The organism is Leifsonia sp. 2TAF2 (assembly GCF_052115085.1).
In the GTDB taxonomy this organism is placed as follows: Bacteria; Actinomycetota; Actinomycetes; order Actinomycetales; family Microbacteriaceae; genus Leifsonia.
The window spans coordinates 1855606-1968697 of the sequence record NZ_JBFRFY010000001.1 but is presented as its reverse complement, the minus strand read 5'-3'; the positions used below and the strand labels follow the sequence as shown (position 1 = coordinate 1968697).

General features: G+C 69.4%; 102 protein-coding genes and 3 tRNA genes (1 of these 105 cut by a window edge). 67 read left to right on the top strand and 38 right to left on the bottom strand.

Annotated features, from left to right (window positions below):
- Nucleotides 1-34: 34 nt before the first annotated feature.
- From AB4Z18_RS09475 to pepN, 8 genes are all read right to left on the bottom strand, one after another.
- Nucleotides 35-1681, bottom strand: coding sequence for an FAD-binding dehydrogenase (locus tag AB4Z18_RS09475; RefSeq protein WP_441782431.1), 1647 nt, complete (start codon nt 1679-1681; stop codon nt 35-37).
- Nucleotides 1682-1715: 34 nt separating this feature from the next.
- Nucleotides 1716-2114, bottom strand: a complete 399-nt coding sequence (locus AB4Z18_RS09470; RefSeq protein ID WP_441782430.1) for a globin — start codon at nt 2112-2114, stop codon at nt 1716-1718.
- Nucleotides 2111-3241 carry a mechanosensitive ion channel family protein gene (locus tag AB4Z18_RS09465; RefSeq protein ID WP_441782429.1) on the bottom strand — a complete coding sequence of 377 codons (1131 nt, stop codon included), beginning with the start codon at nt 3239-3241 and terminating at the stop codon, nt 2111-2113. The genes AB4Z18_RS09470 and AB4Z18_RS09465 overlap by 4 nt, the downstream gene beginning before the upstream one ends.
- Nucleotides 3242-3296: 55 nt before the next feature.
- The gene (locus tag AB4Z18_RS09460) at nt 3297-3971 is read right to left on the bottom strand and encodes a response regulator (protein WP_441782428.1); all 675 of its coding nucleotides are present in this window, start codon (nt 3969-3971) and stop codon (nt 3297-3299) included.
- On the bottom strand, nt 3968-5332 hold the full coding sequence (locus AB4Z18_RS09455; RefSeq protein ID WP_441782427.1) for a sensor histidine kinase: 1365 nt from the start codon (nt 5330-5332) through the stop codon (nt 3968-3970). The genes AB4Z18_RS09460 and AB4Z18_RS09455 overlap by 4 nt, the downstream gene beginning before the upstream one ends.
- 8 nt (nt 5333-5340) lie before the next feature.
- The gene (locus tag AB4Z18_RS09450; protein WP_441782426.1) at nt 5341-6207 is read right to left on the bottom strand and encodes an ABC transporter permease subunit; all 867 of its coding nucleotides are present in this window, start codon (nt 6205-6207) and stop codon (nt 5341-5343) included.
- Nucleotides 6204-7115 (bottom strand): ATP-binding cassette domain-containing protein, encoded by a 912-nt coding sequence (locus tag AB4Z18_RS09445; protein WP_441782425.1) that lies wholly within the window; start codon nt 7113-7115, stop codon nt 6204-6206. The genes AB4Z18_RS09450 and AB4Z18_RS09445 overlap by 4 nt, the downstream gene beginning before the upstream one ends.
- Nucleotides 7116-7272: 157 nt before the next feature.
- Nucleotides 7273-9819 (bottom strand): aminopeptidase N, encoded by a 2547-nt coding sequence (gene pepN, locus AB4Z18_RS09440; protein ID WP_441782424.1) that lies wholly within the window; start codon nt 9817-9819, stop codon nt 7273-7275.
- Between the two features lie 99 nt (nt 9820-9918).
- Between pepN and AB4Z18_RS09435 the strand changes: the two genes are divergently transcribed.
- The 4 genes from AB4Z18_RS09435 to AB4Z18_RS09420 are packed head-to-tail and all read left to right on the top strand — an operon-like array spanning nt 9919 to nt 13545.
- Nucleotides 9919-10407 carry a ribose-5-phosphate isomerase gene (locus AB4Z18_RS09435; RefSeq protein WP_441782423.1) on the top strand — a complete coding sequence of 163 codons (489 nt, stop codon included), beginning with the start codon at nt 9919-9921 and terminating at the stop codon, nt 10405-10407.
- Complete coding sequence (locus AB4Z18_RS09430) at nt 10407-11393, top strand: Fpg/Nei family DNA glycosylase (protein ID WP_441782422.1); 987 nt, start codon at nt 10407-10409, stop codon at nt 11391-11393. Before AB4Z18_RS09435 ends, AB4Z18_RS09430 begins: the two co-directional genes overlap by 1 nt.
- An 8-nt stretch (nt 11394-11401) precedes the next feature.
- Nucleotides 11402-12040, top strand: coding sequence for an FMN-binding negative transcriptional regulator (locus AB4Z18_RS09425; RefSeq protein ID WP_441782421.1), 639 nt, complete (start codon nt 11402-11404; stop codon nt 12038-12040).
- A complete protein-coding gene (locus AB4Z18_RS09420; RefSeq protein ID WP_441782420.1) occupies nt 12037-13545 on the top strand; it encodes an amidohydrolase in 1509 nt (502 codons plus the stop codon). Before AB4Z18_RS09425 ends, AB4Z18_RS09420 begins: the two co-directional genes overlap by 4 nt.
- A 24-nt stretch (nt 13546-13569) precedes the next feature.
- Here the strand turns inward: AB4Z18_RS09420 and AB4Z18_RS09415 are convergent, their stop codons facing one another.
- The gene (locus tag AB4Z18_RS09415) at nt 13570-14280 is read right to left on the bottom strand and encodes an alpha/beta hydrolase (protein WP_441782419.1); all 711 of its coding nucleotides are present in this window, start codon (nt 14278-14280) and stop codon (nt 13570-13572) included.
- A gap of 695 nt (nt 14281-14975) precedes the next feature.
- Nucleotides 14976-15458 carry a Dps family protein gene (locus AB4Z18_RS09410; RefSeq protein WP_441782418.1) on the bottom strand — a complete coding sequence of 161 codons (483 nt, stop codon included), beginning with the start codon at nt 15456-15458 and terminating at the stop codon, nt 14976-14978.
- A gap of 240 nt (nt 15459-15698) precedes the next feature.
- Between AB4Z18_RS09410 and AB4Z18_RS09405 the strand changes: the two genes are divergently transcribed.
- From AB4Z18_RS09405 to AB4Z18_RS09395, 3 genes are all read left to right on the top strand, one after another.
- On the top strand, nt 15699-17036 hold the full coding sequence (locus tag AB4Z18_RS09405; protein WP_441782417.1) for a sensor histidine kinase: 1338 nt from the start codon (nt 15699-15701) through the stop codon (nt 17034-17036).
- 78 nt (nt 17037-17114) lie between these two features.
- On the top strand, nt 17115-17780 hold the full coding sequence (locus AB4Z18_RS09400; protein WP_441782416.1) for a response regulator transcription factor: 666 nt from the start codon (nt 17115-17117) through the stop codon (nt 17778-17780).
- A gap of 17 nt (nt 17781-17797) precedes the next feature.
- Entirely contained in the window at nt 17798-18010 is a 213-nt protein-coding gene (locus AB4Z18_RS09395; protein ID WP_441782415.1) for an antitoxin, read from the top strand.
- Nucleotides 18011-18013: 3 nt separating this feature from the next.
- On the opposite strand, the gene AB4Z18_RS09390 is transcribed toward AB4Z18_RS09395, so the two are convergent.
- The 3 genes from AB4Z18_RS09390 to AB4Z18_RS09380 all read right to left on the bottom strand — a co-directional run bounded on the left by AB4Z18_RS09390 (nt 18014) and on the right by AB4Z18_RS09380 (nt 19672).
- Nucleotides 18014-18685, bottom strand: coding sequence for a hypothetical protein (locus AB4Z18_RS09390; protein WP_441782414.1), 672 nt, complete (start codon nt 18683-18685; stop codon nt 18014-18016).
- A 380-nt stretch (nt 18686-19065) separates the two neighbouring features.
- Nucleotides 19066-19470 (bottom strand): hypothetical protein, encoded by a 405-nt coding sequence (locus tag AB4Z18_RS09385; protein WP_441782413.1) that lies wholly within the window; start codon nt 19468-19470, stop codon nt 19066-19068.
- A gap of 131 nt (nt 19471-19601) precedes the next feature.
- Nucleotides 19602-19672 (bottom strand) — tRNA-Gly (locus AB4Z18_RS09380).
- A 119-nt stretch (nt 19673-19791) separates the two neighbouring features.
- On the opposite strand from AB4Z18_RS09380, the gene AB4Z18_RS09375 reads away from it, so the two are divergent.
- The 6 genes from AB4Z18_RS09375 to clpX all read left to right on the top strand — a co-directional run bounded on the left by AB4Z18_RS09375 (nt 19792) and on the right by clpX (nt 24749).
- A tRNA-Pro gene (locus AB4Z18_RS09375) sits at nt 19792-19866 on the top strand.
- 60 nt (nt 19867-19926) lie between these two features.
- Entirely contained in the window at nt 19927-21330 is a 1404-nt protein-coding gene (gene tig / locus AB4Z18_RS09370; RefSeq protein WP_441782412.1) for a trigger factor, read from the top strand.
- An 81-nt stretch (nt 21331-21411) separates the two neighbouring features.
- Nucleotides 21412-21900: a tetratricopeptide repeat protein gene (locus tag AB4Z18_RS09365; protein WP_441782411.1), complete on the top strand. Its 489-nt coding sequence runs from the start codon at nt 21412-21414 to the stop codon at nt 21898-21900.
- A gap of 103 nt (nt 21901-22003) precedes the next feature.
- Entirely contained in the window at nt 22004-22597 is a 594-nt protein-coding gene (locus tag AB4Z18_RS09360; protein ID WP_441782410.1) for an ATP-dependent Clp protease proteolytic subunit, read from the top strand.
- A 28-nt stretch (nt 22598-22625) separates the two neighbouring features.
- Nucleotides 22626-23294, top strand: a complete 669-nt coding sequence (locus AB4Z18_RS09355; protein WP_441782409.1) for an ATP-dependent Clp protease proteolytic subunit — start codon at nt 22626-22628, stop codon at nt 23292-23294.
- A gap of 180 nt (nt 23295-23474) precedes the next feature.
- Nucleotides 23475-24749: an ATP-dependent Clp protease ATP-binding subunit ClpX gene (clpX, locus tag AB4Z18_RS09350; RefSeq protein ID WP_441782408.1), complete on the top strand. Its 1275-nt coding sequence runs from the start codon at nt 23475-23477 to the stop codon at nt 24747-24749.
- Here clpX and AB4Z18_RS09345 read toward each other — a convergent pair.
- Both AB4Z18_RS09345 and AB4Z18_RS09340 read right to left on the bottom strand, forming a co-directional pair.
- Nucleotides 24706-26007, bottom strand: coding sequence for an ion channel protein (locus AB4Z18_RS09345; protein ID WP_441782407.1), 1302 nt, complete (start codon nt 26005-26007; stop codon nt 24706-24708). The genes clpX and AB4Z18_RS09345 overlap by 44 nt on opposite strands.
- Nucleotides 26008-26071: 64 nt before the next feature.
- Nucleotides 26072-28111 carry a M3 family metallopeptidase gene (locus AB4Z18_RS09340; protein ID WP_441782406.1) on the bottom strand — a complete coding sequence of 680 codons (2040 nt, stop codon included), beginning with the start codon at nt 28109-28111 and terminating at the stop codon, nt 26072-26074.
- Between the two features lie 72 nt (nt 28112-28183).
- On the opposite strand from AB4Z18_RS09340, the gene AB4Z18_RS09335 reads away from it, so the two are divergent.
- From AB4Z18_RS09335 to AB4Z18_RS09320, 4 genes are all read left to right on the top strand, one after another.
- The gene (locus AB4Z18_RS09335) at nt 28184-28990 is read left to right on the top strand and encodes a class I SAM-dependent methyltransferase (RefSeq protein WP_441782405.1); all 807 of its coding nucleotides are present in this window, start codon (nt 28184-28186) and stop codon (nt 28988-28990) included.
- Between the two features lie 125 nt (nt 28991-29115).
- Nucleotides 29116-29766: an ArsR/SmtB family transcription factor gene (locus tag AB4Z18_RS09330; RefSeq protein ID WP_441782404.1), complete on the top strand. Its 651-nt coding sequence runs from the start codon at nt 29116-29118 to the stop codon at nt 29764-29766.
- A complete protein-coding gene (locus AB4Z18_RS09325) occupies nt 29766-31022 on the top strand; it encodes an MFS transporter (RefSeq protein WP_441782403.1) in 1257 nt (418 codons plus the stop codon). The genes AB4Z18_RS09330 and AB4Z18_RS09325 overlap by 1 nt, the downstream gene beginning before the upstream one ends.
- Entirely contained in the window at nt 31019-31219 is a 201-nt protein-coding gene (locus AB4Z18_RS09320; RefSeq protein ID WP_441782402.1) for a hypothetical protein, read from the top strand. The genes AB4Z18_RS09325 and AB4Z18_RS09320 overlap by 4 nt, the downstream gene beginning before the upstream one ends.
- 24 nt (nt 31220-31243) lie before the next feature.
- Here the strand turns inward: AB4Z18_RS09320 and AB4Z18_RS09315 are convergent, their stop codons facing one another.
- The 5 genes from AB4Z18_RS09315 to AB4Z18_RS09295 all read right to left on the bottom strand — a co-directional run bounded on the left by AB4Z18_RS09315 (nt 31244) and on the right by AB4Z18_RS09295 (nt 36557).
- Nucleotides 31244-31516: a hypothetical protein gene (locus tag AB4Z18_RS09315; RefSeq protein ID WP_441782401.1), complete on the bottom strand. Its 273-nt coding sequence runs from the start codon at nt 31514-31516 to the stop codon at nt 31244-31246.
- Nucleotides 31516-31989, bottom strand: a complete 474-nt coding sequence (locus tag AB4Z18_RS09310; RefSeq protein ID WP_441782400.1) for a GNAT family N-acetyltransferase — start codon at nt 31987-31989, stop codon at nt 31516-31518. The genes AB4Z18_RS09315 and AB4Z18_RS09310 overlap by 1 nt, the downstream gene beginning before the upstream one ends.
- A gap of 70 nt (nt 31990-32059) precedes the next feature.
- Complete coding sequence (locus AB4Z18_RS09305; RefSeq protein WP_441782399.1) at nt 32060-32506, bottom strand: GNAT family N-acetyltransferase; 447 nt, start codon at nt 32504-32506, stop codon at nt 32060-32062.
- Nucleotides 32503-35109 carry a valine--tRNA ligase gene (gene valS, locus AB4Z18_RS09300; RefSeq protein ID WP_441782398.1) on the bottom strand — a complete coding sequence of 869 codons (2607 nt, stop codon included), beginning with the start codon at nt 35107-35109 and terminating at the stop codon, nt 32503-32505. The genes AB4Z18_RS09305 and valS overlap by 4 nt, the downstream gene beginning before the upstream one ends.
- A gap of 125 nt (nt 35110-35234) precedes the next feature.
- On the bottom strand, nt 35235-36557 hold the full coding sequence (locus AB4Z18_RS09295) for an MFS transporter (RefSeq protein ID WP_441782397.1): 1323 nt from the start codon (nt 36555-36557) through the stop codon (nt 35235-35237).
- Nucleotides 36558-36621: 64 nt separating this feature from the next.
- On the opposite strand from AB4Z18_RS09295, the gene AB4Z18_RS09290 reads away from it, so the two are divergent.
- The 5 genes from AB4Z18_RS09290 to ndk all read left to right on the top strand — a co-directional run bounded on the left by AB4Z18_RS09290 (nt 36622) and on the right by ndk (nt 43081).
- Entirely contained in the window at nt 36622-37239 is a 618-nt protein-coding gene (locus AB4Z18_RS09290) for a TetR/AcrR family transcriptional regulator (RefSeq protein ID WP_441782396.1), read from the top strand.
- Nucleotides 37240-37504: 265 nt separating this feature from the next.
- Complete coding sequence (gene ileS / locus AB4Z18_RS09285; protein WP_441782395.1) at nt 37505-40891, top strand: isoleucine--tRNA ligase; 3387 nt, start codon at nt 37505-37507, stop codon at nt 40889-40891.
- Nucleotides 40888-42255, top strand: a complete 1368-nt coding sequence (locus AB4Z18_RS09280; RefSeq protein ID WP_441782394.1) for a bifunctional folylpolyglutamate synthase/dihydrofolate synthase — start codon at nt 40888-40890, stop codon at nt 42253-42255. The genes ileS and AB4Z18_RS09280 overlap by 4 nt, the downstream gene beginning before the upstream one ends.
- The gene (locus tag AB4Z18_RS09275; protein ID WP_441782393.1) at nt 42252-42662 is read left to right on the top strand and encodes a DUF4233 domain-containing protein; all 411 of its coding nucleotides are present in this window, start codon (nt 42252-42254) and stop codon (nt 42660-42662) included. Before AB4Z18_RS09280 ends, AB4Z18_RS09275 begins: the two co-directional genes overlap by 4 nt.
- On the top strand, nt 42659-43081 hold the full coding sequence (ndk, locus tag AB4Z18_RS09270) for a nucleoside-diphosphate kinase (protein WP_285117015.1): 423 nt from the start codon (nt 42659-42661) through the stop codon (nt 43079-43081). Before AB4Z18_RS09275 ends, ndk begins: the two co-directional genes overlap by 4 nt.
- Before the next feature lie 130 nt (nt 43082-43211).
- On the opposite strand, the gene AB4Z18_RS09265 is transcribed toward ndk, so the two are convergent.
- Entirely contained in the window at nt 43212-43829 is a 618-nt protein-coding gene (locus AB4Z18_RS09265; RefSeq protein ID WP_441782392.1) for a vitamin K epoxide reductase family protein, read from the bottom strand.
- Nucleotides 43830-44135: 306 nt separating this feature from the next.
- Between AB4Z18_RS09265 and AB4Z18_RS09260 the strand changes: the two genes are divergently transcribed.
- The gene (locus AB4Z18_RS09260; protein WP_441782391.1) at nt 44136-46679 is read left to right on the top strand and encodes an Rne/Rng family ribonuclease; all 2544 of its coding nucleotides are present in this window, start codon (nt 44136-44138) and stop codon (nt 46677-46679) included.
- Between the two features lie 79 nt (nt 46680-46758).
- On the opposite strand, the gene AB4Z18_RS09255 is transcribed toward AB4Z18_RS09260, so the two are convergent.
- Entirely contained in the window at nt 46759-47034 is a 276-nt protein-coding gene (locus tag AB4Z18_RS09255) for a DUF4031 domain-containing protein (protein ID WP_441782390.1), read from the bottom strand.
- 300 nt (nt 47035-47334) lie between these two features.
- Between AB4Z18_RS09255 and rplU the strand changes: the two genes are divergently transcribed.
- The 17 genes from rplU to AB4Z18_RS09170 all read left to right on the top strand — a co-directional run bounded on the left by rplU (nt 47335) and on the right by AB4Z18_RS09170 (nt 61193).
- The gene (rplU, locus tag AB4Z18_RS09250) at nt 47335-47643 is read left to right on the top strand and encodes a 50S ribosomal protein L21 (RefSeq protein WP_441782389.1); all 309 of its coding nucleotides are present in this window, start codon (nt 47335-47337) and stop codon (nt 47641-47643) included.
- A gap of 25 nt (nt 47644-47668) precedes the next feature.
- The gene (gene rpmA, locus AB4Z18_RS09245; RefSeq protein ID WP_441782388.1) at nt 47669-47926 is read left to right on the top strand and encodes a 50S ribosomal protein L27; all 258 of its coding nucleotides are present in this window, start codon (nt 47669-47671) and stop codon (nt 47924-47926) included.
- A 102-nt stretch (nt 47927-48028) separates the two neighbouring features.
- The gene (obgE, locus tag AB4Z18_RS09240; protein ID WP_441782387.1) at nt 48029-49597 is read left to right on the top strand and encodes a GTPase ObgE; all 1569 of its coding nucleotides are present in this window, start codon (nt 48029-48031) and stop codon (nt 49595-49597) included.
- Nucleotides 49594-50457: a glutamate 5-kinase gene (gene proB / locus AB4Z18_RS09235; protein ID WP_441782386.1), complete on the top strand. Its 864-nt coding sequence runs from the start codon at nt 49594-49596 to the stop codon at nt 50455-50457. The genes obgE and proB overlap by 4 nt, the downstream gene beginning before the upstream one ends.
- 9 nt (nt 50458-50466) lie before the next feature.
- Nucleotides 50467-51747, top strand: coding sequence for a glutamate-5-semialdehyde dehydrogenase (locus AB4Z18_RS09230; protein WP_441782385.1), 1281 nt, complete (start codon nt 50467-50469; stop codon nt 51745-51747).
- 53 nt (nt 51748-51800) lie between these two features.
- On the top strand, nt 51801-52037 hold the full coding sequence (locus AB4Z18_RS09225; protein ID WP_441782384.1) for a hypothetical protein: 237 nt from the start codon (nt 51801-51803) through the stop codon (nt 52035-52037).
- A 12-nt stretch (nt 52038-52049) separates the two neighbouring features.
- Nucleotides 52050-52652, top strand: coding sequence for a nicotinate-nucleotide adenylyltransferase (gene nadD / locus AB4Z18_RS09220; protein WP_441782383.1), 603 nt, complete (start codon nt 52050-52052; stop codon nt 52650-52652).
- Complete coding sequence (locus AB4Z18_RS09215; RefSeq protein ID WP_441782382.1) at nt 52649-54046, top strand: hypothetical protein; 1398 nt, start codon at nt 52649-52651, stop codon at nt 54044-54046. The genes nadD and AB4Z18_RS09215 overlap by 4 nt, the downstream gene beginning before the upstream one ends.
- A gap of 64 nt (nt 54047-54110) precedes the next feature.
- A complete protein-coding gene (rsfS, locus tag AB4Z18_RS09210) occupies nt 54111-54488 on the top strand; it encodes a ribosome silencing factor (protein ID WP_441782381.1) in 378 nt (125 codons plus the stop codon).
- 64 nt (nt 54489-54552) lie between these two features.
- Complete coding sequence (locus tag AB4Z18_RS09205; RefSeq protein WP_441782380.1) at nt 54553-54867, top strand: zf-TFIIB domain-containing protein; 315 nt, start codon at nt 54553-54555, stop codon at nt 54865-54867.
- Between the two features lie 95 nt (nt 54868-54962).
- Nucleotides 54963-55035: transfer RNA gene (locus tag AB4Z18_RS09200), tRNA-Ala, on the top strand.
- A gap of 85 nt (nt 55036-55120) precedes the next feature.
- The gene (locus AB4Z18_RS09195) at nt 55121-55732 is read left to right on the top strand and encodes a GNAT family N-acetyltransferase (protein ID WP_441782379.1); all 612 of its coding nucleotides are present in this window, start codon (nt 55121-55123) and stop codon (nt 55730-55732) included.
- 154 nt (nt 55733-55886) lie between these two features.
- Nucleotides 55887-58541: a putative Ig domain-containing protein gene (locus AB4Z18_RS09190; RefSeq protein WP_441782378.1), complete on the top strand. Its 2655-nt coding sequence runs from the start codon at nt 55887-55889 to the stop codon at nt 58539-58541.
- 175 nt (nt 58542-58716) lie between these two features.
- Nucleotides 58717-59160 carry a hypothetical protein gene (locus tag AB4Z18_RS09185; protein WP_441782377.1) on the top strand — a complete coding sequence of 148 codons (444 nt, stop codon included), beginning with the start codon at nt 58717-58719 and terminating at the stop codon, nt 59158-59160.
- Nucleotides 59151-59327 (top strand): hypothetical protein, encoded by a 177-nt coding sequence (locus tag AB4Z18_RS09180; protein WP_441782376.1) that lies wholly within the window; start codon nt 59151-59153, stop codon nt 59325-59327. Before AB4Z18_RS09185 ends, AB4Z18_RS09180 begins: the two co-directional genes overlap by 10 nt.
- 246 nt (nt 59328-59573) lie before the next feature.
- Nucleotides 59574-60206 (top strand): MEDS domain-containing protein, encoded by a 633-nt coding sequence (locus AB4Z18_RS09175; protein WP_441782375.1) that lies wholly within the window; start codon nt 59574-59576, stop codon nt 60204-60206.
- 15 nt (nt 60207-60221) lie between these two features.
- On the top strand, nt 60222-61193 hold the full coding sequence (locus tag AB4Z18_RS09170) for a helix-turn-helix domain-containing protein (protein ID WP_441782374.1): 972 nt from the start codon (nt 60222-60224) through the stop codon (nt 61191-61193).
- A gap of 12 nt (nt 61194-61205) precedes the next feature.
- Here AB4Z18_RS09170 and AB4Z18_RS09165 read toward each other — a convergent pair whose 3' ends face one another.
- From AB4Z18_RS09165 to AB4Z18_RS09155, 3 genes are read right to left on the bottom strand one after another with little or no spacing between them, the layout of a single operon-like run.
- Entirely contained in the window at nt 61206-62243 is a 1038-nt protein-coding gene (locus AB4Z18_RS09165) for a redoxin domain-containing protein (RefSeq protein ID WP_441782373.1), read from the bottom strand.
- A complete protein-coding gene (locus tag AB4Z18_RS09160) occupies nt 62233-63174 on the bottom strand; it encodes an alpha/beta fold hydrolase (protein WP_441782372.1) in 942 nt (313 codons plus the stop codon). The genes AB4Z18_RS09165 and AB4Z18_RS09160 overlap by 11 nt, the downstream gene beginning before the upstream one ends.
- 12 nt (nt 63175-63186) lie before the next feature.
- Nucleotides 63187-64407, bottom strand: coding sequence for an epoxide hydrolase family protein (locus tag AB4Z18_RS09155; protein ID WP_441782371.1), 1221 nt, complete (start codon nt 64405-64407; stop codon nt 63187-63189).
- Between the two features lie 253 nt (nt 64408-64660).
- On the opposite strand from AB4Z18_RS09155, the gene AB4Z18_RS09150 reads away from it, so the two are divergent.
- Both AB4Z18_RS09150 and AB4Z18_RS09145 read left to right on the top strand, forming a co-directional pair.
- Entirely contained in the window at nt 64661-65986 is a 1326-nt protein-coding gene (locus tag AB4Z18_RS09150; protein ID WP_441782370.1) for an LCP family protein, read from the top strand.
- 52 nt (nt 65987-66038) lie between these two features.
- Nucleotides 66039-67436 (top strand): MFS transporter, encoded by a 1398-nt coding sequence (locus AB4Z18_RS09145; protein WP_441782369.1) that lies wholly within the window; start codon nt 66039-66041, stop codon nt 67434-67436.
- Here the strand turns inward: AB4Z18_RS09145 and AB4Z18_RS09140 are convergent.
- Nucleotides 67418-68251: a UbiA family prenyltransferase gene (locus AB4Z18_RS09140; RefSeq protein WP_441782368.1), complete on the bottom strand. Its 834-nt coding sequence runs from the start codon at nt 68249-68251 to the stop codon at nt 67418-67420. The two genes, AB4Z18_RS09145 and AB4Z18_RS09140, sit on opposite strands and share 19 nt — an antisense overlap.
- A 72-nt stretch (nt 68252-68323) precedes the next feature.
- Between AB4Z18_RS09140 and AB4Z18_RS09135 the strand changes: the two genes are divergently transcribed.
- The 7 genes from AB4Z18_RS09135 to AB4Z18_RS09105 all read left to right on the top strand — a co-directional run bounded on the left by AB4Z18_RS09135 (nt 68324) and on the right by AB4Z18_RS09105 (nt 76555).
- Complete coding sequence (locus AB4Z18_RS09135; RefSeq protein WP_441782367.1) at nt 68324-69337, top strand: LacI family DNA-binding transcriptional regulator; 1014 nt, start codon at nt 68324-68326, stop codon at nt 69335-69337.
- 156 nt (nt 69338-69493) lie between these two features.
- On the top strand, nt 69494-71230 hold the full coding sequence (locus tag AB4Z18_RS09130) for a glycoside hydrolase family 13 protein (protein ID WP_441783000.1): 1737 nt from the start codon (nt 69494-69496) through the stop codon (nt 71228-71230).
- Between the two features lie 39 nt (nt 71231-71269).
- Nucleotides 71270-72643, top strand: coding sequence for an ABC transporter substrate-binding protein (locus AB4Z18_RS09125; RefSeq protein WP_441782366.1), 1374 nt, complete (start codon nt 71270-71272; stop codon nt 72641-72643).
- Between the two features lie 87 nt (nt 72644-72730).
- The gene (locus AB4Z18_RS09120) at nt 72731-73660 is read left to right on the top strand and encodes a carbohydrate ABC transporter permease (RefSeq protein ID WP_441782365.1); all 930 of its coding nucleotides are present in this window, start codon (nt 72731-72733) and stop codon (nt 73658-73660) included.
- A complete protein-coding gene (locus AB4Z18_RS09115) occupies nt 73657-74661 on the top strand; it encodes a carbohydrate ABC transporter permease (protein WP_441782364.1) in 1005 nt (334 codons plus the stop codon). Before AB4Z18_RS09120 ends, AB4Z18_RS09115 begins: the two co-directional genes overlap by 4 nt.
- 58 nt (nt 74662-74719) lie before the next feature.
- Complete coding sequence (locus tag AB4Z18_RS09110) at nt 74720-75892, top strand: glycoside hydrolase family 3 N-terminal domain-containing protein (RefSeq protein ID WP_441782363.1); 1173 nt, start codon at nt 74720-74722, stop codon at nt 75890-75892.
- A 111-nt stretch (nt 75893-76003) separates the two neighbouring features.
- Nucleotides 76004-76555: a YceI family protein gene (locus AB4Z18_RS09105; RefSeq protein ID WP_441782362.1), complete on the top strand. Its 552-nt coding sequence runs from the start codon at nt 76004-76006 to the stop codon at nt 76553-76555.
- 117 nt (nt 76556-76672) lie between these two features.
- Here the strand turns inward: AB4Z18_RS09105 and AB4Z18_RS09100 are convergent, their stop codons facing one another.
- The 5 genes from AB4Z18_RS09100 to AB4Z18_RS09080 all read right to left on the bottom strand — a co-directional run bounded on the left by AB4Z18_RS09100 (nt 76673) and on the right by AB4Z18_RS09080 (nt 82547).
- Nucleotides 76673-78061 carry an NAD(P)/FAD-dependent oxidoreductase gene (locus AB4Z18_RS09100; protein ID WP_441782361.1) on the bottom strand — a complete coding sequence of 463 codons (1389 nt, stop codon included), beginning with the start codon at nt 78059-78061 and terminating at the stop codon, nt 76673-76675.
- Between the two features lie 83 nt (nt 78062-78144).
- Nucleotides 78145-79560: an aspartate aminotransferase family protein gene (locus AB4Z18_RS09095; RefSeq protein ID WP_441782360.1), complete on the bottom strand. Its 1416-nt coding sequence runs from the start codon at nt 79558-79560 to the stop codon at nt 78145-78147.
- Nucleotides 79561-79562: 2 nt separating this feature from the next.
- Entirely contained in the window at nt 79563-80045 is a 483-nt protein-coding gene (locus AB4Z18_RS09090) for an Lrp/AsnC family transcriptional regulator (RefSeq protein WP_441782359.1), read from the bottom strand.
- Between the two features lie 100 nt (nt 80046-80145).
- Nucleotides 80146-81309 (bottom strand): acyl-CoA dehydrogenase family protein, encoded by a 1164-nt coding sequence (locus AB4Z18_RS09085; RefSeq protein ID WP_441782358.1) that lies wholly within the window; start codon nt 81307-81309, stop codon nt 80146-80148.
- Nucleotides 81306-82547, bottom strand: coding sequence for a CaiB/BaiF CoA transferase family protein (locus AB4Z18_RS09080; RefSeq protein WP_441782357.1), 1242 nt, complete (start codon nt 82545-82547; stop codon nt 81306-81308). Before AB4Z18_RS09080 ends, AB4Z18_RS09085 begins: the two co-directional genes overlap by 4 nt.
- Before the next feature lie 145 nt (nt 82548-82692).
- On the opposite strand from AB4Z18_RS09080, the gene AB4Z18_RS09075 reads away from it, so the two are divergent.
- The 8 genes from AB4Z18_RS09075 (at nt 82693) to AB4Z18_RS09040 (ending at nt 97492) form a co-directional block, all read left to right on the top strand.
- On the top strand, nt 82693-83850 hold the full coding sequence (locus AB4Z18_RS09075; protein ID WP_441782356.1) for an FHA domain-containing protein: 1158 nt from the start codon (nt 82693-82695) through the stop codon (nt 83848-83850).
- Nucleotides 83847-84683, top strand: coding sequence for a PP2C family protein-serine/threonine phosphatase (locus AB4Z18_RS09070; RefSeq protein WP_441782355.1), 837 nt, complete (start codon nt 83847-83849; stop codon nt 84681-84683). Before AB4Z18_RS09075 ends, AB4Z18_RS09070 begins: the two co-directional genes overlap by 4 nt.
- Nucleotides 84684-84823: 140 nt before the next feature.
- Nucleotides 84824-86251, top strand: a complete 1428-nt coding sequence (locus AB4Z18_RS09065) for a serine/threonine-protein kinase (RefSeq protein ID WP_441782354.1) — start codon at nt 84824-84826, stop codon at nt 86249-86251.
- Complete coding sequence (locus AB4Z18_RS09060; RefSeq protein ID WP_441782353.1) at nt 86248-92175, top strand: Ig-like domain-containing protein; 5928 nt, start codon at nt 86248-86250, stop codon at nt 92173-92175. The genes AB4Z18_RS09065 and AB4Z18_RS09060 overlap by 4 nt, the downstream gene beginning before the upstream one ends.
- A gap of 97 nt (nt 92176-92272) precedes the next feature.
- Nucleotides 92273-93244 carry an AAA family ATPase gene (locus AB4Z18_RS09055; RefSeq protein ID WP_441782352.1) on the top strand — a complete coding sequence of 324 codons (972 nt, stop codon included), beginning with the start codon at nt 92273-92275 and terminating at the stop codon, nt 93242-93244.
- Nucleotides 93241-94581, top strand: a complete 1341-nt coding sequence (locus AB4Z18_RS09050; protein ID WP_441782351.1) for a DUF58 domain-containing protein — start codon at nt 93241-93243, stop codon at nt 94579-94581. Before AB4Z18_RS09055 ends, AB4Z18_RS09050 begins: the two co-directional genes overlap by 4 nt.
- Nucleotides 94581-96890, top strand: a complete 2310-nt coding sequence (locus tag AB4Z18_RS09045) for a transglutaminaseTgpA domain-containing protein (RefSeq protein WP_441782350.1) — start codon at nt 94581-94583, stop codon at nt 96888-96890. Before AB4Z18_RS09050 ends, AB4Z18_RS09045 begins: the two co-directional genes overlap by 1 nt.
- Nucleotides 96887-97492 carry a zinc-ribbon domain-containing protein gene (locus AB4Z18_RS09040; protein WP_441782349.1) on the top strand — a complete coding sequence of 202 codons (606 nt, stop codon included), beginning with the start codon at nt 96887-96889 and terminating at the stop codon, nt 97490-97492. Before AB4Z18_RS09045 ends, AB4Z18_RS09040 begins: the two co-directional genes overlap by 4 nt.
- Nucleotides 97493-97593: 101 nt before the next feature.
- On the opposite strand, the gene ald is transcribed toward AB4Z18_RS09040, so the two are convergent.
- Nucleotides 97594-98709 carry an alanine dehydrogenase gene (ald, locus tag AB4Z18_RS09035; RefSeq protein WP_441782348.1) on the bottom strand — a complete coding sequence of 372 codons (1116 nt, stop codon included), beginning with the start codon at nt 98707-98709 and terminating at the stop codon, nt 97594-97596.
- Between the two features lie 385 nt (nt 98710-99094).
- On the opposite strand from ald, the gene AB4Z18_RS09030 reads away from it, so the two are divergent.
- The 4 genes from AB4Z18_RS09030 to AB4Z18_RS09015 are packed head-to-tail and all read left to right on the top strand — an operon-like array spanning nt 99095 to nt 103276.
- Nucleotides 99095-100309 (top strand): ABC transporter substrate-binding protein, encoded by a 1215-nt coding sequence (locus tag AB4Z18_RS09030; protein WP_441782347.1) that lies wholly within the window; start codon nt 99095-99097, stop codon nt 100307-100309.
- Nucleotides 100309-101508: an ABC transporter ATP-binding protein gene (locus AB4Z18_RS09025; protein WP_441782346.1), complete on the top strand. Its 1200-nt coding sequence runs from the start codon at nt 100309-100311 to the stop codon at nt 101506-101508. The genes AB4Z18_RS09030 and AB4Z18_RS09025 overlap by 1 nt, the downstream gene beginning before the upstream one ends.
- The gene (locus AB4Z18_RS09020; protein WP_441782345.1) at nt 101508-102428 is read left to right on the top strand and encodes an ABC transporter permease; all 921 of its coding nucleotides are present in this window, start codon (nt 101508-101510) and stop codon (nt 102426-102428) included. The genes AB4Z18_RS09025 and AB4Z18_RS09020 overlap by 1 nt, the downstream gene beginning before the upstream one ends.
- Entirely contained in the window at nt 102425-103276 is an 852-nt protein-coding gene (locus AB4Z18_RS09015) for an ABC transporter permease (RefSeq protein WP_441782344.1), read from the top strand. The genes AB4Z18_RS09020 and AB4Z18_RS09015 overlap by 4 nt, the downstream gene beginning before the upstream one ends.
- Before the next feature lie 97 nt (nt 103277-103373).
- Here AB4Z18_RS09015 and AB4Z18_RS09010 read toward each other — a convergent pair whose 3' ends face one another.
- Nucleotides 103374-104369 carry an asparaginase gene (locus AB4Z18_RS09010; protein WP_441782999.1) on the bottom strand — a complete coding sequence of 332 codons (996 nt, stop codon included), beginning with the start codon at nt 104367-104369 and terminating at the stop codon, nt 103374-103376.
- 14 nt (nt 104370-104383) lie between these two features.
- On the bottom strand, nt 104384-105745 hold the full coding sequence (gene gabT / locus AB4Z18_RS09005; RefSeq protein WP_441782343.1) for a 4-aminobutyrate--2-oxoglutarate transaminase: 1362 nt from the start codon (nt 105743-105745) through the stop codon (nt 104384-104386).
- 37 nt (nt 105746-105782) lie between these two features.
- On the opposite strand from gabT, the gene AB4Z18_RS09000 reads away from it, so the two are divergent.
- Entirely contained in the window at nt 105783-106256 is a 474-nt protein-coding gene (locus AB4Z18_RS09000; protein ID WP_441782342.1) for an OsmC family protein, read from the top strand.
- 28 nt (nt 106257-106284) lie between these two features.
- Here AB4Z18_RS09000 and AB4Z18_RS08995 read toward each other — a convergent pair whose 3' ends face one another.
- A complete protein-coding gene (locus AB4Z18_RS08995; RefSeq protein ID WP_441782341.1) occupies nt 106285-106506 on the bottom strand; it encodes a hypothetical protein in 222 nt (73 codons plus the stop codon).
- A 68-nt stretch (nt 106507-106574) separates the two neighbouring features.
- Here AB4Z18_RS08995 and AB4Z18_RS08990 point away from each other — a divergent pair, with 68 nt between their 5' ends.
- Nucleotides 106575-107048 carry a CGNR zinc finger domain-containing protein gene (locus AB4Z18_RS08990; RefSeq protein WP_441782340.1) on the top strand — a complete coding sequence of 158 codons (474 nt, stop codon included), beginning with the start codon at nt 106575-106577 and terminating at the stop codon, nt 107046-107048.
- 21 nt (nt 107049-107069) lie between these two features.
- Here AB4Z18_RS08990 and AB4Z18_RS08985 read toward each other — a convergent pair whose 3' ends face one another.
- From AB4Z18_RS08985 to AB4Z18_RS08975, 3 genes are all read right to left on the bottom strand, one after another.
- Entirely contained in the window at nt 107070-107828 is a 759-nt protein-coding gene (locus AB4Z18_RS08985; RefSeq protein WP_441782339.1) for a lysophospholipid acyltransferase family protein, read from the bottom strand.
- A gap of 70 nt (nt 107829-107898) precedes the next feature.
- Nucleotides 107899-108753, bottom strand: coding sequence for a hypothetical protein (locus AB4Z18_RS08980; protein ID WP_441782338.1), 855 nt, complete (start codon nt 108751-108753; stop codon nt 107899-107901).
- A gap of 99 nt (nt 108754-108852) precedes the next feature.
- Nucleotides 108853-110190: an aminotransferase class III-fold pyridoxal phosphate-dependent enzyme gene (locus AB4Z18_RS08975; RefSeq protein WP_441782337.1), complete on the bottom strand. Its 1338-nt coding sequence runs from the start codon at nt 110188-110190 to the stop codon at nt 108853-108855.
- 83 nt (nt 110191-110273) lie between these two features.
- On the opposite strand from AB4Z18_RS08975, the gene AB4Z18_RS08970 reads away from it, so the two are divergent.
- The 4 genes from AB4Z18_RS08970 to AB4Z18_RS08955 all read left to right on the top strand — a co-directional run.
- On the top strand, nt 110274-111254 hold the full coding sequence (locus tag AB4Z18_RS08970) for an FKBP-type peptidyl-prolyl cis-trans isomerase (RefSeq protein ID WP_441782336.1): 981 nt from the start codon (nt 110274-110276) through the stop codon (nt 111252-111254).
- A 91-nt stretch (nt 111255-111345) separates the two neighbouring features.
- The gene (locus tag AB4Z18_RS08965) at nt 111346-111666 is read left to right on the top strand and encodes a hypothetical protein (RefSeq protein WP_441782335.1); all 321 of its coding nucleotides are present in this window, start codon (nt 111346-111348) and stop codon (nt 111664-111666) included.
- A gap of 79 nt (nt 111667-111745) precedes the next feature.
- Nucleotides 111746-112825, top strand: coding sequence for a 1-deoxy-D-xylulose-5-phosphate reductoisomerase (locus tag AB4Z18_RS08960; protein WP_441782334.1), 1080 nt, complete (start codon nt 111746-111748; stop codon nt 112823-112825).
- Nucleotides 112826-112900: 75 nt separating this feature from the next.
- Nucleotides 112901-113092, top strand: the start of a protein-coding gene (locus AB4Z18_RS08955; RefSeq protein WP_441782333.1) for a M50 family metallopeptidase. Its footprint extends 1140 nt past the window's final position; 192 of the gene's 1332 nt are visible here — the first part of the coding sequence; its start codon is at nt 112901-112903; its stop codon lies beyond the right edge, outside the window.

Below are 113092 nucleotides of genomic sequence, written 5' to 3'. Positions count from 1 at the left end.
GGTGACGGGCGCGGAAGACTGGAGCGAGCGCGGGTCAGGCGCGCGCGGCCGCACGGCCGGCCTGGCGTCCTGAGAACAGGCACCCGCCGAGGAACGTCCCTTCGAGCGCACGGTAGCCGTGCATCCCGCCTCCGCCGAATCCGCTCGCCTCTCCCACGGCGTAGAGGCCGGGCACCACCGCGCCGTCCGCACCGAGCACCCGCCCGTCGAGGTCGGTCTCGATCCCGCCGAGACTCTTCCGGGTGAGGATGTGCAGCTTCACCGCGATGAGCGGACCGGCGGACGGGTCCAGGAGCTTGTGCGGCGATGCGACGCGGATGAGCCGGTCGCCGCGGTACTTCCGCGCCGACCGCACCGCGGCGAGCTGAAGGTCCTTGCCGAACTCGTTGTCGAGCTGCCGGTCGCGCTCGTGCACGTGGCGGGCGACGAGCTCGGTGTCGAGCGGGACGTCGGCGATCCGCTGCATCCCGGCGAGGAGCTCGTCGAGCGTGTCGGCCACAACGAAGTCGGCGCCCTTCTCTTTGAACGCCTCGACGGGCCCCGGCGCACCGGGCGCCACGCGCTTCGCGAGAAGGCGCACATCCTTGCCGGTCAGGTCCGGGTTCTGCTCGCTGCCTGAGAGTGCGAACTCCTTCTCGATGATCTTCTGCGTCAGCACGAACCAGCTGTAGTCCGAGCCGGTGCGCCGCAGGTGCTCGAGCGTCCCGAGCGTGTCGAAGCCGGGGAAGAGCGGCGAGGGCAGGCGATCGCCGCGCGCGTCGAGCCACAGCGACGACGGACCGGGCAGGATGCGGATGCCGTGTCGCTCCCACACCGGATCCCAGTTCTGGATGCCCTCGGTGTAGTGCCACATCCGATCGCCGTTGATCAGGTGCGCTCCCGCCGTCTCGGCGATCCCGAGCATCCGGCCGTCGACGTGCGCGGGCACCCCGGAGAGCATCGACGCGGGCGGCGTCCCCAGACGCTGCGGCCAGGCCGCCCGGACGAGGTCGTGGTTGCCGCCGATACCGCCGGACGCGACGATGACGACGGGCGCCCGCAGTTCGAAGTCGCCGACGATGTCGCGGTTGCTGGGCGCACCGCGCTCGGCCGGATCGGGCGCGAGTACGGCACCCCGCACCCCGACCACGCGGCCACCCTCGACGATGAGCTCGTCGACGCGGTGGCGGTTCCGGATGACGGCGCGCCCGGTCGCCGCCGCCGACTGCACCCGGCGCGCGAAAGGCTCGAGCACTGCCGGTCCCGTTCCCCACGTGATGTGGAATCGCGGCACCGAGTTGCCGTGACCGCCGGCCATCCCGCTGCCGCGCTCCGCCCATCCGACGACGGGGAAGAACCGGACGCCCCTCTCGTGCAGCCAGGCGCGCTTCTCGCCTGCCGCGAACTGGAGGTACGCCTCGGCCCACTGCCGCGGCCAATGGTCCTCGTCGCGGTCGAATCCCGCTGTGCCGAACCAGTCGTCGCGCGCGAGGGCGAGGGAGTCGTGCACGCTCATCCGCCGCTGCTCGGGGGAGTCGATGAGGAACAGGCCACCGAAGGACCACCAGGCCTGCCCGCCGAACGACGCGGACGGCTCCTGCTCCACGATCGTCACGCGCCGGCCGGCGTCCAGGAGTTCGGACGCGGCGACGAGGCCCGCAAGCCCCGCGCCGACGACGATCGCGTCGGGTTCGTAGGTCATCCGTGTCTCCTTCGGCACCGGGATGGCGGGAGCGTCACTCCTCGAATGTGTTGACCATAGCGAACGCCGCCCGCTCCAGGTAATTCCAGAGCGTCTCCTCCTGCAGCGGAGGCAGCCCCAGCTCGCCGACGGCCTCACGCATGTGCGCCAGCCAGCGGTCGCGTGCATCCGGGTTGACCTTGAACGGGTTGTGCCGCATCCGGAGCCGGGGGTGGCCGCGCTGCTCGCTGTAGGTGGTCGGGCCGCCCCAGTACTGCTCCAGGAACAGCGTGAGGCGCTCCTTGGCCGGGCCCAGATCCTCCTCCGGGTACATCGGGCGCAGCACCGGGTCGTCGGCGACGCCCCGGTAGAAGGCGTCGACGAGCCGAACGAAGGTCTCGTGGCCGCCGACCTGGTCGAAGAAGGCGGGCTGGGGGCCGACGGGGATGCTCACTTCTGTTCTCCGTCCGGGCGCGGCTTGGGCGCCTTCTCGACCGCAGGGGTGATCCGGATCGCGCCGGGGTCGGCGGCCCGCGGCGCCGGGGCGGCTGCGCCGGACTCCTGGCGCTTGGCCGCCGCACGGGCCTTGCGCCCCTTCAGCGGCGGCTCGGTCGTCACGACCTGGCTCGGCCGGGTGCGCGGCGGCTTCGCGCCCATGACGCTCGCCGCGCTGTCGAACCCGGTGAGCACGACGGCCGAGAGCGACGGGAGCTTGACGCCCATCTCATCCAGAGCCGCCTTCAGCCGGACGCGCAGCTCGCGCGACACGTCGTCCTTGGCGGTGGTGCGCGTCTTCAGCACGATGCGGATGACCAGCGCGTCGGCCGAGATCGACTCCAGCCCCCACAGCTCCGGCTTGTCCAGGATGCGCGAGCGCCACTTGGTGCTCGTCGCGAGTGCGTTCGCGGTCTCGAGCATCTTCGCCTGCACCGCTTCGACATCGGTGTCGTAGGGCACGGCGAGGTCGATGATGACGCGCGCCCAGCCCTGCGACATGTTGCCGACGCGGAGGATCTCGCCGTTGCGCACGAACCACAGGGTCCCATTCACGTCGCGGACCTGGGTGACGCGGATGCCGACCGCCTCCACGACACCGGTCGCCGACCCCAGGTCGACGACGTCGCCCACGCCGAGCTGATCCTCCATCACCATGAACAGCCCGTTCAGCACGTCTTTCACGATGTTCTGGGCGCCGAAACCGAGGCCGGCGCCGATCGCGGCGGTCAGCAGCGCGAACGACCCGAGGACGCTCGCCGCGAAGACGTTCAGGATGAGGATGATTGCGACGATCCCGATCGTCACGTTGACGATGTTCATCAGCACGGAGCCGAGCGTGCGGGTGCGCTGGACGACGCGCACGGCGGCCAGCGGCGAGGCCACCAGCGCCTGCGTGTCGCTGACGTTCTGCCCCTTCTTCACGCCGTTGACGATCCGCGAGACGACCTTGCGGATCACCACGCGGAGGATCCAGCTGAGCAGGAAGGCGCCGCCGATGATGCAGGCCGCGCTGACCAGGTTCCAGCCGGCCTGGACGGCCCACGATCCGATCGCGGCCCAGAAGTCTTGTCTCAGGATTTCCATACCCGGTCGAGCCTAGCGACCCCTCCCTTGGCGGTCGCTGGAATGACGACGCGGGTCATCGCTCCAGCAGCCCGTGCTCGTACGCGAAGATCACCGCGTGCACCCGGTCGCGCAGCTGGAGCTTCGACAGCACCCGGCCCACGTGCGTCTTCACGGTCGACTCCGTCAGATAGAACCGCGCTCCGATCTCGCCGTTGCTCAGGCCTTCGCCCATGGCGAGCAGGATCTCCCGCTCGCGCGGGGTGAGCACCTCCGCGGGGTCCTTCCCGCCGGGGGAGGGCGCGTCCCCCGCCGGGAGGCGGTCTGCGAACATCTCCAGCATCGCCCGGGTCACCCTGCCCGAGACGGCGGCGTCGCCCGCGGCGACGGCGCGTACGGCGCCGGTGAGCTCGTCGGGGCGCGCATCCTTCAAGAGGAATCCGCTCGCTCCGGCGCGCAGTCCGCCGAACGCGTACTCGTCGAGGTCGAAGGTCGTCAGGATGATGATGCGCGCACTCGGGTCCGCCTCCACGATGCGCCGGGTCGCCTCGATGCCGTCGAGTGCCGGCATCCGCACATCCATGAGGACGACATCCGGTCGTAGCTCGGCGCTGAGCCGTACGGCTTCTGCGCCGTCGGCCGCCTCGCCAACGACGACGAGGTCCGGTTCGGCCTCCAGCACCATGCGGAATCCGAGGCGGACGAGCTGCTGATCGTCGACGAGCAGGATGCGGATGGCGGAGTCGGTCACGTCGTCTCCTTCGTCTCGTGGGGGTGGGGTGCTGGCGGGTGCTCTGCGGCGGGGGCAGGCGACACGTCCGGCTCTTCAGGTGACACGTCCGGCGGCGGAGTAGCCCGCACCGCGTCGAACACCGCGCGCACGCGCCACCCGCCGCCCGGCCGGGGCCCGGCCTCCAGCGTCCCGCCGTACAGTCCGACCCGCTCGCGCAGCCCGATCAGGCCGCGTCCCGAGCCCCGATCCGCCGCCGGGTGCAGGGCGGCGTCGTCGTCGATCGTGACGATCACCGTCCCGGGCCGGAAGACGATGACCACCCGGACCGCGGTGGCCGACGCGGCGTAGCGGAGGGCGTTGGTCAGTCCCTCCTGCACCACGCGGAACACGGTCAGCTGCTGGCCCACGTCCTCCGGCGGGACGCCCGTGACCGTGATGCGCACGGGGAGGCCGGCCGCACGGAACGTCTCGATGAGGTCGGCGAGGTCGGTCACGCCCGGCTGCGGTTCGCGCGCGGCCGCTCCGCCCTCGCCGTCGCGGAGCACCCCCAGCAGGCGTCGCATGTCGGCCAGCGCTCCACGCCCGGTCTCGGCGACCAGCCGCATGGCATCCACCGAGCGATCCGGAAGGCTGGGCGACGGCGGCGACGCTTCCGCCGAGCGCACGGACCCGTCGGCCAGCGTGATCATCACCGTGAGGCTGTGTGAGACGATGTCGTGCATCTCGCGAGCGATGCGGCTGCGCTCCGCCGCCGCGGCGATCTCGGCCTGCTGGTCGCGCTCGCGCGCGAGCTGGCGCGCCCGGTCGATCAGCGCATCCAGGTACCGCCGGCGGTTTCCGACGTTGCTGCCGATGAGCACGGCGACGACCGAGAACGACAGGACGAGGATGCCGGAGGGTACCGCGGCGGTCTCCAGCGGTGTGAACACCTTCGCCTGGGTCAGCACGACCTCCACCGTGACCGTCACGACCGTGACCGCGGAGGTCACCGCGAAGGCGATCCAGGCCGACCGGATCGAGCGGTAGACCGCGAGGGCGTAGAGCGCGAAGAGGGTGGGAACCACATCCATGTCGCGGCCGAGGAAGACGCTCGCCCCGAGCAGCACCGTCGCGAAAGCGAAGACGATGGCCGGCCGTTGACGACGTGCGACGAGCGCTGCGCCGGCGACCACGGAAAGCAGGAGGTGCACCGTCTCCTGGACGGTCGGCTCCCTCGCCGACACGATGAGCGCGCCGACCACCGACGGCACCAGATAGAATCCCGCCACGAACAGGTCGACGGCGAGCGGATGCGCCGCCAGATAACGACGGATCACCCCGGGCGGCCTCGGAAGTTCGAGGCCGCCCGGGGTGTCGTTGATCGGGACGGGCGCGGTCACGCGGCCGGTCAGGCGTCCCTGCGCTGCAGCAGCACGGCCCCGACCACGAAGGAGACGACCGTCCAGGCGAGCACCGTGAGGACGTTCACCCAGGGCTCGACTCCGCCGTTGGCGACGCCCGACATCCCCTGTCCGGCGTTGCTCAGCAGGTAGCGTTGCGCGTCGGCGAGCCACTGCGTCTGGGTCAGGCCGCTCACGAGACCGGCGATGATCGGCAGCACGAGCAGCACACCGAGCGCTCCGGCGATCCCGCCGGCGGTGGACTTCAGGATGGCGCCGACGCCGAGGGCGAACACGGCCACCAGCCCCAGGTACACGCCGGCTCCGAGGATCGCCCACAGCGTGTCGGCCGCGAACAGGTCTCCCGTGTACCCCTTGCCGGTCAGGACCGGCACGGCGACCGCCCACGACAGTGCCGAGGAGATCAGGCCGACTACGAACGCGACGACGAACAGCACGAGGGTCTTCGCCGCGAAGACCGGGAACCGGCGGGGGACCGCCGTGAAGGAGGCGCGGATCATCCCGGTGCTGAACTCGCCGGAGATCACCAGAACGCCGAGCACAGCGATGACCAGCGACGCGAAGGTCAGCCCCGCGGTCGCGGCGGTCAAGGTGAACCCGGCCGCCTGTGCCTCCACCGCGGCGTGCTGCGTCGCGGGCACCCGTGCCAGCAGCGTCGTCTTGTCAGGGATGGCGAACGCCACGAGCGCAGCGATGCCGACGACGAGCACGACGGCGCTGATCAGCGTCCAGAAGGTGGAACGCAGCGTGCGCAGCTTGATCCACTCGGAGCGCACGACCCGGAAGAAGTTCAGGTGCCCCAGCGAAGTGTGCGGATGCGTGACTCCGGCGTGAGTGGTGGTTGCGGTGCTCATCGGCTGACCTCCGTGCGGTACTCGACGTCGTCCTGGGTGAGTTCGAGGTAGGCCTCCTCGAGCGAAGCGCTGATCGGCGTCAACTCGTGGAGCACGATGCCGTCGCGCGCGGCCGTCTCGCCGATCTGCGCGGCCGTCAGGCCGGTGATCTCGAGCAGCTGGGCCTCGACACCGGTGACGGCGACAGCCGCACCGGAGACGGCGCGGGCGAGCAGGTCGGGCTGCGGGGTGCGCACGCGCACGGCGTGACGGGTCGCCCCGGCCAGGATGCTGTCGACGGGAGCGTCCGCGAGGACGCGGCCCCGGCCCAGCACGATGATGTGGTCGGCCGTCTGCGCCATCTCGCTCATCAGGTGCGACGAGAGGAAGATGGTGCGGCCCTGGCTGGCGAGGTGCCGGGCGAACTGGCGCACCCAGAGGACGCCCTCCGGGTCCAGACCGTTCACCGGCTCGTCGAGGATGAGCGTCGCCGGGTCGCCGAGCATGGCGGCCGCGATGCCCAGCCGTTGGCCCATCCCGAGGGAGAAGCCGCCGACACGCTTGGAGGCCACCGACTCGAGGCCGGTCATCCCGATGACCTCGTGCACACGGGAGGTGGGGATGCCGTGCGTCGCGGCCAGGGCCAGCAGGTGCCCGTACGCGGTGCGGCCGGTGTGAATGGCCTTGGCGTCGAGCAGGGCGCCGACCTCGGTCAGGGGCGAGCGGAATTCCGCGTAGCGCCTGCCGTTGATCAGTGCGGTGCCCTGGGTCGGCCGGTCGAGTCCCACGATCATGCGCATGGTGGTGGACTTGCCGGCGCCGTTCGGGCCGAGGAAGCCGGTGACCTTGCCCGGCTGGATGGTCACGGAGATGTCGTCGACGGCGGTCTTCGCGCCGAACCGTTTGGTCAGGTGATCGAGTTGGATCATGCCTCCGAGACTAGGGGCCCGCGCTTGTCTGGGGTATCCACCCTCGGTACCACTCATTTCGGCATCCGTACGACTTCCCGTCGATACGACGAAAGGGCCCCGCGACGGCGGGACCCTTTCGTGTCGGGGATGCGGTCAGCCCGGGATGCGTTCAGCCTCAGGCCGACGCGTCGCGCTTCTGCGCGGCGAGCGCCCGCTCCACGCCGGCGAGGTTCTCGACCACCATGCGGCGGAGGGCGGCCGGCTCGGCGTTGGCGTCGAGCCACGCACGCGTCGCGTCGCGCAGCTCTTCGCTCGCGAGCGGCGCCGGGTACATGCCCTCGACGAGGTACTCCGCGATCTTGTAGGAGCGCGAGGTCCAGATCTCCCGCAGGGCGGCGAAGTACGGCTCGATGAAGGAGGCGAGCACGCTCTTGTCCTTCGCCCGCTGGAACCCGATACCGGTGTAGCGGACGATCGTGTTCGGCAGGGAGTCGGAGCCGAACACCGAGTCCCAAGCGGCCTGCTTGCCCTCAGGCGTCGGGATGCTCGCGCGAGCCTGCGCCGCGAACTGGCCGCCGTTGGCGGTGTTGTCCGCCGCAAGGGCCGCGTCGATCTCGGCGGTGCCCGCTGCGCCGCCGGCGACCAGGGCGATGAGGAGTTCCCAGGAGAGGTCGGTGTCGATCGTCAGCCCGTCGAGCTTCACCGAGCCGTCGCGCAGGGCCGCGATCGTGTCCAGCTGCTCGTCGGTGGAGGCGAGGGCCGCGAAGAACTTGACGAACTGGAACTGCGCGTCGCTGCCGGCCTCCGCATTCTTCGCCAGCTCCCACAGCGCCGATGCCGCGCTCTGCGCCGTCTCCTTCTGCCGCTCGGGCGCCACGTATGCGGTCGCCGCCAGCACGAGCTGGTTGAGCGTCGTGCGGATCGTGGTCGACTCCGTCTCGGAGGCGATGTTGCCGAGCACGAGGCGGACATAGTCGCTCGCGCCGGTCTCGGCGTCGCGGGTCGCATCCCACACCGCGCCCCAGACGAGGGACCGGGCGAGCGGGCTCTCGATGTCGGAGAGGTGCTCGATCGCGACCTTCAGCGACTCCTCGTCGAGACGGATCTTCGCGTAGGCGAGGTCGTCGTCGTTGATGAGCACGAGGTCCGGGCGGCGGGTGCCGACCAGCTCCGGGACGTCGGTGCGCTCGCCGTCCACATCCAGTTCGATCCGGTTCTCGCGCACCAACTTGCCTTCGCGCAGGTTGTAGAGGCCGATCGCCAGGCGGTGCGGGCGGATCGTGGCGTAGTCGGCGGGCGTCGTCTGCAGCACGCCGAACGAGGTGATGACGCCGTCCGCATCAACCTCGAGCTCCGGGCGCAGGGTGTTGACGCCCGCGGTCTCCAGCCACTTCTTCGACCAGTCGGTGAGGTCGCGGCCGCTGGTGGCCTCGAGCTCGACCAGCAGGTCTTTCAGCTCGGTGTTGCCGTGCGCGTGCTTCTTGAAGTACTGGGCGACACCGGCGAGGAAGTCGTCCTGACCCACCCACGCGACGAGCTGCTTGAGCACCGAGGCGCCCTTGGCGTAGGTGATGCCGTCGAAGTTGACCTGAACGTCCTCCAGATCGTTGATGGTCGCGACGATGGGATGCGTCGACGGCAGCTGATCCTGCCGGTACGCCCAGCTCTTCTCCATGGCGGCGAAGGTGGTCCACGCCTCGGTCCACTCGGTCGCTTCCGCAGTGGCCAGCGTGGAGGCGTACTCGGCGAACGACTCGTTCAGCCAGAGGTCGTTCCACCACTTCATGGTCACCAGGTCGCCGAACCACATGTGGGCGAGCTCGTGAAGGATGGTGACGACGCGGCGCTCCTTGATCGCGTCGGTGACCTTGGAGCGGAAGACGTAGGTCTCGGTGAACGTGACCGCTCCGGCGTTCTCCATCGCGCCCGCATTGAACTCGGGCACGAACAGCTGGTCGTACTTCTCGAACGGGTACGCGTAGTCGAAGCGCTCCTCGTAGAACGCGAAGCCCTCGCGGGTCTTGTCGAAGATGTAGTCGGCGTCGAGGTACTCGGCCAGGCTCTTGCGGGTGTACACGCCGAGCGGGATGGTGCGGCCGTCGCGGCTGGTGAGCTCGCTGTGGACCGACTCGTACGGGCCGGCCACGAGCGCTGTGATGTACGAGGAGATGACCGGCGTGGGCGGGAACGCCCAGACCTTCTTGCCCTCGCCGGCATCCTGCGGCTCCGGCGTGGGGGAGTTGCTGACCACGGCCCAGTGCGCGGGTGCCGTGACCGTGAAGGTGAACTCGGCCTTGAGGTCGGGCTGCTCGAACACGGCGAACATGCGCCGCGAGTCCGGCACCTCGAACTGGCTGTAGAGGTACACCTCGCCGTCGACCGGGTCGACGAACCGGTGCAGGCCCTCACCGGTGTTGGTGTAGATCGCGTCGGCGACGACCGTCAACTCGTTCTCGTCCTTGAGGCCGTCGAGCTGGATGCGCACGCCGTCGCTCACGGCGGCCGGGTCGAGCTCGGCACCGTTCAGCGTGACAGAGTGCACCGTCCGCGTGATCGCGTCGATGAAGGTCGACGCGCCCGCCTGTGCCTCGAACCGCACGGTCGTCGTGCTGAGGAAGGTCTCGGGCCCGGTCGTCAGATCGAGGGTGACGTCGTAGCTGTGGGTGCGGATGAGCGCGGCGCGCTCCTGTGCTTCGAGGCGGGTGAGGTTTTCTCCGGGCAACGCTTGCTCCTTGGGACTCGGACGGCGTGGATCGTGTCCACCGCCACCACCTTATCCATCGGCGCCGACGCCGTCGGTGGCCTTCCCTAGACTGTGGATATGCGCATCCACATCGCCACCGATCACGCAGGTCTCGACTTCAGCAAGCACTTGCAGGAGCACCTGGGAGCGGCCGGTCACGAGGTGATCGACCACGGACCGGTCGAGTACGACCCCATCGACGACTACCCGGCGTTCTGCATCAATGCGGCCGCGGCGGTCGTGCGCGATCAGCAGGCGGGGGTGGATGCGCTCGGCATCGTCTTCGGCGGTTCGGGCAACGGTGAGCAGATCGCTGCGAACAAGGTGCGCGGCGCGCGTGCGGCGCTGGTCTGGAGTCAGTCCACCGCTCTGCTCGCTCGGCAGCACAATGACGCGAACGTCATCGCGATCGGCGCGCGGCAGCACACGGTGGAGGAGGCCACCTCCTTCATCGACGCCTTCATCGCCGAGCCGTTCTCGTTCGAGGAGCGCCACGTGCGCCGGATCGCCCAGCTGGCGGAGTACGAAGCCACCGGCGACATCGCGGGCAAGCACGTGGACCACTGATGCCCGAGGGTCACTCCGTCCACCGCATCGCGAAGCAGTTCGCGGTCAACTTCGTCGGGCACCGCGTGGCGGTGTCCTCACCTCAGGGCCGGTTCGCCGCCGACGCCACCCGCATCGACGGGCACGTGATGACCGACGCCAAGGCCGTCGGCAAGCAGATGTTCCTGGAGTTCGACAACGACCTCTGGCTGCGGGTCCACCTCGGACTGTACGGGGCGTGGGACTTCGCAGGCGATATCAGCATCGATCCGACCATCGCCAGTGCGAACGGCCGGATGGGACAGACGAACCAGCGGGGCACCGACCTCGACCCGATCCTCGACAGTGCGGGCGAGAACTCCCTCCACTCGATCGGTGCGCCGCGCCGTACGCGGCTGCGCATGGCGGAGTCCGAGAAGGTGGAGCCCGAGATCACGAGCTTCCCGCCGGAGCCCATCGGCCAGGTGCGGGTGCGGCTGCTCACCGACAGCGCGGTCGCCGACCTGCGCGGCCCGACGGCCTGCGAAGTGCTCGACCCGGCACAGGTGGATGCGGTCATCGCCAAGCTCGGGCCCGATCCTCAGGTCGACTCCGGCCAGGAGGCGGAGGACCGCTTCGTCTCGATCGTCCGCCGCAAGCCGACCTCGATCGCGCTGCTGCTCATGGACCAGAGCGTGGTCAGCGGCATCGGCAACGTCTACCGCGCCGAGCTGCTCTTCCGCGCCCGCCAGAACCCGCACACGCCGGGCAAGCAGGTGCGCGAGGAGACGGTGCGGGCGCTGTGGCGAGACTGGGTGCACCTGCTCCGCATCGGCGTCGAGACCGGCCAGATGATGACCATGGACGACCTGGACGACGACTCCTACCGCCGGGCGATGGCGAGCCGCGAAGACCGGCACTGGGTCTACAAGCGCGAGGGACTCCCGTGCCGGGTGTGCGGCACGCACATCGTGATGGAGGAGCTGGGCGGCCGCAAGCTGTACTGGTGCCCGGTGGACCAGGCGTAGGAGGCCTCATGCGACAGAACCCCAGCTTCACCCTGACCGACCCGGTCGAGCTCAAGCGGCTCGTGCGCGAGAACCCGTGGGCGACCTTCGTCAGCAACACCGCGAACGGGCTGGTGGCCTCCCACTACCCGGTCATCATCGACGAGACGCGCGAGGAGCTCAGCCTGCTCTCGCACGTCGGGCGCCCGGACGAGCAGTTGCACGAGTTGGGGCAGCATGAGCTGCTCGTCATCATCCAGGGTCCGCACGGCTACATCTCCTCCAGCTGGTACGACGAGAACCCCGCGGTGCCGACCTGGAACTTCATCGCCGCCCACTTCTCGGGCGTTCCCGAGATCCTCGGTGACGAGGAGAACCTCGATGTGCTGGCCCGTCTGGTCGACCACTTCGAGGACGAGCTCCCGGAGCCCCGCCGCATGCGCGGGACGCTGCAGGACGCCGCCTACGCCGAACGCATCGTCTCGGGGACGGTCGGGCTGCGTCTCACCCCGACCCGCGTGGTGGCGAAGCAGAAGATGAGCCAGAACCGCCCGGACCACATCGTCGACTCGATCATGTCGGAGCTCGGCGGCGATGGGGCCTACGCGAGCGCGGGCCTCCTCCGCGAGATGCAGCTCGTGCACGACCGGAGACGCGCCGCGCGATGAGCCTGGTGCTGGCCGGGGCGCGGCTGCCCGGGCGGCCGGACCCTGTGGATGTCGTGCTCGAGGGCGGGCGGATCGCGGCGATCGGGGCGGCAGGTGCTGCATCCTCGTCTCCCGCCGATTTCGGTGCCTCCAGCGCGACCGCCGTGGAGCGGGTCGCGCTCGATGGCCGCTGGCTGATCCCCGGGCTGTGGGACCAGCACGTGCACTTCACGCAGTGGGCCCAGACCGCGCGTCGCCTCGACGTATCGCGGGCGACCTCGGCCGTCGAGGCCGCCACCCTGGTGCGCGAGCGCGCGGCCGCTGAGCCGGGCGACGACGTGATCGTCGGCTTCGGCTTCCACGACGCGCTCTGGCCCGACCTGCCGACTCGCGAGCTTCTGGATGCGGCCGCGGGCGACCGCCCGGTGGTGTTGATCGCCGGCGACCTGCACTGCTCGTGGCTGAACACGGCCGCCGCCCGACGGTTCGCGCCGGGATCGACCGAGCCGGTGCTGCGGGAGGATGCGAGCTTCGCCGTGACGAGCCTCCTCGCCGCCGCCGACGAGGGGACGCTCGACCGGTGGGCGGCCGACGCCGCTCGGCGCGCATCCACTCGGGGTGTCGTCGGTGTCGTCGACCTCGAGTACGGCTGGAACCTCGACGTATGGCGGCGCCGGATCGCCGCGGGTGCTGACGGCCTACGGGTCGAGTTCGGGACCTACAGCGACGACCTCGAGCGGGCGGTCGGGATGGGCCTGCGCACCGGGGACGTGATCCCCGAAACCGGTGGGCCCGAGACCGGTGGGCCGGAGACCGGGGGACTGCTGTCGGTCGGGCCGTTCAAGGTGATCTCCGACGGCTCCCTCAACACGCGCACCGCCCTGTGCACGCACGCGTACCCGGACGGCGGCCACGGAGTCGCGAACCTGTCTCCGGCTGAACTCGTCGAGCGGATGCGCTTCGCCGTCGAGCACGGGCTGGAGCCTGCCGTCCATGCAATCGGCGACGAGGCCAACCGCCGCGCTCTGGATGCGTTCGAGGCGCTGGGCGCTGGCGGCCGCATCGAGCATGCGCAGCTCATCGACAAAGCCGACATCCCCCGCTTCGCCCGGCTGGGCGTGACGGCCAGCGTGCAGCCCGAGCATGCGATGGACGACCGGGATGTGGCCGAGCACCTGTGGGAAGGGCGCACCGACCGAGCGTTCCCGCTCGCGGAGCTGCACCGCGCCGGGGCACGCCTCGCCTTCGGGTCCGACGCGCCGGTCGCGCCCCTCGATCCGTGGGCGGCGATCGCGTCGGCCGTGGGCCGTGCGCGCGACGGGCGGGAGCCGTGGCATCCCGAGCAGAGCATCCCCGTGGAGGTGGCCCTCGGCGCCTCCGTCCGTTCCGCCGTGGCCGTGGGCGAACCGGCCGACCTCGCGGTGCTCGACCGCGACCCGTTCGCCTCGGAGCCGGACGACCTCCGCGCGATGCCGGTCGCGGCGACCCTCCTCGCGGGCCGCTTCACCCACGACGCCCTCCGCTGACACCCGCCGCCGCCGCGGGGCCCATCAGTGTCCGCGCAACAGCAGCCGATCACGCCCGGGCACCGTCGCGACCGCCGTGTTCCGGAGCGACTCGGTGTACGCATCCAGGTACCCGTAGTGCGCCAGGTGTTCGGCGAACTTCTGCTCGAACAGCGCCGTGTCGGTGATGCCCGACCACGCCGAGGAGAGCGGGTCGTCGTTCCACGCGGAGTGCAGCACCGGCGCGTGGCCGGTGACCGGCAACAGGTCGGCCGCCTCGTCGCCGTCGACGCTGATGACCGTCGCGCCGAAGGCGGGCCCGCGCGGATCGCGACGGGTGAACCGGCCGAACTGGGCCTCGCTGTCCGCTTCCGCCTCGCCGGCGTAGACATGCCGGGCGTTCAGCGACGCAGCGTTCGGGATGCGGTTCTCGATTCCCGCGGAGCCGAGCATGACGAAGGCGTAGATGCCCAGGTCGCGCGCCTCGGCGAGGGAGTTCGCCGCGGTTGTGGTCCCATACGAGTGCGCGACGACGTTCAAGGCGCGCGGTGGGCTTTCGACCCGCACGGCATTCACCCCGCGCAGGTCGGCGGTGAGGAGCGGCGCCCCGCGCTCAGCGAAGTCGCCGAGGGCAGCATCCACGCCCGGCGGCGGAGTGGCGTAGCCGATCCAGGAGACGACCGCGCGACGCGTCGGGGCTCCGACCTCGCCCTGCTCGTCGTACAGGTTCTGAGCGGACTGCGTCCACAGCTGCATGTCGTCGGTGTAGGTGCCCATTCCCGGCACGAGGAACGTGACGTCGGAGGCCTGTCCAGGTCGCCGAGCGCGATGGCGGCGAGCGGAGGCCGGTCTAGGCTCAGCGAGACCAGGTGCCGGGCGGGCGTCCGCTTGCCTTTCAGGGTCTTCTGGATGGCTGTGAGCGAGCCCATCACCCGCTTCGCGAGGGTGTCGTCCGGGTGCTTTTTCAGCTGTTCCGTGCTCGTGGCGAGCGCGCGGGCCAGCGCCTTCCGGTTGGCCACATCCCGATCGTCGTAGTCGATCCCATCGAGGTTGCCGACGATCTCCGGCAGCGTCTCGATCGCATCCTTCTTGGTTGCGGCGTCGAGGTCGTCCCACTGGTCGTGCACCGCATCCGGGTCGGTGTTGGCGAGCCGGATGTTGAGTTCGGGATGCGCCTCCAGGTACGCATCCTGCTGCGCGTCGTTCATGCCCTTCAGGACGTCGAAGGTCGTGATCGGAGCAGCTCCCGCCGCGGGCGCCACCAGCAGCCCGATCGCCGCGACGACGCTCAGCGCGCAGACGGCGATCACCCGGCGGGCCATGGCCGAAGCGTAGTGCCGAGGTCAGCGGCGTGTCCACGAGTCGGCGGAAGGCCACAGCCGAGCGCCAGCCGGCGGTCAACGAGAACGGGCCGCCCGCTTCCGCGGACGGCCCGTGCTGCGTACCTGGTGCTACTCGCTGATGTGGGCGAACAGGAACCAGCGGTCCTTGTCGAGCCCGCGTGCGATCTCGATGGCGACGTCCTGGCTGGTCTGGTCGAGCTCGGCCAGCTCGCGGACCGCGGCGTTCACACCGACGAGGGCCGCATCCAGCTGTGCGATGACCTCGGCGATGGTCTCCCGGGATGGGCGGAAGCCGGCGGTGAGCTCGCCGGTCGTGGTCTTCGCAGCGACCGTGCCGAGGCGCGCGTCGACCGGAAGGCCGAGGGCGACGATGCGCTCTGCGGCAAGGTCCGCCCACTCCTGCGCGTGGTCGACGATCGTGTCGAGCAGCTCGTGGACGCCGATGAAGTTCGCGCCGCGCACATGCCAGTGCGCCTGCTTGCCGTTGACGACGATGGCCGTCAGGTCGATCACCACGGGGGTGAGGAACTGGGCGACCCCGGCGGCGACGTCGGGGTTGGAGACACTCTGGGTTGCAGTGATGTCCGTCATGGATGGCGTCCTTTCTTCTGCCTGCCTCAACGCTACTCAGGCCCCGGAATTCCGCAACGAAGCGAAGGCTGCGCTTAGTTAGGTCGGGTTAACCCCCGCACGGTTCCGGAGGGACGTGGGATGGGGTGTCGGGCCGGCCGCGGCCAGGCTCGAAGCATGACAACAGAACCAGTAGTGAGTTCTCCACAGCCTTCCGATCCGTCGCCGTCCCGCGCTGCTTCTTCTGCCACGCTGGATGCTGTGACCCCTTCCGCACCTCCCGCAGCCCGAGCCGACTACGGCTCGCTGTGGCGCGGCGTGCCCAGGGAGCTCGGCTTCCTGCTCCTCACCATGCCGATCGCCATCATCGGGCTGTCGGTGCTGCTGTCGCTGTTCTGGACGGGCGTCGGCACCATCGTCATCTACGTCGGCGTCTTCGTCCTGGTCGCCACGCTCTATACGGCCCGTGGCTTCGGGATGGTGGAGCTGACACGCCTCGACTGGGCGGGGAGGCCATCCATCCCTCGTCCCGTATGGGAGCGGCCCGGCACGCCGCGCACGTTCTGGCGGTCGGTCTTCGGTCCGTTCGCGAACGGACACTACTGGCTGTACCTGCTGCACGGCGCGATCATCAACCCGATCATCAGCATCGTGTCGTGGACGGTCACCGTCGTCTGGGCCTCTATCGCACTCGGCGGTCTGACCGGCTGGATCTGGGAGCCGTTCATCCCGCAGGGCGATCGCGACTTCTTCCTGTCGCAGACGATCGTGGATGCCGTGTTCCGCACGAACTCGAACTTCGATCCGGCCGTCGGCGACCGCATCCTGTACCTGATCGCGGGCGCACTGTTCGCTGCCACCCTGCCGTTCGTCACCCGCGGGCTGACCTTGCTCCACGAGGCCGTCGCCCGAGGGCTCCTCGGCGGGTGGCCGTCGGAGGCGCTCCAGCGCGAGGTCGCCGACCTGTCGGCCTCGCGTGGCGCGGCCGTCGCAGCCGAGGACCAGGCGCTGCGCCGTTTGGAGCGCGACCTGCACGACGGTCCCCAGCAGCGACTGATTCGTCTGCAGATGGACATCGCCGCGGCCGAACGCAAGCTCGGAGACGACCCGGACGCTGCCGCTGTCCTGCTGGCGGAGGCACGCCAGCAGGCGGGTGACACGCTGGAGGAGCTGCGAGCCCTGTCGCGCGGCTTCGCCCCGCCGATCCTGCAAGACCGGGGGCTCGCCGCCGCCGCCGAGTCGCTCGCCGCGCGCAGCCCGATCCCGATGACGGTGGAGTCGTCGCTGCAGCCGGGGGAGCGGTTCAGTCCCGAGCTCGAACGCAACGCCTACTACGTGCTGGCAGAGCTCGCCGCGAACGTGGCCAAGCATTCCGAGGCGCACGCCGCTCGCTTGTTCCTGGAGCAGGGCGTGGATGCCGCCGGCACCCCGTCGCTGAACGTCTGGCTGACGGACAACGGTCGCGGCGGAGCCTCGCTGGTCGACGGCCACGGGCTGCGGGGGCTGCAGGAGCGGGTGCGCGGTCTGCGCGGCGAACTGGTGGTGGAGAGCCCGGTCGGCGGGCCGACGCGCATCGTGGCGCGCATCCCGCTGGCCTGAATCCGCCCGGCCGAAATCCGCGGGCCGCATTCGCCGGGCTGAATCAGCGCCCGGCGGATGCAGCCCTAGGCTGGGGTCGTGCCGAACGACCCCAGCCCCGCTCCGCTGCGCCTCGTCGTGGCGGACGACTCCGTCCTCCTGCGCGAGGGCCTCATCCGGCTGTTCGATGAGGCAGGCTTCGATACAGTCGGCGCCTTCGGCGACGCGGACACTTTGCTCGAGGCCGTGCCCGATCTCATGCCCGAGGTCGCAGTGCTGGACGTGCGGATGCCGCCGACGTTCCGCGACGAGGGCGTGCGGGCGGCGCTGCGCATCCGCCGCGAATATCCGTCGATCGCGGTGCTGCTCCTGTCGCAGTACGTCGAGGGGACATACGCGCAGGAGCTGCTCGCTGGCGGCGAGGGCGGCACCGGCTACCTGCTCAAGGACCGCATCGCGTCGCTGGACGAGCTGCGCGACGCCGTAACCCGAGTCGCTGCAGGCGGCACCGTGCTCGACCCGCAGGTGGTCCGCGAGCTGCTGATGCGGCGTACCGACCCGCTCGCGACGCTCACGCCGCGGGAGCGGGAAGTGCTGGAGCTGATGGCCGAGGGCCGGACGAACGCCGCCATCGCCGCCCGCATGGTCGTCGGCGTCGGCGCGGTGGAGAAGAACGTGACCTCCATCTTCCAGAAGCTGGGCCTCGAGGACTCCGGCGACGACCACCGTCGCGTGCTCGCGGTACTGGCCTTCCTGCAGCACTGAGGTGTTGGATGGGCCCCATGGCCGGATTCGATGACATCACCAAGAAGGCGCAAGAGTTCCTGAACGACCCGAAGGTCAAGGACGCCCTGAGTTCCGAGCAGGCGGAGGACATCAGCGACAAGCTGCTCGACGGCGTCGCCGGTGCCGCCAAGAAGGTGACAGGCGGCAAGCACGACGACACGATCGAGGGCGCCCGCGACCAGGCCGACAAGCACATCGGCAACGAGTAGGGCTCAGTCGCTCGGCCGGATCGGCTGGTGGAAGCGAAACGTCTTCCGGTACATGCGCATGCCCAAGAACAGGGATACCGCGACGACCACCACCGTGACCACCGCACCGAGCACAGCGGCGACAACAGGATGCGCGCCGAGCGCCCACGACGTCCCTCCGGCCAGCAGCCCGACGACGATCCCCTCCACGATGGTGATGATCATCATGGAACTCCCGAGCACCGGGCTCGTCCCGCGCCGGTAGAAGAAGTGGTACGTGGCCACCGCGCCGGCTTCATCGTCGTGGGCCGACGCCATCAGGTAGCGCTCCAAGCCCGGGTCGAGTTCCACGTAAGCCGCGCGCAGGCGGTTCATCGCGACGACATACATGAGGTCCTCGCTGGCGGTGTTGAACGCCCGGATCTCGGTGACCAGTCCGAGCAGCGCGAGCGCCAGCAGCACCCCGAGCGAGGCCACCCCGAACCAGCCACGGAATCCACTCGCCTGCCCGAGGAACCCCAGCGTCACAAGCCCCGCCGACACCAGCGTGAGGAAGATCGCGATGCGCGTCAGCACCTCACTCTGCGTCGTCGACCGCGATGCGAGCAGGCTCCAGTGCTCGGTCGCGAGCAACTGCGCCCGCAGGCTGCGCTGCGCGTCGCTGAGGTGCTCGCCCGGCGGGGGAGGTGCCGTCATGCGCGCATTCTCCCGCGTCGGGATGCGGTTGGCACCAGCGAGTGCGCCCCCTTTGTCACGACCGCGCCGCGGCGCGCAGGCGCGCACGTTCCGCGGGGCGTCATTCGCCGCGTGGCGGGATGAGACGGAGGGGATGACGGGAATCGAACCCGCGTAATCAGCTTGGAAGACGCTCCAGAGACCTCAACCAGCGTCGACCGAGTCGCACCGTCGCGCACCCTCGCCCAGTGTTTGTATGGTGAGGACGCGGGTTCAAGCCCCGTTACTGAGTGCGCTTCGGCGCACGTCGGTCTGGCGCCGCGGGGCGCGGTGACGGGGTCTTGCGCTTTTTGACGGAGATCGCGCGATCAGTTTCCGACCGGCTTGCCCGGGGTGGACCGTCAAAGCCAAAGGGACCAGACACTTGCCGCGGTCGAAACCAGGAGCCCGATGCCTGCCCATAGGAGGTTGTCGCGGCTAGCGTCCAGGGTCAGCCCAACAATTCGCTGAGCCTCGTACGCGGGCAGATACACCAGGTTGCCGTGGTTGGGACGGATAAGACCTCGCTGTTCGTAGAGGAGTCGATACTTCTCATGTACCGCCGCGCTGCCCTCAGCTGTAATCTCTGCGGGCGTGCGAGCGGCCATCTCCGTGCTTTCTTGCTCGGCAAGAGCCTCGGAGTCACGGATACGCGTTTCCTCGACCGATACCTGCCGACGAACACCGAGGAATGCCGCGACCAAGTTGCCCGCTGTAAGCAGGAACCCTACGACTGTCATCGCTGCAGCAATCCAACGCCAGTCCATGCGCCGACCGTAGCGGACAAGTAGGGGGATTTCCGACGCCGCGCTCAGAAGGATGAGCGCTTGCATGCGAAGCTGCGGGAGTCCTAGGCCGGGACGAGTCCGACGGCGCGCCCGCCCAGTAGTTCTAACGGAGGGGATGACGGGAATCGAACCCGCGTAATCAGTTTGGAAGACTGAGGCTCTACCATTGAGCTACATCCCCGAGCGCCGCGTGCGGCACCGGGCCGCCTCTGTGCGCGGCGGCCGACGACCATCGTAGTACACACGCGCGGGGAGCGGGCGTGCAGTAGACTTGCCCCGGTCTTTCGCACCGCTTGAAGCCGGGGCGTAGCTCAGCTTGGCTAGAGCGCCCGCTTTGGGAGCGGGAGGTCGCAGGTTCGAATCCTGTCGCCCCGACGAGGACCTCGTTCCTTGCGAGAAGACCATCGTTCGATCATTCAGGAGAACCCAGACATCGTGAAGACCACGGTCGAGAAGCTCAGCCCCACCCGCACCAAGCTCACCATCTCGGTGACGCCGGAGGAGCTGAAGCCTTCCATCAACCACGCGTACGAGCACATCGCCGAGCAGGTGACCATCCCCGGTTTCCGCAAGGGCAAGGTGCCGCCGCCCATCATCGACCAGCGGGTCGGCAAGGCCGCCGTCCTGGAGCACGCGGTCAACGAGGGTCTCGACGGCTTCTACCGTCAGGCGATCGAGGACAACGACGTGCGTCCGCTCGGCCGCCCGGAGGCGGACATCACCGAGTGGCCGAACGAGAAGGACTTCTCGGGCGACCTGCTGCTCACCATCGAGGTGGACACGCGCCCCGAGGTGAAGCTGCCCGAGTTCGACGACATCACCATCACGGTGGATGCGGCCGAGGTCGACGTCGACGACGTCGAGGAGGAGCTGGACCGGCTCCGCAGCCGCTTCGGCACGCTCGTGACCGTCGACCGTCCGGCGAAGACCGGCGACTTCGCGCAGATCGACCTGGTCGCCGTCATCGGTGGCGAAGAGGTCGACACGGCGGCCAACATCTCGTACGAGATCGGCTCCGGCGAGCTCATCGAGGGCATCGACGAGGCGCTCGACACCCTCACCGCCGGCGAGACCACCACGTTCGAGGCCCCGCTCATGGGCGGCGACCACGAGGGTGAGAACGCGCAGATCACCGTGACGCTGAACGCCGTGAAGGAGCGCGAGCTCCCCGAGGCCGACGACGACTTCGCGCAGATCGCCAGCGAGTTCGACACCATCGGCGAGCTGCGTCAGAGCCTGCGTTCGCAGGTCGAGCGGGCCAAGGTCTTCGGCCAGGGCACCGCCGCGCGCGACCAGCTCGTCGACAAGCTGCTCGAGCTCGTCGAGATCCCGGTCCCGGAGCAGCTCGTCGAGGACGAGGTCCACCGTCACCTGGAGCAGGAGAACCGGCTCGAGGACGACGTGCACCGCGCCGAGGTCACCGAGTCCAGCGAGAAGACGTTCCGCACGCAGATCCTCCTCGACGAGGTCGCGCAGGAGAACGACGTCAAGGTCAGCCAGGACGAGCTCACCCAGTACCTCATCCAGGGCGCCGGCCAGTACGGCATGGACCCGAACGAGTTCGTCAAGATCCTCAGCGAGAACGGCCAGATCCCGTCGATGGTCGGTGAGGTCGCCCGAAACAAGGCCCTCGCGATCATCCTCGGCAAGGTGAAGGTCGTCGACTCGAACGGCAAGCCCGTCGACCTCGCCGAGTTCACCGCGATCGCCGACGGCGACGAGGCGAGCGAGCCCACCTCCGACGAGGCGACCGATAGCGACGAAGCCGCCGAGGAAGCCCCCGCCGCCGAGGCTAAGCCGAAGAAGCGCTCCACCAAGAAGAAGGCCGACGACAAGTAAGCCTTCCGTCTGGTTGACACGACACGCCGTCTCGTACTGTTGCGAGACGGCGTGTTGTGTCATGTGGACGAAGGAGCGGGGATGGACGACTGGCGGCAGCGAGTGGATGCGGTATGGGCGGCCGCCGACGACGCGGGGGAGGAGGCGACCCTCGCCGCGATCGACGCCCTCGTCGCCGAACGTCCGGCGAACGACGCGGAGGCGCTGTTCGAGGCGGCAGGCGCGCGCGACTTCGCCGGCCGTGAGGCCGACGCCGAGCCGTTCTACCGGGCGGCGCTCGCCCACGGTCTCCCCGAGCCGTATCGCGGCCAGGCGATCGTGCAGCTGGCGAGCACCCTGCGCAACCTCGACCGGCCGGCCGAGTCCTTGAGCCTGCTGCGCGACTTCCTCGGCGCCGAGCCGGAGCATCCCCTCGCCGACGCCGCCCGCGCATTCGCCGCGCTCTCGCTGTTCGACGACGGGATGCGCGCCGACGCCCTCCGCGAGGCCCTCTACGCCCTCGCACCGCACCTGGCGCGTTACGGCCGCGCCGTCACCGCCTACGCTGCCGCCCTCGACGACGACCTCTGACCGGCGCCGCGACCGCCCGCTCTCTGCCCACGGCGAACAGGGCCGCGCGGGGCCCGGGGCTCCGATAGATTCGATGCCAAGCGACAAAGGAAACGGAGCGAACATGGCCGACATGGGTATCCAGCCCAATGTTTTCGACAGACTGCTGAAGGACCGAATCATCTGGCTCGGTTCCGAGGTTCGAGACGAGAACGCGAACGAGATCGCCGCGAAGCTTCTGCTCCTCGCTGCGGAGGACCCCAAGCGGGACATCTACCTCTACATCAACTCCCCGGGCGGTTCCATCACCGCCGGTATGGCCATCTACGACACGATGCAGTTCGTCCCGAACGACATCGTCACGGTCGGCATCGGCATGGCCGCCTCCATGGGGCAGCTGCTGCTGACGGCGGGCACCAAGGGCAAGCGGTACATCACCCCGAACGCCCGGGTGCTGCTGCACCAGCCGCACGGTGGATTCGGTGGCACGTCCAGCGACATCCAGACGCAGGCGCAGCTCATCATCGACATGAAGAACCGCCTGGCCGAGATCACCGCAGCGGCGACCGGCAAGTCGGTCGAGCAGATCAACGCCGACGGTGACCGCGACCGCTGGTTCACCGCGCAGCAGGCGCTCGACTACGGTTTCGTCGACCACATCCGCGAGTCGGCGCTCGATGTCTCCGGCGGCGGCGGCACCGAGCCGGACGCCAAGTAGCCCACCGCCGGAAGGATAAGGACACACTATGAACACCCCCATGCTCGGCGGTCAGGCCTTCGGAGGAATCCAGGCGCCCGGCGCCCGGTACATCCTGCCCAGCTTCGAAGAGCGAACGGCCTACGGCTACAAGCGCCAGGACCCGTACGCGAAGTTGTTCGAGGACCGCATCATCTTCCTCGGCGTGCAGGTGGATGACGCTTCGGCCGATGACATCATGGCCCAGCTCCTCGTGCTCGAGAGCCAGGACCCTGACCGCGACATCGTCATGTACATCAACTCGCCCGGTGGCTCGTTCACTGCGATGACGGCGATCTACGACACGATGCAGTACATCCGTCCGCAGATCCAGACGGTCGTGCTCGGCCAGGCCGCTTCGGCCGCAGCCGTGCTGACCGCCGCGGGCAGCCCCGGAAAGCGCCTGGCGCTGCCGAACGCCCGTATCCTGATCCACCAGCCTGCCGTCGGCGAGGCCGGCCAGGGCCAGGCGTCGGACATCGAGATCCAGGCCGCCGAGATCCTGCGCATGCGCACCTGGCTGGAGGAGACGCTCTCGAAGCACTCCAACCGCTCGGTGCAGCAGGTGAACAAGGACATCGACCGCGACAAGATCCTGTCGGCGGAGGAGGCCCTCGAGTACGGCCTCATCGACCAGGTGCTCACCAGCCGCAAGCAGTTGCCGGCGCTGGTCAAGTAACGTAAAACGCACCCTGACGGGGTGGTCGTCTTCACGGACGGCCACCCCGTTCTGCGTGCCAGGCGCGGCGATCTGCTGTCAGCAGACGCGCCGCATGACGCAAAACGAGGTCAGGTGCGCGTCATTGTCGCCGGCACGGGTTAGGCTCGACGGAAGAGACCGAAGAAGGTGGGGAGAGGGATGGCACGCATCGGGGAAAGCGCCGATCTGCTCAAGTGTTCCTTCTGTGGCAAGAGCCAGAAGCAGGTACAGCAGCTCATCGCCGGTCCCGGCGTGTACATCTGCGACGAGTGCGTCGAGCTCTGCAACGAGATCATCGAGGAGCGGCTCGCCGAGGCGGGCGAGGAGGCGTCGAGCGAATTCGACCTGCCCAAGCCCAAGGAGATCTTCGGATTCCTGGAGGAGTACGTCATCGGCCAGGAGGCGGCGAAGCGCGCGCTGGCAGTGGCGGTGTACAACCACTACAAGCGGGTCCGCGCCAAGCAGACCATCACGGCTGCCGACTCGATGGACGACGTCGAGATCGCCAAGTCGAACATCCTGCTCATCGGCCCGACCGGCTGCGGCAAGACCTACCTCGCGCAGACGCTGGCGCGTCGGCTTAACGTCCCGTTCGCGGTGGCGGACGCCACGGCGCTGACGGAGGCCGGCTACGTCGGTGAAGACGTCGAAAACATCCTGCTGAAGCTCATCCAGGCCGCCGACTACGACGTGAAGCGGGCCGAGACGGGCATCATCTACATCGACGAGGTCGACAAGATCGCCCGCAAGGCCGAGAACCCGTCGATCACGCGTGACGTTTCCGGCGAGGGTGTGCAGCAGGCGCTCCTGAAGATCCTGGAGGGCACGGTCGCCTCCGTCCCGCCGCAGGGCGGACGCAAGCACCCGCACCAGGAGTTCATCCAGATCGACACCACGAACGTGCTCTTCATCGTGGCGGGCGCGTTCGCCGGCCTCGAGGAGATCATCTCCTCGCGTGCAGGCAAGAAGGGCATCGGCTTCGGCGCCCCGCTGCACTCGAAGGGCGACGACATCAACCTCTTCAGCGAGGTGCTGCCGGAGGACCTGCACAAGTTCGGCCTGATCCCCGAGTTCATCGGCCGCCTCCCGGTCGTGACCACGGTGACGCCGCTCGACCAGGATGCGCTGATGCAGATCCTGACCGAGCCGAAGAACGCGCTCGTGCGTCAGTATCAGCGGATGTTCGAGCTCGACGGCGTCCAGCTCGAGTTCGACGCCCCGGCGCTTGAGGCCATCGCCGATCTCGCGGTCCTCCGCAAGACCGGCGCCCGCGGACTCCGCGCCATCATGGAGGAGGTGCTCGGGCCGATCATGTTCGAGGTGCCGTCCAGCTCCGAGGTGGCCCGCGTCGTCGTGACGAAGGAGGCCGTGCTCGAGAACGCCGCGCCGACTATCGTCCCGCACCGTCCGCGGCGCGAGGAGAAGTCGGCGTAAGCGCCGGCGGCTTGATCAGCATCTCGGGTGCCTTGGTCACCATCAGCCAGGTCGGAAGCACGGCCAGGCACAGGATGGGCAGGATCAGCAGGTTGCCGGTGACGGCCACGCCGATGAAGATGGCGATCCAGCCGTCCCGCGCGACCGCCAGGGTGAGCCCCATGACCCCGGACGCGACGGCGACCTGCAGCGGGATGCCCGGCACGAGCGCCCAGGCGAACACTCCTACCGCGGCTCCGATGAACACGGCCGGGAAGATCCGGCCGCCGCGGAACCCGGAACCTGCGGCGACGAGCAGTGCCGCGAGCTTGACCAGCAGGATGATCCCGATCTGCGCGACGGTGTAGTCGTCGCGGTTCTCGATCAGCTGGCCCATCTGGGTGAGTCCCTTGAACAGGGTGATCGGGCCGCCGATCGCGCCCAGGACACCGAGCACGATGCCGCCGGCCAGCGTGAACAGCAGCGGATGACGCAACGCGTGGAACGCCCGGTGGACGAGCGGGAACAGGTACACCCCGACCAGCCCGAACGCCGTGGCGGCCACGGCGATGATGATGGCGGCCAACACGTTCCACCCGGTGATCGTCGTGTACGCGGGCATCGGGATCAGGAACTGCGGATGTGCGAGGAAGGTCATCGTCAACGACCCGGCCGCGGCTGCCACCAGCGGGAGGAACAGCTTGTCCCAGAGCGACCCGCCGCCGCGGATCGCTGCCACGATGCCGGTGAACACCAGCGCAGCGGCCACGGGAGTCCCGAACAGCGCGCCGATGGTGCCGGAGGCGGCCATCAGGACCACGAGCTGCGCGGGCACGGCCTTCCACAGCCTCCCGACGAGGGCGACGAGGATGCTCGCGTTGATCGCGATGATCGGGTTCTCCGGGCCCAGGCTCACCCCGCCCGCCAATCCGAGGATGGCGGCGAGGGCAAGGGAAGGCACGATGGCCGGCCGCATCGGAGTGCTGACGAGCTCCGTCGTCGCAGAGTCCGGCCCGGCGTGCCCCGGGACCAGCCACACCGTCAGCCCGACCGCGATGCCCGTCACCGTCAGGACGGCGAAGATCCACCAGCCGGAGGACGGGTCGATGCCGAGCGCTTTCGGCAGCGCCGTCCACACGCCGTCCTCCACCCAGCCGGCGATCGTCTCGATCAGCCAGAGGGCGAGCCCGCTGACCACACCGATGACGACCGCGGGGATGCTGAGCAGCACCATGGTGCGCACGGTCGGCGCCGGGAGCCCCTGATCGGTCGACGTCATGCTCGGCTCCCTCCGCGTTGCGCCTCAGGCTAGAGGGCGGGCGGCGGTGGCCGCTAGAGCGCGTTCAGCGGTCGAGTCCCCGCCGTTTGAGCAGCGGCTCGATCTCGGCGGCGCGGCCGCGGAAGTCGCGGTAGGCCTCCAGCGGGTCCTTCGACCCGCCGACCCCGAGCAGGCGGGACCGGAACCGGTCGCCGTTGTCACGGGTGAGACCGCCGTTCTCGCGGAACCACTCCACCGTGTCGGCGTCGAGCACCTCGCTCCAGATGTAGGAGTAGTACCCGGCGTCGTAGCCACCCGAGAAGGTGTGGGCGAAGTAGGTGCTGGCGTAGCGCGGCGGAACAGCGGGGTTGTGCAGCCCCACCGCGGTGAGCGCCTGCGCCTCGAACGCCGCGACGTCGGTGACCTCGTCATCGGCGGTGATCCGGTGCCAGGCCTGGTCGAGGAGCGCTGCCGCGAGGTACTCGCTGGTGGCGAAGCCCTCGTTGAACGACTCGGAGGCGTGCAGCCGGTCGACGAGGTCCTGCGGCATCCGCTCGCCGGTGCGGTAGTGCACGGCGTAGTTCTCGAGCACCTCCGGCCACAGCATCCACATCTCGTTGACCTGGCTCGGGAACTCGACGAAGTCACGGAACACGTTGGTGCCGGCGAACCGGGGGTAGGTGACCCGCGCGAACAGGCCGTGCAGCGCGTGGCCGAACTCGTGGAAGAGCGTGTTGGTCTCGTCGTAGGTGAGAAGCGTCGGCTCCCCGGCCGCGGGCTTCGGGACGTTGAGGTTGTTGACGACGACGGTCGGCGTGTCCAGCAGACCGGACTGCGAGACGAGGGGATTCATCCACGCGCCGCCGCGCTTGGAGTCGCGCGTGTAGAGGTCGAGGATGTACAGGCCGAGCTCGGAGCCGTCTTCGTTGCGTGCCTCGAAGACCCGGGCGTCGGGGTGGTAGGCCACCAGGTCCGGGCGCTCGGTGAAACTGATCCCGTACAGCCTGTTGGCGGCGTGGAAGACGCCGTCCTGCAGCACGCGCTCGGCCTCGAAGTAGGGCCGCATGGCGGCGAAGTCGACGTCGAACTTCTCGGCGCGGACGGCACTGGTGAGGTGGGCCCAGTCCCAGGCCTCGACGGTCTCGCCCTCGGCGAGCTGCGCCTGCAGATCAGCCTGTTCTGCGCGGGCGTTGCGTGCGGCGGCAGGCGCGAGTCGTCCCAGCATGTCGGCGACGGCCTCCGGCGTGCGCGCCGTCTGGTCGGCGGTGACGTACGCGGCGTGGGTGTCGAATCCCAGCAGCCGTGCCCGCTCGGCGCGGAGGCGGGTGATCTCGAGCACCAGGTCGCGGTTGTCGTTGTCACCGCCCCGGATGCCGCGGGCGCGGGACGCGGCCATGATGCGCTCTCGGGACTCCCGCCGGGTCAGGTCGGCCAGCCACGGGTGGCCGGTCGGCAGCACGAGGGTGACGACGTACTTACCGTCGAGTCCGCGCTCGGCGGCGGCCTGAGCGGCGGCCGAGAGCTCGCCCTCGCCGAGCCCGTCGAGTTCGTCGGCGCTGTCGAAGACGACGGCGAGCTCGTTCGTGTCGGCGAGGAGGTTCTTCTCGAAGCGCGTCGTCAGGGTGGAGAGGCGCTGGTTGTACTCGCGCAGCTTCTCCTTCTCGGCGTCGCCGAGGCCGGCGCCCGCGAGCGTGAACTCGGCGTAGTACCGCTCGACGAGGTAGCGGGCCTCCGCGTCGAGGCCGAGGTCGTCGAGACGCTCGTGCAGGGACGCGATGCGGGCGTACAGCGCAGGGTTCAGGCGGATCGCGTCCTGATGGGCGGCCAGGCGCGGCGCGATCTCCTCCTCCAGGGCGTTGGTGAAGTCGGTGCTGTCGGACGAGCTCTTGTTGAAGAAGACCTCGGCCACGCGCTGAAGCGTCTGGCCGGACCGCTCCAGCGGAAGCATCGTCTTCTCGAAGTCGGCGGGCGCGTCGGTCGCGACGATGGCGTCGATCTCGGCGAGCTGCTCCTCGAAGCCGTGCTCGAAGGCGGGCAGGTAGTGCTCGTCGCGGATCTCGGTGAACGGCGGGAGCTGGTAGGGGAGCGAGCTGGGCGAGAGGAAGGGGTTCGCGGTGTCGGCCATTGCTCCAGCCTAGACACCGGGTCCATTCGTAACGAACCCGTCGGGCCGTCCGGCTCGTGCGACGATGGTTGCATGGATGTTCACGAACGCTACACACACGGTCATCACGAGAGTGTGCTGCGATCACACGAATGGCGCACACTGGATAATTCAGGAGCGTACTTCACGCATCTGCTCCGCCCGGGTATGAGCGTTCTTGATGTCGGGAGCGGCCCCGGCACGATCTCGTTCGACCTGGCCCAGAGGGTTGCCCCGGCCACTGTCGTCGGCGTCGACGGAAACGCGGCCATTGTGGAGCACGCCGAGCGCTCGGCTCGAGAGCGGGGAGTGTCGAATGTCCGCTTCGAGGTGGGCGACGCGTATCGTCTCGACTTCCCGGACGCGTCTTTCGATCTCGTCCATGCGCACCAGTTGCTGCAACATGTGTCCGATCCGGTCGCGGTGCTGAAGGAGTTCCGGCGTGTCGTGAAGCCGGGTGGCCACGTCGTCGCCCGGGACGTGGACTGGGGTGGAACGATGTGGGCCCCGCTGCTTCCCGGGCTCGCCGAGTGGATGAGGGTCAATCAGGCTGTCCAACGCGCGAACGGTGGTGAACCGTTCGCGGGTCGGTTGCTGCGCGGCTGGGCTCTCGACGCAGGATTCGACGAGGTGCACAGCTCTGCATCGGTCTGGTGTTTCGCGTCGACCGAGGAGCGCCAGTGGTGGGGCGACTCGTGGAGTGTGCGGGTGACGGAGTCGGATTTCGGTCGTCATTCGAAAGACGCCGGGATCGCTTCCGACGTGGATCTCGCATCCATCGCAGAAGCCTGGCGCGAGTGGACTCGGACACCGTCGGGCTGGTACGCAATGCCCCACGGGGAGATCATCGCGCGCCGGTAGGACACCGGGAAGCCGGCGCATCCGGCTGAGTGATTTGCCACGGTGTCGTTGCAAAGATCCTGCTGCAAAGAAGCAGTTGCAAAGAAACACTTGCAAAGAAGTGTTTGCACCCGTACCCTGGCGATATGACGAACGAAGAGCAGGCAGCCGAGCCGACCGCACCGGCCGGGGGAGTCGCCGGAGGGCGCCACCCCTGGGAGGACGCACTCGGGATGGCCGCACTGCGTGCTCTCGCGCATCCCCTCCGGGTCGAGCTCATGAACGAGCTCTCCGACTTCGGCCCGGCGACGGCCAGCATGCTGGCCGAGCGGCTAGGGGAGTCGAGCGGTGCGACCAGCTACCACCTCCGGCAGCTGGCCAAGCACGACATCATCGTCGAGGACACCGAGCGCGGTTCCGGCCGCGAGCGGTGGTGGCGCATGGCGCCCGGCGGCGTGACCATCGGCTCGCCTGAGACGCTCGCCACACCGGCCGGCCGCGAAGCGAGTGAGCTCATCTCGCTCGGCTGGCAGCAGAACAACGAACGCCGGCTCGCCAGCTTCCTCCGCCGTGGCCTCGACACGTTCGGCTTCGAGTGGATGGAGGCGAGCACGCTCTCCACGTCGCACCAGGAGCTGACGATCGAGCAGCTGGCCGAGTTCGGCCGCGAGTACTACGCGCTGCAGGAACGGCTGAAGGAGAAGTGGAAGGCCGAGAACGCCGGCGGTGACGCCGAGAGCAAGCGCGTCCAGGTCCAGTTCAACGCGTTCCCGCTGGTCGAGCAGGAGGACCGCTGATGTCCGCCGTCGCGCGGACTCCGCTCGGCGCGGGCTTCGGCCGGCTGTGGACAGCTGCCATCGCCAGCAACCTCGCCGACGGCCTCGGCCGCACGGCCGTCCCGCTCATCGCTACGACGCTCACCCGCGACCCCGCGCTGATCGCCGGCGTCAGTGCGGTCACCTTCCTGCCCTGGCTGCTGTTCGGCATCCCCGCCGGGATGCTGCTCGACCGCGTCGACCGCCGCATCGCGATGGCCGTCGCCAACTCCCTTCGCTTCGCCGTCGCCGCCGTGCTCGCCATCCTGATCACGACCGATTCCCTGACCATCTGGCTGCTCTACGCCTGCGTGCTCGCCTTCGGGCTGGGGGAGACGGTGTTCGACAACGCGACCAGCACCGTCGTCCCGAGCCTGGTGGCCCGCGACCAGTTGGACCGCGCGGCCGGGCGGATGCAGTCGGCCGAGATCACCATCCAGAACTTCATCGCCACCCCGCTCGCGGGCTTCCTGTTCGCGTTCGCGATCGCGCTGCCCATCTGGCTGACCGGCGCCGGGTTCCTCGTGGCCGGGATGCTGGCACTCACCATCCCGGTGGCCGCCGCTCGCGCGCACCGTGCCGGTGGGCAGGGAGGCGTGGCACCGGAGCTCCCGCCGCTCTCCGGAGTCGTCCGCTTCCTGTGGCAGCACCGGTTCCTGCGCTTGATGATCCTCCTCACGTCCACCACCGCTTCGGCTCTAGCGTTCGCGCAGGGGAGTGTGGTCCTGCTGCTCCTGGAGACGTTCGACGTGCCGGCCGCGCTCATCGGCGTGGTGACCGCTGCCATCGGGGTGGGCGCGCTCGTGGGCGCGCTCGTCTCGAGCCGATTCGTGGTTCGCTTCGGGCGGGGCCGCGTCATGTTCTGGGCGATCCTGGTCAGCGGCGTCGGCATCCTCGGGGTCGGCGTCACCGGGAACGTGGTCGTCGCGATTGGCGCCTACGCCATCGGCGCCTTCGGGGTGGCCGTGTGGAACGTCCCGTGGGGCGCCCTGCGCCAGGCCATCATCCCGAACGCCATGCTGGGCCGTGCGCTCGGCATCGTCCGCACCATCGGGTGGGGGCTCACTCCCATCGCCACCGTCCTGGGCGGCTTCGTCGCCCGCATCGACCTCCGGCTGCCGTTCGTCATCGGCGGCGGCGTGGTGGTCGTCCTGACGCTCATCGCGTCTCGCCTGATTCTGTCGGCATCCGTGCAGGAGCCGGCCGCCGAACCTGTCCCGGAAGGACAACCGTCATGACCGCCGTCGTCGTCTCCGCAATTCTTGACTCAACAGCCCGTCCGCTCCCGCACCGTCTCGCGCTCCGCCTCGGCCGCGCGCTCATCGCCTGGGGCGCACGCCCGCTCGCGCGCGAGCCGCGCCACCTCGACCGGGTGGACCGCATGGAGCGTGCGCGCGACGCCGCCGCGCGCACCCTCCCGCAGCTGCCCCGCTAGCGTCGGGCGCTAGCGGGCCTGTGCCTACGCCTCGTCCTCGTCGTAGTCCGACGTGTCGACCTCGACCGGCTGCGTGATCGTCGCCGAATCCTCGCCCGGGTTGTAGCGGATCTCGGTCCCGTCGTCGAGTGTGACGACCGGCTTCGACTCCAGCCAGGTGAGCGTCCAGTTCCAGCCCGTGGTCTCCACATCGGTGGCGACGAGCTCCTCTTCGACGGTCTTCACGGCGTACGCAACGACCTCGGGCAGGGAGGCCGGAGCCTGCTCGCCGACCGACCAGCGCGTCCCGAGCTGCATCAGGCGTTCCCCGCCTGGACGCGGGCGCCGGCCAGATCGATCTCGTACGTCACCCAGGACGTGCGGTTCGCGACATCGTCGTACAGCTTCTGCGCGGTCGAGTTGTCCTGCGCGGTGATCCACTGCACGACGCCCAGGCCGCGCTCCTCGGCCAGCGAGCGGACCTTCTGGATGAGCGCGGCGCCGACTCCCTTGCCGCGCTCCTCCTCCACGACGAACAGGTCGTCGAGGAACAGCCCGCGGTCGCCTTCGAGCGGCCGGGCGAATTGCCGGAAGTGCGCGAGGCCGACGATGCGGTCGCCGTCGACGGCGACGAGGCCGTCCTCCTCGTGCTCTGGGGCGGTCAGCCACGACCAGAGGACGAGCGCCTTCTGGTCGGTCAGCTGGGTGTCGTAGAACTCGGCGTACTTCGCGTACACATCGAGCCAGGCGAAGAAATCGCCGTCCTTGACCGGTCGAACCTCGATCGACATGGATTCCTCCGTTCGCGTTTCACGCCCGGTTGCGATCCCGGTGCGTGTTCCGACCATATCGCGGTCCCGTTCAGGGGACGAGGTCGTAGGTGACCCACTTGGTCTTCTCAGCGAACCTGTCGTACAGGCGCCGGGCGGTCTCGTTGTCCTTCGCCGTGATCCAGCGCACGACCGACAGGCCGCGCTCCTTCGCACTGTCGCGGAGCGCCTCGAGGAGCGCTGAACCGGCCCCGGCGCCCCGGGAGTCAGGCGAGACGAACAGGTCGTCGAGGTAGAGACCCTTGCTGCCGTCGAGGGGACGGACGAACTCGCGCACGTGCGCCAGCCCGATCGGGGTGCCTTCTTCGTCGACCGCGAAGAACGCCTCCAGCTCGTTGTCGGGGTCGGAGATCCAGCTCCACACCAGCAGCGCTTTCTCATCGGTGACGGGGCGCTCGTAGAACTGCCCGTACCCCGCGTAGAGGTCGAGCCAGGTGAAGAACTCGTTGTCCTGGACTTCTCGCACGCTCGCGCTCATCGTTCCTCCTCTTTCGGGGCCGGGGCGAGCAGGATATCGGTCACCGCCAGCTCGTCGGCGGAGGCGAACCGCAGTTCGGCGATTCTGCCGACCGAGCGGAGGTCTCCTGCTGCCGACTCGACAGCGGCGATCTCGGCCTCGGGACCGGAGATGACGGCCGAGTCGACCGCCGTGCGCTGCGACGCCTTGGCGGCGGTCTTGGCGCCGCGGATGCCGGTCAGCGCGCGGCCGACGATCGCGAGCACGTCGCGGTCGGCACTCCAGTCACCGGCCACCTCGGTGGCCTCAGGCCACGGTGCGACGTGCACCGAACCCTCCTCGGACCAGCTCCAGGCCTCCTCCGCCGCGAACGGCAGCACGGGGGCCAGCAGGCGCAGGAACGCCGAGAGGGCGATCCGCAGCGCGACGACCGCGGACGTCTTCTCCGCGCTGTCCTCGCCGTAGGCGCGCTCCTTCACGAGCTCCAGATAGTCGTCGCAGAACGTCCAGAAGAAGGTCTCGGTGATCTCGAGCGCCCGGGCGTGGTCGTAGTTCTCGAGCGCCGCCGTCGCGTCCGCGACCACGCCCGCCAGCGCGAACAGCATGCTGCGGTCGAGCGGGCTGGTCACCTGGTCGAGGTCGAGCGAGGCCGGAGCGTCGAAGCCGAGGATGAACTTGGCCGCGTTCAGCAGCTTGATCGCGAGCCTTCGGCCGATCTTGATCTGCGTCGGGTTCTGCGGATCGAACGCCGCGTCGGTTCCGAGCCGGCTCGAGGCCGCCCAGTAGCGCACGGCGTCGGAGCCGTGCTTCTCCAGGATGTCGGCGGGCGTCACCACGTTGCCCTTCGACTTCGACATCTTCTTCCGGTCCGGGTCGACGATGAAGCCGGAGAGCGCGGCGTGCCGCCACGGCGCAACGTCCGCCTCCAGCTTCGCGCGCAGCAGCGTCGAGAACAGCCAGGTGCGGATGATGTCCTGCCCCTGCGGGCGGAGGTCGAACGGGAAGACGGCGTCGAAGAGCTCGTCGTCCCGCATCCAGCCGCCCGCGAGCTGCGGGGTCAGGGAGGACGTCATCCACGTGTCCATCACGTCGTGCTCGCCGACGAAGCCGCCGGCCTGGCCACGCTGCGACTCGTCGTAGCCCGGAGCGACGTCCGAGGAGGGGTCGACCGGGAGGAGGTCCTCGGTCGGCAGGATCGGCTGGTCGAAGACGGGGTTGCCGTCGGCGTCGAGCGGGTACCAGATGGGGATGGGGACGCCGAAGAAGCGCTGCCGCGAGATCAGCCAGTCGCCGGTGAGGCCGTTGACCCAGTTCTCGTAGCGCACGCGCATGAAGTCGGGGTGCCAGTCGAGCTCGCGGCCGAGCTCGATGAGCCGCTGACGCAGCTCCTCGTCGCGGGCACCGTTCTTGACGTACCACTGGCGCGTGGAGACGATCTCGAGCGGCTTGTCGCCCTTCTCGAAGAACTTCACCGGGTGCTGGATGGGCTTGGGCTCGCCCTCCAGGTCGCCGGAGGCGCGGAGCAGCTCGACGACGGCCTGCTTCGCCGAGAACACCGTCTTTCCGGCGAGCTCGGCGTACGCCTCGCGGCCGGTGTCCGAGGTGATGACCGCGGGCGGCTCCGGGAGGATGCGGCCGTCGAAGCCGATGATCGCGCGGTTCGGGAGGTCGAGCTCGCGCCACCAGGTGACGTCGGTGATGTCGCCGAAGGTGCAGATCATGGCGATGCCCGATCCCTTGTCCGGCTGTGCCAGGTGGTGTGCCACCACAGGAACCTCGACGTCGAACAGCGGCGTGCGGACCGTCGTGCCGAAGAGCGGCTGGTATCGCTCGTCGTCGGGATGCGCGACCAGCGCCACGCACGCGGGCAGCAGCTCCGGTCGGGTCGTCTCGATCCAGATCGGTCCGTCCGCGCCGTGGAAGGCGACGCGGTGGTAGGCGCTCGGCTGCTCGCGGTCCTCCAGCTCGGCCTGCGCCACGGCGGTGCGGAACGTGATGTCCCAGAGGGTCGGCGCCAGCGCCTGGTAGGCCTCACCGCGCTCGATGTTGCGCAGGAACGCCAGCTGCGAGGTGCGCAGCGACTCGTGCCCGATGGTGCGGTAGGTCTGCGACCAGTCGACCGAGAGGCCGAGCGCCCGCCACAGCGCCTCGAACTGCTTCTCGTCCTCGACCGTCAGCCGCTCGCACAGCTCGATGAAGTTGCGGCGCGAGATCGGCTTCTGGTCGGCGGCCTTGGTGCTCTTGTTGTCGCCGCCCTCGAAGGGAGGGACGAATCCCGCATCGTAGGGGAGCGACGGGTCGCAGCGGACGCCGTAGTAGTTCTGGACGCGGCGCTCGGTCGGCAGGCCGTTGTCGTCCCAGCCCATCGGGTAGAACACCTTCTGGCCGCGCATGCGGTGGAAGCGGGCGATCACATCCGTGTGCGTGTAGCTGAAGACGTGCCCGATGTGCAGCGAACCGGAGGCCGTCGGCGGCGGAGTGTCGATCGAGTAGACCCCGTCGCGGTCGGCCGCGAGCGCGCCCTCCCGATCGAACCGGTAGGTGCCGTCAGCCTGCCAGTGGTCGCCCCACTTGGACTCCAGGCCCTCCAGTGCGGGCTTGTCCGGAACGTTCTGCGCGCCCATGGAGGACCTCCGATTCGATATATGCGGCACCGTGTCGTCGAGGTGCCTGAGTGTGGGATCCCTTCAAGAGTACCGAATCGTGGGGTGTGAACGCGTCGGACCGCCTTCGGCGGCGGGCGCCCGCGTCAGACCTCGTCGATGATTGGCTTGCGGCGGGCGGCGAACAGGGCCGCCACGAGCGTGATCGCCGACATGACGACCAGCACGATGCCCGGGTGCCACCACGCGTTGCCGGTCGCCTGGCCGAAGATCAGCGTGAGCGCCGGCACGAACGAGGTGAGCAGCGCGGCGATGCTGTACGCGACCGAGAGGCCGCTGTAGCGGATCTCGCTCGGGAACAGATCGGACATCAGTCCGCCGAGTCCCGCCCACGACAGGGTGGGCAGGATGCCGCCGATGATCATGCTGCCGACCAGGATCGCGAACGACGCCGACTGCAGCAGGAAGTACATCGGGAAGGCGACCAGCAGCGTCCCGATCGCGCCGATCGCGACGACCTTCGCCGACCCGATCCGCGTCGCCCAGAGCCCGAACAGCGGGATGGTGACCAGCTGCAGCAGGCCGCCGATCGTCGTGGCGACCAACAGATCCTGGTACTTGAAGCCGAGGACGGCGGTGCCGTAGTCGACCATGTACGTGTTCATGAGCGAGTAGGAACCGATGCCGAGGATGGCCGCGCCCACGCCGATGAAGAAGCCGGTCGGCGCCTTGCGGAAGACGTCGAGGACCGGGAAGCGGTCGCGCGTGCCGGTCTCCAGCAGCTTGCGGAACACCGGGGTCTCATCGATCGACCAGCGCAGGTACAGCGACACGAGCAGCAGCGGGAACGCGGTCAGGAACGGGATGCGCCATCCCCAGGCCGCGATGTCCGCGGTCGACATGCTCAGCGTGAGCACGATGAAGACGACGGCGCTCAGGATGGAGCCGACCGGCGAGCCGAGCTGGGGGAGCGCCGCGTAGAACCCGCGCCGCTTCGGGTTGGCGTACTCGGTCGCGAGCAGGATCGAGCCGCCCCACTCGCCGCCGACGGAGAAGCCCTGCACCAGGCGCAGGAGCACGATCGCGATCGCGCCGAACCAGCCGGCCGCGGCGTAGGTAGGAAGCACACCGACGAGTCCGGTGCTGAGGCCCATCAACAGGATCGTGATCAGCAGGGTCGGCCGCCGGCCGATCCGGTCGCCCAGGTTGCCGAAGACGATTGCGCCGATGGGGCGGATGACGAAACCGGCCGCGATGGCGAGGAACCCGGCGAGCGTCCCACCGAAGGCGCCGAGCGGCGCGAAGAAGAGGGGGCCCACGAAGAACGCGGCGAAATACGCATAGAGGTAGAAGTCGTACGACTCGAGCGCCGTGCCGACGAACGACGCGATGGTGACGCGGCGCGCAGTGCCCGGGGTGATGCCCGGGCGGTCGGTCTCGCTGCGGACGGGGCTGATGGTGGTAGTCACGGGTGTCCTTCGAAACGGTTAATATGTGGACCGGGTCCAATAATGGCATGAGGAGGAACGCAGGATGGCTCTCGCGCATTCCGAGCGGCAGTCCGGCTCCGGTCGTCCCCGTTCCTCATCGCGCGGGATGCTGGCCGAGGCGGCCGCCGAACTCTTCCTCGAGCAGACCTATGCGGGCACCACTGTGGACGACATCGCGCGGCGGGCGGGCGTCAGTCGCGCGACGTTCTTCAACTACTTCTCGGCCAAGAGCGACCTGCTGTGGCTGGAGGTCGACGAAGCCCTCGACGCGTTCGACGCGACAGCGGCATCCGTTGCTCCGGACCTCGCCCCGATGGATGCGGTGCTCGCGGCGGTCCTACGCCTCGCCGACGCGTTCGGTCCGGGCAGCCTCCCGCTCGCCGTCACGCAGGTGGAGCTGATGGGCACCGATGCGGAGTTGCAGGCGTCGGCGCTGCCGCGGTTCCTGGCGCTGGTGCGCCGGCTGCAGGCGTTCATCGTGGAGCGGGCGGGCGCGTCGCCGGAGGCGCTGCTCCCGCGTGCGGCGGCGACGGCGGTGGTGGGCGCCGCTGTGTCGGCCGCGACCGCGTGGGCGCGCGCCGGGGTCGGCCGCGGGCCGCTCACCCCGCTCGTCCGCGCGGCGGTGGAGCCCGTCTGCGCGGGCTACGCCGGAGTCCTGTGACGGCACAGCTCCCGAGCGACGCTTCTTGGCTCGAGAACGCATAGAATGGACGCACAGACACTGACCCGGCCATCACCGGCGAGTCTTCGGAAGAAAAGCCCGCGCGAGCGGCGCCCAGTAGAACCGAACGGGACCGGCCCGTCACAGCCGAAGAATGAGAGGCTCCGTCCGGCACCGGCGGCGGGTGGGGCAAGCGGGGTGGTACCGCGGCGGGCGTGCGAGCGTCCGGCGTCCTCGTGCAGAACGAGAACCTGCCAGGAGTGAGATGCCGTACCCCAAGTCCGCGCCGGACTCGAACGAGCCCGAGGCGCAGCCCGCAGCGCGCGCCGACGTGCAGCGCAATGAAATCACGGCGAGCCCCGTCTTCCCGGAGATCGAGACCGAGGTCCTGAAGTTCTGGGACGAGGATGGCACCTTCCGCGCCTCCATCGACAACCGCGCGGGCGCCGAAGAGTGGGTCTTCTACGACGGCCCACCGTTCGCGAACGGGCTCCCGCACTACGGCCACCTCTTGACCGGCTACGCGAAGGATGTGTTCCCGCGTTTCCAGACCATGCGCGGCCGCAAGGTGGAGCGCCGCTTCGGCTGGGACACCCACGGTCTCCCCGCAGAGCTCGAGGCGGAACGGCAGCTCGGCATCACCGATAAGAGCCAGATCGAAGAGATGGGGCTGGCCGCCTTCAACCAGGCGGCCAAGGACTCCGTGCTGCGATACACGCGCGAGTGGCGCGAGTACGTCACCCGTCAGGCGCGCTGGGTCGACTTCGACAACGACTACAAGACGCTCGACACCACCTACATGGAGTCGGTGATCTGGGCGTTCAAGCAGTTGCACGAGAAGGGCCTCGCCTACGAGGGCTACCGCGTGCTCCCGTACTGCTGGCGCGATCAGACCCCGCTGTCGAACCACGAACTGCGGATGGACGACGACGTCTACAAGATGCGTCAGGATCAGACGGTCACCGTCACGTTCCCGCTCGTCGGCGAGAAGGCGGAGGTGCTCGGCCTCACCGGCACCCGTGCCCTGGCCTGGACGACGACGCCGTGGACGCTGCCCACCAACTTCGCGCTGGCGGTCGGCCCCGACATCGAGTACGCCGTGCTCCCGTCCGGGCCGAACGGCGCCGCCGACTCATACGGCGACCCGGACAGCCAGGTGCTGAGCGGGCGCTACCTGCTCGCGAAGGACCTCGTCGGCAACTACTCCAAGGACCTCGGCTACGACTCGCCCGCCGACGCCCTCGCAGCGGTCAGCGGGACGGTCCGCGGCTCCGAGCTCGCGGACGTCGAGTACGACCGGCTGTGGGACTTCTACGCCGACACCGAGAAGTGGGGCACGCAGAACGCGTGGCGCATCCTCGTCGACGACTACGTCACGGTCGAGGACGGCACCGGCATCGTCCACCAGGCTCCCGCCTACGGCGAGGACGACCAGCGCGTCACCGAGAAGGCCGGCATCCCGGTCATCATCTCGGTGGACGACGGCGGCCGTTTCCTTCCGGACGTCGCGGAGGTCGCCGGCCTGCAGGTGTTCGACGCCAACAAGCCGCTCACCCGCATGCTGAAGGAGGAGGGGCGGCTGCTCCGCCAGGCGAGCTACGAGCACTCGTACCCTCACTGCTGGCGCTGCCGCAATCCGCTGATCTACAAGGCGGTGTCGAGCTGGTTCGTGCGCGTCACCGACTTCCGCGACCGGATGGGCGAGCTCAACCAGGAGATCACCTGGGTTCCCGAGAACGTGAAGGACGGCCAGTTCGGCAAGTGGCTGGCCGGCGCCCGCGACTGGTCGGTCTCGCGCAACCGGTACTTCGGCTCGCCCATCCCGGTGTGGAAGAGCGACGACCCGGCGTACCCGAGAGTGGACGTGTACGGCTCGCTCGAAGAGCTGGAGCGCGACTTCGGGCGCCTGCCGCTGAATGCGGCGGGGGAGCCGGACCTGCACCGGCCCTTCATCGACGAGCTGACCCGTCCGAACCCCGACGACCCCACTGGTCGCTCCACGATGCGCCGCATCCCGGACGTCCTCGACGTGTGGTTCGACTCCGGGTCGATGCCGTTCGCGCAGGTGCACTACCCGTTCGAGAACCGCGACTGGTTCGACAGCCACAACCCGGCCGACTTCATCGTCGAGTACATCGGGCAGACGCGCGGTTGGTTCTACCTGCTGCACACGCTGGCGACCGCGCTGTTCGACCGGCCGGCGTTCCGGAACGTGATCAGTCACGGCATCGTGCTGGGCAGCGACGGGCAGAAGATGTCCAAGTCGCTGCGCAACTATCCGGACGTCAACGAGGTCTTCGACCGCGACGGGTCGGATGCGATGCGCTGGTTCCTGATGTCGAGCCCGGTGCTCCGCGGCGGCAACCTGGTCGTCACCGAGGAGGGCATCCGCGAGGGCGTCCGCCAGGTGCTCCTGCCGCTCTGGAACACCTGGTACTTCTTCTCGCTGTACGCGAATGCGACCGGATACGAGGCGAAGCGCTCCACCGCGTCCACCGATGTGCTCGACCGCTACCTGCTCGCCAAGACCCGCGACCTGGTGGAGGCCGTGACCGCCGACCTCGAAGGCCTCGACTCGACGCTCGCCGCCGCGAAGCTGCGCGACTTCGCCGACGTGCTCACCAACTGGTACGTGCGCCGGTCGCGCGACCGGTTCTGGCAGGGAGTGGAGGAGGACGGCTCGGGTGCCGAAGCCTTCGACACCCTCTACACAGTGCTCGAGACGCTCACCCGGGTCGCCGCTCCGCTCCTGCCGCTCGTTACCGAGCGGATCTGGAAGGACCTCACCGGCGGGCGCAGCGTGCACCTGACCGACTGGCCCGAGGCGGCCGAGTTCCCGGCGGACGACGCCCTAGTGGATGCGATGGACCGCATCCGTGCGATCAGCTCGACCGCGCTGTCGCTGCGCAAGCAGGCGGGTCGCCGCGTGCGGCTGCCGCTCGCGTCCCTGACCGTGGTCGGCCACGACGCCGAGGCGCTGCGGCCGTTCGAGGGGATCCTCCGCGACGAGCTGAACGTGAAGGCCGTCGAGCTCGTGGAGCTGCAAGACGACAGCGCATCCAGCTACGGCATCACCAGCAAGCTGACCGTCAACGCCCGCGCCGCGGGCCCGCGTCTCGGCAAGCAGGTGCAGCAGGTCATTCAGGCCGCGCGCGCCGGAGACTGGTCGGAGACGGACGGCCTCGTGACCGTCGGCGGCGTCGAGCTGGCCGAGGGTGAATACGACCTCGTGCTCGAGACCGCGTCCAGCGGCGACGGCTCGTCGGCGCTGGCCCTCCTCGCCGGCGGCGGCTTCGTGCTGCTCGACACGGCCACGACGCCGGAGCTCGAGGCCGAGGGTCTGGCGCGCGACATCATCCGCGCCGTGCAGGACACCCGCAAGGCGGCAGGGCTGGATGTGAGCGACCGCATCCGGCTGGCCCTCTCGTTCGAGCACGAAGACGACGCGCGCGCGATCGGCCTCGCGGCCGACGTCGACATCGCCACCGAAACATTGGCTCTAGCCGTGCGCCTGTCCGCCGCGGGAGCATCGTCGGCGGGGAGCGAGTCCTCCGAGGAGGACTCGGCGTTCGAGCAGGAGTTCGGCGCCGGTCAGTTCGCCAACGCCGGGGCGTTCACCGTCGGCGTGACCAGGGTCGAGGAGGGATCGTGACCGACGACGAGGAGTACCGCGACCGGGCGGAGGGCGTCTACCAGGCGCTGCTTGCACGCGTCGGCGAGGGCGCGCCCGAGCGTCGGCTCGACGCGACCAGGCGTGCCGTGGAGCTGCTGGGCGATCCGCAGCGGGCGTACCCGATCATCCATGTGACCGGCACGAACGGGAAGACGTCCACCAGCCGCATCGCCGAGAGCCTGCTGCGCGCCTACGGGCTGCGCACCGGCCTTCTGACCAGCCCGCACCTGGTGCGGTTCAACGAGCGCATCGTCATCGACGGCCAGCCGATCGACGACGAGTCGCTGGTGCGCAACTGGGAGGACATCAGCCCGTACCTCGAGATCGTGGATGCGGAGCTCGCCGAGTCGGGCAAGGCGCCGCTGACCTTCTTCGAAGCGCTCACCGCTCTCGCGTACGCCTCGTTCGCCGATGCGCCGGTCGATGTCGCCGTGATCGAGGTCGGCATGGGCGGCGAGTGGGATTCGACGAACGTCGGCGACGGTCAGGTCGCCGTCTTCACGCCGATCGCCCTCGACCACACCAAGGCGCTCGGCGACACGGTCGAGGAGATCGCGCGCACCAAGTCCGGCATCGTGAAGCCGTCCGCCGACGTCGTGTCGTCCGCGCAGACTCCGGAGGCCGACCGGGTGCTCCGGGATGCCGCAGTGCTCACCGAGTCGACCTTCGCTGAGCAGCCGCGCGACTTCGATGTGGCGGCCACCCGGGTCGCCGTCGGCGGCCAGCTCGTCACCGTGCGCGGCCGCGCCGCGACCTACGAGGACGTCTTCCTGCCGCTGTACGGCGACCACCAGGCGCAGAACGCCGCCGTCGCGGTGGCTGCGGTCGAGACGTTCCTCGGGCGCGGGACGCAGCCGCTCAAGGCCGACCTGGTCGAGGAGGGGTTCGCCACCGCCACCTCGCCCGGCCGGCTCCAGCTCATCGGGATCGAGCCGAGCATCCTCGTCGACGCCGCGCACAATCCCGCGGGCGCCGAGACGCTCGCCGAGGCCCTCCGCCGGTACTTCGACTTCGACGAGATCACCTTCGTCGTCGGCATCCTGAACGACAAGGACGCGCGCGGCGTCATCCGCGCGCTCGCGCCGGTGGCCACGCAGTTCTTCGTCACGCGCCCCGACTCGGAGCGCGGCCGCGACGCCGAGGACTTCGGCGAGCTGGTGCGCGAGGAGGTCGGCGACGAGGCGACGATCGTCTACTCCGACGCCATCGACGCCTTCGAGTCCGCCCGTGACTGGGCCGGTGAGGAGGCCCGCCGGGCCGTCGTGGTCGCCGGCAGCATCGTCCTCGTCGGTCAGGCGATGGCCTACGCCGAGGAGCAGGAGTGGAAGAAGGCGGTCACGTGACAGACGCTTCGGTTCCGGAGCGCGCCTCCCGGCCGCGCCGGCAGCGGTCGCTGCGCGAACTGCTCGGCTCCATCGTCCTCGGTTTCGAGCTGCTCGTCGTCTTCCTCGGCGCGCTGGTGCTGTTCGGGCTGCACGCCCTGCCCGCCGCCGTGGCACTCGGCGGGGGAGCGGGCCTCATCGTGCTGATGATCCTGGCCATCGCCCTGCTGCGGAACACCGTCGGCGTGGTCCTCGGATGGATCGTGCAGCTCGTGCTCGTCGCCGCCGGACTCCTCGTCCCCGCCTTCTTCATCGTCGGCGCGATCTTCACCGCCATGTGGGCGTACTGCATGATCGCCGCCGCACGCATCGACCGCAACAATCAGGCCGTCGCTCGCGCGGCCGACAACGGAACGGAGAACCCATGACCAGTGCCGTCGAAGAGACCCTCGTACTCATCAAGCCGGACGGGGTCGCCCGCAACCTCACGGGCGAGATCCTGCGACGCATCGAGGCGAAGGGCTACTCGCTCGTCGACCTCCGGATGCTGCAGGCCGACCGCGAGCTGCTCGCCCAGCACTACGCCGAACACGAGGGCAAGCCCTTCTACGAGCCGCTCGTCGAGTTCATGGAATCCGGCCCCATTGTGGCCATCCGCCTGGCGGGCAACCGCGTCATCGAGGGCTTCCGCTCGCTCGCCGGCGCCACCGACCCGACGACTGCGCTGCCGGGGACGATCCGCGGTGACCTCGCCCGCGACTGGGGCCTCAAGGTGCAGCAGAACCTCGTGCACGGCTCCGACTCGCCCGAGTCGGCCGCCCGCGAGCTGGCCCTCTGGTTCGACTGAGTCCTGTTTTCAGGACCGGCCTCACGTGATTCGTGCCGAATGTCGCTTTCAGCGCGCTGAAAGTCGACATTTGGCACGAATCCACGTGCCCCCGGGTCGCGTGGTGAGGCCGCGGGAGTGACGCGCGGGGTCAGACGAAGGCGCGGTGGATCCAGTCCAGCTGGATCTGGGCCAGCACCGCGACGATCGCGTAGCAGACGATGGTGATCAGCGGCACCCAGCCGTACAGGGCGCGGAAGAACGCGCGCGCCCGCTCCGGCAGCGGGATGTTGCCCTCCTTGAGGTTGTAGAGGGTCACCGCCCAGAAGGTCGGGATCGTCACGAGCCAGGTGACCATGCACCACGGGCACAGCACATCCAGCACGGTCAGCGACTGGGTGATCAGGTAGATCACCAGCACCAGGGCGAGCAGGACGCCCACGTTGAACGCGATCCAGTACCAGCGGGCGAAGCGCGCCCGCGTCGCCAGCAGGCCGACGCCGACCGCGATCGCGGCCGTCCACCCGCCGAGCCCGAGCAGCGGGTTCGGGAAACCGAGCACCGCCCCCTGCGGCGAGTTCAGATTCTTGGAGCAGCCCACGAGCACCGAGAAGTTGCAGGAGAGTTGCGCATCCGGGTTCTCCAGCAGGTGGAACTTGTCCACCGTCAGCATGAAGGCGGCCCAGAGGCCGATCAGTCCGGCGATGATGAGGAAGACGGCGAGAGCGGTCGGGCGGCGGTAGGCGGCCTCTGTTGGACTGTCTGACACCCTCGGATTATGGCATGCAGCCTGCGTGTCGTTCTGAGAGAGACCCGCACCGGCCCGCGCCCGTGCGATAATCGTTGCAGCAGTCGTCCCGGCCGAGGCCGGGAGCACCGACAGAAGGCTTGAGGGCGCCCCGAGCGTCCGTGAAAGTGCCGGCCGTGAAGGCCGGCGAATGACATAGCCGGATGCAGGCCGCGCCACGAGCCCGGAGGCATCCGAACAGGATTGAGGGAGGCGCCGCGCGCGCCGCCTCCCGACGGAGAGTACCCGGTGAGCGGGGAACCGCACCGGTCGAGGAGTGCACCAGCGATGGTGGATAACGAGAATATCGACAACACGGACAACAACGACACGGAGACTGGAGGACGGAAGCGCAAGGGGCTCTTCGGCACGCGACGCGTGGTGAGGAAGGCTCCTTTGGCCGGTTACGGCGACGCTTCCGACACCCAGGACCTTCCGGAGCCGCAGGTTTCGCGGGAGCAGCAGCAGGACGCGCAGGGCACGTCCACTGCTGAGGCGACCGCCGATGCCGCCCCTGGGGCACTGCCCGAGGTGGATGCCGCAGCTGCGGCCGCCGCGCACGAGCCTCCGGCTCTGCCCGACCAGCACGGGGAGCCCGAGGCGATCGCGGCAGCAGCCGCGCCCGGTCTCCCGCCGACCACGCTGCTCTTCCAGGCACCCGACCCGCTGCCGCTTCCGCCGCTCCCCGAGAGCGAGGACGAGGAACCCGCAGGCGGTGTCCGCCGTCGCGCCCGCCGCCGTGCGGGCGAGACCGGCCGTGAGGGCACCAACGACCCGGCCAACACGGTCGTCAAGGTACGCACGCCCCGCGAGCCGGAGCTGATCACCGAGCCGCAGAAGGTGAAGGGGTCGACCCGCCTCGAGGCCAAGAAGCAGCGCCGCCGTGACGGCCGCGATGCCGGCCGTCGCCGTCCCGTCATCACCGAGGCCGAGTTCCTCGCCCGCCGCGAGTCCGTCGACCGGCAGATGATCGTCCGCTCGAAGGGCGGTCGCATCCAGATCGGTGTGCTGGAGGACAAGGTCCTCGTCGAGCACTACGTCGCCCGCTCGCAGGAGGCGTCGCTCATCGGCAACGTCTACCTCGGCCGGGTGCAGAACGTGCTCCCGAGCATGGAGGCGGCGTTCGTCGACATCGGCCGTGGCCGCAACGCCGTCCTGTATTCAGGAGAGGTCGACTGGGATGCCGTGGAGACCGGCAACCAGCCCCGCCGCATCGAGCTGGCCCTGAAGGCCGGCGACCGCGTCCTCGTGCAGGTCACCAAGGACCCGGTCGGCCATAAGGGCGCCCGGCTGACCAGCCAGATCTCGCTCCCCGGTCGCTACCTCGTGTACGTGCCGGGCGGGTCGATGAACGGCATCAGCCGCAAGCTGCCCGACACCGAGCGTTCGCGGCTCAAGAAGATCCTCAAGGAGGTGCTGCCCGAGAACGCCGGCGTGATCGTGCGCACCGCCGCCGAGGGCGCCACCGAGGAGCAGCTGACGCTCGACGTCAACCGCCTCACGGCGCAGTGGACCGACATCAGCACCCGGGTCGACACGCAGCAGGCTCCCGCGCTGCTGCACAGCGAGCCGGACCTCCTGATCAAGATCATCCGCGATGTCTTCAACGAGGACTTCCAGAAGCTCGTGATCGCCGGCGACGACGCGCGCCAGACCATCGAGAACTACCTGCGCCAGGTCGCACCGGACCTGCTCGACCGGGTGGAGCCGTACACGGGGGAGCGCGACGCGTTCGACGAGTACCGCATCACGGAGCAGATCGAGAAGGCGCTGGAGCGCAAGGTGTGGCTGCCGTCGGGTGGTTCGCTTGTGATCGACCGCACCGAGGCGATGACCGTCGTGGATGTCAACACGGGCAAGTTCGTCGGCTCCGGCGGCAACCTCGAGGAGACGGTCACCAAGAACAACCTGGAGGCGGCGGAGGAGATCGTCCGTCAGCTCCGGCTGCGCGACATCGGCGGCATCATCGTCGTCGACTTCATCGACATGGTCCTCGAGACCAACCGCGACCTGGTGCTGCGCCGCCTGGTGGAGTGCCTGAGCCGCGACCGGACCAAGCACCAGGTGGCCGAAGTCACCTCGCTCGGCCTCGTCCAGATGACCCGCAAGAAGCTCGGCCTTGGACTCCTCGAGACCTTCAGCGAGGCCTGTGAGGTCTGCGCCGGGCGCGGCGTCGTCGTGCACCACGACCCCGTCGTGAAGCACCGCCAGCCGCAGCAGCAGCAGCCGCAGAGCGACCGCCGCCGGGGCCGTGGCAACGGCGGCTCGAACAGTGGCAACGGCAACTCGAACGGGAACGGCAACGGAAACGGGGCCGGTCATAGCGGCACCCACGCCATCACGGACGACGCGAAGAACGCGCTCGCCAAGATCGCGGCGTCGACCATCCACCATGACGAGGAGTCGAAGGCTGCCGAGGCCGCCCAGGCTGCGGAGTCCGAGGAGATCAGCGTCACCGAGGTGACGCTCACCGAGGTGACCGCCACCAAGAAGCGCCGCCGCAAGGGCAAGGGCGGCGCCGACCGGCAGCAGGCGGAGGCCGCCACGGCGGACGCTGCGCCGGAGGCTGCGGCCACGCCGACGTCGGACGCGTCGCAGCAAGAGACCGCCGCCAGCGCTCCGGCCGAGCCGATCGTCCCGCTGCTCGACCTCCCCGAGCCGGCCGCCGCGCCTGCCCCCTCGCGCACGCTGCCCCACGACGCGGAGCTGCTGCTCGACTCCGTGCTCGACGCCCTCCCGGCGCCGAAGGAGCCGGGTCAGGGCCGCGGCCGCAGCCGGCGCGCCAGCACCACGGTCATCGCCGGCGGCGAGCTGGCCCCGAAGGGCGAGTAAGCATCCACTGGTCCCGACACGCCGTATCCCGCCTCAGCGATACGGCGTGTCGGGACCATTCGTCTGCGGGACGCGACCCTCAGTGGCGGCGAACGCGGTCACGCGCGCGCACGCGCAGGCCGCTGGCGATCAACCGCGAGACGAGCTCCTTGCCGGAGACGGGATGCGCCCCCGCGGCCACGAGTTCGTCGTAGCGACGGTCCGGCACGTCGTAGTGGTCGAGGTCGAACGCACGCCGCTGCACGCCGTTGGCGGCGGCGAACGCATGCAGCTCGTCGAGCGACGCGTCGCTGACCAGATGCGACCACAACATGCCGTGCGCCGGCCATGCCGGGGGATCGATCAGGACCGTCATACAATGATTCTAGGAACCGGTTCCACTGGAGGAGCCGGCTGGCCTGACGCCCCCTTCGACTCGCGCCGAACGGACGTGCGCTGAATTGACGGGATACGGGCTGTCGGGTAAAGTTGACCGTTGGTGTGTGCCGGGCTTGACTCGCGCAGCCATCATGGTTTTCTGAGAGCCGTCGGTCGCAAGCGTTGCCGGCACGGCTCGGCAGTGACAATCAGACCAGTGACATCCAGAAGAGTAGAAGAGCAGGACCAGGTCCGCGGCATCGCCGGGAGCTGTTCCCCGACGAAAAGGTACTGACAAGTGGTTTACGCAGTTGTGCGCGCCGGTGGCCGACAGGAGAAGGTCGAGGTCGGCACCATCGTGACGATGGACCGTATCAAGGCCCGCAAGGACGGCAAGGTCGAGCTCGCGCCGGTGCTGCTGGTCGACGGTGACAAGATCACCTCCGACGCCGACTCCCTGGCCAAGGTCACCGTGACCGCCGAGATCTTGGAGGATCTCCGCGGCCCGAAGATCCACATCCAGAAGTTCAAGAACAAGACCGGCTACAAGAAGCGTCAGGGCCACCGCCAGGAGCTCACGCGCGTCAAGATCACCGGCATCAAGTAGTCGAAGCTCTCGAGGAGAAGACACCATGGCACACAAAAAGGGAGCAAGCTCCACTCGCAACGGCCGCGACTCCAACGCGCAGCGCCTCGGCGTGAAGCGTTTCGGCGGCCAGACCGTCAACGCCGGTGAGATCCTGGTCCGCCAGCGCGGCACCCACTTCCACCCCGGCGTGAACGTCGGCCGTGGCGGCGACGACACCCTCTTCGCCCTCGCCGCCGGTGCGGTCGAGTTCGGCAACAAGGGCGGCCGCAAGGTCGTCAACATCGTGGAAGCCTCGGCCTGAGCCGGGTCCACGAGAACCATTTTCCGGATGGGCGGGCTTCGGCCCGCCCATCCGCCATTTCTGCGGGACAACGCAGGAGCAGTGAAGAAGTAGGAGAGCACCATGGCGACGTTCGTTGATCGCGTGACGTTGCACTTGCGCGCCGGCAACGGCGGCAACGGGTGCGTCTCGGTCCGCCGAGAGAAGTTCAAGCCGCTGGCCGGCCCCGACGGCGGGAACGGCGGCAACGGCGGCGACATCGTGCTCGTCGCCGATTCGCAGGTGACCACCCTGCTCGGCTACCACCGCGCACCGCACCGTTCGAGCGACAACGGCGGCTTCGGGATGGGTGACCACCGCAGCGGCCACACCGGCGAGGTCCTCGAGCTGCCCGTCCCCGTCGGCACCGTCGTGAAGGACGCGGACGGCGTCGAGCTGGCCGACCTCACGGAGCCCGGGATGCGCGTCGTCGTCGCCCCCGGCGGCATCGGCGGTCTCGGCAACGCAGCGCTGGCGAACCCCAAGCGCAAGGCACCCGGCTTCGCGCTGCTCGGTACCCCCGGCTGGGAGGGCGATGTCCTCCTCGAGCTCAAGACCGTTGCCGACATCGCGCTGGTCGGTTTCCCGTCCGCCGGCAAGTCGAGCCTCATCGCCGCGATGTCCGCCGCGAAGCCGAAGATCGCCGACTACCCGTTCACGACCCTCCACCCGAACCTCGGTGTCGTGCAGGCGGGCGAGGTTCGCTACACCATCGCCGACGTCCCTGGCCTCATCGAGGGCGCCAGCGAGGGTCGCGGGCTGGGGCTGGAGTTCCTCCGCCACGTCGAGCGATGCTCCGCCCTGCTGCACGTGCTCGACTGCGCGACGCTGGAGCCCGGCCGCGACCCGCTCAGCGACCTGGATGTTATCCTCGCCGAGCTCGCTGCGTATCCCGTGCCGGAGGGACAGAAACCGCTGCTGGAGCGCCCGCAGCTGATCGCCCTCAACAAGATCGACGTGCCCGACGCCCGTGAGCTGGCCGACTTCGTCCGTCCGGAGCTGGAGCAGCGCGGCTACCGCGTGTTCGAGATCTCGACGGTCAGCCATGAGGGCCTGCGCACGCTGTCGTTCGCCCTGGCCGAGATCGTCGAGCAGGCGCGCGTCGAGCAGGCGGCGCTCGAAGAGTCGCGGCCGCGCATCGTCATGCGTCCGAAGGCCGTCGACGACTCCGGCTTCGTCGTGAAGGTCGAGGGCGGCTCCGATGGGCCGGTCTACCGCATCCTGGGCGCGAAGCCCGAGCGCTGGGTGGCGCAGACCGACTTCGCGAACGATGAGGCCGTCGGCTATCTGGCAGACCGGCTGGCGAAGCTGGGCGTCGAGGACCAGCTGGTCCGCGCGGGCGCCATCGCCGGTTCCACCGTCGTGATCGGCCGTGAGAACGGCGTGGTGTTCGACTGGGAGCCCACGCTGACCTCGACCGCCGAACTGATCACCGCTCCGCGCGGCGCGGACACGCGCCTCGACATGAACGGCCGGCCGACGCGCAACCAGCGCCGCGAGGACTACTTCGAGCGGATGGACGCCAAGGCGGCCGCGCGCGAAGAGTTGCGGCGCGAGCGCGAGGCGGGCCTCTGGCAGGACGACAGCTACGACGACAACGTCGTCGCCGGCACCGACCGGCGCGACGGAGACGAGGAGAGCACCGAGGGATGACCATCGACGACCGCAGTCAGATCCCGTCCGCCCGGCGCATCGTCGTCAAGGTGGGCTCATCGTCCATCAGCGGTGAGAACGCGGGACAGATCGCTCCGCTCGTCGATGCCCTCGCCGAGGCGCATGGCCGGGGCACGCAGGTCATCCTCGTGTCCTCCGGCGCCATCGCCACCGGCATCCCGTACCTGTCGCTGTCCGAGCGTCCGACCGACCTCGCCACCCAGCAGGCGGCCGCCGCGGTCGGGCAGAACGTGCTGATCTACCGCTACCAGGACAGCTTCGACCGGTACGAGATCGTCGCAGCACAGGTGCTCCTGACCGCCGGCGACATGGAGAACCCGACCCACCGCAGCAATGCGAAGCGGGCGATGGAGCGGCTGCTCGACCTGCGCATCCTGCCGATCGTCAACGAGAACGACACGGTCGCGACGCACGAGATCCGCTTCGGCGACAACGACCGCCTGGCTGCACTCGTGGCGCTGCTGGTGCAGGCCGACGTGCTGGTGCTCCTGTCGGACGTGGATGCGCTCTACACCCGGCCGCCGCACGAGCCGGGAGCTGCGCGCATCGAGCACGTCGGCTGGGATGACGAGCTCGAAGGCGTCGAGATCGGCTCGACGGGGCTTTCGGGCGTCGGCAGCGGGGGAGCGGTGACGAAGGTCTCCGCGGCGCGGCAGGCCGCGGAGCGCGGCACGGCCGTGGTCCTCACGGCGACGTCGCTGGTCTCCCAGGCATTGCGGGGCGAGAGGGTCGGCACCTGGTTCGCACCCGCGCCGACTGCTTCCGTCCCCAACGACGCCCGCGGCCAGCTCTCCACAGGTTCCGTCACGACCGTCACTTCGGACTCGGCCGCGTCCTAGAATCGACGCATGTCCCAGATCACCGGTGCGGCGCCCGAAACGGCGCTCTCCCTCTACGAGCGGCTCGCCGCTGCCAAGACGGCCTCGCGGGCTCTCGCGACGGCCAACACGGAGCAGAAGAACCGCGCATTGCGCGCCATCGCCGACGGCGTCCTCACCGCCTCCGGCGACATCCTCGCCGCCAATGAGCTCGACCTCGCCAATGGGCGCGAGAACGGCCTGTCGAAGGGTCTGCTCGACCGGCTCAGCCTGAGCCCGGCGCGGCTGCAGGGCCTCGCCGATGCAGTACTCGAAGTGGTCGGTCTGACCGACCCGGTCGGCCAGGCGGTGCGCGGAAGCGCCCTGCCGAACGGGGTGAAGATCACCGAGGTGCGCGTCCCCTTCGGTGTGGTCGGCGCGATCTATGAGGCGCGCCCGAACGTCACGATCGACATCGCCGCGCTGGCGATCAAGAGCGGCAATGCGGCGGTGCTCCGGGGAGGCAGCGCCGCCATCGAGACCAACCGTGTGCTCGTCCGGGTGCTGCAGGAGGCGCTCGCGAGTGCCGGGCTTCCCGCCGACGCCGTGCAGACGATCGACGACTTCGGTCGCGAGGGCGCTGCCGAGCTGATGACGGCCCGCGGCTACGTGGATGTGCTCATCCCGCGCGGGAGTGCGGAGCTGATCCAGACCGTCGTCACCCAGTCGACCGTCCCGGTGATCGAGACCGGCGCGGGCGTCGTCCACGTCGTGCTCGACGAGTCCGCGAATGAGGAGTGGGCCGTCGACATCGTACGGAACGCCAAGGTCCAGCGGCCGAGCGTCTGCAATGCCGTCGAGACGCTGCTGGTGCACCGCAACGCGGCGGAGCGGCTCCTGCCGCCGGTATTCGCCGCCCTCCGGGCCGAGGGTGTCACCATCCACGCCGACGAGCGTGCGCTGCCGTTCGCGGAGGACGCGGTGCCGGTGACCGACGAAGACTACGCGACCGAGCACATGAGCCTCGACATCTCGGTGAAGGTCGTCGACGACCTCGACGAGGCGATGGAGCACATCCGCCGCTACTCCACTCGGCACACGGAGTCGATCATCACCAACGATGTCGTGAACGCCGATCGCTTCCTCGCAGAGGTCGACTCCGCCGTGGTGATGGTGAACGCCTCCACGCGGTTCACCGATGGTGGCGAGTTCGGGTTCGGCGCCGAGGTGGGCATCTCGACGCAGAAGCTGCACGCTCGCGGCCCGATGGGGCTGCCCGAACTGACCAGCACCAAGTGGATCGTCCGCGGGTCCGGCCAGATCCGCGCATAGCCGACCGCTAGACTTGACGACGGGCCACCCGCCCGGAGAAAGGATTACGCACGATGTCATTTCTGACGACCGTCCTCGCCGAGGCGGAGACCCACGTCGAGCTGCCGATGCCCACGTGGATGTTCGGTGCCATCGCCATCGTGATCTTCATCTCCCTCGCCTTCGTCGCCTGGAGCTTCAAGGACGTCGCCAACCGGCACAGCCACCGCTCCGCACCGGACGCCGCGGCCCACGCCGGCGCGCCGGGAGCCACGCACCACGGCTCCGGACACCCGAACCAGGGGCACTGACCCACCGCGGGCATGGAGCTGACGGAGACGGGCCGGCCGCGGATCGGCGTGATGGGCGGCACTTTCGACCCGATCCATCACGGCCACCTGGTCGCCGCCAGCGAAGTCGCGCAGTCGTTCGACCTGGACGAGGTCATCTTCGTCCCGACCGGTGAGCCCTGGCAGAAGGGCGTGGTCACGTCGGCGGAGCACCGCTACCTCATGACCGTCATCGCGACGGCATCGAATCCTCAGTTCACCGTCAGCCGGGTGGACGTCGACCGCGACGGGCCTACCTACACGATCGACACCCTGCGCGACCTGCACCGCGAGCGGCCGGATGCCGAGCTCTTCTTCATCACGGGCGCCGACGCCATCGCGCAGATCCTGAGCTGGCGCGACGTGGCCGAGCTGTGGGAGCTCGCGCACTTCGTGGCTGTGAGTCGCCCGGGACACGACTTGAGTATTTCTGGATTACCGGAGCAAGACGTAAGCTTGTTGGAAGTTCCGGCCCTGGCGATCTCGTCGACCGATTGCCGGAGCCGGGTGAGCAGGGGATTCCCGGTCTGGTACCTCGTGCCTGATGGGGTCGTTCAATATATCTCCAAACACCATCTGTATCGGAGCGTGGCATGACATCGTGGCCTGAACAGCCGCCGACGGGCCAGCCGCAGACGCGGCGACAGGCGAGGGAGTTCGAGCGCTCCGCTTCCCGACGAGCGGGCACGGCCGAGCCGACCCCTGCCGGGCAGATCCCCGATGTGACCACGAACGTTCCACCGCGCGACCCCGCGGAGGTCGAGCAGGCAGAAGCCCAGGAGGGTGCCGTCGAACCTGCCGTTGTCGAGCCCGAGTCCGCAGCAGCGCAGGAGACCGAGAAGGCTGCCGAGCGCCCCGTCGTGCCCGAGCGTCCCGCCATCCCGGCAAGCGCCTTCGCCGAGCCCGGCGTGACCTCACCGTCGCGCGACTCGTTCGACCTCTTCCGCCAGGCTCCCGACGCCTCCCAGCCGGAGCCGGTGACCCAGCCGATGGCGATCCTTCAGCAGCCGAGCCCCGCGAGCACGTCCAGCGGTGACGACTCGCGCGAGCGCACCCTCACCCGGCGCGAGCTGCGCGCCATGCTGCAGGCTCAGGAGGCCAACGCCCAGGCGAACCATCCGGTCGCCGCAGGCGAGGCCGTCTTCCCTGTGACGTTCACTCCCGACGCGGACGCTGCGGCGAAGACCGACGAGCCGGCTCCTGCACGGGATGGCGGGGGAGCGGCGGCCGCTTCGACTGGAGAACCCCCGGCTGCTGCTGCGGCCGCCGCTCCGGCTAACGAGAAGTCTGCCTGGCCGTTCGCGCCCCTCACGCCGTCGTCGGCCCCCGCTGCGTCACGCACAGCGCAGAGCGACACGACGGTCACCCAGAGCGGCACGTCCCCGTTCGCCGCCTTCGGTGCGTCGGCCGCGGCGAAGGCCGCCGAGCCTGCCGCGCCGTCCGTCGACAACGGTTCGGCAACGCAGGCGCCGGCCGTACGCGCAGAGGACACCGCCGCGCAGGAGCGCCGCCCCTTCACGCCGCCCACCGGGCACTGGTCCACCGCCGCCGAGCTGGACGACCAGAAGGAGCCGATCACCTCACGGAACGTCGGCCAGTCGACGGCCGCGACCACCACCAATGCGCTGATCCTGCCCGTCATCCCGCAGCCGAACAACACGGCTCCGCTGACCAGCACCGGCGAGATCCTGGTGACCGGGTCCATCGACCTGCCGCGCGGCATGGGCGCGACCGGGGCGCACCCCGACCGGATCGACTCGTCCGACCTCGACCGTCTGCTCGACGGCGAGGAGAACGAGTTCAACACCTCCGAGGTGCAGCCGGTTCGCGCGTCGCGCGCCATCAGCACCCACACCTCCACTCGCGGGGTGATCGCGCCGCCGAAGAAGCGTGGCAATCTGCTTCCCGTGGTCCTCATGGTCGCCGCAGGCGTGCTCGCCGTCGGCGTCATCGGCCTTCTGGTGGCCGCTTACGTGCTGAAGGTGTTCTGATCATCCCCTCGTCCTCCTTCACCCCCGCACCACTCTCGTACCGACCGCGACCGGAGGGCCGTCCGTGACCGCATCCCAGCACGCCCGCGACATCCTGCAGGTGGCCGCGGCCGCCGCCGACTCCAAGGGCGGGCAAGACCTCGTCGCCCTGGACGTATCGGGACCGCTCCCACTGACGGATGCGTTCCTGCTGGTGAGCGGTCGGGTCGAGCGCAACGTCATCGCCATCGCCTCCGAGGTGGAGGACCGCCTGAACGACGCCGGCGTGAAGACGCTGCGCCGCGAGGGCAAGGCGGAGGGCCGCTGGATCCTTCTCGACTTCGGCGACCTGGTGGTGCACGTCTTCCACGAGGAGGACCGCATGTACTACGCGCTCGAGCGCCTCTGGAAGGACTGCCCGACGCTCCCGATCGAGTTGCCCGTCCATGAGCGGGCCGAGTAGCGCTACCAGCGTTCTCTCGGGCTCGCCTGAGAACTCTCTCATGGTCGCCCGATTGGATGGGCGCATGAAGTGTCCTACCGACAATGCGACCCTCGTGATGAGCGAGCGGCACGGCATCGAGATCGACTACTGCCCGGAGTGCCGCGGCATCTGGCTCGACCGCGGCGAACTCGACAAGATCATCGACCGCGCGGGGACCACTCCTCTCGCTCCCTCCGCTCCCGTGTCCGCACCGCAGTACGCCGACCAGCCGTACCGCGACCAGCCGTACCGCGACGAGTCGTACCGCGACCAGCGCCGTGAGCCTCACCATGATCAGTACGGCCAGCGCCCCTACAAGAAGAAGCGCGAGAACTGGCTGAGCGAGCTGTTCGACTGACGCGAGCGCCACTCAGTTTTTTCTGGTGCGCGCGATGTAGTAGTCTGAATGAGTTGTTCCGGGAGGTCCGAAAGGGCCGAAACGGATCACACTCTGGGTCTGTGGCGCAGCTGGTAGCGCACCTGCATGGCATGCAGGGGGTCAGGGGTTCGAGTCCCCTCAGATCCACCCATCGCCCCCGGGCGAGCAGCGAGATAGCTGCTCACCGGGGGTTTTTCGCGTCCTTGTCCGTGCCTGGAACTACAGTTTTTCCATGGAGACACGGATCGCCGAAGCCGCCGACGCGGATGCTGTCACGGCGACGATCGCCCTGGCCTTCCGCGACGATCCCGTGTGGGGTCCGGCGCTCAGCGCGCCCGACGGGAGCACGGGTCACTTGGAACGGTTCTGGAGGTACTTTGTCGAGGGCGCCATCGCCCACCGGACGGTGTACGTGCAGGACGGGCCTGCCGGTGAGGCGGCGACCGTCGCCGTGTGGCTCCCGCCCGGAGTGGACGAGCTGACGAGCGCGCAAGAGGCCGAGGTGGATGCGCTGATGGCACGCACTCTGGCGCCCGAACGGTTCGCGGCCTACCAGCTGCTCTGGGAGCGGTTCGACGCGAGCCACCCGCACTCCGAACCGCACATGTACCTGAGTCTGCTGGCGACGCATCCCGATCATCGCGGGCAGGGGATCGGGCAGCGTCTGCTGGCCGAGAATCTGGCGGAGTTCGACGCCGTCGGGCTTCCGGCGTATTTGGAGTCGACGAATCCCGCGAACGACCACCGGTACGAGCGCGCGGGTTTCCGCACTCTCGGCGGCTTCCGCGCGGTACTTGACGACGCGGCCGTCTCGACCATGTGGCGGGACGTGCCACCCACTTGACCGGGTCGCCTCCGTCCTGAGGATCAGTGGTGCACCTGTCCGCCGGGTGCTACCGTGAGCGCGTTCGCGTCACGAGTCATCGGGAGGCATCGTGCGAACCTCGGGCCCTGGGGAGCCGGAGCGTCGAAGGCCACTCGTGCCGACGCTCGCGGCGATGGCCTCCCTCGCGCTCGTCGCCATCTCCCTCTCGGCCACTGCGGTCCCGGCCGAAGCGGCCACGATCCAGGTGACACACGTGTTCGCGCCAGGGGAGGGGTCCTTTCGGATCCCCGAGAACGCCACCAACATCAGTGTGACGTTGTCGGCCGGGGAAGGGTTCGGTTTCCAGGGGGACGGCGGCGGTGGGGGGAGCATGGACTTCACCCTCGGCCGCTCCTTCGCCGGCACCCCGGTGCTGTACACGGTGGGTGCCGCGGGCGACGTGGAGACGGTGAGCGGCACCGGGGATGACGTTATCGGCTACCGCGGTGGCGGTGGCGCATCGGTGTTCGCCGTGCCGGGTATCCTGCTGGTCGTCGTCGGCGGGGGTGGCGGCAGTGGCGGCTCCATTGCGGGCGACCGCTTCGCCGGGGGCGACGGCGGCGTGGTCAGTGGCCGAAGTGACGGCGGCGGCGGTGCCGGCCGGGGCTCGGCAGGAAACGCCGGGCAGGGCGGACAGGCACCGCCCAGCGGCCCGCTGCGCGGTTTCGCAGCCGGTGGCCAGGGCGGAACGGGACGGCCCGGTGGGCAGAGCGGTCAGGACGTACAGCTCCGGGTCCCGCCGGGAACCGACTTTGTGCTCGCCGCGGGCGGCGCTGCAGGCGTTGCGACGCAGTTCAGTGCCTGCGGGGGTGGCGGCTCGGGATATGCGGGCGGCGGCGGAGGCGGAACTCTCGGAGGCGCGGACGGGTGTGGCGCAGGCGGGGGCGGCTCCGGCGCACTGCAGACCACGAACCGCGACTTCTCCGAGACGTCGAGCGGTGTCAACAGCGGAGACGGTTCGCTGACGATCCGCTTCAGCGTGCCCGAGCTGGTCGTGACTCTGCCGACGCTTCCGGTCGCCCAGCAGGGCGTTTCTCTGGTGACCCCGGCGGTGACGGTCACCGGCGGTGCGACGCGCGCGGGACGGACGAGCTACGAGTTCGCGGTCGCAGACGGGGCCCTTCCCGACGGGCTGGACATCGACCCGTTCACCGGCCGCATCGGGGGCGCTCCGACGGTCAACGGAGTCTTCCCGTTCACCCTTGAGGTCACCGACGCAAACTCCCCGGCGCCGCAGACCGTCTCGATTCCGCTGAGTCTGACCGTCCGCCCGGCGCCGGTGGCGCTCGTCCCCGCCGCCGACGCGACGGGCCGGGTGGGGCAACCTCTGACGTGGAGCCCGGCCACGCTGTCGGGAGGCACGGCGCCCTTCTCGTGGTCTGTGGAGTCGGGCAGTATCCCGCCAGGCACCTCGTTCGACAGCGCCACAGGTGTCGTCAGCGGAATCCCGACCACGGCATCCACGTACAGCGTCTCGCTCGGCGTGCAGGATTCGTCGATCCCGCCCGGGACGGCGGTGGCCGGGCCCGCCACGCTCGTCCTCTCGACCACGCCGATCGGCGCGCCGGCGACGGTGCGTCGGGGCGCCTCCGCGGCGGTATCCGCGTCAGGCCTCGTCGTAGGCGACTACGAGATCGACCTCGACGGCACCCAGGTCGCGACGACGACGGTCACGGCGTCGGGCGATCTCGGCTCGACGGTGGCCGTTCCGCTCTCTGAGACGCTCGGATCGCACGTCGTGAGCGTGCTCTACCAGGGCGTCGAGGTCGGACGGACGACCGTGCAGGTGTTCTCGGCCGCGCTGACCGCGACGGCGCTGACGCTGCCTGATGGCGAGGAGGGGGAGCCGTATTCCGCTGAGCCGGTCTCCGTCAGCGGCGGCCTCGCCCCGCTGAGCTACTCCTCACCCGACCTCCCCGCCGGGCTGTCGATCGAGGCGGCGACCGGGCGGATCAGCGGCGTCCCCAGCGCCGCGGGCAGCTTCACGATCCACATCGAGGTGGTGGATGCGGAACTCCCCGCGCAGACCGCCTCCGTGACGACTGCGCTCGAGGTGGCCCTCGCGCCGCCGCCCGCGCTGGAGCTGGCGGCCTCGCCCGTCGAGGCCCACGTCGATGTGCCGTTCGCGGCCATCCCGGTCGCTGTCTCCGGTGGCACCGCACCGTACACGTACGCGCTCGGCGCGGGGGAGACGCTGCCCCCCGGAATGACTCTGGATGCTGCGACCGGCGTGATCTCGGGCACCGCTGGCGCACCGTTCACCGGCACCTTCTCGATCGTCGTGACGGACTCTTCCGCGCAGCCGCAGACCGCCTCCGCGTCGTTCTCCCTCGCCATCTCGCAGCTGACCATCGACGTCACGAGTCCGGTCCCGATCGGCGGCACGCTCACCGTCTCGGGTGAGCACTTCGATCCGGGCGACTACGACGTGGTGCTCCATTCGGATCCCATCGCGCTCGGGTCGGCATCGGTCGGTCCGGACGGGAGCCTGCGGTTCTCGGCGACCGTGCCGTCCTCGGTGACACCCGGCGACCACCAGGTCGAGGTGCTGCGTTCGGGATTGACGGTCGCGACAGCCCCCGTCACGGTGACCGCGGTGGTTGTTCCTCCTCCTACTCCTCCTGCGGGCGGCGCCGGCGCGTCCACTCCGCCGATGACCGAGTCGCTCGCGGCGACCGGCATCGACCAGACGCCGGGCTGGGTGATCGGTTTCGCTCTGCTCCTCGCCGGCGCCTTCGCCGTCCGCCCGTCGAGGCCTCGACCGCCGCGCCGTCCCCACCAGCGCTGAGCTGATTCCGGCTGCGCCTCCTGCGCGACCGGCCGGAGAATTGTTCGGCTCACGGGCATCCGATTACGCTGTCGCGCCGAATGCACTGTGGGAGACGAACGGGTTTCGACATCAAGGGGCTCGTCGGTTCGGGGTCCCGTGGATGCCGCACCGCTGAGTCGAACAGGAGGCAATCGTGCGGGTCGTCGAGGAGCACGTCAGCGCTGCCGTGCACGAATTCTTCGCGCAGCGGTGGGTGCTGCTGCTCGCCGGCCGTGCGACGACCCGTGGCCGACGGGAGTTCCGCAGCCGGCTGACGGGCCGCGTCGCCCTGAAGGACGGCACCGCCCTCGATGTCAGCGCCCTGCCGGAGCGCGACGTGCATGCCCTCCTCGTCACGCGCGGCGCACCGCCCACCTGCGTCCTCGTGAAGGACGGACTCCTGGAGGACGAGGTCACGACCCTCGACTCCGCCCTTCACCGTGTCTATCTATCGCGGGAAGGGGCGCTCGTCTCGTGCATCCCGGGCCGGCTGGGACTTTTGCAGTCCGACGGCGGGAGGACACGGCTCCTCCTGGGCGCGAGCAACCCGCCAGTGACCAACTCGACACCATCGGAAGGAGGTGACCCATGTCCCTGACAGCGGATGACATCACGGCAGTGCTCGGCGAGTTCGCCGGCCGGTTCGAGACGGAACCGACCGTGGAGCAGGTGGCCCCGCTCATCGCCGGGCTCACCAGGCGCGAGCGCGCCGTGCTTGCACTGTTCTTCGAGCGCCTGAGGGAGCAGGCGGACAGCGCCTCCTAGGCGTCGGCGACCGGCGAGGGGCGCCGGACCGGGGAGGTCAGCGCAGGCGCTCCTCCTCCTGCTGCTCCAGACGCTCCTTCTCGGCGTCCTTCGCCTCCTGCTCTTTCTGGATCTCTTCTTCGCGCGGGGTCTTGTTCGTCATGAGGCGAGCGTAGCGGCCCGTGCACGGGCCCGGAACGGTCGGTGTGCATTGTGCGCGGGTTCCCCGACGGGATACTCTCCAAACCTCGAAGCGGGAAGTCGGCAATGGCATCTCAGGTCCCCAGCGCGGAAGACCCCGTCACGTTCGCGGGCGGGGTGCTCGACCGTTATCGGCACGTCTGCGCGTTCGTCAACGGATCGGCGGAGGCGGATGCCGTGCTGGACCCGTTCGTGCGGGACGGCGTGGAGGCGGGCGACCGCCTGGTGCATCTGGTCGACACCGCGGCCCCGGGCGTTCCTCTCCGACGGCTGCGTCGGCTCGGCTATGACACCGGTGAACTGCTGGTGGGCGGCCGCTGCGAGGTGCACACCTGGGCGGAGACGTACTTGCGGACTGGAGCCTTCGATCAGGAGGACATGTTGGAGCAGCTCGACCGCATGCTGGGAGCGTCGGAGGCGCCGCGCATCCGGCTGGTCGCCGACATGGGCTGGGCCGCTCGCGACGACGACGTGGCGGAAGACCTGATCGAGTTCGAGGCGCGTGCCAACTTCCTGCACGCGCGCCACCGGCACGTCGTGATCTGCGCCTATGACACCTCCCGATTCGACGGCGCCTTCGTGATCGACATCCTGCGGACCCATCCCATGGTTCTGATCGGCGGGATCCTGCAGGAGAACCCGTTCTTCGTGCCGCCGGACGAGTTCCTCGCCGAGCGGCCGGTCCGGGCCGGGGTCTGAGGGCGGTCGGGAGCGATGGAGGCGGACGACCGGAGGTGGATGCGCGACCTCGGCGCGCTGCTGGCCCTCCCGTCGCTCTGGGTGGACCACGCGCCGGCCGAGATCGCCGACGGACTGCTCAGCGTGCTCGTGGGGGTGCTGCGGCTGGATGCCGCCTACGCCCGCTTCGAGGTGCCGGGCGGGACGGAGCGCATCGAGGGATGGCGGCCGACCGGGGCCGATGCTCCGGAGGCGTTCGTGGAGGCGTTGCGGGCGGAACCCGCGTCCGGCACGGCTGCCGCGGGCGGCGGCATCGCGTTCCCCGAGGGGGCGTCCGGGTTCGCAACCGCGGCCGTGCGGACCACGGATGTGCGCTCGGCGACGGCGGGGGCGATCACGCGGGTGGCCAGCCTGGCCCTCGCACTGCCGTGGGAGTCCGCGAGCGTGCTGGTGGCCGCATCCCGTCCCGATTTCCCGACCGACCGGGAGACGCATCTCTTGCGAGTGGCGGTCGGGCAGGCGGCGATCGCCCTGCACACGGCCAGGCGCCTCAGTGCGGAGCAGCGGGCGCGACGGGCCGCTGAGGACGCGCTCGAACGGCAGAGTGCGGCGCTTCGCTCGCTGTTGGAGGAGGTCGGTCCCGCTCTCACCGCGGTGTCACGACGGGTACGCCAGGCGTCTCGGGAGGCGGGAGACGGGAGCATCCCCGTGCCGGTCGCGGGGGTTTCGGGTGTCGCCGGCGTCGCCGGTGTCGCCCGGGCGTCCGCCGCGAGCGCACCGACGCCGCTGGTCGCCGACAGCGCCGACCACCTGGTCGCGACGCTGACCCGCCGCGAGCTGGAGGTGCTGGGTCTTTTGGCGCAGGGGCTCAGCAACAAGGAGATCGCGGGGGTGATGTGGCTGAGCGATCGCACGGTCGAGCGGCACATCACGAGCCTCTACCGGAAGATCGGCGTTGCCCGGCGCAGCGAAGCGACCGCCTTCGCCCTGCGGCACGGCGTCGTGTGAACGGAGGATGCCTCACCCGAAGGTGAAGCAGTAGGCCTCCAGTCCTGGGCGGTCGAATTCGAGCTCCACCACGGCGTCCTGTATTCGGGAGCCCTGACGGATCAGCTGGAGGGTGTCCTGCCGGTCGACCACGCCGCGGCCGTCCGCGTCGACATCGGTGCCGTGCGCGTCGCCGGGCGGCCGCCCGTCGAGCAGCACGCGGAACGGGATCGGTTGGCCGTCCGCGCCCGGGCCCATCACCAGGTTCACGTCGCGCGCGTGGAAGGCGAAGGCGATCCGGCCGCCCGCTTCGTCGAGCACTGCCGCGTGCCGCGCCTGCGTCCATCGGCCGGTCAGGTCCCAGCCGTTCAGCGGCAGTGCCCGCCCGCTGTCGTACCGCTCAGAGCGGTCGTAGCGGTCGGCCGCCTCGGAGACGAAGCCGCTGCTCTGGCCGTAGCCGAGGTAGCTCTCGGGTGAGCGGAGGTCGCGCCAGTCGGCCGCCACCTCCAGTCCCTGCGGATCCACCATGACGAGGTTCAGGTCGAGGTCTTGGGCTCCCGCATCCATCAGCAGCCGCTGGATCATCATCTCGGTGCGCTCGTATTCGCCCTCGCCGAAGTGGTGGTACCGCAGCCGCCCGTCGGCGTCGGCGAGGTAGAACGCCGGCCAGTAGTGGTTGGCGAAGTCCTCCCAGACGCCGTAATCGTCGTCCACGGCCACGGGGTATTCGACGTCGAGCGCCCGGGTGCGCGCGGTCACGTTGGCACGGTCGTGCTCGAAGCCGAACTCGGGGGTGTGGACGCCGATCACGGTCAGCCCGGCGTCCGCGTACTTCGCGTGCCACGCGCGCAGGTACGGGGCCGTCCGCAGCCAGTTGACGCAGGTGTACGTCCAGAAGGCGACGAGCACGACCCGGCCGCGGAGCCCCTCGGGAGTCAGCGGCTCGGTGTTCAACCAGCCCGTGGCGCGGGCGAACGAGGGGAGGCGGCCCTCGTCTGGGAGGTCCTCGGCGTCGCCGGCGAGCTTATGCGCGAGGGTGCGGAAGAGTCCGCGGTCGCGGTCATCGGACACGGTCCGCCTCCGATCCGGACGTCGCCGAGGCCGTGTCCGCCAAGCGCGCGACATCGCTAACCGCCTGAGCGAACGCCTCGGGCGCCTCCTGCGCCAGATTGTGGCCGATCCCGCCGGTCAGCAGCCGATGCTCGTACGGCCCCGTGAAGCGGTCGCGATAGGCGGACGGGTCGAGATGGAACGCGCCGTTCGCGTCGCCCTCCAGCGTGATCGCGGGCACCGGGATGACGGGGCGGGCGGCGATCCGCGCCTCCAATTCGTCGAGGGTCGGGTCGCTGGGGGCGAGCCCGAGCCTCCAGCGGTAGTTGTGGATGACGATGTCGACGTGGTCCGGGTTCGCGAACGACGGCCGGGTGCGTTCGAACGTCGCGTCGTCGAAGTCCCAGCGCGGCGAGGCCGTGCGCCAGATGAGCCGCGCGAACTCGTCGCGGTAGCGGTCGTACCCAGCGCGGCCCCGCTCGGTCGCGAAGTAGAACTGGTACCACCAGGCCAGCTCGCCTTCCGGCGGAAGGGGGTTGGCATTCGCTGCCTGGCCGGCGACCAGGTACCCGCTCGCGGTCACCTGACCGCGCACGCGCTCCGGCCACAGGGCGGCGACGATGTTGGTCGTCCGCGCACCCCAGTCCGAGCCGCCGATCACGGCGGAGTCGACGCCGAGCGCATCCAGGAGGGCGACGGCGTCCCGTGCCAGCGCGCCTGGCTGCCCGGTACGCAGCGCGCCGGGATCGAGGAAGGTGGTCGTGCCGTACCCGCGGAGGTACGGCACGACCACGCGGAACCCGGCATCCACGAGCAGCGGGACGACGCCCTCGAAGCTGTGGATGTCGTACGGCCAGCCGTGCAGCAGCAGGGCGACCGGGGCATCCGCCGGTCCGTCGTCGGTGTAGCCGACGTTCAGTTCGCCGGCCTCGAGCTGCAGAACGCGCTCCATCGTCCGCCCCGCTCAGCGCAGCGATCGGAACGTGGCGCGGACTTCTTGCGAGAACAGCTCCGGCTGCTCCCAGGCCGCGAAGTGCCCGCCGCGATCGAGGCGGTTGAAGTGGATGAGGTTCGGGTACGCCTGCGTCGCCCAGCTGCGCGGCGCGGCGTAGATCTCATCCGGGAACACGCTGACACCGGTCGGCAGCGTGACCCCCTTCGGCGCGAAGAAGGGCAGCTTGCTCTCCCAGTACAGCCGCGCGGAGGAGACGGCGGTGTTGGTCAGCCAGTACAGCGTCACGTTGTCGAGCACGTCGTCGCGGGACAGCCCCTCCGAGCCGCCGGCGAACACGCGGGCGATCAGGTCGTAGCTACGGGCGTCGTGGTCGAGCATCCACGCCGCAAGTCCGACGGGGGAGTCGCCGATCCCGTACAGCGTCTGCGGCCGGTTGCCCATCTCCTGCGCATAGGCGAGGCCGTGGGCGTAGAAGAACGCGAGCTGGTCCCACGCGTAGCGCTCCTCCTCGTCGAGGTCCGCCGGCGGCTCCTCGTGGGCGTCGAGAGCCGATTGGATGGCCGGTGGGATGGTCGCGGGCATGTTGGTGTGGATGCCGATGAGCCCCTCGGGGGTCTGCAGCGCCAGCTGCTCGGTCACCGCGTTGCCCCAGTCGCCGCCCTGCGCGACGTAGCGGTCGTAGCCGAGGCGGCGCATCAGCTCCGCCCACGCACGGGCGATGCGGATCGGGTCCCACCCGGTCGTCCGCGGATTGCCGGAGAAGCCGTGGCCGGGCAGCGACGGGATGACCAGGTCGAAGGCGTCGGAGGCATCGGCGCCGTACGCCGTCGGGTCGGTCAGCGGGCCGACGATCTTCAGCTGCTCGATCACGGAGCCGGGCCAGCCGTGCGTCACGATCAGGGGCAGCGCATCCTCATGCTTCGAGCGGACGTGGATGAAGTGGATGTCGACGCCGTCGATCTCGGTGACGAACTGCGGCAGCTCCGCGAGCCGGGCCTCCACCCGGCGCCAGTCGTGCTGGTCGGCCCAGTAGTCGGCGAGCGCCCGCATCGTCTCGAGCCGGACGCCCTGCGAGGTGTCGTCGACGGTTTCGCGGTCAGGCCACCGGGTGGCGCGGATGCGGCGGCGGAGGTCGTCCAGCTCCTCGTCGGTGGCGGTGTAGGAAAACGGGCGGATCTCGGCGTCCGCACCGGATGCGGCCGCGTCGGCGCGCTTCTCGGCGATAGTCATGGTGTGGCCCCCCTCGGGTCGTCGTGGCCGCCGGTCGGCCACGGGTGCGACGATGCTCCGCCCGCGACCGCCGTGGCATCGGGGAGAACCGCCAAGGCCCGCGGCGGGACGACCCCGAATGAGGGGAAACCCTCATCCGCAGGTCGCGTCGGCCCCGTGAGAGCGTCTTCAGTACCGGGTGCGCGCCTCGCAGCAGGAGGAAAGCGAGGATCGGTAGGATTTCGAGCAACGTCCGACGAGCCGAGGGATGCCGATGACCGATCTGCCGCGACGGCACCAGCGCGCTCGAGGACCGGAAGCCGTCCGGCACGGTCGCCTGCCGCGCCGCCGAGGAGCGGTCGCGGCGCTCAAGCTGCTGTCCGCTGTGGTGGTCATCGCCGTCGTGAGCATCGGGTCGGTCGCCGCGTACGCGGTGTGGGATGTGGCGCGGTCGATCAAGACGGGCGTGCACCTGCAGGCCCTCCCCGGCCAGACGCCGATCCCGCAGGACATCCCCAACGTCGCTGCCATTCCTGGCGGCGTGAACCTGCTGATCGCCGGCACCGACAGCCGCAGCGACCTCGGCGGCATCTACAACAGCGCCGACGAGCAGGATGCGAGCAGCGGCGCGGGCAACAACGACGTCACGATGCTGCTGCACATCGCCCAGGACCACAAGAGCATGATGGTCGTCAGCTTCCCGCGAGACCTCATGGTGCCCATCCCGGACTGCCCGTCGCCGGACGGCGGCACCATCGACGGCAGCTCGTACGCCCAGTTCAACACGGCGCTGTCGCGTGGCGGCCTGAACTGCGTGGTGGCGACGGTGTCGAAGATGACGGGGCTGAGTATCCCGTTCGCGGCAGAGATCAACTTCAACGGCGTCAGCGCGATGTCGAACGCGGTCGGGGGAGTCAACGTGTGCCTCGCGTCGCCGGTCGTCGACGACTACACGAACCCGCCGCTCGACCTGCCCGCCGGCGAGCAGACCATCGTCGGGGATGTCGCCCTCTCGTTCCTGCGCAGCAGGCACGGCGTCGGCGACGGCAGCGACCTGGGCCGCATCTCCAACCAGCAGGTGTTCCTGTCGGCCCTGGCGCGCAAGGTCGTGAGCGGCGGCGTGCTGTCGAACCCCGTCCAGCTGTACGGGCTGGCGAAGGCTGCGGTCGACAACATCACCCCGTCGGACACCCTCACCAACCCGACGACGCTGGTGCAGATCGCGCTGGCGTTGAAGGACACCGGCCTCGACAACATGGTCTTCGTGCAGTATCCGGCCGTCACCGACCCGGACAATCCGAACAGGGTCATTCCGCAGGAGTCGGCCGCCGACGCCCTCAACGAAGCGCTGGTGAACGACCAGCCGGTGAAGCTGACCGGGTCGACCGGCCGGGCCGCGGAGGATCCGACCGCGACAGCGTCGCCCGCCCCGGACGCGGGCGCAGGCGGCGAACCGTCGCCCGTGACGCCGACCGCACCCGCGACCCCGGCGACCCCGGCCCCCGGCGCGACGGACACCGCAGGCGGGGCGGTCGAGCTCCCGTCGACGATCACCGGCCAGACGGCGGCGCAGCAGACCTGCACGAAGGGCAACGACTAGCCACGCCGGTCGTTTGTTGCCACGGCCGTCCGCGAGGCCGTTGAATGAGAGCATGACCAACGTACGGATCGAGCGGATGTCGTCGCTGCAGCTCAAGGTGCTCGTCATCGCGATCCTCTCGAGCTTCGTCGCCTTCCTCGACGGCGCCGTGATCAACGTGGCCCTTCCGGCGATCTCGCGCGAGCTCGGCGGCGGGCTGCCCCTGCAACAGTGGGTGGTGGATGCGTACCTCGTCACGCTCGGGTCGCTCATCCTGATCGCCGGCTCGCTGTCGGACGTGTTCGGCCGGAAGCGCGTCCTGTACACAGGACTGATCGGCTTCGGCGTGACCTCCCTGCTCTGCGCGTTCGCGCCTACGGGGATCTTCCTCATCGTCGCCCGGGCCCTCCAGGGCGTCGCGGGTGCGCTGCTCGTGCCCAGCTCGCTGGCGATCATCATCTCCCGCTTCGAGGGCGCCGCGCAGGCGAAGGCGATCGGACGGTGGACGGCGTGGACCGGGGTCGCCATGATCGCGGGGCCGGTGATCGGCGGCATCTTCGTCGACACGCTGTCGTGGCGGTGGGTGTTCGTGATCAACGTCATCCCGATCACGATCACCCTGCTCCTGATGATGACCCTCCATGACCCCGACAAGGGGATGGGCGGCCGCGTCGACTACCTGGGCGCGGTCCTCGGTTCGGTGGGTCTGGCAGGCACGGTCTTCGCCCTCATCGAGCAGGGCACCTACGGCTGGACCAACCCGCGCGTCTGGATCCCGCTCGTCGTCGGCCTCCTTTGTCTCGCGGCCTTCTTCATCGCCGAGACCCGGGTGAAGCAGCCGATGCTGCCGCTCGGACTGTTCCGCGTCCACAACTTCTGGGTCGGCAACATCGCCACCTTCTTCGTGTACGCGGCGCTCTCGTTCGGCCCGCTGATCGTCACCCTCTACCTGCAGCAGGTCGCCGGATTCTCGGCCATCGCCGCCGGCTTCGTGTTCATCCCCTCGACCCTCTGCATGCTTCTGCTCTCGGGACTGTTCGGCGGGCTCGCCGGACGCTTCGGACCTCGGCTCTTCATGGCGGTCGGCCCGATGATCGCGGCCGTCGGCTTCCTCTGGCTGCTGATGATGGGGACGGACGTGAACTACTGGACGACGCTGCTCCCGGCGGTCCTGCTGTTCGGCGTCGGGCTGTCGATCACCGTCGCGCCGCTCACGAGCGCCATCCTCGGGGCGATCCACCCCGAGCAGGCGGGAATCGCCTCCGCCACCAACAACGCGGTCTCGCGGATCGCGGGCCTGCTCGCCGTCGCCGCGGTGGGCATGATCATCGGCGGGACCCTGGATACGGCGGGCCTCCACCGCGCGATGATCGCCGCGGCCGCACTGCTTCTCCTCGGAGGCGTGGTGTCGGCCATCGGCATCGAGAACCACGCGCGTGTCGCGGAGAAGATTCAGACGGTCACGGACTGACCCGCGAGCGCGAGCATCGCCACGTCGACGATCGCGCACGTCATGATGAGCTGCATCAGGAGCCTCGTGGGGCTGCGCCGCAGTAGCAATACGACTCCGGCGACGGCGGCACCCAGCCCAATCACGAGCCCAGCGATGAGCAGCGGGCGGACGGGCAGGCCGGGGCCGAAGGTGATCAGGAGGGTGGCTATCGCGAGAGCCGCGAAGGCCAGCAGGCCGCTGAGCCGGGCGCCCAGCCGGTGCGGCAGGCCGCGGATGCCGGTGCGGGCGTCGTCGTCGAGGTCCGGGAGCACGTTGGTGACGTGCGCAGCGACGCCGAGCAGGGCGCCCGCCGCATATACCCACCACTGCGGCAGGGCCGGCTGCTCCTGACCGAGGGTGGCGATGGCCGGGAGGATGCCGAAGCTGATCGCGAACGGCACGAACGAGTACACGGTCGCCTTCAGTCCCAGGTTGTAGGCCCAGCCGCCCGCGATGAGCACGAGGTGGGCCCCGGCCGCGCCCCAGCCGAGCGGAATGGTCACGAAGATCGCGAGCGCCAGTGCGACGAAGGCGGCGAGCCGGACCACCGAGACCGGCACGTCGCCGCGCGCCGCGGGCTTGTCCGTGCGCTCGACGGCGCGGTCGCGGGCCGCATCCAGCCAGTCGTTGGACCAGCCGATCGACAGCTGACCGAGCAGGATGGCGAGGGCCAGCAGGGCGAGCCGGGCGGGCGGATAGCCGAGGCCGACGCCGAGCAGGGTGGTGATGACCGTGACGACGACGGTGGGCCCGGGGTGACTGGCGAGGAGCAGGGAGATCGCCTTCTTCGCCATGCCGTCATCGTATCCCGAGCGGCGTTGCAAGGAACTTGCGTGAATCCGCAACGACTTGCGTACACTGGCGCCATGTCGAAACGTCTCCTCGAAGTGGCCCGCAAGGTCGGCGTCAGCGAAGCGACCGTCAGCCGCGTGCTCAACGACAAGCCCGGCGTGTCGGATGCCACCCGGCAGGCCGTGCTGACCGCTCTGGATGTGCTCGGCTACGAGCGGCCGACGAAACTCCGAGGCGAGCGTGCCCGGCTCGTCGGGCTCGTGCTCCCTGAGCTGCAGAATCCGATCTTCCCCGCCTTCGCCGAGATCATCGGCGGTGCGCTGGCGCAGAACGGCTACACGCCGGTGCTGTGCACGCAGACGGCGGGCGGGATCTCCGAGTCCGACTACGTCGAACTGCTCCTTCAGCAGCAGGTCTCCGGCGTGGTCTTCGTCGGCGGCGCGTACGCGCAGAAGGATGCGGACCACGCGCACTACGGCCGGCTCACCGACCTGAATCTGCCGACCGTGCTCGTCAACGCTCCGGTCGATTCGCTCCACTTCGCCACGGTGTCGTGCGACGACTCGGTGGCGACGGCCCAGGCGCTGACGCACCTGCGCTCCCTCGGGCACGAGCGGATCGGGCTGCTGCTCGGCCCGCGCGACCACGTCCCGTCGCAGCGGAAGCTCGAGGCTGCGCGGCGCATCGCCGAGGGATGGGGCACCGAACTCGACGAGTCGCTGGTCGTGCACTCGCTGTACTCCCTGGAGGCCGGCCAGGCTGCGGCGACACGGCTGCTCGCGGCCGGTGTCACCGCGATCGTGTGCGCGAGCGACCCCATGGCGCTGGGTGCCATCCGCGCCGTCCGGCGTGCCGGGCTGTCGGTGCCGCGGGATGTGTCGATCGTCGGGTTCGACGACTCGGCCCTGATGAACTGCACCGAGCCCCCGCTCACCACGATCCGGCAGCCCATCGAACCGATGGGTCGCACCGTGATCGAGCTGCTGCTCCGTCAGATCTCGAGCGATTCGGCCATCCGCGACGAGCTCTTCTTCGAGCCGGAGCTGGTCGTCCGCGGCTCCACAGGACCCGTTCCGCACCCCGCCTGACGTGCAAGCGCACGCAAATGTGCGCAAACCAATTACGTATTGTTGAGTTCTTGCGTCATCTTGTCGTCTTAGCTACATTTCGGACAACGACGACGGCGCCGAGCCGGTTCGTCGCGACGACAGACGACCGAAGGGCTCAGCGTGGATCTCACCCTGATGGATGGCGGCACCGCCGCACCCGTCGCCCCGGCGGGCGGCTCAGCGGCAGCCGCGACCGGTGCCGCCGGCCCTACGCCGCCGGCCGACGACCCGCAGTGGTGGCGCAGCGCCGTGATCTACCAGATCTACCCGCGCAGCTTCGCCGACGGGAACGGCGACGGAGTCGGCGACCTCGCCGGGGTCCGTCAGCACCTGCCGTACCTCGCCGACCTCGGCGTCGACGCGATCTGGTTCACGCCCTGGTACGCGTCGCCGCTCGCCGACGGCGGCTACGACGTGGCCGACTACCGAAGCATCCACCCGGCTTTCGGTGACCTGCATGAAGCGGAGGCGCTGATCTCCGAGGCGCTCGCCCTCGGCATCCGCACCATCATCGACATCGTCCCGAACCACGTCTCGGATCGCCACCGCTGGTTCCAGGAGGCGCTGGCGGCTGGTCCCGGATCGCCCGAGCGCGAGCGGTTCTGGTTCCGGCCCGGCCGGGGCGTGCATCGCGATGAGATGCCGACGTCCTGGCCCTCGAACTTCTCCGGCGACACGTGGACGCGCACGACGAACGCCGACGGGACGCCCGGCGAGTGGTACCTCCACCTGTTCAGCCCCCAGCAGCCAGACCTGAACTGGAACCATCCGGACGTCCGGCGGGAGCACGAGGACATCCTGCGCTTCTGGTTCGACCGCGGCGTCGCGGGCGTCCGGATCGACTCCGCCGCGCTTCTCGTGAAGGACCCGGCCCTGCCCGAGATCCCCGAGCATCCCGCGGCCGGTGAGCACCCGAACCAGGACCGCGACGAGCTGCACGAGATCTACCGCAGTTGGCGCACCCTCGCCGACGCCTACCCCGGCACGCGCGTCCTGGTGGGGGAGATCTGGCTGCCCGACATCGAGCGGTTCGCCCTGTACCTGCGGCCCGACGAGCTGCATACCGCCTTCAACTTCGACTTCCTGGCGCGACCGTGGGATGCGGACGCCCTGCGCGCATCCATCGACGAGACCCTCGCCGCGCACGCGCCGGTGCACGCCCCGAGCACCTGGGTGCTGTCGAACCACGATGTCACCCGTGCGGTCACGCGCTACGGCCGGGAGGACTCGTCGTTCGCCTTCGCGAAGAAGCGCAAGGGCACACCGACCGACCTCGCCCTCGGACGTCGACGGGCCCGCGCCGCAGCTCTTCTCACCTCGGCCCTCCCGGGCTCGCTGTACATCTACCAGGGCGACGAGCTCGGCCTCCCGGAGGTCGAGGACCTGCCGGACGAACTGCGCGAGGACCCGATGCACGAGCGCTCGGGCGGTGTCGACCCCGGCCGTGACGGCTGCCGCGTCCCGCTGCCCTGGCGGGGGACCACCCCGCCGTTCGGCTTCAGCCCCGAGGACGCTTCCGCCGCGCCCTGGCTGCCGCAGCCGGCGGACTGGGGTGACCTCAGCGTGCAGGCGCAGCAGAGCGATCCCTCGTCGATGCTCTGGCTGTACCGGCAGGCGTTGCGCATCCGGCGCGCAGAGCCCGCGCTCGGCGACGGTCCGCTCACCTGGCTCGCGTCGCCCGCCGGCGTGCTGGCTTTCGCCCGCGGAGCCGCGTTCGTCAGCGTCACCAACCTGTCCGGCGCCCCGGTCGCTCTGCCCGAGCACCAGGCGATCCTGCTCAGCAGCAGTCCGCTCGTCGGCGGACTCCTGCCACCCGACTCCACGGCGTGGCTGCGCACCCAGCGGCCGACCGCGGGGCACCTCACCACCTGAACGCACCATCCACGCATCACACTCGAAAGGGTCCAGACAATGAAGTCAGTACGCACGATCGCGGCGGTCGCCGCGGTCACCCTCGCCGGAGCCGGGCTCCTCGCCGGATGCTCCTCGTCCGGCGGCGAATCCGACGGCAAGGTCCACATCACCGTCGCCAGCCTCATCCCGGGCAGCGACAAGGCCGCCTTCAAGGCGTTCGACGATCGGGTGAAGGAGTTCGAGAAGGCCAACCCGAACATCGTCATCAAGTCCGAGGAATACCAGTGGACGGGCCCGACGTTTGCGACGCAGCTCGCGGGCGGCACCCTCCCGGACGTCTTCAACGTGCCGTTCACCGACTCCCAGGCGCTGGTCCAGGCCGGGCAGCTGGCCGACATCACAGCAGAGGTCGACAAGCTCCCGTACGCGAAGAAGTTCAACGAGAACGTGCTGGCCGTGGCCAAGTCCGGCGACAAGGTCTACGGCATCCCGTACGGCCCGTACGCGATGGGGCTCTCGTACAACCGCGAGATCTTCCAGAAGGCGGGGCTCGACCCCGACAAGCCACCGACGACCTGGGATGAGGTCCGTCAGGACGCCAAGACGATCTCCGAGAAGGTTCCAGGCGTCGCCGGCTATATGCAGATGACCCAGGGCAACACCGGCGGCTGGGAGCTCACCACAACGGTGTACGCCCGCGGCGGCCGGATGGAGACCACCGACGGCGACACGACGAAGGTCACCACCGACAACCCGGTGACCAAGGAGGCGCTGCAGTGGCTGCACGACCTCCGCTTCGAGGACAACTCGGTCGGCAGCAATTACCTGCTCGACTGGAGCGGCATCAACCAGGCGTTCGGCGCCGGCCAGATCGCCATGTACCCGTCGGGATCCGACGTGCTCACCTCGCTCGTGCAGCAGAACAACGTCGACCCGAAGAACTACGGGCTGACGATGCTGCCCATCGACGCGAGCAACAGCGACGCGGGCGTCCTCGTCGGCGGCAACGTCGCGGCGGTCAGCCCCAAGTCGTCGCAGGCGCAGAAGGAGGCGGCGGTCAAGTGGATCGACTTCTACTACATGCAGAAGCTGCTCAACAAGGAGCAGGCGATCGCCGACGCCACGGTGCTGGTGAAGTCCAACCAGCCGGTGGGCGTCCCGACGCTGCCGGTCTTCGACAAGGCCACCTACGACCAGAACATGGAGTGGATCAAGGATGAGGTGAACGTCCCGCAGGAGAACGTGGCGCCGTTCACGGACAAGATCTTCGACGCCAACCTGGTCCCGGAGCCGAACAAGCACTCGCAGGAGCTCTACGGTGCGCTCGACTCGGTCGTCCAGGCGGTACTGACAGATGAGCACGCCGACATCGACGCGCTGCTGACCAAGGTCGACAGCGACATCCAGAAGCTCGTCGACGCGGACAAGTAACCGCCGAGCAGCAGCCAGTCAGTAAGCCCATCCGGCCGGCGGGATGCCATGCGCATCCCGCCGGCCCTCGGCACCCGGAGAACCACCATGACAGCGATCGATCGCACCCGCGCCCGCCCTCGGCGCACGCCCCTCACCTGGATCCGCGGCGGGGGACTCAGCAGCCTGCTCTTCCTGCTGCCGATGCTCCTGATCTTCGGCATCTTCTCGTGGTGGCCGATCGTGCGAAGCGTGGTGATGAGCTTCCAGCACACCAACCTCGTCTCCGCTCCCACCTGGGTGGGCTGGGACAACTTCGTCCAGGTGGTGAACGATCCGCTGTTCTGGACGGCCGTCGGCAACACGGCGTGGTTCGCCCTCCTCGCGCTGATCCTCGGCTACCCGATCCCGCTGATCGCGGCCGTCCTCATGAGCGAGGTGAAGCGGGCAAAAGGGCTCTACAGCGCGCTCGCGTACCTCCCGGTCGTGGTGCCGCCGGTCGTGGCAGTGCTGCTGTGGAAGTTCTTCTACGACGCCCGGCCTGACGGCGTCTTCAACACGATCCTCGGCTGGGTCGGCATCCCGCCGCAGCCGTGGATCCAGTCGGCCGCTCAGGCGATGCCGTCGCTGGTGGTCGAGGCGACCTGGGCAGCGGCCGGCGCCACGATCATCATCTACCTCGCCGCGATCACGGGGGTGGCGCCCGAGCTGTACGACGCGGCCGAAGTGGATGGTGCGGGCATCTGGCGCAAGATCTGGCACGTCACCCTGCCACAGCTGCGCAGCATCCTGCTCATCACGCTCATCCTGCAGATCATCGGGACGGCGCAGGTCTTCCTCGAGCCGTTCCTCTTCACCGGGGGAGGCCCGGTCGACTCGACGGTCACCGTCCTGCTGCTGATCTACCGCTACGCGTTCCAGAACTCGTTGGGAGGCGACTACGGAGCGGCGACGGCCCTCAGCCTGATGCTCGCCGGGTTCCTCGCCGTGCTGTCTCTGGTCTACTTCCGTCTCACCAAGTCCTGGAGCACCAATTGAGCACCTCGACCCAACTGCCCCCTGAAGTCAGGAACGTCCTCACCGACGTCATCGAGGAGGGCGCAAGCCCCGAGCCGCCGCGTCGGCGCCGTCGCGGCGGGCGGCTCCGGGTCGTCGAGGACTCGGCCGACCGCGGCATCCTCTCGATCTCGGACCGGCGCAAGCCCGGGGTCCGCTGGAGCACGCGCGTGGTGCACGGCGTGCTGCTCGTGGTGCTGATCGTCGTCGGGCTCGGCCCGCTGCTGTGGCTCGCGAAGTCGGCCATCACGCCGACGGTGGACACCCTTCAGACGCCTATGGCCCTGTTCCCGCACGGTGTGGACTGGGCCAACCTCTCGACGGCGTGGTCGACCGTCCACATCGATGTGCAGTTCGTCAACACGATCTGGGTCGCCGCCGGGTCCTGGGCGGCGCAGATCATCGTGGCGACCACCGCCGGGTATGCGCTGAGCGTGCTGCGGCCCGCGTACGGGAAAGTGCTGTACGGCCTCATCCTGACCACCCTGTTCGTGCCGTCAGTGGTGCTGCTCGTGCCGCTGTACCTCACCATCCTGAACCCGCCGCTGCTTGGGACCTCGCTCATCAACACGTTCTGGGCGGTGTGGCTGCCCGCCGGGGCGAGCGCCTTCAATGTGGTGCTCGTGAAGCGGTTCTTCGACAACCTGCCGCGCGAGGTGTTCGAGGCGGCGCGGACCGACGGGGCCGGGCCGTTCCGGCTGTTCTGGTCGATCGTCCTGCCGATGTCGAAGCCGATCCTCGGCGTGGTGTCGGTGTTCGCGATCATCGCGGCCTGGAAGGACTACCTGTGGCCGCTGCTGGTGCTGCGCGACCCGGCGCTGCAGCCGCTGTCGGTGCGGCTGCCGACGCTGCAGGCCGCGATCCAGCTGGATGTGTACTTGGCTGCGCTCGCCATCTCGACGCTCATCCCGATCGTGCTCTTCCTGGTGTTCCAGGGGCTGTTCCTGCGGAGCGCGGGGCTCGGGGGCGCGGTCAAGGGGTGAGTTCGCTGAGCGGACTGCACTGAGCGGAGCCGCAGCCTCGCTGAGTTAACATCGATGGATGCGTGCCGCCCGACGATGGACCGCCGCGGCGGTCGCCGTGGCGCTGTGCGCGACGCTGGCGGGCTGCGTCGGCGCCGCTCCCGCGCATCCACTCGGCGGTTCACCGTCGCAGTCGGCCGCTTCGACCCCGACTCCCACGCCTAAGGTCGATCCCGTCGTCGCCTACGCCAAGCTGCGCCTGGCGAACCAGACCCTGCGGCAGAAGGTCGCGGGCCTCTTCATGCTCCACCTGCCGGGCACCGACCCGGCGGCCCTGCGCGGGTACGTCGACCGGTACGGCCTCGGCGGCATGATCCTGATGGGCGACAACATCCCGGGCAGCCCCGCGGAGCTCGCCGCGCAGACGGGTGCGATGAAGGCGTCCGACCCCGGCCTCCCTCCGCTGATCGCCGTCGACGAGGAGGGCGGGGACGTCACCCGGCTCGCCTGGGATGACCAGCCCGGTGCGGACACCCTGCGATCGCAGGACCCGGCCGCCACCCGCGCCGCGTTCGCGCGGCGCGCGCAGCTGTTGCGTGACTCCGGGATCTCGGTGAACTTCGGGACCGTCGCCGACGTCACGGCCGATCCGCACTCATTCATCGCCGACCGCGTGCTCGGCACGGAGCCGGGCGGCGCGTCCGCTCGGGTCGCCGCGTCGGTGGCCGGCGAGCGGGGGATGGTGCTCAGCACGCTCAAGCACTTTCCCGGGCACGGCGAGACCGAGGCCGACTCGCACCGCGCCGTCCCGGCGACGCCGGTGACGAAAGCGGACTGGGCCGTGCGAGACGCGCCCTCGTTCCGGGCGGGCATCGGCGCAGGGGCGGAGCTGGTGATGTTCGGCCATCTCGCGTATACGCAGGTGGATGCGGCGCCCGCGTCGCTCTCACCCGCCTGGCACCGCATCCTCACCGACGAGCTCGGGTTCCGCGGCGTCAGCATCACCGACGACCTGCGGATGCTGCAGGACACCGGCCTTCCGCAGTATCAGGATCCGGGGGAGAACGCGGTGCAGGCGTTCGCTGCGGGCAACACCATGGTGCTCGACGTGCTGCCCGCGGGCGGGGATCCCGGTGCTCTCATCGACGCGGTGGTGGCGGCGGTGCAGCGGGGGCGCATCCCGGCCGCTCAGATCGATGCGGATGCGCTGAAGGTGCTGGAACTGCGGCGGTCGCTCGCGCCGAAAGGGTGACGCGTCAACTTTTTTTCTCGGATCCGGAATAGACAGCCGATCCATACGCTTGCATGTACTCGAACGCGGGCGGACCGGCTGCCCTGCGCACAGATTCCACGAGGAGACACCGTGACCATCGAGATCCCCGGCTACAAAGCAGGCACCTGGACCATCGACCCCACCCACAGCGAGGTCGGCTTCAGCATCCGCCACCTGATGATCAGCAAGGTCAAGGGCGTGTTCGAGAACTTCGACGCCACCTTCGTCACCGCCGAGAACCCGCTCGAGTCGAAGGTCACCGCGAAGGCCGACGTCGCCTCCATCAACACCAAGGACAAGAACCGCGACGCGCACCTGCGCACCGGTGACTTCTTCCTCGCCGACGAGCACCCGACCATCGAGTTCGTCTCGACCGGCGTGCGCCACGAGGGCGGCGACTTCCTCGTCGACGGCGACCTCACCATCAAGGGCGTCACCAAGCCCGTGACGTTCGAATTCGACTTCGGTGGCTTCGGTCAGGACCCGTACGGCAACTACAAGGCCGGCGCTACCGCCAAGACCAAGATCAACCGCGAGGACTTCGGCCTCACCTACAACGCCGCGCTCGAGACCGGCGGAATGCTCCTCGGCGACGAGGTGACCATCACCCTCGAGCTGCAGGCCGTCCTCGCCGACGCGTAACCCCGCTCGCGCGTCCCACTCCCGCCCCGCCCCCACCGTCGAGTCCGCATCTTTTGCACACGACACGCCCTGCGTGCGTGCAAAGATCGCGGACTCGACGGCGGGAGGCGGGGTTTTTCAGTGGCCGAGGAGCGGGGCGAGAGCTCGGGAGACGACGGAGGGACGGCGCGTCACGCCCTCTTCGAGGTCGGCCGACTCCATCGCGACGAGCCCGGCGTTCGCGCCGGCGAAGCGCAACGGCTCCGGCTCCCAGCGAGGGGAGACGTGGCCGACCCAGGGGAGTGCGGTGAGCTCCGTCCGCGTCTCGGTCAGCAGGTCTGCGAGGGTCCGTCCAGCCAGGTTCGTGGTGCTCAGGCCGTCGCCGACGTAGCCGCCCGCCCACGCCTCGCGCGCATCCTTCTGGTAGCCGACGCTGGCGTGCCAGTCGCGCGGAACGCCGAGCGGACCGCCCCAGTGGTGCGTGATCCGGGCGCCGGCCGCATCCGGGAACAGGTCGAACAGGGTGTGGATGAGGTGCTCGCGCACCCGCGGCGACCGGTCGTACTCGGGGCGGATGGCACTGCCCAGGTGGTACCGAGCACCGCGCCCACCGAAGGCGAAGCGGTTGTCGGCGGTGCGCTGCCCGTAGACGATGAGGTTGCGGAAGTCGGTGAACGTCTGCCCGTGCTCGATGCCGATGCGGTCCCACGTGGCGTCGGGCAGCGGCTCGGTCGCGATCATCAGCGAGTAGAGCGGCAGGATGCGCCGCCCGACCTGCGGCAGCTGCGAACCGTAGCCCTCGGTCGCGTTGACGACGATGCCGGCGCGCACCACCCGGTCGGCGCCGCCCGAGCGGACGCGGACCGTTCCGTCGGACCACGAGAGCGCCACGGTCTGCTCGGCGATGGTCGCACCGCGACGCTCGACCACACGCGCGAGGCCCCGCACGAGCTTGGCCGGGTGGATGCGCGCACACGCGGGCGTGAACGTCGCCGCCACCGCATCCGGAGCACCGAAGCGGTTCCGCACGGTCTCGGTGCCCCACAGGGCGACCCGGTCGACTCCGTAGCGCTGCGACTCCTCGAACTCGGCGCGCGCCGCCGTGAGCTGCGGCGCCGAGCGGGCGAAGGTCACGGTGCCGCCGCGCGCGAAGTCGATGTCGATGCCTTCCGCGTCGGCGACGCGGCCCACCTCATCCACCGTCTCCACCATCGCGCGCCGGGTCGCGACGGCGGCGTCGAAGCCGTAGCGCTTCTCCAGCTTCGACGCCGACCACGGGAACAGGGACGAACACCAGCCGCCGTTGCGTCCGGAGGCGCCGAAGCCTGCGACCTCCTTCTCCAGCAGCACGATGCGCAGGGCGGGGTCGCGCTCCTGCAGGTAGTACGCCGTCCAGAGCCCGGTGAGACCGGCGCCCACGATCGCGACATCCACCTCCAGGTCGCCCGAGAGTCCCGGCCGCGGGCGGAAGCCGTCCTCCTGCGCGGCGATGGAGTCGAACCAGAAGCCGACGTTGCGGTAGTCCATGTGGTGCCTCCTTTAACCCAGTGGTCCCAACACGTCGTTCACGTCACGGACGTGACGGCGTGTTGGGACCACTCGATGCCGAATTACAGGTGGTTGGATGCCTCCGTCAGCACCGACTCCAGGATCTGCCGGATCTCGACGAACTCGTCCGGACCGATGGTGAGCGGCGGCGCGAGCTGGACGACGGGGTCGCCACGGTCGTCGGCGCGGCAGTACAGGCCCGCGTCGAACAGGGCCTTTGAGAGGAATCCGCGGAGCAGGCGCTCCGACTCGTCGTCGTTGAAGGTCTCCTTGGTGTTCTTGTCCTTCACCAGCTCGATGCCGAAGAAGTACCCGGCGCCGCGGACGTCGCCGACGATCGGGAGGTCGAGCAGCTTCTCGAGCTCGGCGCGGAACAGCGGCGAGTTCTCGCGGACGCGCTCGTTGAGACGCTCCTCCTCGAAGATGTCGAGGTTCTCCAGCGCCACCGCGGCCGAGACCGGGTGACCGCCGAACGTGTAGCCGTGGTAGAACGACGTGTCCCCGTGCTTGAAGGGCTCGTAGAGGCGGTCGCTGATGATCGTCGCGCCGATGGGGGAGTAGCCGCTCGTCATGCCCTTCGCGCAGGTGATCATGTCGGGCACGTAGCCGTACTCGTCGCACGCGAACATGTGGCCGATGCGGCCGAAGGCGCAGATGACCTCGTCGCTGACCATGAGCACGTCGTACTTGTCGCAGATCTCACGCACGCGCTGGAAGTATCCGGGGGGCGGCGGGAAGCATCCACCGGAGTTCTGCACCGGCTCGAGGAAGATCGCCGCGACGGTCTCCGGACCCTCGAACTGGATCATCTCCTCGATGCGGTTCGCCGCCCAGACGCCGAAGGCCTCGAGGTCGTCGGATGGGGCGCCCATCTCATCCGCACGGTAGAAGTTCGTGTTCGGGACGCGGAACCCACCGGGGGTGAGCGGCTCGAACATCTCCTTCATGGCCGGGATACCGGTGATCGCCAGCGCGCCCTGCGGGGTGCCATGGTAGGCGACGGCGCGGGACAGCACCTTGTGCTTGGTCGGCCGTCCCTGCAGCTTCCAGTAGTACTTGGCGAGCTTGAAGGCGGTCTCGACCGCCTCGCCGCCGCCGGTGGAGAAGAAGACGCGGTTGAGGTCGCCAGGAGCGTACGAGGCCAGCCGGTCGGCGAGCTCGATCGCGTTCGGGTGGGCGTACGACCAGATAGGGAAGAACGCCAGCTGCTCCGCCTGCTTGGCCGCCGTCTCGGCGAGGCGCTTGCGTCCGTGGCCCGCATTCACGACGAAGAGGCCCGAGAGGCCGTCGATGTACTGCTTGCCGTGCGAGTCGAAGATGTGGTGGCCCTCGCCGCGGGTGATGATCGGGACGCCGTGGCCCTCCTCCATCACCGACTGGCGTGCGAAGTGCATCCAGAGGTGGTCGCGCGCCTTGGCCTGCAGCGCAGCCTCCTCGGCCTCGATCGGCTCGCCGAACGTTTCTACGGTTGTCGTCATGGTTATCGCGTTCCCCAGTTGTAGAACTGTTTGTGGAGTTTCAGATACACGAACGTCTCGGTGGAGAGCACGCCCTCCAGCGTCCGGATCTCGGAGTTGAGCATCGTGATGAGGTCGAGGTCGTTCTCGCACACCACCTCGGCGAGGATGTCGAAGGTGCCGGCTGTCAGCACCACGTAGTCCACGTCCGGCATGGCCGCCAGCTTGTCGGCGACCGCACGCGTGTCGCCCGTGCAGCGCACGCCGATCATCGCCTGCCGGTAGAAGCCGAGCTGCATGGGGTCGGTCACGGCCACGATCTGCATCACGCCCGACTCGGTCAGCTTCTGCACGCGTTGGCGCACCGCCGCCTCACTGAGACCGACGGCTTTGCCGATCTCCGCGTACGACTTGCGACCGTCCACCTGCAGTTGTTCGATGATCGCCTTGGAGACATCGTCGATGACCGCAGCCTTCTGGCCGTTCGCTGCCCGAGGGGTACTCATGGAGCGATTCTGTCAGTGGATCGGGCACCTGGCAAGCGATTCCGCACGAATTCGGGCATTTGGATGACGAAATCAGCAGACCCGCGCCCGAAACGCATGCTTATTCGAACGCGGCCAGCCCGGTCAGCGCCCGGCCGAGGACGAGCGTGTGGATTTCGTCCGTCCCTTCATAGGTACGCACGGACTCCAGGTTCGCGATGTGGCGCATGACCGGGAAGGCGCTGGTGATGCCGTCGCCGCCGAGGATGGTCCGCGCCTCCCGGGCGATCGCCAGCGCCTCCCGCACGCTGTTCAGCTTGCCGACGCTGATCTGGGTCGGCGTGAGGCGCCCGGCCTCCTTGAGCCGTCCCAGGTGCAGCGCCAGCAGCATCCCCTTCTCGTACTCCACGAGCATGTCGGCGAGTTTCTGCTGGATGAGCTGGGTGGCGCCGATCGGTCGCCCGAACACCTCCCGGGTGGTGGCGCGCTCGATCGACACCTCGAGGCAGTCGCGCGCCGCACCCATCGCGCCCCACACGATCCCGTACCGCGCCTCGTTGAGGCAGGAGAACGGCCCGGAGAGCCCGCGCGCGCCGGGAAGCTGCGCCGAGGCGAGGACGCGGACCTCGTCGAGCACGACGTCGCACTGCACGGAGGCGCGCATCGACAGCTTGCCGTCGATGGCGGTCGCGGTGAAGCCCGGCGTCGAGGTCGGGACGAGGAACCCGCGGACACCGTCGTCGGTCTGAGCCCACACGACCGCGACGTCGGCGAGGCTGGCGAGGCCGATCCAGCGCTTGGTGCCGGTGAGGACCCAGTCGTCGCCGTGGCGGCGGGCCCGGGTGCGCATGGCGGCCGGGTCGCTGCCGCCGTCCGGCTCGGTGAGGGCGAAGCAGCCGATCCGCTCGCCGCGTGCCATCGGCGGGAGCCACTCCTTCTTCTGCTCGTCGGAGCCGAACTTCGAGATGGCGCTCATGGCGAGCGAGCCCTGCACGGAGACGAAGGTGCGCCAGCCGCTGTCGGCCGCCTCCAGCTCGTGGCAGACCAGTCCGTAGGCGACCGCTCCCGCGCCGGCGCATCCCTCGTCCTTCAGGTGCATACCGAGGAAGCCGAGGGCGCCGAGCTCAGCGACGAGTTCGCGGCGGAAGTGCTTGTCCTCGAAGTCCTGCTCGATGACCGGCCGGATGCGGTCGGTCGCGAACGTGCGGGCGCGGTCGCGCCAGCCGCGCTCCTCGTCGGTGAGGAGGGGGTCGAGGCTGAAGGCTTCCTCGAGGGTGGTCGTCACGGTCGGGTCCTTTCGGTGTCGGTTGCGTCTCCGGTTGCGTCTCCGCTTGCGGCTCCGGCTTCGACGACTTCGTCGGCCCATCGTGCGCTGTGTGCGCCCAGGAGCGGCGGCGGGGTCCGGTGGATGGCCGGGGCCGCATCCAATCGGATGGGCGTCGCGGGGGTGCGCGAGACGCGGCCGGTGTCCGGATCGGTCGTCGTGACGACGGGGTCGAGGCCCAGGCATTCGGCGAAAGCGAACGCCTCGGCGACGTCGTTGACCAGACCAGCGGGGACTCGCACCGCCGTCAGCTCGTCCACCCAGGCGGCGGCGGGGCGGGCGGCGAGGAGCGGATCCAGCACCTCCCGGAGGGCTGCGCGGTTGCGGACGCGCGCCTCGTTCGTCGCGAAGCGGCCGTCGGCGGCGAGCTCTGGACGACCGATGGCCGCGGCCAGCGCCGCGAACTGCCGGTCGTTGCCCACCGCGACGACGAGCTCGCGGTCGGCCGCTCGGAAGAGCTCGTACGGCGCGATGCTCGGATGCGCGTTGCCGAGCCGGGTAGGGGAGAGGCCGGTCGCCAGCGTCGCGGACGCCTGGTTGGCGAGGGCCGAGAGCAGGCAGCTGAGCAGGTCCACCTCCACCCGGGAGCCGCGGCCGGTCGCATCCCGTTGCCGCAGGGCGAGCAGGATGCCGGAGAACGCGTTCAGGCCGGTGAGCACATCCACCACCGCGACACCCACCTTTGTGGGCTCGCCGTCGGGCGCGCCGGTGATGCTCATGAGCCCACCGACGGCCTGCACGAGCAGGTCGTAGCCGGGCAGCGCAGCACCTTCGCCGCGTCCGAAGCCGGTGATCGAGCAGTAGACGAGGCGCGGGTTGGCCGCTCTGAGGGAGTCCTCGTCGAGGCCGAACCGCTCCATGACGCCCGGACGGAAGTTCTCGACCACGACGTCGGCCGTCTCGGCCAGTCGCCGGGCTTCAGCCAGACCGTCGGGGGTGGTGAGGTCGCAGACCACCGAACGCTTGTTGCGGTTCACCGCACCGAAGTACGTGGACTCGCCGGCGTCGTCCACCGGCGGTCGCCAGGCGCGGGTGTCATCGCCGGACGGGCTCTCGATCTTGACGACATCCGCGCCGAAGTCGGCCAGCATCATGGTGGCGTACGGCCCGGCGAGCACCCGGGAGAAGTCGGCGATGCGCACACCGCTGAGCACGCCGCTGGGCACGACGGTCGTCTGCGGGGGGACGCCCTCGGCCATGCTCGCTCCTTCGCTCGACGCCGCTTCATCCTAGGCGCGCGCTCCGTGTCGGCGTCCACGTCTCTGATGCGCGGGCTACACTCTCATCGACCACAGATCTGCGTCGTCGGAGTCCTCCGGCGCGACCGACCGCGAGGAGCCGACGATGACGGGCGGCTTCATCCGGTACGCGCCAGCTGCAGGCCCGTCGAGGTGGCTGCTCATCGCCGGGCGGCGCTTCGTCGCCGCCGTCGAGAGCACGGTGTCGGACGAGATCGTGGATGCGCTGTTCTGGCTAGCCGACTCCGACCTCGCCACCATCGAGTCGGTCGTCGGCGCGTTTCCGCTGGCGGGTCCGGACAGCGTCCGGTCGTTCGCTGTGGCCGAGCTCGCGGAGCCGAACGCGGCCGGCGAGGTGACGGTGACGGCGGTGGTGCGCGGGTCCGCCGCGATCGACGTGTTCTCGGTCGGCGGGGCCCGGAGGTTCTCGGCCGGCGGCGTGCAGCCGTGGGTGCTGGCCGAGTTCCGGAATGTGACCGGTCTCGTCCTGCAGGGCGACGACGCCGCCACCGGTCCCGTCGCCCGGCTCTCCATCGGATCCCTGCCCCTGCGTGTCGGAGTGACCGACGGCGAACTCCTCACCTGGACCCTCACGCCGATCGAACGCGCGGAGCGCGGCGCGCGGCCGACGGCGGCGACGGACGCCGAACCTGCGGCGACCGGCCCGGCGGCCGAAGAGACCATCATCCGGGACCGCAATCGAAGCTCCAGCCTGTTCGGACATTCGGCGGATGCGGCGGATACGGCAGAGCCGGCAGACGCCTCCGGCGGCACCGAGGACGTGCCCCCTGCGGTGCATCCCGCCCCGCACGAGCTTCTCGGTGCGGTCGACATCGACACGCCGACGTCCCTTCCCGCCATGCCGATCGCGCCCACTCCTTCCGGGCCGGTCGTGCTCGCGCCGCCTCCCGTCCGCTTCGCCGTCCGGCTCCCGTCGGGGGACACGGCGACTCTCGACGCCCCCGTGCTGATCGGCCGCCGGCCCGCCCCCGCGCGGGTCGACACCGGCGCCGAGCCGCGCCTGGTCGCTGTTCCGTCGCCGACGCAAGAGGTGTCATCCACCCACGTCCGCATCGAGCAATCGGGGGACGCGGTCGTCGTCACAGACCTGCGCTCCACCAACGGCACCGTCATCGCAGGGTCGAGCGGCTCGCGGCGGCTGCGACCGGGCGAATCCGCGGTCGTGCTCGCAGGAGCGAGAGTCGAGATCGGCGACGGTAATATCATCGAGATCACCGAAGCCCGAGAAGAAGGACGCGAGTGACCCAGATCGGTCGCAGCAGCAGACGCCACACGGTGGCCGTCCCCGGCGATCCCGACGCACGCATCAGCCTCTCGTGGGCGGCGCTCAGCGATACGGGCTACCGGCGAAGCGTCAACGAGGACAGCCTCCTGGCCCGTTCGCCCATCTTCGCGGTGGCCGACGGGATGGGCGGCCACACCGCAGGCGACTTCGCCAGCACGGCGGTCGTCACCCGCCTGGCCGAGAAGGTGAAAGCCGACTTCGTCGGTGAGGTCGCGCTGACCGAGGCCCTGCGCTCGGCCGTCGACGACATGACCCGCGGCGTCGGGCACACCGATCTCGGGACCGGAACCACCGTGACCGGGATCGCCCTGACCCTGGTCGACGGTGCGCCGTACTGGCTGGTCTTCAACATCGGCGACTCCCGCGTGTACAGCTACCGCGACGGGACGCTGGAGCAGCTGACCCTGGATCACTCGATCGTGCAGGAGCTGCTCGACGCGGGCGCCATTACGCCCGCCGAGGCCGAGGTGCACCCGCACAGCAACGTCATCACGCGTGCCGTCGGGTTCAACGAGGACCCGGTCCCGGACTACTTCCTGCTCCCGATCGTGGCCGGCTCGCGCCTGCTGGTCTGTTCGGACGGCCTGACCAAGGAGCTGACCGAGCACGGCATCCGCTACTTCCTCGCCGAGGGCTCGTCACCGCTCGATGCGGCGCAGCAGCTGATGGATGCGGCGCTCGGTAACGGCGGCCGCGACAACGTGACCGTCGTGGTCGTGGATGTGCTGGCGACGCCGGAGTCGGGTGCGCATCGTGAGGGAGTGTCCCGCCGGGCCGCGCGAAGGCACTGATTCTGCCCCCCGACTTGGGGGTAAGGGACTTGTCCCCAGTGCGGGTCCGGGCCGGCTGGTGGCGGTATACGGCTGCCTACAATTGTCAGACCGCTTTTGCACCCGCGAAACGCGTTTCGTCGACGAACGGGAGGGAGCCGATGGCCCGGCGTTTGCCGTCCCAGCCGCCGAACCTTCCCGGTTTCTCGTACGTCCGGGTTCTGGGTTCCGGCGGCTTCGCCGACGTCTTTTTGTACGAGCAGAACATGCCGCGCAGGCAGGTGGCGGTCAAGGTGATGCTCGCCGAGGTGGTCACCAGCCAGGTCAAGCAGATGTTCCAGGCCGAAGCCAACCTGATGGCGCAGCTGAGCACGCATCCCTCGATCCTGACCGTGTACCAGGCCAGTGTGTCCTCCGACGGCAGGCCCTACCTGGTGATGGAGCTCTGCTCGGCCGCCATCGGTCAGCGCTACCGCAGCGAACCGCTCTCCGTCCCCGAGGTGCTCGCCACCGGTGTGCGGATCGCGAGCGCTGTCGAGACCGCCCACCGTGCCGGGGTGCTCCACCGCGACATCAAGCCGTCGAACATTCTGAGCACCGCCTACGGGCACCCGGTGCTGAGCGACTTCGGCATCGCCGCGACGCTCAGCGAGGCCGACGTGACCGAGGCGATCGGCCTGTCGATCCCGTGGTCGGCTCCGGAGGTGCTGCTGGATGAGACGAGCGGCACGATCGCGAGCGAGGTGTGGTCGCTGGGCGCGACCATGTACTCGCTGCTCGCCGGCCGGTCGCCGTTCGAGGTGCCCGGCAAGGAGAACACGTCCGCCGAGCTGATCCAGCGAATCACGAAGGGTCGCCCGCTGCCGATCGGCCGGGCAGATGTCCCGCCGCGACTGGAGCAGGTGCTGCTGCGCTCGATGTCGCGCCGGCCCTCGCAACGGCAGCGCAGCGCCCTCGAGTTCATCCGCGAATTGCAGGCGGTCGAGACCGAGATGGCGCTTCCGCAGACACCGATCGAGGTGGCGATGGACGACTGGGCCCTGGCGACCGCCGGTGACCCGGAGGATCGCACCCGCGTCAAGGGCGTCGTCGCCGTCGACCCGGGAGCCCGGCGGCGCAGGCGGCGCGCGGCTCCACCCTCCGCGACCGTGATGCGTGCCCCGACGCGCACGGTGGTGCGCGAGAGCGGGAGCGCGCAGACGCCGACCCAAGCGGCGCCGGCGAAGACGTCGCGAGCGCTCGTGATGTCGTTGATCGCCTGCGCGGTGCTGGTGGTCGTGCTGGCGGTGACGGCGTCGTTCGTGCTCGTGCGCGCGTCGGCGGGTAACGACATCCCGACCGTGCGCGACCTGAGCGGGCGCGTCACCGGGAGCACCATCGTGTTCACGTGGAGCGATCCTGGGCTCCAGAGCGGCGACACGTACCAGGTCACCGTGGACGACCAGCCGCCCAGCAGCCAGCACGCGACCGAGTTCCGGGTGGATGCGAAGCCCGGCGATAGTGTCTGCGTGACCGTGACGGTGAACCGCGACGGCAAGACCGGCGCGCCGAGCGGCCAGAAGTGCGTCGAGAGGGCGGACGGCACGTGAGCCGCTTCGGCGCCATCGGGTCCTGGCTCGCCGCACACAAGTCCATCGCGGCCACGGCCGTGAGCGGGACGGCGGTGGCCGCCCTGGTGACGACGCTCGCGGTGGTCTCCGGCGGGTACAGCGCCCAGCACCTGCAGCTGAACGACGCGGCCGTGTGGGTCGCGAGCGACGCCAAGAAGTCGCTGGGCCGCGCGAACACCGAGATCGACAAGCTCAACTCGGTGGTGGCGGGCACCGGCGAATCGCTGGACGTCGTCCAAGACGGCACGGATGTGCTCCTGGTCGACCGCGAGGCCAACACGGTCGCGGTGGTCGACCCGGCGAAGGCTGAGGCAGGCAAGTCGGTCGCGCTGCCGCCGCGGTCGCCGCAGGTGTCGCTCGCCGGCGGCCACGTGGCGCTGCTCTCGCAGACCACCGGCCAGCTGTGGCTGACCAGCGTCGGGCAGCTCGACCAGTTCAACTCGGGTTCGGCCGCGACGGTCGACCTCGGTGGTCGCGCGGTCTCTGCGATGGACCCCTCCGGCGTGCTCTTCGCCTACCAGCCGTCGACGCGTTCGCTGGTCCGTGTCGACCTGGGCGCGGCGGAACCCTCGACCACCACCCGGAGCGTTGCGACCACGGGAGACGGGGCGGATGTCGCCCTCACTACGGTCGGCGGTCACTGGGCGCTCTTCGACCCGGCCGAGCGCACGGTGTGGGTCGATGGCCGTGCCGTCGACCTGCGATCCCTCCTCCCCGAAGGAGCGGACGCGGTGCTTCAGCAGCCTGCAGCGGGCGGCAACGCGGTGTGGATCGCATCCACGACCGGCCTCGTGCGCGTGCCGCTCGACGGCGGAAAGGCGACGCGCCCGTTCTCGCAGGCCGGTGGCGCGCCGGCCGCCCCCGTCACGGTGGCGGGCTGCACGTATGCCGCCTGGAACGACGGGACCGCCTGGCGGACGTGCGCGAGTTCGGGTTCGGCCGGTTCGGCGGAGCGGACCACCCTGAAGGATGTGCCGTCGGCGGCCGACCTGCGATTCCGGGTCAACGGCGACCGCGTCGTTCTGAACGACGGCCGCTCCGGTGTCTCCTGGGCGGTGCAGAGCGGCAACGCCCGGATCGACAACTGGGACGAGCTCGTGTCGAAGAAGACCACGCAGGAGCTGGTCGACCAGACCAAGCAGGACACGGCGCCGCAGTTCGAGAAGCAGGAGCAGCCTCCCGTGGCCGTGGAGGACGCCTTCGGCGCCCGGCCCGGGCGTGTCACCCCGCTGCCTGTGCTGCTGAACGACTACGACCCGAACGGCGACGTGCTGACGATCGACTCGTTCACGGCGGTCCCTGCCACGCAGGGAACGATCGAGCTGACGAATGCCGACCAGCAGCTCCAGATCTCCCTTCCCGAGACGGCCACCGGGTCGATCGCCTTCGACTACACGATCTCCGACGGTCGCGGAGGGACGGCCACGGCGCACGTCGTCGTCACCGTGCGCTCGGCGGTGGAGAACACGCCGCCGGTCTGCGTCCGCAACGCCAAAGCGGTCGTTCAGGTGGGCGGCCGCGTGTCGTCGCCGGTGCTCGGCGACTGCTACGACCCGGACGGCGACTCCTTCTATCTTTCGGGCGCTGCCATCCCTGCCCCGGACACGGTGACGTTCACGCCGCAGGGGCAGGTCGCGTACTCGGACCACGGCGACGGAGCCGGGGTGAAGGATGTCGCGCTGACCCTCTCGGACGGCCGGGCCGAGTCGGCCGGTCTGCTGGCGGTTACCGTGCGTCCACCCGGGCAGGTCCCGATCATCGCCGACCCGTTCGCCGTGCTCGCCTACCAGGGTCAGGAGGTGACCGTCTCGCCGCTCGACCACGTGCGCGGTGGCAACGGCACCGTCCGGCTGAGCACCGTTCCCACCAAGGCGGACGCCACGCTCACCCCGGACTATCAGGGCGGCACGTTCCGCTTCGAGTCCGACCAGGCCGGAACGCACAACATCGAGTACTCGGTCACCGACGGTGTCGTGACCGCCACCGGTGTCGTGCGGGTCGAGGTGAAGGCACCTCCGGGCGCGAAGACCGCGCCGATCGCCGTGCCGCACACCGCGTTCATCCGCGAGCAGTCGACTCAGGATGTGGACGTGCTGTCGACCGACATCGACCCGTCCGGCGGCGTGCTGCTGGTCACCGGAGTGACGGATCCGGACGCGGCGACGGGCGTGCGGGTGCAGGTGCTGCAGCAGCGCACCCTCCGCGTCACGCTCAGCAGGCCGTTGGAGGGTCCGGTCGACTTCCACTACCGCCTGAGCAACGGGCTCTCGGAGACCGTCGGCACGGTCACCGTCGTGCAGCTGCCTCCGCTCACGGTCCACCAGCCGCCGATCGCCGCGCCGGATGCCGTTTCGGTGCGCGTGGACGACGTGGTCGACATCCCCGTGCTCTCCAACGACGTGCAGCCGGATGGCGACAAGCTCACCCTCGACCCGGCGCTCGCGACACCGCTGCCGAGCGGCGCCGGCCTGCTCTTCGCCAGCGGCGACCACCTGCGCTACCTCGCGCCGTCGAAGCCCGGAAACTACACGGCGGCCTACAAGGTGTACGGGGCCGACGGCCAGTGGGCCACCGCCGAGGTGACCATCGCCGTGCGCGAGCGCGACGCTGCCACCAACAACCCGCCGGTGCCGAAGACGGTCACGGCCCGTGTGCTGGCCGGCGACACCGTACGTATCACCGTGCCGCTCTCCGGGATCGACCCGGACGGCGACTCCGTGCAGTTCATCGGCCAGGAGACCAACCCGCAGAAGGGTGCGGTCACAGCATCCGGACCCGACTGGATGGACTTCCAGGCCGGCGACTACGCGGCGGGCACCGACACCTTCACCTACGCCGTGGTCGACGCCCTCGGCGCCCGCGCGACGGGGACGGTCCGCGTCGGCATCGCCGCGCGGGTGGAGGGCGCACGCAACCCGATCGCGGTGGAGGACGATGTCACCGCGCGACCGGGCCGGACCCTGAGCGTGCAGGTACTCGCCAACGACAGCGACCCCGACGGCAGTCCGCTCAGCGTGACGTCGGTCAGCTCGCTCGACGGCAAGGCCAAGGCGAAGGTCAGCAGGGACATCGTCACGGTCACTGCGCCCCAGACGCAGGGGTCCTACGGCTTCCTGTACACGATCCAGAACGAGCGGGGAGGGACCAGCCAGGCGTTCCTGCGGCTCACCGTCGACCAGAAGGCGCCGCCGGCGCGGCCCGTCGTTTCGGACACGACGCTCGGGCTCTCCGACATCCTCGGCAAGCAGCGGGTCGACGTGAACGTCCTCGCGAACGTCTTCTTCGCCGACGGTCCGGTGTCCACCCTCAAACTGTCCCTGGTGCCGGGCTACAGCACGGGCGCCCAGGTCACGGCCTCGAAGCGGCTGCGGGTCACGGTCCAGGCGAAGAGCCAGATCGTGCCGTTCCGCGTGGCGAACCCCGAGGACGAGTCGGTCGTCGCCTACGGCTTCGTGCACGTCCCGGGCTACGACGACGCCCTGCCACAGCTCAAGCGCGGCGCACCCAAGCTGACGGTCGTGAGCGAGAAGACCCTCACCATCCACCTCAACGACTACATCGTCGCCGTCGGTGACCGGAAGGTGCGCCTCACCGACGCCGCGACGGTCCGCGCCACTCACGCGAACGGCGACGACCTGGTCGCGGGGAGCGACACTCTCCAATTCACGTCCTCGCCGCGGTACTTCGGGCCGGCCTCCATCTCGTTCCAGGTCACCGACGGGTCGAGCGCGAGCGATCCCGACGGCAACGTCGCGACGATCGTGCTGCCGATAGACGTGACCCCGCGCGACAACCAGCCGCCCGTGTTCACGGGCGCGCTCATCGACTTCGAGCCGGGACAGACGAAGACGATCGATCTGACCAAGGTGACCAAGTACCCGTACGCCAAAGACCAGGCGGAGCTGGTGTACTCCATCCAGGACCCGCGCCCGGTCGGGGTCAGCGCCTCCCTCGCCGGTCAGAAGCTCACGGTGACCGTGGCGACGAGCACGCCCAAGGGTGCGACCCCTTCCTTGTCGATCGGGGTGAGGGATGCCGTCAACGCAGGCCAGGCCGGGCGGATCGACATCTCCGTCGTTCCGTCGAGCAGGCCGCTCGCGAGCCCCCAGCCCGACCGGGTGATCGCCCCGCGCGGACAGACGTCGAGCGTCGATGTGCTCGCCAATGACGGCGCCACGAACCCCTTCCCGGGCAAGCCGTTGCGTGTCGTCGCCGTCCGGGGCCTCGGAAGCGGGCTCCCGTCAGGCGTGAGCATCACGCCGAGCGCTGACAACTCCGAGCTCCAGATCACCGTGTCGCAGGATGCGGCGCCCGCGGATGCGACGCTGCAGTACGAGGTGGCGGATGCCACCGGCGATCCCGACCGCTACACCTGGGGAACGGTCGTCGTCTCGGTGCAGGACCGGCCGGCGCCGGTGAGCAACGTCCAGGTGAGCGCCATCGCCGATCGCAGCCTGACGCTCAGCTGGATTCCCGGCGCGTTCAACAACTCGCCGATCACGGGCTTCGAGGTCACCATGACCTCCGCGGCCACCGGTCAGGTGCTCTCAACCACGCCGTGCGCCACGACCACGTGCGCGATCACCACACCGGGCAATGGGTCCGCCAACGCCGTGAACCTCAGCGTCAGCGCCCGCAACGCGCTCGGACTCTCGGACCAGACGGCGTACGCCGAGCCCGTGTGGTCGGACGTCGTCCCGAACGCCCCGGCGGGCCTCTCGTCGGCACCCCTCGACCACGGTCTCCGCATCGCCTGGTCGAAGCCGGCCGACGCGCCGAACGCGAGTCCGATCACCTCGTATCTGGTCACGCTCGGCGGGGTGACCAACGCCGTCCAGGTCTCCGGGTCCGATCCCGTCGGCACGTCCTACGCATTGAACGTGACCGACGCGGGGATCGCCAACGGCGCGGCGATCGGCTTCACGGTGGCGTCGCGCAACGACTTCTATCAGGGACGGACGACCTGGAACCAGGCCTCTGGAAGCGGTATCCCCGCCGGCGCACCGACGACCACCGGTGTTGCTCCCGTCGCCACGCCGGACACGCAGGATGGGACGAGCGCCACGCTGAGCTGGTCGAACGTCTTCGGCGACAACGGCAAGGCGATCACCGACTACTACGCGGGCGTCTTCCAGGGCGGAATCGTTCCCGACTGCTCGGTGTCCGGTGTCGAGACCGGACGGCCGACGCTCAGCGTTGACCCGCGTCTCAACGATGTGCGCGGCGGCAGCACCACGTTCACCGGGCTCCGCCCCAACCAGAGCTACAACTTCGTGGTCTACGCCTACAACGGCCAGGGCTGCACGCGTTCGGCCGTCGTGACAGCCACGCCGCGTCAGTCGCCCGGGGACGTGACCGGCATCACCGTCGGGCAGCGGGTTCAGAACGGCAAGACGGTCGACTTCCCCGTCACGATCGACTACCGCGCGGGCGGGGGGTCCAGCCCGGTGTTCGACTACCAGCTGGTGAGCGCCGGGGGAGCCGTGGTCGACTCCGGCAGCCTGGCGGGCACGAGCGGGATCCTGACCGGCACGAACGGCAGCCACTACGGAACGCCGCTCACCGTGCGGATCACCCGGGTGTGCGAGAGCTACCCGGACGGCGCTCCGCTCTGTTCCTCGCAGAACGCGACCCAGCCGCTCGGCGTCGCGGTGAGCCTCGCGATCGATGGCGCACGCTACGACCCGGCGACCCACGTCTTCACCTGGACCAGCTGGCCCACCGGTTCGTACGACGCCGTCACCTACACGTGCGACGGGACGACGCAGCTGCCGATGCCGGCCGCGGGGCAGACCGCATCCTGCACCGCCCCGGCGAACGACCCGTCGCCGACGTTGACCGTCTCGGTGGTCTCCGGAGCCGACACGTTCAGCTGGCGCTACCCCGGATCGAGTCTGCAATGATCCGCGGACGCCATACTGGGGTGTGCCGCATTCCGCTGCACGCATATCCTTCCCTGCGACCCGTCGGGTCGCGCCCCGAACCGAAAGAGGCCGGAGCATGACGATGACCCCCGAGCAGGCCGGCTGGTTCTCCGGAGTGTTCGAGCGCCTCGTCGGGAACATCGACCGGGTGCTCCTCGGCAAGACCCACGTGATCCGGCTGGCGCTCACCGCTCTCTTCAGCGAGGGCCACCTGCTCCTGGAAGACTTTCCGGGAACCGGAAAGACGTCGCTCGCCCGCGCCATCGCGGAGAGCGTCCGGGGGACGACGAACCGCGTCCAGTTCACCCCGGATCTCCTTCCGGGTGACATCACCGGCGTGAACATCTACGACCAGCGCTCGGGCGCCTTCGAGTTCCACCGCGGCCCCGTGTTCGCGAACATCGTGCTCGCCGACGAGATCAACCGCGCGAGCCCGAAGACGCAGTCCGCCCTCCTCGAGGTGATGGAGGAGCAGCAGGTCACGGTCGACGGCGTGCGGCATTCGGTCGGGGCTCCGTTCATGGTGATCGCGACGCAGAACCCGATCGAGCAGGCCGGCACGTATCGGCTTCCGGAGGCTCAGCTGGACCGCTTCCTGATGAAGGCGTCGATCGGCTACCCGGACCACGAGGCGACCCTGCGCATCCTGGAGGGCTCGGAGCGCAAGGCGCACGAGGTCGTCGTTCCGGAGGTCATCTCGGCGTCCACGGTGGTTGAGATGGGCACGATGGCGCGCGGCGTCCACGTCGACCCGACGATCAACGACTACGTGTCGCGGCTGGTCGAGGCGACCCGAACGGCCGACGAGATCCGTCTCGGCGTCAGCGTGCGCGGCGCCCTCGCGCTGCTGCGCGCCTCGAAGACGATGGCCGCCGCCTCCGGCCGCTACTACGTGACGCCCGACGATGTGAAGGCTCTCGCCGAGCCCGTGCTCGCCCACCGCCTGGTGCTCGACCCGGAGGCCGAGTTCGAGGGCGTCAGCGCGTCCAGCGTCATCGGCCAGCTCCTCATCGAGACCCCGCCGCCGAGCGATCGGGCCGCCGTGTGACCACCGTCACCCGTTCGCAGACCGAGCTGACCAACGCGCGAGCCCGGATCGTCGGCGAGCGCGAAGGCTTCCTCGCGGATGCGATCGTCTGGGTGGTCCGCACGTCCGCCACCGCCGGGCGTGCGATCGCCGTGGTCGCTCGGCGCGTCAGTGCGGTCGTCACCGCGCTCGGCTGGTCGATGCTGGTGCTGGCCGCGCTCGCGTTGACCGCGGGCTATGTCTGGAACTGGGTGGAGGCGGTGGTCGCGGGCTGGACGGCGCTCGCCCTCCTCGTCGTGGCGTCCGGCTACCTGATCGGCCGCACCGCCTACGAGGTGGGACTGTCGCTGCCCGCGAACCGCGTGGTGGTCGGCGACCGGGCACCGGGGGAGGTGTCGGTGCGCAATCCGTTGCGGCGGAGACTGCCGGGCGTGCGCGTCGAGGTCCCCGTCGGTCACGGGCTCGCGGAGTTCGCGGCGCCGTCGCTCTCCTCCGGCGAGGAGCATTCCGACGTCTTCGTCGTGCCGACGACCCGTCGGGGGATCGTCCCCATCGGCCCGGTGCGGACCGTCCGCGCCGACCCCATCGGGCTGCTGCGCCGGGAGGTCGTCTGGGCCGAATCGCTCGACCTGTTCGTGCATCCCCGGACCATCGCCATCCCGAGCATGAGCACCGGTTTCGTCCGCGACCTCGAGGGCTCGCCGACCCGTGACCTGACCTCGAGCGACATCGCCTTCCACGCGCTTCGCGAATACGTGCCCGGCGACGAACGGCGCTACATCCACTGGAAGTCGACCGCGAAGACCGGCAGCTACATGGTGCGGCAGTTCGAGGAGACCCGGCGCAGCCACCTGCTCGTCGCGTTGAGCCTCTCGGCGGCCGACTACGCGACGGAGGAGGAGTTCGAGCTGGCCGTCAGCGTAGCCGGTTCCCTCGGGGTGAGGGCGATGCTCGACTCCCGTACCGTTTCGGTCGTCGCCAGCGCCGAGACACCGGAGTTCGCCAAGCGGATGGTGTTCAGCGCCCGCCGCCTCAGCACGGTGAACCGCGGCAGACTCCTGGACGACCTGGCCGGGGTGGAGACGGCGGAGTCGGCCCTGCGCCTCGCCGAGCTGGCGCGTGTGGCGTCGGAGGATTCAGCCGGAATCTCGATCGCCTTCCTGGTCTGCGGATCCACCCCGACGGCAGCTCAGCTCCGTGCAGCGGCCGCGCACTTCCCGCTCGGCGTCGATGTCGTGTCCATCGTCTGCGACGAAGGCGCCGTGCCCTCTCTCCGTCGCGTCTCCGATCTCAGCGTGCTGACCATCGGGTACCTGGAGGACCTGCACCGCAGCCTGGCGAAGCGGATGGCGACCTGATGACCGCCCGTCGCTCCCTCTACGCCCTCATCGACGTCGCCTTCGCCCTGGTCGCGGTCGCACTCGGCGCGTGGGCCTTCTGGCCGGTGTACCAGTCGCCCGAGTTCGTCCTGATGCTGGTTGCGACGCTGGTCGCCGGCACCGCCGTCGCCGTGCTCGGCTGGGCGTTCCGCCTGCCCAGCATCGCGGTCGCCGGGATGATCGTGGCTGTCTACCTGGCGCTGGGCGTGCAACTCGCAGTGCCGTCGGAGGCGGCGGCCGGGGGCCTCCTCCCCAGCGGGCCGGGCTTCGCCGACCTGGTGGAGGGGACCTGGCTGAGCTGGAAGCAGCTGGTCACGATCAGCGTCCCCGTGGGGTCGTACCAGGCGCTCCTGGTTCCCGCGTTCATCCTGACCCTGATCGCCACGGTGCTGACGGTGACGATCGCGCTGCGCTCGTCACGGCCGGAGCTTGCTGCAGTGCCGCCGGTTGTGCTGCTCGTCGCCGGAATCCTGCTCGGATCGTCTGTCGCCTCCGTGCCGCTGGTCCTGCTGTTCGCGCTGTTCGTGGTGCTCCTGGCCTGGCTGATCCGGTTCCGCCTCGTGCGGCGGGCGGCATCCATCCGGTCGCTGCGGGAGCAGAGCGGCCTCCTCATCGAGTCGCGCAGCGAGCGCAGGTCGACCGCGCTGCTGACGACGGCCGGCGCCACGGTGATGCTCGTCGCCGCAGCCGCGGCAGGGATCGCCGCCGCCGCACTCATCCCGCCGCAGGGGGACAGGCAGGTGGTCAGGACGGCGGTGGAGCAGCCGTTCGACCCGCGCGAGTACGCGAGCCCTCTGAGCGGCTTCCGCTCCTACCTGGAGCCCGCCAAGGCGGAGGACGCGATGCTCACCGTCACGGGGCTTCCCGCCGACCGCCGCCTGCGGATCGCGACCCTCGACACCTACGACGGTGTGACCTACGCCGTCGGCAGCGGCGAGGTGACGAGCGCATCCGGCTCCTTCACTCGCGTGCCGTACCGCATCGACCAAAGCCGGACGACTGGGAAACAGGCCACGACCACCGTGGTGGTCCGCGGCTACCGCGGTCCGTGGCTGCCGGGAGCCGGCCAACTGGAGCAGGTCAGCTTCGGCGGGCCGGACGCGGGACGGCTGGCCGGCGCGTTCTTCTACAACGACGTGACGGGGACGGGCGCGGTCACGACCTCGCTGCGCAGCGGCGACACCTACACCCAGGAGACGGTGGTCAAGCCGATGCTGTCGGTGGACCGGCTCGAGAAGGTGCAGCCGGGCACGGACTCGGTCCCGCGTCCGACCGTGATCCCGGATGAGCTCCAGTCGGTGCTGCAGAAGTACACGGCGGGAGTCTCCGGCGCCGGCCCGAAGCTCGCCGCCGCGCTGCGGGGTCTCGCTCAGGACGGCTACATCAGTCACGGAATCGGGCCGAACGAGCCGGCCAGCCGCTCCGGCCACGGAGCCGACCGCATCACCGAGCTGCTCACCGACGTTCCGATGCTGGGCGACCAGGAGCAGTACGCGGTCACCGCAGCCCTGATGGCGCGGCAGCTGGGCTTCCCCGCGCGCGTCGTCGTCGGCTTCGTGGCACCGGAGGACGTCACGGGCTCGGACCTGACCTTCGTCGGCTCGGACATCTCCGCCTGGATCGAAGTGCAGACCACCTCTGGCTGGGTCACCGTCGACCCGACGCCGCCCATCCGCCCCGTACCGCCGAAACAGCCGGAGCAGCCGACCCAGATCTCGCGCCCTCAGACGAATGTGCAACCACCCGTCGACGAGAACCCGCAGCGAAACGACGAACCGCCGCAGGCGCAGGTGGACCCGGCGAACCAGCCGCAGCCGAACCCCGTGCTCGAGACACTGCTCGCCGTGCTCGTGATCGTCGGGTGGACGCTGCTCATCCTGGCGCTGGTCTCCTCTCCGTTCCTCGCGGTGCTGGCGGCGAAATGGCGGCGTCGCGCGCTTCGGCGGTCGGCCTCGACGGCACGGGAGCGGATCGTCGGAGGCTGGCGCGAGTTCGCCGATGCGGCCGTCGACCACGGCTACGATCCGCCGCCCGCCGCCACCCGCGTGGAGTTCGCCGACACCATCGGCGGATCGCGGGCGAACGCCCTGGCGAAGGTCGCCGACCGGGCCACGTTCAGCGGCGTTGCCCCGACGCCGGCCGAGGCGGAATCCGTCTGGCTGGCGGTCGACGCCCTGCGCGCGCAGCTCGCCAAACGCGACACGCGGTGGAAGCGGCTGCTCGCGGCGGTCTCGCTGCGATCGCTCGGCTACCGTGGGAGACGGAACGGAAAGGGAAGGGACCGATGAACTGTCGCGTGTGCGGTGCGGAGCTGGCCGAGGGCACTCTGTTCTGCCCGATGTGCGGCAGCTCGGTCACATCGTCCCGGGTGCGGGAGCCGGAGCTCGCGGATCCCCGCCCGTCCGACACCTCGATCATCTCCGACCGCATCGCCGAGCGGCCCCCGGCTCCCGCCATCGCGGGCCGTTTCCCGGATGCGTTCGAGCTGGATGAGGACGGCCTGCCGCCGACGCAGGCGATGACGATCATCCCCGTCGAGAAGGCACCGCCCGCGCAGAAGGCGCGACGCTCTTACACGCTCAGCTTCTCGACCGGCGACGTCGTCGAGGTCACCGGCTCCGGGCTGGTGGGCCGCCGGCCGATCACGCAGCCGGGGGAGCACGTCGACCAGGTGGTGGTCGTGTCAGACCCGGGTCGGAGCGTGTCGAAGACGCACCTCGAGTTCGGTCTCGAGGGCGACGAGCTGTGGATCTGCGACCGTTACTCCGGAAACGGCACCATCGCGCATCCCCTCGGCGGTGTGGCGCGCCAGTGCGAGGCCGGCCGCCGCTACCGCGTCACGCGAGGCACCCGCGTAGAAATCGGCGACCACTGGTTCGACGTCTCCTAACCTCCCGCCCCCAAGCAAACAGCTCCGGAGTTTTTCGTGCGACACGCGGTGTGTCGGCGGAAAAACTACGGAGCTGTTCGCTTGGGGAGCGCTGGGCGCGGCTAGGCGAGAGCGCTTTCCACCGAGACGGCGTCGATGCCGTGGGCGGCGGCCACTCCAGCGTTCGTCACTCGGCCGTCGAACACGTTGAGTCCGAGGGCGAGGGATGCGTCGGCGCGCAGCGCCTCCTGCCAGCCGCGGTTGGCGATGGCCCGCGCGTACGGGAGCGTGGCGTTCGTCAGCGCGTAGGTGGAGGTGTGCGGCACGGCGCCCGGCATGTTGGCGACGCAGTAGAACACCGACTGGTGCACCGTGAAGGTGGGGTCGGCGTGCGTCGTGGGGTGGGAGTCCTCGAAGCAGCCGCCCTGGTCGACCGCGATGTCGACGAGCACGCTTCCCGCCTTCATGCGCGACACCAGTTCGTTGGTGACGAGCTTCGGCGCCTTCGCACCCGGGACCAGCACCGAGCCGATCACCAGGTCGGAGGCGACGACCGCCTTGTCGATCTCGAAACTGTTCGACGCGATCGTCTTGATCCGTCCCGCGTAGAGGGCGTCGAGCTCCCGGAGGCGCTGGATGTTCGTGTCCAGCACGGTGACCTCCGCGCCGAGTCCGACGGCGACCGAGATCGCGTTGGTGCCCGCGACGCCGCCGCCGAGCACGGTGACGACGGCCGGATGGGTGCCCGGTACACCAGGGACGAGGAGGCCGGGCCCGCCGTTGGGCTTCAGCATCGTGTTGGCTCCGACGATGGGCGCGAGGCGACCGGCGACCTCACTCATGGGAGCGAGGAGGGGGAGCGCCCGGGTCGGCAGCTGCACGGTCTCGTACGCGATGGCGGTGACGCCGCTCTGGATGAGGGCGCGGGTGAGCGCTTCGTCGGCGGCGAGGTGCAGGTAGGTGAACAGCACGAGGCCGCGACGGAAGTAGCCGTACTCGCTCTCGATCGGCTCCTTCACCTTGAGGATGAGCTCCCCGGCCTCCCAGGTGGCGGCCGCATCCGGCAGGATGGTCGCGCCGGCATTCGCGTACAGCTCGTCGGGGATGGAGGAGCCGACTCCGGCGCCGGTCTCGACGAAGACCTCGTGGCCCGCGCCGACCAGGTCGTGCACGCCGGCCGGCGTGATCGCCACCCGGAACTCGTTGTTCTTGATCTCGCGGGGGATCGCGACCTTCATGGGGCTCCTTCGACACTCGACGTGATGGTTCGCTCTCACCATAGCGGGGTTCACGGAGGATTTCGACTGCGTTTCGGGTATTCGAATGCTGATTTCGCGGGTGGATGCGCGCTCCGCAGACGGTTTCCGCAGCGTTCAAGCGCGCGCAGGCACCCGCTCCCGACCGCGCGACGGCAGAACGTCCAGTCTGCGGTTTCCCGGGCGAATCGACCGATCGGGAACGGATTTCGTAAAGATTGTGTTTCCGAATGGACGATCCGGCCCTTTTCTGCTGCGGATCGCAACTCTTCTGTGTCAGGATCGGGTCCACCGCGACGGCACGAGGACGTGCCGCCCGAAGCGCCGTCGCCCGTGGTCCGTGTTCGATCCCCCGAGGAGCACCACTGTGAAACCGAGCAACCTTCCGCAAGACCCGATGATCCGCCAGCTCGTCCAGTCCGCTCGGGCGTCGCAGCTCACCCGACGTGGTCTCCTCGCCGGTGCGACCGCCGGTGCCGCAGCGATGGCCCTGGCCGCGTGTTCGACCGGGGGAGCGTCGAGCAAGCCGACCGCCGCGAAGGACCAGTCCTCCAGCGACAAGACCCTGACCTGGGCCAACTGGCAGGCCTACCTCGACCAGGATGACGCCGGGAAGTATCCGACGCTCGAAGCTTTCGAGAAGCAGAGCGGCATCAAGGTCAAGTACGACGTCGCGGTCGACGACAACAACACCTACTACGCCAAGGTGAAGGACCAGCTCGCCCTCGGCAAGGACATCGGCGCCGACACCGTGTGCCTCACCGACTGGATGATCGCCCGCTGGATCCGCCTGGGCTACGTCCAGTCGTTCGAGGAGTCGGCCATCCCGAACAAGAAGAACCTCGTCGCGAACCTCCAGGACGTCGATTTCGACCCCGGACGCAAGAAGTCGCTCCCGTGGCAGAGCGGTTTCGCCGGCATCTGCTGGAACAAGGAGAAGCTGCCGAAGGGCCTCAAGTCGATCGACGACCTGTGGAAGCCCGAGCTCAAGGGCAAGGTCGGTGTGCTCAGCGAGATGCGCGACACCATGGGGCTGATCATGCTGCAGCAGGGAGTGGACATCTCCAAGAAGTTCAGCGAGGCCGACTTCAACAAGGCCATCGACACCATCACCAAAGAGGTGAATGACGGCCAGATCCGCAACATCAAGGGCAACTCGTACCTGAACGACCTGAAGTCGGGCGACACGCTGGCCGCCATCTGCTGGTCCGGCGACATCACGCAGTTGAACGCCGAGGCCGGCGACAACTGGCAGTTCGCCATCCCGGAGGCGGGAGGCACGCTGTGGAGCGACAACTTCGTCATCCCCATCGGGTCGTCGCGCAAGGCGAACGCCGAGAAGCTGATCGACTACTACTACCAGCCGGAGGTCGCCGCCGAGGTGGCGGCGTGGGTGAACTACATCACCCCGGTCCAGGGCGCCAAGGAGGCGGCCACGAAGATCGACCCGGAGCTCGCCGACAACCAGCTGATCTTCCCGGACGATGAGACCCTGAGCAAGGTCAAGATCTTCGCCTCGCTCACACCCGCCGAGGAACAGAAGTACCAGGCGGCGTTCCAGAAGGTGATCCTGGGGGCCTGATGGCAAAGGGAGTATTCGCCGAGTCCGGCGCAGACCTGCGACTCGACGGCATCAAGAAGAGGTTCCCCGGGTTCACCGCGATCGAACAGCTGGACATCGTCATCCCGGCCGGGTCGTTCTTCGCGCTGCTCGGTCCGAGTGGCTGCGGCAAGACGACCACCCTGCGTCTCGTCGCAGGACTCGAGGAGCCGACCGAGGGTCGCATCCTTATCGGCGGTGAGGATGTCACGCGCACCAAGCCGTTCCAGCGCCCGGTGAACACCGTGTTCCAGAGCTACGCGCTCTTCCCGCACATGACGGTGCTGGAGAACGTCGCGTTCGGCCTGCGCCGGCGCCGCATCGGCGACCCGATCGCGAAGGCGCACGAAGCGCTGCGGCTCGTGGAGCTCGACCACCTGGCCTCCCGTCGGCCCGCCTCGCTGTCCGGCGGCCAGCAGCAGCGCGTCGCGCTCGCCCGGGCGGTCGTCAACCGGCCCGCCCTCCTCCTCCTCGACGAGCCGCTCGGCGCGCTGGACCTCAAGCTCCGCCGGCAGATGCAGCTGGAGCTGAAGTCCATCCAGACCGAGGTCGGGCTGACCTTCGTGCACGTCACCCACGACCAGGAGGAGGCCATGACCATGGCCGACACCGTCGCGGTGATGAACAAGGGCCGGATCGAGCAGATGGGGTCGCCGGAGATCCTGTACGAGCTCCCGTCGACGGTATTCGTGGCGAACTTCCTCGGACAGTCGAACCTCTTCGCCGGCCCGGTTCAGGAGTCGGGGGACGAGACGATCGGCGTGGATGTCGGCGGCTCGCGCATCCAGGTGCCGAGGGCGCGGGCGAAGCGCACCAGCGGCTTCGTCACGGTCGGCGTGCGGCCCGAGAAGCTGACGCTGCACGAGACGCCCGCGACCATCCCGTCCGGTGCCAACCGGCTGGGGCCGGGGCGCGTGACGGATGTGTCGTTCAGCGGCGTGAGCACGCAGTACCTGGTGGATGTGCCGGGGCTCGGGACCGTCGTCGTCTTCGCGCAGAACATGGCCAGCGGCCCGGTCGCCTCGCTCGGCGCCGACGTCTGGGTGTCGTGGGACGCATCCCACACCTTCGTCCTCGCCGACGAGCCGCCCGCCGACGGCCGGTTCTCCGACGACGCCGACACGCAGGCGCTGGCAGCCCAGGCGCGCGAGCGGATGCTGACGGAGCTGGAGGAGGCATAGTGGCCCTCGCCGCGTTCACGGGCGCTCCGCCGACCCAGGATCAGGAGCCCGTCGCCCGCCGAAAGAGCGGCATCGCGCTCGTCCTGCTCCTCCCGGGCGTGCTCTACCTCGTCCTCTTCTTCCTCACGCCGCTGATCTCGCTGATCATCACGTCGTTCCAGGCGCCGGTTGTGGACGGCGACATCGGCCAGTACCAGGCCGCGTTCCAATGGAGCAACTACACCGACTCGCTCGCCGAGTACTGGCCGCAGATCCTCCGCTCCTTCGCCTACGCGCTGATCGCGACGGCCGCGGCGCTGCTGATCAGCTACCCGCTGGCATATTTCATCGGCGTGAAGATGCGCGGACGGCCGCTGGTGCAGAACCTGCTGATGACCCTGGTCATCGCGCCGTTCTTCATCAGCTTCCTGCTGCGGACCCTGGCGTGGAAGGCCATCCTGAGCGACGACGGCTGGATCGCCAGCTCGCTGAAGGCGCTCTCCATCCTCCCGCCGGACGCCCATATCACCGGGACGCCGTTCTCGGTGATCTTCGGACTGACGTACAACTTCATCCCCTTCATGTGCCTGCCGCTGTACTCGACGCTGGAACGGCTCGACACCAGGCTCTTGGAGGCAGGACAGGATCTGTACGCGAGCCCGTGGACCACCTTCCGCAAGGTGACCATCCCGCTCTCCATGCCCGGGATCGTGTCGGGGACGCTGCTGACGTTCATCCCGGCGGCCGGTGACTACATCAACGCCTCGCAGGACTTCCTCGGCGCCGCCGACACCTCGATGATCGGTAACGTCATCGAGAGCAACTTCCTGGTGCTCCAGAACTATCCGACGGCCGCGGCGATGTCCGTCGTGCTGATGGCCGTCATCCTCGTCATCGTCGGCGCGTACGTGCGGCGGAGTGGGACGGAGGAGCTGCTGTGACCACCATGATCACGCCCACCGACACCACCACGCCGCCGTCTGCGGTCAAGGGCAGGCGCCGGTACAAGGGGATCGGACTGGGCGTCTACGCGTTCCTCGCGCTGGCCTTCCTGCTCATCCCCATCGTCTACACCTTCGTCTTCTCGTTCAACGACGCGATCAAGAACAACATCGCCTGGCGTGGGTTCACGCTGCACAACTGGACGAACGTGTGCGATGCCGTGGGCATCTGCGACGCGTTCATGGCGAGCATCATCATCGGCATCATCTCCACGGTGATCGCCACCGTGCTCGGCACGATGATCGCGATCGCGCTGATGCGCTACCGGTTCCGGCTGCGGTCGCAGACCAGCCTGCTGCTGTTCCTGCCGATGGCGAGCCCGGAGGTGGTGCTCGGTGCGGGTCTCGCCGCGCAGTTCCTCAGCCTCGGCGTCAACAAGGGCTTCCTGACGATCATCATCGCGCACGTCATGTTCTGCATCAGCTTCGTGGTCGTGACAGTGAAGGCGCGCGTCGCGTCCCTCGATCCGGCGCTGGAAGAGGCGGGCCGCGACCTGTACGGGTCGCCGAACGCGGTGTTCTGGCGGATCACGTTCCCGCTGCTGCTCCCCGGAATCGCGTCGGCGGCGCTGCTGTCGTTCTCGCTCAGCTTCGACGACTTCATCATCACGAACTTCAACGCCGGAGCCGTCACCACGTTCCCGATGTACATCTACATCGCTGCGTCGCGCGGCATCCCGGCCCAGGCGAACGTGATCGCGTCGGCCGTCTTCATCCTGACGATCCTCGTGGTCCTGGTCTCGCAGATCACCGCCGCAGCCCGCGCGAAACGCCTAGCCCGCCAATAGCCCCGCCCCGACCCGCCCCCAAACCAACAGCTCCTGAGTTTTTCGCCCGAATCGCCGCAATGGCGAGGAGAAACTCAGGAGCTGTTGGCCTGTGCGGTCAGACGTAGGAGGCGCGGATGGCGCCGACGGGAGCACCGCGGCCGAGCACGGCGAGGTCGAGCTTCGGAGCGACCCGGTCGACGTCGTCGTGGCTCAGCGCGCCAGCGTCGGCCAGCAGCCGCAGGGCCACGATCGTGGCGGCGCGGAGGCTCCCGTCGAGCACCTTGAGCGTCACTGTGGTGCCGTCCGGAGCCGCCATCACCATGACGCCCTCGGCGCCGCCCTTCGCGAACACGCCGAGCTCATCGATGACGACAGTGTTGGCGCGCCCCGGTCCGTCGATCGCCCAGCCGTCGGCCAGCACCGCGTTCTTCAGCAGCGCGGCGTTGCGGAACAGCGCGAACGGCGACCCCTCGGACGCCGTCGCGATCCGCTGGATGCCGCGGGCCAGCGCGAGCAGCGACATCGCGTGCACCGGCGCACCGCATCCATCGATCCCCGTCGCCACGACCTTCTCGCCGGTGAGGCGCTCGACGGTGTCGCGGATGTGCTGCTGCACGGGATGCGTCGGGTCGAGGTAGCTCTCGGTCGGCCAGCCGTTCACGCGGCAGGCGAGCAGCATTGCGGCGTGCTTGCCCGAGCAGTTCATGAACACGGGATGCTTGTGCTCGCCCGCGCGGACCAGCTCGTCGCGGGCCGCCGTGTCGAGCGGCCAGTCGGGCGGGCAGCCGAGGGCGTCCTCGGTCAGCTGCGCCTGGGCGAGCAGCTTGCGGACGACCGAGAGGTGCGCCGGGGTGCCGGCGTGGCTGGCGGTCGCGAGCACCGCGCTGGCGCCCTCGAGCGGGACTCCGGCCCCCATGACGGCGACCGCCTGGAACGGCTTCATGCTCGACCGCGGGAACACCGGCTGGTCGGGCGCGCCGATGCTGCGCACGACGATGCCGTCCGGCCCGAGCACCACGGCGGATCCGGCGTGCCGCGACTCGACGAACCCGCTGCGCTCGACGACGGCCAGCTCGACCGAGTCGTCGACCGAGAACGTTTCGGCGGTCATCGCGTTCTGTGCGCTCACAGCGCCGCGATGGCGTCGTCGATCACCGACACGGCGTCGGCGATGAGCTCGTCGGACACGGCGAGGCTCGGGAGGAAGCGGAGCACGTTGCCCCAGGTGCCGGCGTTGAGGAAGAGGATGCCCTGCTGGGCGGCCGCCGCGACGATCGCGTTGACGGCCTCCGGGTTGGGTTCCTTCGTCGTCTGGCCGGTGCCGGGCTTCACGAGCTCGACCGCGATCATGGCACCGATGCCGCGCACGTCGCCGATGATGTCGTACTTCTCCTGCAGCTTCACCAGCGCCGGCTTCAGAGCGTTCTCGATCCGGCGGGCCTGCGCGAGCAGGTCGTTGCGCTCGATGGTCTCGAAGACCGCGATCGCGGCTGCTGCGGCGACCGGATTGCCGCCGAAGGTGCCGCCGAGGCCGCCCGGCTGAGCGGAATCCATGATTTCGGCCCGGCCCGTGACCGCGGCGAGGGGGAGGCCGCCGGCGATGCCCTTGGCGCTGAGCACGAGGTCCGGGACGACGCCGAAGTGCTCGCTCGCGTACAGCGCGCCGGTGCGCGCCATCCCGCTCTGGATCTCATCCGCGATGAAGACGACGCCGTTGGCCGTGCACCACTCCTGCAGTGCGGCGAGGTAGCCCTCGGCGGGAACGATGAAGCCCCCCTCGCCCTGAATCGGCTCGGCGACGAGGCACGCGAGGTCTGTGGCGCCGACGACCTTCTCGAGGTACGCGATGGTGCGGGCGGCCGCCTCTTCGCCGCTGAGGCCGTCGCGGTACGGGTACGAGTTCGGCGCGTGGTAGACGTCGCCCGCGAACGGACCGAACCCGGTCGCGTACGGCATCGCCTTGTAGTTCATGGCCATCGTCAGGTTCGTGCGTCCGTGATAGGCGTGGTCGAGCACGGCGACGGCGCGACGGCCGGTGTACTTGCGCGCGATCTTGACGCCGTTCTCGACGGCCTCGGCGCCCGAGTTCACGAGGACGGTCTTCTTGGCGAAGTCGCCGGGGGTGTGCTGCGCGAGCAACTCGGCGACGCGCACGTACTCCTCGTAGGGCGTGATCGTGAAGAGCGTGTGGATGACGTCCTGCAGCTGACCGGCGGCGGCTTCGACGACCGCGGTCTCCGTGTGGCCGACCGTGGTGACCCCGATTCCTGCGCCGAAGTCGACGAACTGGTTGCCGTCCACATCCACCAGGATCGCGCCGTTCGCGCGGGCGATGTACACCGGCAGTGCGGACGACACGCCGGTCGGCACGACGGCCAGGCGGCGCTGGTGCAGTTCCTGCGATTTCGGGCCGGGGATGGCGGTCACGATGCGGCGTTCTTGTGGAACGGAGAAGACGGGCGCGGGGGTGCTCACGGTGTCAGTCATGGTCATCCGAGTCTAGCGGCGGTGCGAGAATCGAGGCATGAAGCTCGAGCACGCGTACGCGATCGACCTGCAGTGGACCGGCAACCGCGGGACGGGCACCAGCGGCTACAAGGACTACGGCCGCGACATGGTCGTGAGCGCCCCCGACAAGCATCCGATCGAGGGGTCCGCCGACCGGCCCTTCTTCGGCGACCGCGACCGCTGGAACCCGGAGGAGCTGCTGCTCGCGGCCCTCGCGCAGTGCCACATGCTCAGCTACCTGGCGGAGGCGGCGAACGCCGGAGTCGTCGTCGTGGGCTACACGGATGCGGCGACCGGCACGATGGAGCAGACCCGCGACGGCGGCGGTCACTTCACCGAGGTGACGCTGCACCCGCGCGTGACGCTGGCGGACCCGGCTCAGCGTGAGCTGGCCGCATCCCTCCACAAGCCGGCCTCGGAGAAGTGCTTCATCGCCTCGAGCGTGAACTTCCCCGTCCGCCACGCTCCTGAGCTGCTCACCCTCGCCTGACCTTCTGGTCGGGATGGACAGGCGCGGGTCAGGCGCAGCCGAGGCGGGGCGCCGTTGAGGACGCGGGCGCAGCGGTCTGCGGTGGCTCCGCAGCGGCCCAGCGCTGGATCGCGGCACGCCAGCGGTCGTCTCGGCTGAGCGGCGGAGGCTGCTCGACCCCAGAGTCACGCTGCGCTCGGACGAGGGCGGCATCGCGCTCGCGCTCGGCGAGGTCGTTCACGGACATGGACCAGAAGAACAGCGGATGCATGATAACTACCTATCTGCTTTGACTGGTTACAGCCTACCAGTAACCCGCTAATGAGTTACAATGGTTACATGCGTACGAATGGGCCCGAACTCGGGGCCGAGCTGCTGGTGGACTTCCTGAACACCCTCGACGTCGAAGACGACGTCGATCAGCTCGCCGACGACGACGGCCACGCCCGCTGGGCGCACGAGCACAACCTGGAGCCCGGCGACCGGATCGCCGCCGTGCAGGCCCGCGACGCGCTTCGCGAGATCGTCGACGGCATCCCCGCCGAGCTGCCCGAACTGGCGCTGCCGGTGACCGCCGTACCCGGATCCGTCGCACTCGGAGCCCGGACCGCGGCCGACGCCGCGGTCGCCAGCGCCGTGGTGCTCAGCCTCCAGGGCAAGCTCGGCCGTGTGAAGCTGTGCGGGGGAGAGGACTGTCGCTGGGCGTTCTACGACGCCTCGCGCAACGGCTCCCGCCAGTGGTGCAGCATGGAGGTCTGCGGCAACCGGCAGAAGGCCCGCACCTACCGCGCGAAGGAACGCCCCGCCTCCTGAGCCGGGGCTCGGAAGACCGCGTCAGAGGCGCTCGGGGCGGAACGCGCGCTTGACCCGCTCCACCGCGTTCGCGGGCGGCGTCTCGTTGTAGACGCCGGCGAGCTCCTGGCCCGTGAGGTTGTGGATGGCCGCCATGATCGCGTCCGTCGCCTGACGCCGTGCGCGTCCCGACTCGGGCGGCCCGAAGTGGGAGAGGTCGATCGGCTCGCCGAACGTCACTGTGATCCGGTGGGGCTTGGGGAACTTCGCACCGACCGGCTGCATCTGATCCGTGCCGACCAGCCCGACCGGGATGACGACCGCACCGGTGGTCAGGGCGAGCCAGCCGATCCCGGTCCGCCCTCTGTACAGGCGGCCGTCGAGCGACCGGGTCCCCTCGGGGTAGAGCGCGAACGCCGCACCCGTCTCAATGATCTTGCGGGACTGGTCGAGCGCCTCCTGAGCCGCCGCACCTGCGCCACGCTTGACGCCGACAGCTCCGATCGAGGTGAAGAAGGAGCGAGAGACGCGTCCCTTCAGCCCGGTGCCCTCGAAGTAGCTCGACTTCGCGAGGAACTGGACGCGTCGGGGCGCCGTCATCGGAATGACCACTGAGTCGATGAACGACAGGTGATTGCTCGCCAGGATGACCTTGCCGTGCTTCGGGACGTTGCGCTTCCCGATCACGCGCGGGCGGTAGACCAGTTTGAGGACGGGCGCCATGAGCACGCGGCCGAGGTAGTACGGCACGCCGGGTCTCTTCACCGAGGCCGCACCATCGTCGGGGTCGTCGATGCTCACGTTTCGAGGGTAGGCGGGGTCGTATGCCGGTTCCGGCATGGATGCGCGCGAGTCGCGTCCCGACGCAGAGTCACGGCTTGAGCGGCGTCCCCTGCGGGCAGCCGAACCCCGACCGGTACACCATGCAGTCCTCGACGAACCCCGTGTACCGCACGGCCAGTGGCGTCCCGAACCAGGCGGAGTAGAGCCGCGAGAAGTTGAGGTTGCCGTAGGCCGCGCAGTCACCGCCTTCGCCCTTCGGCGCCTTCAGGGTCGCGTCGTTCGGCTGGTAGGGCGTGTAGTTGTACAGGTTCGCGGTCGCCTGGTTGAGGATCGTCACCGTGCTCGCGCCGCAGGTCGCATCCGGGTGGTACTGGATGCTGTTCGCGCCGACCTTGTACCGCCAGTCGCCGGGGTGCACGGTGTACTCGCGGAACTGCCACGCCGCCCGGTAGACCTGGTTGAAGAAGCCGAAGTAGCGGGCGTCGCAGGCGGCGGTGTCGGGGCACGCGTAGCCGGTGGCCTTCTGATAGCCGGATGCGCTCGGCGCGGTCAACAGCGACTGCTCCTTCTGCAGGAGCACGAGCAGCACGCGCGGACTGATCGTGCAGGCTTTCGCCACGCGCGCGATGATGCTGCTGGCCCGCTCGCCCTTCTTCGCGGGCATCGCCGCGCACCGCTCCTTCGACGCCGGCTGGGCGGGCGAGTCCATCCGGAAGTCGGACAGGCAGGGCGAGTCGTCCTTCGGCCGGCAGCTGCGATCGTCCAGGAAGTGCTGGATCTGGCCCGCGGTCATCGCGTCAGGGTTGAAGAAGCTGTCGTCGCTGATGATGTAGCCCGGGTAGAACGGCGTGGGCGACTCGGCGACCGCTGCCGCAGGCACCAGCGCGAGTGCCGCCGCCACGGCGGACGCCGCGGCGAGCAGGCGCAGGCGGGGGAGCCGCATTGCCACCATCCTTCTTTGCTGCTGTCACCGACCGCCCCGAGCGGAGGCCCTGCGACCCTAGCGATCGATTCTGAGCAGAGCGCCGGAAACGGCGGGGAATCAGCCCAGACGGCCGAGGGCCTCTTCGAGCACTGTGGCCGCGTCGTCGATGAGCTCTTCGCTGATGACGACCGACGGCAGCAGGCGCAGCACGCTGTCCCAACTTCCCGCGTCGAGCGGGATGACGCCGTTGCGGGTCGCGTGTTGCAGCACAGCGGTCAGCGCCTCGGGATTGGGCTTCTTCGTGCCGGGGACCACCAGCTCGATGCCGAACATCGCGCCCTTGCCGCGCACCTCGCCGACGACGGGGAAGCGGTCGGCCCAGTCGCCGATCCGCGCCCACAGCGCCTTCTCGACGCGCCGTGCCTCGGCGAGGAGGTCCTCCTGCTCGAACGCCTCGAACACCGCGAGGGCCGCCGCCGTCGAGACGGGGTTGCCACCGAAGGTGCCTCCGATGCCACCGGGCTGGACCGCATCCATGATTTCGGCACGGCCGGTCACCGCCGCGAGCGGGAAGCCGCCGGCGATGCCCTTGGCGCTGGTGACGAGGTCCGGAACGACCCCGTGGTGCTCGATCGAGTACCACGTGCCGGTGCGGCCGATGCCGGCCTGGATCTCGTCGGCGACGAAGACGATGCCGTTCTCGGCGCAGAACTCGGCCAGGCGGGCGAAGTAGCCGGGCGCCGGGATGATGATCCCGCCGTCGCCCTGGATCGGCTCAACGAACAGCGCGGCCAGCTCGGTCGCCCCGATGTGGGTGCGGATGTAGTCGATGGTCCGCTCGGCGGCCTCCTCGCCGGTCATCCCCTCGGGGTCGCGGAACGGGTAGCTGATCGGGAGGCTGTAGATCTCACCGGGGAACGGGCCCATCCCGGCGCGCTCCGGCCAGGGCCGGTACGTCATGGCCATCGTGAGGTTCGTGCGGCCGTGGAAGGCGTGGTCGAGGGTCGCGATGGCGCGGCGTCCGGTGTACTTCCGGGCGATCTTGACGGCGTTCTCGACCGCCTCCGCGCCCGAGTTGACCAGGATGCTGCGCTTCTCGAAGTCGCCGGGCGTGATCTCGGCCAGCTTCTCGGCGACGGCGACGTAGTTCTCGTACGGCGTGACGGTGAACAGGGTGTGGGTGAGCTTCGCGGCCTGCTCCGCGGCGGCCGCTGCGACGCCCGGGTGCGCGTGCCCGATCGTGGTGACGCCGATGCCGCAGCCCAGGTCGATGAGCCGATTGCCGTCGACATCCACCAGGATCGCGCCAGAACCGGACTCCATGTAGATGTTCGCCAGTGTTCCCGCGCCGCGACTCACCGCGGCAACGCGGCGCTGCTGCAGTTCCACCGAGAGGGGGCCGGGCAGCTCGGTGACGAGATGGCGGGACTGGGGCACGGAGAATTCGCGGGTCATGAATCCATCGTATGCGGCGCATCCAGCGTTCCCCTGACCGGCGCTCAGCTTGGGCAGAGGCGGATAGGGCAGGATGGTCGACCGTGCGTACCTCTCTCAAGGCCCTGACCGCAACCGCAGCGGCGGCCCTCCTCGTCTCCGGACTCGCCGCGTGCAGCTCCGCCGCGCCGGCCGCCACGTCGACTCCCGCCGCGAACGCCTGCCAGAACGTGAAGTCGGGCGCCACCTCGAAGGCGGTCACGGTGACCGGCGACTACCGCGCGGCCCCGAAGGTGGCCTTCAAGGCACCGCTGAAGGCGACAGATGTGGAGCGCACCGTCGTCATCAAGGGCGACGGCGCCGAGGCGAAGGGCGGGTCGAGCGTGGACATCGCGCTGGCCGCCTACAACGGCACCACCGGCAAGGAGTTGACCTCCGCGCAGGGCTTCGACGGCTCGGCGCCCGCGACGGTCCAGGTCGACGACAAGGCGTTCGTGCCCGGTCTCGTGCGCGCCGTCGAGTGCCTGTCGGTGGGCTCCCGCGTCGTGCTGACCGCGCCCGCGAAGGACGCTTTCGGCAACCAGGACCTCTCCCAGCTCGGACTCACCACCAAGGACAGCGTCGTGTTGGTCGCGGACGTCGTCGACCTGCCGCCGACCCGCGCAAACGGAAAGGCGGTCACTCCGCCCGCCGGCTTCCCCACGGTGAAGCTCAACGCCAAGACCGGCGAGCCCGCCATCACCATCCCGAAGGCGGACCCGCCGACGGAGACCAAGATCGCCGTGCTCAAGCAGGGCGACGGGGAGACGGTGCAGGCCACGGACACGGTGACGATCCAGTACAAGGGCGTCCTGTGGAGGACCGGCAGCGTCTTCGATGCGACGTGGACTCGCGGTGCGCCCTACACGAACACCGCCTCCGGCTTCGTGCCGGGATTCACCAAGGCGCTGGTCGGCCAGAAGGTCGGCTCCCAGGTGATCGCGGTCATCCCGCCTGCGGACGGCTACGGCAGCGCCGGCAACGGGGACATCAAGGGGACCGACACCATGGTCTTCGTCGTCGACATCCTGAAGGCCACGCACTAACAGCCGTTCTGGCCGCAATTGAATTACTTGTATTTCCGTTATCCATACTGATACTGCGCTCCAGCGAGCGCGGTGGATTAGTGGAGGAAATATGAAGAAGAAGTTCGGTGCGGTACTCGTCCTGGCAGCGGTGCTCACGTTGACGACGCCGCTCACTGCGAACGCCGCGATCGCGTGGACAGCGCCTGGATGCACCTCCACGGGAGTGTGCATGAAGCGCGGTGACGGCACGCCGATCGGCTACGACGGAACGGGGTCGCTCACGATCACCCAGGGGAGTATCCGATCCGTCGCAGCGGGGAACCGATCGACGACAGTGACACTCTCCACGGGAACCAAGTACGTGGTTCAAGCAACGACGATGATCACGTTCCCGAACGGCCTGCAAACAGTCAAATCGATTTCCCGATGACATTCGCCTCAGCGGGTCGCGTGCCGCCCCCCCTGACAAGCGCAGCCGCGGTCGGCACCCCGCTGCGTACGATGGCTTCGTGCGCAGAGTCATCATCCTCGGGTCCACCGGCTCCATCGGTACGCAGGCGCTGGATGTGGTCGCGGCGAATCCGGACCGGTTCCGTGTCGTCGGGCTGAGTGCCGGGCGCAACGCGGACGAGCTCGCCGCGCAGGCGGAACGCTTCGGGGTGGTCGATACTGCGCTCGGCGCCGACGACTCCGAACTGCTGGTGCGGTCGGTCGAAGCGGATGTGGTGCTCAACGGGATCACCGGCTCGGTCGGTCTCGGGCCGACGCTCGCGGCGCTGGAGACCGGCGCCCTGTTGGCACTCGCCAACAAGGAGTCGCTGATCGTCGGTGGTGGCCTCGTCAAGCGTGCGGCCGCGCCTGGGCAGATCGTGCCTGTCGACTCGGAGCATTCCGCCATCGCTCAGGCGCTCCGCTCCGGGGCGCCCTCGGAGGTCCGGCGGCTCGTCCTCACCGCGTCCGGCGGCCCGTTCCGCGGCCGTTCCCGGGAGTCCCTGGGCGAGGTCACCCCGCAGCAGGCGCTCGCGCATCCCACCTGGGACATGGGCCTCGTGGTCACCACCAACTCCTCGACCCTGGTCAACAAGGGCCTGGAGGTGATCGAGGCGCACCTGCTTTTCGACGTGCCCTACGACCGGATCGAGGTGACGGTGCACCCCCAGTCCGTCATCCACTCGATGGTGGAGTTCGTGGACGGCTCGACGATCGCCCAGGCGTCGCCGCCCGATATGCGGCTTCCGATCTCGCTCGGTCTCGGCTGGCCGGACCGCGTGCCCGACGTCGGCACGCCGCTGGACTGGACGACGGCGCACACCTGGACCTTCGAGCCGCTCGACACCGACGCATTCCCGGCGGTCGCGCTCGCAAAGCGCGTTGGACTTGCCGCCGGCACCTACCCGGCCGTGTTCAACGCCGCGAACGAACAGGCGGTCGCCGCGTTCCACGCCGGCGCGATCGGCTACCTCGACATCCTCACGACCGTGGAGCGCGTAGTCGACGCGCACGTGCCGGCAGGCGAACTGACCAGGGAGTCGCTGGCGGAGTCGGAGCGCTGGGCACGCTCTAAGGCCGACGCCCTCATCGCCGGGTAAGACCACGGCTCGCGCATAGCCGCCATAGAGGTCGTTCGCGGCCTCCTCGCAGGCGTCCGCCAGTACTCTGAAGCCGTGGAATCCGTGCTCCTCTTCGTCCTCGGCGTCGTCATCATCCTGATCGGCGTCGCTGTGTCGATCGCGCTGCACGAAGTGGGGCACCTGGTGCCCGCGAAGCTCTTCGGCGTCAAAGTGACGCAGTACATGATCGGGTTCGGCAAGACGCTCTTCTCGTTCCGCCGCGGCGAGACCGAGTACGGCGTGAAG

Bases quoted from the DNA above. Each gene is read 5' to 3' on its own strand.
- AB4Z18_RS09135 (WP_441782367.1), top strand. From the start codon at position 68,324: ATGTCGAAACGTCTCCTCGAAGTGGCCCGCAAGGTCGGCGTCAGCGAA.
- AB4Z18_RS09195 (WP_441782379.1), top strand. From the start codon at position 55,121: ATGGAGACACGGATCGCCGAAGCCGCCGACGCGGATGCTGTCACGGCG.
- AB4Z18_RS09075 (WP_441782356.1), top strand. From the start codon at position 82,693: ATGACGGGCGGCTTCATCCGGTACGCGCCAGCTGCAGGCCCGTCGAGG.
- AB4Z18_RS09120 (WP_441782365.1), top strand. From the start codon at position 72,731: ATGACAGCGATCGATCGCACCCGCGCCCGCCCTCGGCGCACGCCCCTC.
- AB4Z18_RS09430 (WP_441782422.1), top strand. From the start codon at position 10,407: ATGCCCGAGGGTCACTCCGTCCACCGCATCGCGAAGCAGTTCGCGGTC.
- AB4Z18_RS09465 (WP_441782429.1), bottom strand. From the start codon at position 3,241: ATGGAAATCCTGAGACAAGACTTCTGGGCCGCGATCGGATCGTGGGCC.
- AB4Z18_RS09055 (WP_441782352.1), top strand. From the start codon at position 92,273: ATGACGATGACCCCCGAGCAGGCCGGCTGGTTCTCCGGAGTGTTCGAG.
- AB4Z18_RS08965 (WP_441782335.1), top strand. From the start codon at position 111,346: ATGAAGAAGAAGTTCGGTGCGGTACTCGTCCTGGCAGCGGTGCTCACG.
- AB4Z18_RS09175 (WP_441782375.1), top strand. From the start codon at position 59,574: ATGGCATCTCAGGTCCCCAGCGCGGAAGACCCCGTCACGTTCGCGGGC.
- AB4Z18_RS08980 (WP_441782338.1), bottom strand. From the start codon at position 108,753: ATGCGGCTCCCCCGCCTGCGCCTGCTCGCCGCGGCGTCCGCCGTGGCG.
- AB4Z18_RS09360 (WP_441782410.1), top strand. From the start codon at position 22,004: ATGGCCGACATGGGTATCCAGCCCAATGTTTTCGACAGACTGCTGAAG.
- AB4Z18_RS09390 (WP_441782414.1), bottom strand. From the start codon at position 18,685: ATGACGGCACCTCCCCCGCCGGGCGAGCACCTCAGCGACGCGCAGCGC.
- AB4Z18_RS08975 (WP_441782337.1), bottom strand. From the start codon at position 110,190: ATGACCCGCGAATTCTCCGTGCCCCAGTCCCGCCATCTCGTCACCGAG.
- AB4Z18_RS09420 (WP_441782420.1), top strand. From the start codon at position 12,037: ATGAGCCTGGTGCTGGCCGGGGCGCGGCTGCCCGGGCGGCCGGACCCT.
- AB4Z18_RS09340 (WP_441782406.1), bottom strand. From the start codon at position 28,111: ATGGCCGACACCGCGAACCCCTTCCTCTCGCCCAGCTCGCTCCCCTAC.
- AB4Z18_RS09315 (WP_441782401.1), bottom strand. From the start codon at position 31,516: ATGCAGCTCGGGACGCGCTGGTCGGTCGGCGAGCAGGCTCCGGCCTCC.
- AB4Z18_RS09445 (WP_441782425.1), bottom strand. From the start codon at position 7,115: ATGATCCAACTCGATCACCTGACCAAACGGTTCGGCGCGAAGACCGCC.
- AB4Z18_RS09080 (WP_441782357.1), bottom strand. From the start codon at position 82,547: ATGGCCGAGGGCGTCCCCCCGCAGACGACCGTCGTGCCCAGCGGCGTG.
- AB4Z18_RS09045 (WP_441782350.1), top strand. From the start codon at position 94,581: ATGACCGCCCGTCGCTCCCTCTACGCCCTCATCGACGTCGCCTTCGCC.
- AB4Z18_RS09225 (WP_441782384.1), top strand. From the start codon at position 51,801: ATGTCATTTCTGACGACCGTCCTCGCCGAGGCGGAGACCCACGTCGAG.
- valS (WP_441782398.1), bottom strand. From the start codon at position 35,109: ATGGGCGCGCAGAACGTTCCGGACAAGCCCGCACTGGAGGGCCTGGAG.
- AB4Z18_RS09385 (WP_441782413.1), bottom strand. From the start codon at position 19,470: ATGGACTGGCGTTGGATTGCTGCAGCGATGACAGTCGTAGGGTTCCTG.
- AB4Z18_RS09100 (WP_441782361.1), bottom strand. From the start codon at position 78,061: ATGGACTACCGCAACGTCGGCTTCTGGTTCGACTCCATCGCCGCGCAG.
- AB4Z18_RS09475 (WP_441782431.1), bottom strand. From the start codon at position 1,681: ATGACCTACGAACCCGACGCGATCGTCGTCGGCGCGGGGCTTGCGGGC.
- AB4Z18_RS09365 (WP_441782411.1), top strand. From the start codon at position 21,412: ATGGACGACTGGCGGCAGCGAGTGGATGCGGTATGGGCGGCCGCCGAC.
- proB (WP_441782386.1), top strand. From the start codon at position 49,594: ATGACCATCGACGACCGCAGTCAGATCCCGTCCGCCCGGCGCATCGTC.
- AB4Z18_RS09435 (WP_441782423.1), top strand. From the start codon at position 9,919: ATGCGCATCCACATCGCCACCGATCACGCAGGTCTCGACTTCAGCAAG.
- AB4Z18_RS09335 (WP_441782405.1), top strand. From the start codon at position 28,184: ATGGATGTTCACGAACGCTACACACACGGTCATCACGAGAGTGTGCTG.
- AB4Z18_RS09415 (WP_441782419.1), bottom strand. From the start codon at position 14,280: ATGCAGCTGTGGACGCAGTCCGCTCAGAACCTGTACGACGAGCAGGGC.
- AB4Z18_RS09425 (WP_441782421.1), top strand. From the start codon at position 11,402: ATGCGACAGAACCCCAGCTTCACCCTGACCGACCCGGTCGAGCTCAAG.
- AB4Z18_RS09410 (WP_441782418.1), bottom strand. From the start codon at position 15,458: ATGACGGACATCACTGCAACCCAGAGTGTCTCCAACCCCGACGTCGCC.
- AB4Z18_RS09215 (WP_441782382.1), top strand. From the start codon at position 52,649: ATGACATCGTGGCCTGAACAGCCGCCGACGGGCCAGCCGCAGACGCGG.
- AB4Z18_RS09150 (WP_441782370.1), top strand. From the start codon at position 64,661: ATGACCGATCTGCCGCGACGGCACCAGCGCGCTCGAGGACCGGAAGCC.
- AB4Z18_RS08990 (WP_441782340.1), top strand. From the start codon at position 106,575: ATGCGTACGAATGGGCCCGAACTCGGGGCCGAGCTGCTGGTGGACTTC.
- AB4Z18_RS09065 (WP_441782354.1), top strand. From the start codon at position 84,824: ATGGCCCGGCGTTTGCCGTCCCAGCCGCCGAACCTTCCCGGTTTCTCG.
- AB4Z18_RS09325 (WP_441782403.1), top strand. From the start codon at position 29,766: ATGTCCGCCGTCGCGCGGACTCCGCTCGGCGCGGGCTTCGGCCGGCTG.
- AB4Z18_RS09330 (WP_441782404.1), top strand. From the start codon at position 29,116: ATGACGAACGAAGAGCAGGCAGCCGAGCCGACCGCACCGGCCGGGGGA.
- ileS (WP_441782395.1), top strand. From the start codon at position 37,505: ATGCCGTACCCCAAGTCCGCGCCGGACTCGAACGAGCCCGAGGCGCAG.
- AB4Z18_RS09110 (WP_441782363.1), top strand. From the start codon at position 74,720: ATGCGTGCCGCCCGACGATGGACCGCCGCGGCGGTCGCCGTGGCGCTG.
- AB4Z18_RS09010 (WP_441782999.1), bottom strand. From the start codon at position 104,369: ATGACCGCCGAAACGTTCTCGGTCGACGACTCGGTCGAGCTGGCCGTC.
- AB4Z18_RS09450 (WP_441782426.1), bottom strand. From the start codon at position 6,207: ATGAGCACCGCAACCACCACTCACGCCGGAGTCACGCATCCGCACACT.
- AB4Z18_RS09320 (WP_441782402.1), top strand. From the start codon at position 31,019: ATGACCGCCGTCGTCGTCTCCGCAATTCTTGACTCAACAGCCCGTCCG.
- nadD (WP_441782383.1), top strand. From the start codon at position 52,050: ATGGAGCTGACGGAGACGGGCCGGCCGCGGATCGGCGTGATGGGCGGC.
- AB4Z18_RS09260 (WP_441782391.1), top strand. From the start codon at position 44,136: ATGGTGGATAACGAGAATATCGACAACACGGACAACAACGACACGGAG.
- ndk (WP_285117015.1), top strand. From the start codon at position 42,659: ATGACCAGTGCCGTCGAAGAGACCCTCGTACTCATCAAGCCGGACGGG.
- AB4Z18_RS09170 (WP_441782374.1), top strand. From the start codon at position 60,222: ATGGAGGCGGACGACCGGAGGTGGATGCGCGACCTCGGCGCGCTGCTG.
- clpX (WP_441782408.1), top strand. From the start codon at position 23,475: ATGGCACGCATCGGGGAAAGCGCCGATCTGCTCAAGTGTTCCTTCTGT.
- AB4Z18_RS09155 (WP_441782371.1), bottom strand. From the start codon at position 64,407: ATGACTATCGCCGAGAAGCGCGCCGACGCGGCCGCATCCGGTGCGGAC.
- AB4Z18_RS09205 (WP_441782380.1), top strand. From the start codon at position 54,553: ATGAAGTGTCCTACCGACAATGCGACCCTCGTGATGAGCGAGCGGCAC.
- AB4Z18_RS09095 (WP_441782360.1), bottom strand. From the start codon at position 79,560: ATGACGACAACCGTAGAAACGTTCGGCGAGCCGATCGAGGCCGAGGAG.
- AB4Z18_RS09000 (WP_441782342.1), top strand. From the start codon at position 105,783: ATGAAGCTCGAGCACGCGTACGCGATCGACCTGCAGTGGACCGGCAAC.
- AB4Z18_RS09290 (WP_441782396.1), top strand. From the start codon at position 36,622: ATGGCTCTCGCGCATTCCGAGCGGCAGTCCGGCTCCGGTCGTCCCCGT.
- AB4Z18_RS09160 (WP_441782372.1), bottom strand. From the start codon at position 63,174: ATGGAGCGCGTTCTGCAGCTCGAGGCCGGCGAACTGAACGTCGGCTAC.
- AB4Z18_RS09140 (WP_441782368.1), bottom strand. From the start codon at position 68,251: ATGGCGAAGAAGGCGATCTCCCTGCTCCTCGCCAGTCACCCCGGGCCC.
- AB4Z18_RS09230 (WP_441782385.1), top strand. From the start codon at position 50,467: ATGTCCCAGATCACCGGTGCGGCGCCCGAAACGGCGCTCTCCCTCTAC.
- AB4Z18_RS08995 (WP_441782341.1), bottom strand. From the start codon at position 106,506: ATGCATCCGCTGTTCTTCTGGTCCATGTCCGTGAACGACCTCGCCGAG.
- AB4Z18_RS09145 (WP_441782369.1), top strand. From the start codon at position 66,039: ATGACCAACGTACGGATCGAGCGGATGTCGTCGCTGCAGCTCAAGGTG.
- rpmA (WP_441782388.1), top strand. From the start codon at position 47,669: ATGGCACACAAAAAGGGAGCAAGCTCCACTCGCAACGGCCGCGACTCC.
- AB4Z18_RS09180 (WP_441782376.1), top strand. From the start codon at position 59,151: ATGTCCCTGACAGCGGATGACATCACGGCAGTGCTCGGCGAGTTCGCC.
- AB4Z18_RS09130 (WP_441783000.1), top strand. From the start codon at position 69,494: ATGGATGGCGGCACCGCCGCACCCGTCGCCCCGGCGGGCGGCTCAGCG.
- AB4Z18_RS09125 (WP_441782366.1), top strand. From the start codon at position 71,270: ATGAAGTCAGTACGCACGATCGCGGCGGTCGCCGCGGTCACCCTCGCC.
- obgE (WP_441782387.1), top strand. From the start codon at position 48,029: ATGGCGACGTTCGTTGATCGCGTGACGTTGCACTTGCGCGCCGGCAAC.
- AB4Z18_RS09090 (WP_441782359.1), bottom strand. From the start codon at position 80,045: ATGAGTACCCCTCGGGCAGCGAACGGCCAGAAGGCTGCGGTCATCGAC.
- AB4Z18_RS09310 (WP_441782400.1), bottom strand. From the start codon at position 31,989: ATGTCGATCGAGGTTCGACCGGTCAAGGACGGCGATTTCTTCGCCTGG.
- gabT (WP_441782343.1), bottom strand. From the start codon at position 105,745: ATGACTGACACCGTGAGCACCCCCGCGCCCGTCTTCTCCGTTCCACAA.
- AB4Z18_RS09355 (WP_441782409.1), top strand. From the start codon at position 22,626: ATGAACACCCCCATGCTCGGCGGTCAGGCCTTCGGAGGAATCCAGGCG.
- AB4Z18_RS09190 (WP_441782378.1), top strand. From the start codon at position 55,887: ATGGCCTCCCTCGCGCTCGTCGCCATCTCCCTCTCGGCCACTGCGGTC.
- AB4Z18_RS09305 (WP_441782399.1), bottom strand. From the start codon at position 32,506: ATGAGCGCGAGCGTGCGAGAAGTCCAGGACAACGAGTTCTTCACCTGG.
- AB4Z18_RS09255 (WP_441782390.1), bottom strand. From the start codon at position 47,034: ATGACGGTCCTGATCGATCCCCCGGCATGGCCGGCGCACGGCATGTTG.
- AB4Z18_RS09395 (WP_441782415.1), top strand. From the start codon at position 17,798: ATGGCCGGATTCGATGACATCACCAAGAAGGCGCAAGAGTTCCTGAAC.
- AB4Z18_RS09040 (WP_441782349.1), top strand. From the start codon at position 96,887: ATGAACTGTCGCGTGTGCGGTGCGGAGCTGGCCGAGGGCACTCTGTTC.
- AB4Z18_RS09345 (WP_441782407.1), bottom strand. From the start codon at position 26,007: ATGACGTCGACCGATCAGGGGCTCCCGGCGCCGACCGTGCGCACCATG.
- AB4Z18_RS09025 (WP_441782346.1), top strand. From the start codon at position 100,309: ATGGCAAAGGGAGTATTCGCCGAGTCCGGCGCAGACCTGCGACTCGAC.
- ald (WP_441782348.1), bottom strand. From the start codon at position 98,709: ATGAAGGTCGCGATCCCCCGCGAGATCAAGAACAACGAGTTCCGGGTG.